Below are 112775 nucleotides of genomic sequence, written 5' to 3'. Positions count from 1 at the left end.
CCGGCGGACTGGTATTTCACGGCCTTGGCCAGAGCCACGGCCTGCTCGCCCATGGCCTTGCGGGTTTCGTCGCTGATGAAGGGAGACGGAGCTTCCTCGATCACCTTCTGGTGACGGCGCTGGATCGAGCACTCGCGCTCGTTCAGGTAGATCACGTTGCCGAAGCTGTCGCCCAGCACCTGGATCTCGATGTGGCGCGGCTGCTCGACGAACTTCTCGATGAAGACGCGGTCGTCGCCGAAGCTGTTGCGGGCTTCGTTACGGCAGGAGGCGAAACCTTCGTGCGCTTCCTTGTCGTTGAAGGCCACGCGCAGGCCCTTGCCACCGCCGCCGGCGGAGGCCTTGATCATCACCGGGTAGCCGATGCCCTTGGCAATCTCGACGGCCTGCTCGGGCGTCTCGATCGGATCGTTGTAGCCGGGGATGGTGTTGACCTTGGCTTCGTTGGCCAGCTTCTTGGAAGCAATCTTGTCGCCCATGGCGGCAATGGCCTCAAACTTGGGACCGATGAAGGCAATGCCCTCTTCCTCGCAGCGGCGGGCAAAAGCCTCGTTCTCGCTCAGGAAGCCGTAGCCGGGGTGGATACCCTGGGCACCGGTGGCCTTGGCAGCCTCGATGATCTTGTCAGCCAGCAGGTAGGACTCGCGGGAAGGCGGCGGGCCCAGGCGCACGGCCTCGTCGGCCATCTGCACGAAGCGCGCGTCCTTGTCGGCGTCGGAATACACCGCCACTGTGGCGATGCCCATTTTCTTGGCGGTAGCGATCACACGGCAGGCGATCTCACCGCGGTTCGCAATCAGGATTTTGGTAAACATGAAGTGCTCTTCCAATAATGAATTCGAAACGGTTCGCGGTCAGGCCGTGATCACAGCGGGATGTTGCCGTGCTTGCGCCACGGGTTTTCCAGCTTCTTGTCCTTGAGCATGGCCAGGCTGCGGCAGATGCGCTTGCGCGTTTCGTGCGGCTGGATCACGTCGTCGATAAAGCCACGGGCGCCGGCCACGAACGGGTTGGCGAAACGGGCCTTATACTCGGCTTCCTTGGCAGCCAGCTTCTCGGGGTCATTCTTGTCTTCGCGGAAGATGATCTCCACCGCGCCCTTGGCACCCATCACCGCAATCTCGGCGTTGGGCCATGCCAGGTTGACGTCACCACGCAGGTGCTTGGAGGACATCACGTCATACGCGCCGCCATAGGCCTTGCGGGTAATGACGGTGATCTTCGGCACCGTGCACTCGGCGTAGGCGTACAGCAGCTTGGCGCCGTGCTTGATGATGCCGCCGTATTCCTGGCTGGTACCGGGCATGAAGCCGGGCACGTCGACGAAGGTCACGACCGGAATGTTGAAGGCATCGCAGAAGCGCACGAAACGCGCACCCTTGATGGAGCTCTTGATGTCCAGGCAGCCGGCCAGCACCAGCGGCTGGTTGGCCACGATACCGACCACGTTGCCGTCCATGCGGGCGAAGCCGATCACGATGTTGGCGGCGTAGTCAGGCTGCAGTTCGAAGAATTCGCCATCGTCCACGGTCTTGACGATGAGTTCCTTCATGTCGTAGGGCTTGTTGGCGTTGTCCGGAACCAGGGTATCCAGGCTCTTGTCGGCGCGATCGACCGGATCCAGCGTCGGGCGGTAGGGAGCCTTCTCGCGGTTGTTGGACGGGATGTAGTTGTACAGGCGACGCAGCATCAGCAGGGCTTCGACGTCGTTCTCGAAGGCCAGGTCGGCCACACCGCTCTTGCTGGTGTGCGTCACGGCACCGCCCAGCTCTTCGGCCGTCACGGACTCGTGCGTCACGGTCTTGACCACTTCGGGGCCGGTCACGAACATGTAGGAGCTGTCCTTGACCATGAAAATGAAGTCGGTCATGGCGGGAGAGTACACCGCACCACCAGCGCAGGGGCCCATGATCATGGAGATCTGCGGCACCACGCCGGAAGCCATCACGTTGCGCTGGAACACTTCGGCATAGCCGGCCAGGGAAGCAACGCCTTCCTGGATACGGGCACCGCCGGAGTCGTTCAGGCCGATCACCGGAGCGCCAACCTTCATGGCCTGGTCCATCAGCTTGCAGATCTTCTCTGCATGGGCTTCGGACAGCGCACCACCGAACACGGTGAAGTCCTGGCTGAACACGAACACCAGACGGCCGTTGATGGTGCCGTAGCCGGTCACCACCCCGTCACCTGGGATGTGGTTCTCGTCCATGCCGAAGTCGGCACAGCGGTGCTCGACGAACATGTCCCATTCCTCGAAGCTGCCACTGTCTAGCAGCACCTCGATGCGCTCACGTGCGGTCAGCTTGCCCTTCTTGTGCTGGGCGTCGATACGCTTCTGGCCGCCGCCCAGGCGGGCCGCAGCACGCTTCTGTTCGAGTTGTTCAAGGATTTCTTTCATCACAAGTCCTTCTGAAAGGTTGCATTAACTAAATACCAAAACCGTTTGGCGCCCGCCTGTTGGCGAACGCCGCAAATTTCTGCGCTTACAGCCCCGTCTGGCCCTGGAACGCCTGCAGCAACTGCCGTGCGGCCGTGGAGGCTGCAATCTTGCCGTCGCGCACCTGCTCGGTGAACTGCGGCAGGCTGTCGCGCACGCCTGCGTTCTGACGGAACGCCTGCTTGAGGCCGGCATCGATGCGTTCCCACATCCATGCCAGCGACTGATCCTGGCGCCGCTGAGCGATATGGCCATTGTCGGCGTTGATCTGGCGGTACTCCTGCACCGTATTCCAGAAATTATCCACCCCGCTGCCCTGCAAGGCACTGATCTGGAGCACCTTGGGCTGCCATTGTGCCTTCTGGCTGGCAGCATCGTGTGCGCCATGCTCGGGATTGCCGTGCATGGCAAAGAGGCGCAGGCTCGAGGTGATCTGTGCCTGCGCGCGCGTGGCGGCCACCGGGTCGATGTCCGCCTTGTTGATGACGACGAGGTCGGCCATCTCCATCACGCCCTTCTTGATCGCCTGCAGGTCGTCGCCCGCATTGGGCAACTGCAGCACCACGAACATGTCGGTCATGTTGGCAACGGCGGTTTCGCTCTGGCCCACACCCACGGTCTCGATGATGACCACGTCATAGCCGGCGGCTTCGCACACCAGCATGGCTTCGCGTGTCTTCTCGGCAACGCCACCGAGGTTGCAGCTGCTCGGGCTCGGGCGGATATAGGCATCCTGCTCCATGCTCAGTCGCTCCATGCGGGTCTTGTCACCCAGGATGGAGCCGCCGGACAGGCTGGAGGACGGGTCGATGGCCAGCACGGCCACTTTCAGGCCCTGCCGGATCAGGTAGATGCCGAGGGACTCGATGAAGGTCGACTTGCCGACGCCGGGAACGCCGCTCAGGCCCAGACGGAAGGATTTTCCGGTATGGGGCAGCAAGGCGGTCAGCAGTTCGTCGGCCAGCACGCGATGGTCGGGGCGCGTCGATTCGAGCAGGGTGATGGCCTTGGCCACACCGCGTCGTTCGCTGCGCACCACGCTTTCCGCCATCTGCGGGACATTGATTTGCATGAACTCTCTTGTGCAGAAACTAGGTGGCAAGAAGCCAGGCAAACGCCTGGCCGCGCAAGAAAGCCGGGCAGCAGGAGCTGCCCGCTTTCAACATCAGGCGTTCGCCTTCTTGATCTGTTCCAGCACGTCCTTGGCGCTGGCCGGAATCGGCGTGCCGGGGCCGTAGACGCCCTTCACACCGGCTTCGAACAGGTAGTCATAGTCCTGGCGAGGAATCACGCCGCCCACGAACACCACGATGTCGTCGGCGCCCTGGTCCTTCAGGGCCTTGATGATGGCGGGCACCAGCGTCTTGTGGCCGGCAGCCAGCGTGGACACGCCCACGGCGTGCACGTCGTTCTCGATGGCCTGGCGGGCGCACTCTTCCGGGGTCTGGAACAGCGGGCCGATGTCCACGTCGAAGCCCAGGTCGGCAAAGGCGGTGGACACCACCTTGGCGCCACGGTCGTGACCGTCCTGGCCCAGCTTGGCGATCATCACGCGCGGACGACGGCCCTGCTGTTCGGCGAATTCGGCGATTTCGGACTTCAGTTTTTCCCAGCCTTCGGCGGAGTCATAAGCAGCTGCGTACACACCAGTCACCTTTTGCGTATCCGCACGATGGCGGCCAAACACTTTCTCGAGCGCATCGCTGATCTCGCCACCGGTGGCGCGCAGGCGTGCAGCCTTGATGGACAGATCCAGCAGGTTGCCCTGGCCGGATTCGGCAGCGGCAGTCAGCGCGTCCAGCGCAGCCTGCACGGCTGCATTGTCACGCGAGGCCTTGATCTGGTTGATGCGGGCGATCTGCGCCTCGCGCACCTTGACGTTGTCGACTTCCAGGATGTCGACGTTGTCTTCCTTGGCCAGCTTGTACTTATTGACGCCGACGATGACATCCTTGCCGGAGTCGATGCGCGCCTGCTTCTCGGCAGCGGCGGCCTCGATCTTCAGCTTGGCCCAGCCGCTGTCCACGGCCTTGGTCATGCCGCCCATGGCGTCCACCTCTTCGATGATCTTCCAGGCAGCATCGGCCATTTCCTGGGTCAGCTTTTCCATCATGTAGGAACCGGCCCAGGGGTCGATCACGTTGGTGATGTGGGTTTCTTCCTGGATGATCAGCTGCGTGTTGCGCGCGATGCGGGCCGAGAATTCGGTCGGCAGGGCAATGGCTTCGTCCAGTGCGTTGGTGTGCAGCGACTGGGTGCCGCCGAACACGGCTGCCATGGCTTCGATCGTGGTACGCACCACGTTGTTGTATGGGTCCTGCTCGGTGAGCGACCAGCCGGAAGTCTGGCAGTGCGTACGCAGCATCAGGCTCTTCGGGTTCTTGGGATTGAACTCCTTCATGATGCGGCACCACAGCAGGCGGGCTGCACGCATCTTGGCAATCTCCAGGTAGAAGTTCATGCCGATGGCCCAGAAGAAGGACAGGCGGCCGGCGAAGGCGTCCACGTCCATGCCCTTGGCCAGGGCCGTCTTCACATACTCCTTGCCATCCGCCAGCGTGAAGGCCAGCTCCAGCGCCTGGTTGGCGCCCGCTTCCTGCATGTGGTAGCCGGAGATCGAGATCGAGTTGAACTTGGGCATGTTCTGGCTCGTGTACTCGATGATGTCGCCGATGATCTTCATCGACGGCTGCGGCGGGTAGATGTAGGTGTTGCGGACCATGAACTCCTTGAGGATGTCGTTCTGGATGGTGCCGCTCAGCTTGTCCTGAGACACGCCCTGCTCTTCGGCGGCTACCACGTAGCCGGCCAGCACGGGCAGCACAGCGCCGTTCATGGTCATGGAAACGGAGACCTTGTCGAGCGGGATGCCGTCGAACAGGATCTTCATGTCTTCGACGCTGTCGATGGCCACGCCGGCCTTGCCCACGTCGCCGGTGACGCGCGGATGGTCGGAGTCATAGCCGCGGTGCGTGGCCAGGTCGAAGGCCACGGACACGCCCTGGCCGCCGGCAGCCAGTGCCTTGCGGTAGAACGCGTTGGATTCTTCTGCGGTGGAGAAGCCGGCGTACTGGCGGATAGTCCAGGGGCGCACGGCGTACATGGTGGCCTGCGGGCCGCGCAGGAAGGGCTCGAAACCCGGCAGCGTGTTGGCGTAGGGCAGATCCTTGATGTCCTCCGCCGTGTACAGCGGCTTGACCGTCATGTGGTCGGGGGTGATCCAGTTCAGCGCATTGACATCGCCGCCGGGTGCCGACTTGGTTGCGGCCTTGTGCCAGTCTTCCAGCGTGCTGCTGGCGAAGACGGGGGCTTGGGAGGAGGTTTGCTCTGACGATGCCATAACGACGTTCCTTCTGGTACTAAATCTAAGGGCCCTGTTTCTGCTGTCCCTGACCGCATGGCGAAAGCGCAATGCTTCCCCGGCCAGATGCAGCTGGCACAAACGGGCATAGCACAACCGCAGCCCGCGTTTACCCGCATGACTGCACGCCTGTGCATATGCTACCCGTCCGTACCAAGGGCAACAATTCATAATTATGAATGCAAAATCCTGCGTCGCGCTTACAATCCGGCCGTAACAGTCACCAATTTCACATTTGCATGCAGAGCCCTACCCGCCCCCTCCAGCGCCCGGGTGCCGATATCCGGCCGGGCTCGGCACGCCCCCTCTACGCGGAAGTCGCGGATCTGCTGCGTCAGCGCATTCTGCAGCAGCAATTGATGCCGGGAGCGTGGATCGATGAAATGAAGCTGGCCGAGGAAATGGGCATCAGCCGCACGCCCATGCGCGAGGCCATCAAGGTGCTGGCAGCCGAAGGCATGGTCACCATCAAGGTGCGGCGTGGTGCCTATGTAACGGAAATACCGGAAGACGAGGTGCGCGAGATCTACCACCTGCTGGGTCTGCTGGAGGCGGACGCCGCCGCAGATGTGGCACGCTCGGCGTCGGAATCGGAACTGCAGCAACTTACGCGACTGCACAACCAGCTGGAAACGCTGGGCTACAAGCTCGTCGTGCTGCCGGGCGATACCACGCTGATCGACCAGTTCTTTGCCACCAACCAGGCTTTTCACCAGTTTCTGCTGGATGCCAGCCGCAACCGCTGGCGCACGCAGATCGTGAATGACCTGCGCAAGGTGATGCAATTGGGCCGCCACCACTCCCTGTTCAAGCAGGGGCGTGTGCAGCAGTCCATGGACGAGCATGCCGCCATCCTGCGCGCCCTGCTGGCGCGCGACCCGGAGGCGGCAGCGCAAGCCATGCGCACGCACTTTGCGCAAGGCCTGCAGGCGATCGGCTGAGCGGCCTGCGCCGCTCCTCCTTGCTTCTGATCAGGGATACAGGCCGCGCATTTCACGCGCCTGCAGGATGCGCGTACAGGCCACGATGAAGGCCGCGGTGCGCAGACTCACCTTGTGCTCACGCGCCGTCTGGGCCACCGACTTGTAGGCGTCACGCATGATGCGTGTCAGGCGCTGGTTGATCTCGTCCTCGTTCCAGAAGAAGTTGGAGAAATCCTGCACCCACTCGAAGTAGGACACCGTCACGCCGCCGGCGTTGGCCAGCACGTCGGGCACCATGAATACGCCGTTCTCCTGCAGGATGTCATCCGCCTCGGGAGTGGTCGGGCCGTTGGCGCCTTCCACCACGACCTTGGCACGCACGGAGCCGGCGTTGCCAGCGTTCAGCTGGCCTTCCAGCGCAGCGGGGATCAGGAATTCGCATTCCAGCGCCCAGAACTCTTCCGGCGAAATGTTGGTGGCAGCAAAACCTTCCAGGCTGCCGTGTTGCGCCACATGCGCCAGTGCGGCAGGAATGTCCAGACCCTCTTCGGCATGGATCGTGGCCTTGTGATCCTGCAGCGCGATCACCTTGGCACCCGCTTCATGGAACAGGCGGGCCGCCGTACCGCCCACGTTGCCGGCACCCTGTACCACCACGCGCGCGCCCTTGAGCTCCATGCCCAGATCGTGCGCTGCTTCGCAGGTGACCACGAACACGCCGCGGCCGGTGGCATCGCGGCGGCCCAGGCTGCCGCCCAGGGAAATCGGCTTGCCGGTGACCACGCCGGTGGCGGTTTCGCCCAGGTTGACGGAATAGGTATCCATCATCCAGGCCATGACCTGTTCGTTGGTGTTGACGTCGGGCGCGGGGATGTCCTTGCTGGGGCCGATGATGATCCCGATCTCGCTGGTGTAGCGGCGCGTCAGGCGTTCCAGTTCACCGCGGGACAGCTGACGCGGATCGACGCGGATGCCGCCCTTCGCGCCACCATAAGGCACGTTGACTGCCGCGTTCTTGATCGACATCCAGGCCGACAGCGCCATCACCTCGGACAGGGTCACGTCCTGGTGAAAACGCACCCCGCCCTTGCCGGGACCACGGGAAATATTGTGCTGCACGCGATAGCCTTCGAAGTGCATGATGCGACCGTCATCCATTTCGATCGGCACATCCACCACCAGAATCCGCTTCGGCCTCTTGAGCGTCTCCACCCATCGCGACAAATGCCCCAGGTACGGCGTGACACGATCAACCTGGCGCAGGTAGGTATCCCAGGGCCCCAGATGTGCGGGGTCCAGATAGGAAGGCAGCGCATGGGTGGTCTGGGCGGAACTTTGTTCTGTCATTGGACTGAATCTCCTTGTATGTAACACCCTCTCGTGAAGGGCCACGTCAGTATGCCAAAGCGATTTGCGCAAATCCACACTTTCAGGGCAATGGGCCCTGCGGCATTGGGGACATCGTCGGGGCGGCGTGATGCCCTCCCGACCGATAGAATCTCCCCATGGCAATTCCGCACGGCTTCATCCAGGATCTGCTCGCCCGCGTCGATGTGGTCGAGGTGGTGGGCCGCTACGTGCAATTGCGCAAGACGGGCGCCAACTTCCTCGGCCTGTGCCCGTTTCACGGGGAGAAATCGCCCTCTTTCACCGTCAGCCCGACCAAGCAGTTCTACCATTGCTTCGGCTGCGGCAAGAACGGGGATGCCATCCGTTTCCTGATGGAACACAACGGCATGAGCTTCGTCGAAGCCGTGCAGGATCTGGCACAGCAGCACGGCCTGCAGGTGCCGGATGACCACGCCAGCCCGGAAGAGCGCGCCCGCGCCGCCGAACGCAAGCAGAAGCAGGCCACGCTCACCGACGTGCTGGAAAAGGCCTGCGAGGATTACCGCAAGCAGCTGCGCACAGCCCAGGTCGCCATTGACTACCTCAAGCAGCGCGGACTGACCGGCCGCATTGCGGCCCGTTTCGGCCTGGGCTATGCACCCCACGGCTGGCACCATCTGGCCAGCGTGTTTCCCGATTACACCGACCGCCTGCTGGAAGAAGCCGGGCTGGTGATCCGGCACGACAAGGATGGCGAGGACAAGCGCTACGACCGTTTTCGCGACCGCATCATGTTTCCCATCCGTAACGTCAAGGGCGAATGCATCGGTTTTGGCGGACGCGTGCTGGGGGACGACAAGCCCAAGTACCTGAACTCGCCGGAAACGCCCGTATTCAGCAAGGGGCGCGAGCTGTACGGCCTGTTCGAAGCCCGCGATGCGTTGCGCGAACAGGGTTTTGCTCTGGTGACCGAAGGCTATATGGACGTGGTGGCGTTGGCCCAGCTGGGTTTTGCGAATGCCGTGGCCACACTGGGCACGGCCTGCACACCCGATCATGTGCACAAGCTGTTCCGCTATACCGATCAGGTGGTGTTCAGTTTCGATGGCGACAACGCCGGACGCCGCGCAGCGCACAAGGCGCTGGTCGCCGCCCTGCCCTATGCCACGGATACGCGCAGCATCAAGTTCCTGTTCCTGCCGCCCGAGCATGACCCGGACAGCTACATCCGCGCGCATGGCACCGAAGACTTTGCCGCCCTGATCAAGCAGGCCACGCCGCTCAGCGTGTTCCTGCAGCAGGTGGGCAGCGAGGATTGCGATCTGGATTCTGCCGAGGGCCGCGCGCGCATGGCCAGCCAGACACGGCCGCTGTGGCAGGCCTTGCCTGAAGGCGCGCTGCGCAGTCAGCTGCTTGCGGAACTGGCTGCCAAGACGCAGCTGCAGGTGGACGAATTGCGTTCGCTATGGCAGACACAGGCCGCCCACGCCAGCCCTGCGCCACGCCGACAGGAGGAATCGTCCCGCCCGCCGGAATTCGTGGGCGATTACGGTGCACCGATGCCACCGCCGGAACCGGAATGGCTGCAGGGTGGCTGGGAGCCGGCAAAACCTGCACGACGCCAGGGGACCTGGACGCCGAATCGTGGCGGTGGGCGTCGCACCGGCAACTGGAATCGCAATCCGGTGCCGCCTGCGCCCCGTGCACGTGTGCGGCCAACCAGCGGCGCCGATCACGCCTTGCGCCTGCTGCTGCTGCATATGCCCTTGTGGGAATCGCTCTCGGCAGAGAACCACGCCCTGCTCTGCAGCCTGCCGGCGCCCCATGGCCCGCTGTTCGTCTGGCTGGACAGCCAGTATCAGGAGCATGGCGCCCTCGCCTGGGGTACGCTGGAACAGGCGCTGCTGCAGGCGCCGTTCGGGGATACGGGACTGAATCTGGTACGACAGTACCAGGCGCTGGGGCTTCCGCCCGAACTGCAGGAAGTCCGGGTGGACCTGCGCTCGGCCTTGCGCGGCCTGCAGATGGAAGACCTGAAGCGACAGGAAACGCTGGCGGCGCAGGAAGGCGATCTGGAGCGCATGCGGCAGTTGCAGCAGCAGCGCGCCGCTCTGGCCGCTACGCTGGGGCCGGCAGAGCCGGATTAAGGATCCACTGCCGGCTCCTCCGGATTCCGTTCGCCACAGTTTGTCACCAGGGCAGACGACACACGCTCGCCTTGGTCGGTCGGTCGGTCGGTCGGTCGGTCGGTCGGTCGGTCGGTCGGTCGGTCGGTCCAGAATTATGCGCCAGCCTCCTGCTCCGGAGCGGCATCAGCCTCCAGCCGCAGGAAATTCTGGCGGTAATACACCAGTTCGTCGATCGACTCCTCCACATCCGCCAGCGCCGTGTGCTTCTGGTGCTTCTTGAAGGCGGCGTGCAGCTCCGGACGCCAGCGGCGCGCCAGCTCCTTGAGCGTGCTCACATCCAGGTTGCGGTAGTGGAAGTACGCCTCCAGCTTGGGCATGTACTTGACGAGAAAGCGCCGGTCCTGACCGATGGTATTGCCGCACATGGGCGACTTGGACTTGCTGACGTATTTCTTGATGAAGGCCAGCAGTTCCTTTTCCGCATCGGCTTCGGTGGTGGTGCTTGCCTTGACCTTCTCGGTCAGGCCGCTGCGCCCGTGGGTGCCCGTGTTCCAGGCGTCCATGGCCTTGAGCAAGGCGTCTTCCTGGTGAATCACCACCACGGGGCCCGGCACGCGGATGGACAGGTCCGGACTGGTGATGATCACGGCAATCTCGAGCAGACGCTCCTTTTCGGGATCCAGGCCGGACATCTCGCAATCGAGCCAGATCAGGTTGTCATCGTTCTTGGGCAGGTGAGGCGGCGCCTCGGCCGGGGTTGCGGCAGCATCAACAGCAGGCAGGTGGTCGGATTTCATCCCCGTATTGTCTCGCAAGCCGGCGCTATTTCGGCGGGAAGGATTGGCAATGCGGACCGGAAACGACGCCATCCTGCGCATACGCCGCCAACGGTTTGATACGCGCCGCCCGCCTGCCGCCCGTTACACTTGCGGGCATGGATGCCCAACTCTTCGATATCAGCTACCTGAACCTGTTTACCGGCCTGTTTGTTGTCGTGCTGCTGGCCGGTATGCTGGTGCGCTTCTGGCTGGCCGGTCGCCAGATGCGCCATGTGGCCTGGCGCCGCGAGCATGTGCCGGAAGCCTTTGCCGGCGTGATCAGCCAGGCCGCCCACCAGAAGGCTGCCGCCTACACCATCGCCAAGAACCAGTTCGACCTGTGGAGTTCCGTCTATTCGGCTGCCATCCTGATCGGCTGGACGCTGCTTGGCGGTCTGGGGCTGCTCAACTACACCCTGCTGGAGCGCATCGAACACCCCATGTGGCAGCAGCTGTCACTGCTGGCGGTCTTCTTTCTCATCAACGGCCTGCTGGAACTACCCCTCGGCTGGTTCCAGACCTTCCGGCTGGAGGAACGTTTCGGTTTCAACAAGAGCACCATCGGCCTGTGGCTGGGTGACATCGTCAAGGGCACCGTGATGGCCGCCGTCATCGGCCTGCCGCTGGCCGCCCTGTTCCTGTGGCTGATGCAGGAGGCCGGCAGCCTGTGGTGGCTGTGGGCCTGGGCCATCTGGGTAGTGTTCAACCTGCTGCTGATGGTGATCTTCCCCACCTTCATCGCGCCACTGTTCAACAAGTTCAAGCCGCTGGAAGATGGCGAACTGGCGCAGCGCGTGCAGCAGCTGATGCAGCGCTGCGGCTTCAATGCCAAGGGCCTGTTCGTGATGGACGGCAGCAAGCGCAGCGCGCATGCCAACGCCTACTTCACCGGCCTGGGCCATTCCAAGCGCGTGGTGTTCTTCGATACCCTGCTGGCGCGCCTGCAACCGGACGAAGTGGAGGCCGTGCTGGCGCACGAGCTGGGCCACTTCCACTTCCGCCATATTGCCAAGCGCCTGATCGCCATGTTTGCGCTGAGCCTGGCGGCGTTTGCCCTGCTGGGCTGGCTCTACAACCAGGTGTGGTTCTACACCGGCCTGGGCGTGGTGCCCAACATGATGTCACCCAATGCCGCGCTGGCACTGATCCTGTTCATGCTGGTGACGCCGGTGTTCGGCTACTTCCTGTCGCCGCTAATGGCGCAGCTGTCGCGCAAACATGAATTCGAGGCCGATGCCTACGCCGTGCGCCAGACGGGCAACAAGGCCCTGCCGGACGCCCTGCTCAAGCTGTACGAGGACAATGCTTCCACCCTCACGCCGGACCCGCTCTACGTGAAGTGGTACTACTCGCACCCGCCGGCCAGCGAGCGGCTGGCGCGCATGGCGCAGGCGGCCTGACACCATGGCCCGCCCCTCGCGCCAGCGCAACGCGCCCAGCACCGCCACCGCCCTGCAGCAAGGACTGGTGGTCTCCAGCCACGGCCGCCACAGCGTGATCGAATGTCCGGACGGCAGCCGGCGCATCGTGCATCCGCGCGGCAAGAAGAACCAGGCCGTGGTGGGCGACCGCATCGCCTGGGCCGCCCAGCCCGAGGGCCAGGGCGACGATGGCACCATCGAGCGCGTGGAGGAGCGCCGCAACCTGTTCTACCGGCAGGACGAAATGCGCACCAAGGCCTTTGCCGCCAATATCGACCAGGTGCTGGTCTGGCTGGCGGCCGAACCGGAGTTTTCGCACAAGCTGCTGGCCCGCGCGCTGATCGCCGCAGAAGCCGCGCATATTCCACCGCTGATCGTGCTGAACAAGTCCGATCTGGGTGAGCTGCATGCCCGTGGCTGGGAGCGGCTCGCGCCCTACCGGGCCATGGGCTATCCGGTGCTGGGGCTCTCTCTGGCCGATGCGGAACATCATCCTAACGATGCTGCGCTGCAGGCGTTACGACAGGCCCTGCACGGCAAGGCCACGCTGGTGCTGGGCCCCTCGGGCACCGGCAAGAGCACGCTGATCAACTGGCTGCTGCCCGGCGCCAATGTGCAGACGGGCGAAATCTCGCAGGCGCTCAACTCGGGCAAGCACACCACCACCAGCACGCACTGGTACTGGATCGACCGCGACAGCCAGACGGCGGTGATCGACTCTCCGGGCTTCCAGGAATTCGGCCTGCACCATGTGCAGCCCACCGATCTGGCCAGCTACATGCCCGATTTGCGCCAGCATGTGGCGCAATGCAAGTTCTACAACTGCACGCACCTGCATGAGCCGGGATGCGGAGTGCTGGCACAGGTGGGTGCTCCGCTGGCAGAAGGCGGCGTGCACCCGCTGCGGCACAAGTTCTATGCGGAGCTGTTTGCCGAACGGGTGGCAGACGAGCGCTACTGAACTGACCGGAAACGCGCAGTCAGTTCGAGTGTTCTCTGTTGCAGAATCAGCTGATCCAGGACGTGAAGCCCACCAGCGCAATCAGACCACCCCACATCAGGATGGCGCGCCAGACCAGGCCGACCAGCAGCTGCAGATGCTGCATGCCCACCGTGATGGTTGCCGGGGCGGCCTGCGTCACTTCCGGCTCGGCGTACGCTTCCACGCCGGTTTCCGAAACACCGCCGGCAGCGTCTGCTGCTTCGGCAGGTCCGCGCCCGGCCGGTGCCGGCAGGCGTGCCAGATCCTGCTGGTTATCCAGCGCCAGCGGCCAGGGCAGATCGACCGCCCCCATGGCCGAGGCCAGCACCACGGCTTCGGCATCGGTGCTGGCAATGGTGCCGGGCGTGCTGGCAGCCTGGCGCCAGTTGTCCACCGCCTGCTCGAAGTTGCCCGCCACCGCAAAGCTGGCAGCCGTGGCACGGGCAGGAATCCAGTTGATCCAGTTCCAGGCAGCCTGCGCCTGATCCGGCAGCGTGTCGGCCATCTGGCCATCGCCAAGCTTGCGCTGCTCGCGCCAGTAGCGCGCCACATACTCAGACGCACGGAACAGCACCGCACCGGCCGGGCCCAGGCCCAGTGCCGCACCAATCAGGAAGGCCACCAGCACGCCGAACACATGGCGATGCGCATCCAGCACCGCATGCTCGATCACCTGGCGCATGATGCCGCTGCGCGGCAAATGGGCCGTTTCCACGCTTTTCCATTCCGCCAGCAACTGGCGCGCGCGAATTTCGTCGCCCACGTCCAGCGCATCACGAATGCCGGTGATGTGGTGGCTGAACTGGCGGAAACCCAGCGTCACGAACAGTACCGCCGCGCTCCAGAGCCAGGCCGGCAGCCAGCCGACGCTTTCAAAACCCAGATAGGCCACGGCCACCAGCACCGTGGGCAACACCACGGCTGCCGCCCAGGCGAGCCAGCCCTGCCCCGGCTTGCCCGCAGTGAGGTTGCGCGCCGCCCAGTCCGCCAGCTGGCGGTACAGGTGGTACACCGGGTTGTGCAGCGGTAACGGATAGACCTGCTCGATCAGCAGGGCACAGACGATTGCAAAGAATGCCATGGAGCGTGAACAGCGGTAATCGACGCGGGACTGCGCCCCGCAAACAGACGGCAGGATAGCACCGATTTCCGACCCGGGCGTTCCAGTTTGTCAGGCGGCAAGGAATCGGTACAGATTGCGCAGGATGCCGGCAGTCACGCCCCAGATGTAACGTTCGCGCCCGGCCTGTAGGTCGTAGTACGGCATGGAAAACCATTCGCGCCGGTGGTTGTGCGCAGGCTGCCACTGGTGCATGCGGTGATGCTGCGGGTCCATCAGGAAATCCAGCGGCACGGTGAACACCTCGTCCACCTCGAAGGGGTTGGGATCGAACTGGAGTGCCGGGGGCAGCACGGCTACCACCGGCGTCACGTGGTAGCCGGTACCGGTGACGTACAGCGGCAACTGACCCAGCACCTCCACGCCATCGGAAGGCACGCCCACCTCCTCATGCGCCTCGCGCAAGGCTGCGGCAACGGCATCGTGGTCATCGTCATCGATCTTGCCGCCCGGAAAGGCAATCTGGCCGCCATGCGAGCGCAGGTGCGGCGTGCGCTGCGTGAGCACCACGCGCAGGCCGGAAGTCGGCGCCGTCACCTCGGGCAGCTGCCAGGGCTGCAGGCCGATCAGCACGGCGGCATCGCGCGGCGAATGCTCCTGCGGATACTGTTCGCGCCGCAGTTCCTGCTCCCAGTTCGGGGGCTCGGCAAAACGCTGCTGCAGCGCCGGCACCGACAGGCGATCCCACGGCACCGCAATCTGGCGGTGCACATTGTCGGTCGCCTCCTGCCATACCGGCACATCGCGCGGGTCGAAGATGCCAGGCTGCACGCCGCGATCATTGTCGGGAGAAACGCTCTGCTGGGAATGCTTTGTCATGAATGCCACCCTGGATGCTCCGCCGCCTTCTGCGAGGCACGAAGCGCTTGCGCCACAAGTGTAGCGCCAAGAAAAAACCGCTTGCAGCACAGGGCGGCAAGCGGTTCTTCCAGCGGCTGCACGAGGCTGCCACTTGTCAGGATCGGACAGATTACTCTGCAGCGACCTTGACGCGAGACGGCAGCTTTTCCTTGATGCGTGCCGACTTGCCGCTGCGCTCGCGCAGGTAGTACAGCTTGGCACGACGCACGTCACCACGGCGCTTGACTTCAATACCGGCAATCAGCGGGCTGTAGGTCTGGAAGGTACGTTCCACGCCTTCGCCGCTGGAGATCTTGCGCACGGTGAAGCCGCTGTTCAGGCCGCGATTGCGCTTGGCAATCACCACGCCTTCGTAAGCCTGCACACGCTTGCGCGTGCCTTCAACCACGTTCACGGACACGATCACGGTATCGCCGGGGGCGAATTCGGGGATCTTCTTGCCGAGACGCTCGATCTCTTCTTTTTCCAGGGTCTGGATCAGGTTCATTGTCAGTTCCTAATGCTTTCCGATCGTATTCAAGCTGCACAAAAGGCCTCTTCACACAACCATCACGGCGATGGCTGGCTGCTGCTGACGGCTCCTGCCTAGCAGGATGACGCGCCCAGCGAGGCGGCTAACAGAGGATCGAAACCGAACATTATAGATTTGTTTCGCCTTTATGGTCAAGAAAAATGCAATACTGGCGCGCAGATACTGAAGGCGTCACCCGCATGCCACGAAACCTTCAATGAAGCTTCACAAGCGATTTCTAGACTGCCGGTTTCTCTCAACCTGGAGCCGCCCGATGTCCCTGCCCCGCACCCCGTTCCGCTGGGTTCTGCCGCTTGCCACCGCTGCCGTCCTCGCAGCCTGTGGCGGCGACAGCGCCCCGACCCCGCCCGCTTCAGCCCCATCTGCCGAGGCGCCCGCACCTGTGCCCACGCCCCAGATTGCCGACGGCACCCGCACCACGGTGGCCCTGCTGGAAACCAGCGACCTGCACAGCAACATCCGCAGCTACGACTACTTCAAGCTGGCAGAAGACCAGAGCTATGGCTTCGAGCGCACCGCCACGCTGATCCAGCAGGCGCGCAGCGAGTTTGCCAACAACGTGCTGCTGGACAACGGCGACACCATCCAGGGCACGGCACTGGCCGACTACGAAGCCACCGTCGACCCGATGAAGTGCGATCAGACCCTGTCCATGTACAAGGTCATGAACCATTACAAATACGACGTGGGCACTCTGGGCAACCATGAATTCAACTACGGCCTGCCTTTCCTGAACCAGGTGCTGGGCGGCGGCCTGAACGTGGATGGCGTGAACCCCGGCCAGACATGCAAAGGCCCGGATTTCCCCATGGTGCTGGCCAACGTGTACAGCCTGAAAACCGGTCAGCCGCTGGTCCAGCCCTACACCATCCTGCAGCGCGAATTCACTGCCACCACGCCCGATGGCAAGAGCGTGACAGTGCCGATCAAGGTCGGCGTAATCGGTTTCACCACACCCGGCATCATGAACTGGGACAAACGTTTCGTGCAAGGCAAGCTGCGCATCGACGGCGCGGTGGAGACTGCGCAGAAATACCTGCCCGAAATGCGCCAGAAAGGGGCTGACGTTGTGGTGGCGCTGGTGCATGGCGGCCTGAGCAGCGCACCGTATGCGCCCACCATGGAAAACTCCGCATGGCATCTGGCCAAGGTGCCTGGCATCGATGCCATGTTCATGGGCCACTCGCACAGCCTGTTCCCCGATCGTGGCACTCGCCCGGCCTACACCATGGAAGGCGTGGACAACGCTGCCGGCACCATCCATGGCGTGCCCGCCACCATGCCCAGCTTCTGGGGCAAGGCGCTGGGCGTGATCAAGCTCGAACTGGTGCGCGATGCCAAGAACAGCACCTGGGTGATCGACAAGAGCAAGACGCTGGTGGAAGCCCGTGAAACCGTGACCGAGCGCGACTCCAAGGGCAAGGCCATCGCCTACGTAACGCCCGATCCCCGTATCGCCGAACTGGTGGAAGCCCAGCATCAGGCCACCATCACCTATGTGAAAACGCCAATCGGCAGTTCCGACTTCCGCATGAGCACCTACTTTGCCGATGTGGGTGACCCCACAGCGATCCAGATCGTGAACCAGGCCCAGCAGGACTACGTGGCCCGCTACGTGCAGGCCAACCTGCCGCAGTACAAGGATCTGCCGGTGCTGTCGGTGAGCGCGCCCTTCAAGTCCGGCTATGGTGGCGGGGCCGACTTTACCGATGTGGCTGCCGGCCCGATTGCCATCTACAACGCGGCGGACCTCTACCTCTACCCCAATACGGTCTATGCCGTGAAAGTGACCGGCAGCGAAATCAAGGGCTGGCTGGAGGGCTCCGCCAAGCGTTTCAACCGCATCGACCCGGCTGCGACCGCGCAGCAGAAGCTGATCAGCACCTTCCCCGGCTACAACTACGACATGTTCACCACCCCGGATGTGAGCTATCTAGTGGATGTAACACAGCCCGTGGGCCAGCGCATTGTCGACCTGAAATACAAGGGCGCCCCGATCGATCCGGCTGCCAGCTTCATCATCGCAACCAACAACTACCGTGCCACCAGCGGCGGCAACACCTTCATCGCCGCGCTGGATGGCCGCTCCACCATCTACGCCTCGCCTGACGCCAACCGAGATGTGCTGATCCAGTACATCAAGCAGGTGCAGGGCATGACGCGCGCCACCAATGGCAGCGCACGCAGCTGGCGCTTCAAGCCGGTCGTCACGGCCGGCAAGGTGGTGTTCAGTTCGGGCCAGGACAAGCTGCAACTGGCAGTGGATGCCGGCCTGACCAACATCGCCCTGGAGCAGCAGGATGATGGCTCCGGCAAGGCCATGTCGCTGTACAGCATCGACCTGAGCAAGTAAGAAGACGGCACCTCGGCCTTCGTTGTCAGCCACCTTCGGGTGGCTGATCCTGTTCGCATCCCTGACGCAGACATCCGAGTGCGGGGACTTGCCCGGCGGATCGCCTTGCACACACAAAAAAAGCGCCGCTGATGCGGCGCCCTTTCAGTCTGCGATTCCAGCCGGAACCGGAATCCAGTGCTTACGGCTTGTAGTTGGCCACGCCGTCAGTGATTTCCTTGGTGGCAGCTTCCAGGCCTTCCCAGCCCAGCACCTTGACCCACTTGCCTTTTTCGAGGTCCTTGTAGTGCTCGAAGAAGTGGCTGATGGTCTGCAGCGTCAGCGGGTTCAGGTCTTCCAGCTTGTTGATGTGGTTGTACTGCGGGCAGATCTTGGCCGTGGGCACGGCGAGCACCTTGCCGTCCACGCCGGCTTCGTCTTCCATCTTCAGGATGCCCAGCGCACGGCAGGGAACCACCACGCCGGCCTGCAGCGGGAAGGGAGTCATCACCAGCACGTCGACCGGGTCACCATCGCCGGACAGGGTTTGCGGCACGTAGCCGTAGTTGACCGGGTAGTGCATGGCGGTCGTCATGAAACGATCGACGAACACGGCGCCGGATTCCTTGTCGACCTCGTACTTGACCGGTGCGGCATCGGCCGGAATCTCGATCACGACGTTGAAGGCTTCGGGCAGCTTGGAACCGGGAGTCACTTTGTCGAGGGACATGGGATTTCTCTTTCGTTGAGGAAAAAACTGGAAGAAATGTAACCTGTTAATTTTAACCGAATCCGCCCTACGGCTGGCTTACGGATGGTAACGCCGGCAAGGCAAAGCATGCGACAATAGCCCTCTTGCTGCCGCCCTGCCGGCAGCCCCTCATCCTGCCTGCTGCCATGGATGCGGCAGGCCCGCGATTCGGGGCGATCGCCCCCCAATAAATACAAGGAAGATCTTCATGGAAGCAGAACGCATCAACGCCATTGGCGCAGCCCTGGCCGACCTGTCCGAGCGGACGCAAGAACTACGGGGGTATCTTTGACTACCCTGCCAAGGCAGAACGTCTGAGAACCGTCAACGCCGCACTCGAAGATCCGGCGGTCTGGAACGATCCCAAGAAGGCCCAGGAACTGGGCAAGGAAAAGAAGTCGCTCGATGACGTGGTCGTGGTGCTGGACGAGCTCACCCAGGAGCTGTCCGACAGCACCGAGCTGTACGAAATGAGTTGCGACGAGGACGACTTCGCCAGCCTGGAAGCCATCGAAGCCGACGCCGCCGCCATCACCGAGCGCGTGGAAGCGCTGGAATTCCGCCGCATGTTCAACCAGCCGGCCGACCCGAACAACGCCTTCCTGGACATCCAGGCCGGCGCCGGCGGTACCGAGGCCTGCGACTGGGCCAGCATGCTGCTGCGCCAGTATGTTCGCTATGCCGAACGCAAGGGCTTCAGAGTCGAGATCCAGGAGGAAACCCCGGGCGACGTAGCCGGCATCAAGAGTGCCAGCCTGAAGATCGATGGCGATTACGCCTTCGGCCTGCTGCGTACCGAAACCGGCGTGCACCGCCTGGTGCGCAAGAGCCCGTTCGACTCCTCCGGCGGCCGCCACACCAGCTTTGCCAGCATCTTCGTCTACCCGGAGATCGACGACTCGATCGAGATCGACGTCAACCCGGCCGATGTGCGTGTGGACACCTACCGTGCCTCCGGCGCGGGTGGCCAGCACATCAACAAGACCGACTCTGCCGTGCGCCTCACGCACATGCCCACCGGCATCGTGGTGCAGTGCCAGGACAGCCGCAGCCAGCACAGCAACCGCGATGTTGCCTGGCAGCGCCTGCGCTCGCGCCTGTACGAGCACGAGATGCGCAAACGCATGGAAGAGCAGGAAAAACTGGAAGCCAGCAAGAGCGATGTGGGCTGGGGTCACCAGATCCGCAGCTACGTGCTGGACAATAGCCGCATCAAGGACCTGCGCACCAACGTCGAGATCAGCAACACGCAGAAGGTGCTGGACGGCGATCTGGATGCCTTCATCGAAGCTTCGCTGAAGGCCGGCGTGGGCAGCGTTCGTCCGAATTGATCGTGATTCGGCCCCGACCATGATCCGCCCCGAGGCGGAGCATGGCCCCCTTGGAATGGCAGCAGCGCCAGCTGCCTGCGCGCCATTCCGGGGCTGCCAGTGGGCAGCCCTTCCCTTTTCATGCCAACGCCCCTGTGCGTGCGGCTACGAATTTGACGACCGGAGATTTCCCCAATGTTCCGCGAAGCCACCACCCCCTCCCCCACCATCTACCGCCACGACTACCAGGCGCCTGCGTTCTGGATCGACACGGTGGATCTGACTTTCGATCTGGATCCCGCCAAGACGCGCGTGCTCAACAAGATGACGCTGCGCCGCAACCCGGATGTGCCGGCCCAGCCGCTGCGCCTGGATGGCGAAGAGCTGAACCTGGCGCGCGTACTGGTCAACGGCCAGGGCACCTCATTCAAGCTCGAAGGCGACCAGCTGGTACTGGAAAACCTGCCCGAAGGCGCTGACCCGATTGCGCTGGAGATCTTCACCACCTGCAATCCCTCGAAGAACACCGAGCTGATGGGCCTGTACACCAGCGAAGGCGGCTTCTTCACGCAGTGCGAGGCGCAGGGCTTCCGACGCATCACCTATTTCCTGGACCGTCCGGACGTGATGGCCACCTACAAGGTGACGCTGCGCGCCGAGAAGAAGGCCTACCCGGTGCTGCTGTCCAACGGCAACCTGCTGGAACAGGGCGATCTGGAAGATGGCCGCCACTTCGCCGTGTGGCACGACCCGTTCAGGAAGCCCAGCTACCTGTTTGCCCTGGTAGCAGCACCGCTGGTGGCGCGCGAGCAGCGCATCGTGAGCCGTGGCGGCAAGGAGCATCTGCTGCAGGTATTCGTGCGCCCCGGCGATCTGGACAAGACCGAACACGCCATGCAGGCCCTGCTGCAGAGCATCGCCTGGGACGAGGCACGCTTTGGCCTGGCGCTGGATCTGGAGCGCTTCATGATCGTGGCGACCAGCGACTTCAACGCCGGCGCGATGGAGAACAAGGGCCTGAACATCTTCAACACCAAGTACGTATTGGCCAAGCCCTCCACCGCCACCGATGACGACTACGACGGCATCACCAGCGTGATCGGCCACGAATACTTCCACAACTGGACCGGCAACCGCATCACCTGCCGCGACTGGTTCCAGTTGAGCCTGAAGGAAGGCCTGACGGTGTTCCGCGACCAGGAATTCAGCGAAGACCTGGCCGGCAGCCCGAGCGCGCGCGCCGTGTGCCGTATCGGCAATGTGCGCGGCCTGCGCGCGGTGCAGTTCAGCGAGGATTCCGGCCCCATGGCGCATCCGGTGCGTCCTGATCAGTACCAGGAAATCGCCAACTTCTACACCGCCACCGTCTACGAGAAAGGCGCCGAGGTGGTGCGCATGTACCAGACGCTGGTAGGCCGCGACGGCTTCCGCAAGGGCATGGACCTGTATTTCCAGCGCCATGACGGTCAGGCCGTCACCTGCGACGACTTTGCCCAGGCCATGGCCGATGCCAACCCGGACAGCGCGCTGGCCGCACAGCTGGAGGTGTTCAAGCGCTGGTACAGCCAGGCCGGCACGCCGGTACTGCATGCCAGCGGCAGCTACGATGCCGCAGCGCAGACCTACACGTTGACGCTGCGCCAGAGCTGCCCGGCAACGCCCGGCCAGCCGGCCAAGCAGCCCTTCCTGATCCCGGTGCGCATGGGCCTGATCGGCCGCGATGGCCAAGCCCTGCCGCTGCAACTGCAGGGCGACACCGGCACTCCGCTGCTGGAACGCGTGCTGGTGCTGCATGACACCGAAGCCAGCTTCACCTTTGCCGACATCCCCGAAGCTCCCGTACCTTCGCTGCTGCGCCAGTTCTCGGCGCCGGTCTGGCTGGAACTGCAGGGCGAGGACGAGGCGGCCCAGCTGCACCGCCTGGCCCACGACAGCGACGCCTTCAACCGCTGGGAAGCCGCGCAGCGCCTGATGATGGCGCAGGCGGTGTCCGCCGTGCAGGCGTCGGAGATGCCCGCACAGGTGCTGAATGCCTCCACGCTCGACGCCCTGCGCGCCGTGCTGCGCAACCCCGCGCTGGATGCTGCCTTCAAACAACTGGTGCTGACCCTGCCGGACGAACTGGAAATCGCCGAAGAGCTGGACAGCGTCGATCCGCAGCGCATCAAGATGGTGAGCGAAGCGCTGTGCCAGCAAGTGGCCCACGCGCTGGCCGAAGACTGGCTGAGCCTGTACGAGGCCCACGAAAACACCGGCGCCTATGTCCCCGAGCCGGTCAGCGCCGGCCGCCGTGCGCTGGCCAATCTGGCACTGGAAAACCTGTGCCGCATCGCCCGCGACAGCGGCGACGTGGTGTGGCCGGGCAAGGCCTACCAGCGCTTCAAGGATGCCTCCAACATGACCGACCGCATGGGCGCCCTGCGCGCGCTGCTGGAAGGCCAGAGCGTGCTGGCACAGCCGGCGCTGGAGCGCTTCCACGCCCTGTTCCAGGACGAGGCGCTGGTGCTGGACAAGTGGTTCCGCCTGCAGGCCACACGCAACGATCTGGACGGCAAGGTGCTGGGCCAGGTGCGTGCCCTGCTGCAGCACAAGGATTTCCACCTCTCCAACCCCAACCGCGTGCGCAGCCTGATTACGGCCTTCTGCCATGCCAACCCCGGCGCCTTCCACCGCGCCGATGCCGCCGGTTACGTGTTCTGGGCCGATCAGGTGCTGGCGCTGGATGGCATCAACGCCCAGATCGCTGCCCGTCTGGCGCGTGCCATGGACCACTGGAAGCGTCTGGCCGAGCCCTACCGCAGTGCGGCTGGCGAAGCCATCCGCCGCGTGGCGGCCAAGCCGGATCTGAGCGCCGACGTGCGCGAGGTGGTGAGTCGCGCGCTGCAGGACGCGTAAATCCGCAAGCCAGCGCATGGCCGGCGACCCAGCCGGCCTTGCCTGACCTGCGGACACCTGCTTCGCATAACGCACAAGCCACAAAAAAACGGCCTGGAACCAATTTCCAGGCCGTTCTTCATGCTGTGGTATCCCGCCTCAAGGCGGGCAGCGCAGATCAGTAGCGGTTGTAGCCACCACGGTAGCCGCCATCGCGACCACCGCCAAAACCACCGGTGCGACGTTCTTGCGGACGCGCCACGTTCACGGTCAGCGGACGGCCGTCCAGAGTCTGGCCGTTGAGGCCGCGGATGGCTGCCTGCGCCTCGTCGGCACTGCCCATCTCCACAAAGCCGAAGCCCTTGGAGCGGCCGGTCTCGCGATCCATCATGACCTTGGCGGACACCAGCGTGCCGAACTCGGCGAATTGCTGGTTCAGGTCGTCGTCACGAATCGCGTAAGACAGGTTGCCGACGTAGAGTTTGTTATCCATTGGATGCTTTCAGGTAAATTGGCGGACAGGCCATCCTGCCCGCAATGCACGCAGGAACATGTCCTGCGCCATACCTGCTTCAGCGGCGGCGTTGGGGTGCCGGACCACCGGAGCGGGGTTCGAGTCGGCGGAAGGTGATGCGGCCCTTGTCCAGATCGTAGGGAGACAGTTCCAGCAGAACGGTGTCACCCGCGAGAATCCGGATGTGGTGCTTGCGCATCTTTCCGCTCGAGTAGGCGATGATGGGATGGCCGTTCTCGAGCGTCACGCGGTAGCGCGAATCGGGCAGAACTTCTTCCACCTTGCCTTGCATTTCGATCAGATCTTCCTTGGCCATGCCATACCTCCTTGAATGTGTTGATAAATCGAATCCCGTGCCCGTCTTGTGAACAGGCACGCCGGATTCAGCAGTTGCTGCCGCCAATCAGGCCCTGGCTCTGTGCCAGAGCGTACTGCAGGGCAGCCTCGTTGGAATCAAATTGCGGAACGAACCGGAAAATCCGGTCATGGGAGCCACTACCGTGGCCGCTGCGAATCGACAGGGATGCAGCGTAGGCGCCGCTCTCGGTCTGTTTGGATTGGGGCGAAATGCGATATTTGCCTACCAGAAAGGTCTTGTCCAGAATATTCTCTTTGTGTTTACATGCCCGGGCCAGCGGAGCCGGGACCGGGCACATCCCTGATGCACGCCGGAGCTGCATCAGGTGCGACTTGCATGTCGCAATGGGTCTATGGGGGGGTTGCCGACGGCCGCCAATGAGGTGTGGGCCGGGGCGATGGAGCTCACCGTTGAAGGAGAGGCGTTTGACCGCCAAAAACGGGAATCCCCTCAGGCGACAGGCAACTACGCGTTGCAAATGAAGTCAGAACAACCTTGCTGAAGTGGCGAGCAAACAAACAGCAATCCGCTAATTATAAGGAGTAATACCAAGTTGTCAAGTGCCCACGCCTACACCGGCAGCGCCGTGGTGTTCTTGACCCAGTCCAGCACGAAGCTGGTGCGGCAATCCTGCACGCTGGGGTGCTTGAGCAGCGTCTCCAGCACGAAGCGCGAATAGTGCTGCATGTCGGCCACCACCACGCGCAGCAGGTAGTCCATCTCGCCGGACAGGGCTGCGCACTCCACCACCTCGGGCCAGGTCTGCACCGCCACGCGGAAGGACTCCATGGGATCGCGGCGCTGGCTGTCGGGCTGGCGGGCGATGCGCACATTGAGATAGGCCGTCAGCCCCAGGCCCACGCGGGCCGGCTCCAGCACCGCCACGTAGCCGGCAATCGCCCCGCTCTCTTCCAGCTTGCGCACGCGGCGCAGCGCCGCCGATGGCGACAGCTGCACCTGCTCGGCCAGCTGGTCGAAAGTCATGCGGCCATCTTGCTGCAGCGCACGAAGAATGCGCCGATCAATGGCATCGATATCCACATCATTATGCATTCCATGGATTATGCAGGAATCCTGCAAATCATCCACTATCCGTAACCGATTTCGCAGCAATCCTGCGCACCTAAGCCCCTACAGTGCATGGGTTCGTGCGGCAAATGCCACCCATTCGCATTGGGACGCTGCACACTATGCAAAAAAACACAAGCAGGAGACAGACGTGGCAGATCTTTTCGAGAACCCGATGGGCTTAATGGGCTTCGAGTTTGTGGAGTTCGCCTCCCCCACGCCGGGCGTGATCGAGCCGGTGCTGGAGAGCATGGGCTTCATCGAAGTGGCGAAGCACCGCTCCAAGGACGTGGTGCTGTACCGCCAGGGCGACATCAATTTCATCGTCAACCGCGAGCCGCGCAGCGTGGGCGCCTACTTTGCGTCGGAACATGGGGCCAGCGCCTGCGGCATGGCTTTCCGCGTGAAGGATTCGCACCACGCCTACCAGCGCGCGCTGGAGCTGGGCGCACAGCCGGTCGACATTCCCACCGGCCCGATGGAACTGAAGCTGCCTGCCATCAAGGGCATTGGCGGTGCGCCGCTGTACCTGATCGACCGCTTCGAGGATGGCAAATCCATCTACGACATCGACTTCGTCTTTCATGAAGGCGTGGACCGCCATCCCAAGGGCCACGGCTTCCGCCTGATCGACCACCTGACACACAACGTGTACCGCGGCCGCATGGAATACTGGGCCAGGTTCTACGAGAAGCTGTTCAACTTCCGCGAGATCCGCTACTTCGACATCAAGGGCGAATACACCGGCCTGACGTCCAAGGCCATGACGGCACCGGACGGCCTGATCCGCATTCCGCTGAATGAGGAATCCTCCAAGGGCGGCGGCCAGATCGAGGAATTCCTGATGCAGTTCAACGGCGAGGGCATCCAGCACATCGCCCTGCTCACGGACGACCTGCTGCCCAGCGTGGACGCGCTGCGCAAGGCCGGCGTGGAACTGATGACGGCACCACCCGCCACCTACTACCAGATGCTGGACGAGCGCCTGCCCGGCCATGGCGAGAACCCGGCCGAATTGCAGGCACGCGGCATCCTGCTGGATGGCAGCACGGGCGAAGGCCAGCGCCGCCTGCTGCTGCAGATCTTCTCGCAGACGCAATTCGGCGGCCCGGTGTTCTTCGAGTTCATCCAGCGCAAGGGCGAGGAAGGCTTTGGCGAGGGCAACTTCAAGGCCCTGTTCGAATCCATCGAGCGCGACCAGATCCAGCGCGGTGTGGTCGGCGAGCAAGCCACTGCCTGAAACCCCAACAACCGGAGCACGCCATGCAACCCCTGACTACCGACCAGATCGCTTCCGCCGCCCTGCCCGACTGGAGCTACAGCTCCGAGCGTGGCGGCTGCCTGAGCCGCAACTTCGTGTTTGCGGATTTCGTGCAGGCCTTCGGGTTCATGACCCAGCTGGCGCTGCATGCCGAGAAGATGAACCACCACCCCGAGTGGAGCAACGTCTACAACCGCGTCAACATCGTGCTGACCACGCACGATGCCGGCGGCCTGACCGAGCGTGACATCACGCTCGCGCGTCTGGCCGACGGGCTGGCGCAGCAATTCGGTCACGACTGACCTCTCGATCACCCCAAGGAGGCTGCCATGCAGGAGCCATCCCGTTCTGCTGCCGAGTCGGATACTGTCTCGGGAGCAGCCTTGTCGCACCAGCACGATGCGCATGCGTCGGGCGAGCCGCTCAACCAGCCGTCGCGAGAAAAGCACGGCTTGGCCGCAGGCGATGCCGCTGCACCACCCAGCCCCAACTGGACCATCGACCAGGGCTGGTCGTCCTACACCGAGGCCGAGCACGCGGTCTGGAAAACGCTGTTCGAGCGCCAAACGCGCCTGCTGCCCGAGCTGGCCTGCGCCGCCTTTGTACAGGGCATGCGCGCGCTGCCTTTGGAGGCCGACCGCATTCCCGATTTCCGCCGCCTGAGCGACGTGCTGATGCGCAAGACCGGCTGGCAGATCGTGGCCGTGCCGGGCCTGGTGCCGGACGATGTGTTTTTCGACCACCTGGCCAACCGCCGCTTTCCATCCGGCAATTTCATCCGCAAGCCGGACGAGCTGGATTATCTGGAAGAGCCTGACGTGTTCCACGACGTGTTCGGCCATGTGCCCATGCTGATGCATCCGGTGATGTCGGACTTCATTCAGGCCTATGGCCAGGGCGGTCTGCGCGCGCAAAGTCTGGGCAAGCTGCCGCAGCTGGCGCGGCTGTACTGGTACACGGTGGAGTTCGGCCTGGTGCTGGAAAACGGCGCGCCGCGCATCTACGGGGCGGGCATCGCCTCTTCGTTCACCGAGAGCCGCTTTGCCGTGCAAAGCCCTTCGCCCAACCGCATCGGCTTTGATCTGGAGCGCGTGATGCGCACCAACTACCGCATCGACGATTTCCAGGAAAGCTACTTCGTGCTGGACAGTCTGGACGATCTGCTGCACCTGGCGGATGTGGACTTCGAGCCGCTCTACCAGCGCCTGGACACCGGGCCGGAGTACGCGCCGGGCATGGTGTTGCCGCAGGACCGCGTGATCCAGCGTGGCGACGGCAGCTACCATTCCGCCCGTCGCGGGGAAAATTTATAATTGGCGGGTTTATACCAACCTGAAACGAGTTCTACATGCCCCCCCGCATCAGCCTGACCCGCTATCTGGTCGAACAACAACGCCAACACAACCGCATCCCTGCCGAACTGCGTCTGCTGCTCGAAGTGGTGGCGCGTGCATGCAAGCGCATCAGCCACGCCGTCAACAAGGGCGCGCTGGGCGAGGTGCTGGGTACGGCCGGCAGCGAGAACGTGCAGGGTGAGGTGCAGAAGAAGCTGGACATCATCGCCAACGAGGTGCTGATCGAGGCCAACGAATGGGGCGGCCATCTGGCGGCCATGGCCTCCGAGGAAATGGACAGCATCTACGTGGTGCCCAACCGCTTCCCGCAGGGCGAATACCTGCTCATGTTCGATCCGCTGGACGGCTCCAGCAACATCGACGTGAACGTCAGCATCGGCACCATCTTCTCGGTGTTCAGGAAGCACCATGATGATCCGTCGATCATCGATCCCGTGTGCGAGAAGGACTTCCTGCAGCGCGGCAACCAGCAGGTGGCTGCCGGCTATTGCGTGTATGGCCCGCAGACCACGCTGGTGCTGACCGTGGGCGACGGCGTGGCCATGTTCACGCTGGATGCCGAACTGGGCAGCTTCGTGCTGACGCAGGACAACGTGAAGATCCCGGAGGACACGAAAGAGTTCTCCATCAACATGAGCAACATGCGCCACTGGGATGCGCCGGTCAAGCGCTACATCGACGAGTGCCTGCAGGGCAAGGAAGGCCCGCGCGGCAAGGATTTCAACATGCGCTGGGTGGCCAGCATGGTGGCCGATGTGCACCGTATCCTGACACGCGGCGGCATCTTCATGTACCCGTGGGACAAGCGCGAGCCGTCCAAGCCGGGCAAGCTGCGCCTGCTGTACGAAGCCAACCCCATGAGCTGGCTGGTGGAACAGGCCGGCGGCGCCGCAGTGAACGGCAAGCAGCGCATTCTGGACGTGCAGCCCGGCGCCCTGCATGAGCGCGTGAGCGTGATTCTGGGCAGCAAGAACGAGGTGGAGCGGGTGCAGCAGTACCATCAGGAGGCTGCGCAGCAACAAGCGTGATGGCTGGCTGACACAGCAACAAGCACAAGAAGGGCCGTCGCGAGACGGCTCTTCCTGTTTCCATGCTTGGTCAGCGGTGTTGCGGACGAAGCACGCGTGCCTGTTGCGGTCCGCGTTCTGGCATTCTCCCGCCGCAGCCGGAGCATGCCGCCAAGTGGAGTTGTCTCACTGCATCCGGTGCCTGAACAACCAGGCCGCCCCGGGCAGCGTCACCACCGCCATCACCATCAGCGGCCAGATATCGCGCCACACGGCAGCCAGCCCTGCCCCTTCCAGATACACCCGCTGGATCAGTTCAATCGCGTAGCGCACCGGATTGATCAGCGTGATGGTCTGCATCAGCTCCGGCATATTGCGGATCGGCGTGGCCAGCCCCGAGAGCATGATCATCGGCAGAATCAGCAGAAAGGTATACAGCATGGCCTGCTGCATGTTTGCCGAGAACGCCGACAGCGCCAGCCCGATGCCCACGCTGGCCAGCGTGAACAGGAACACGCCCAGCAGCAGCACGACCGGGCTACCGGCCATGGGCACCTGGAACCAGAAGCGCGAAATCAGCACCACCAGAATCGCCTGCAACATGCCCGCCAGCACCGGCGGCACAGCCTTGCCGATCATGATCTGCGCCGGCGATAGTGGCGTGACGAGCAATTGGTCGAAAGTACCCTGCTCCCGCTCGCGCGCCACCGACATGGCGGTGAGCAGCAGGGTCTGCAGAATGCTCAGAGTGGCAATCAGGCCGGGCAGGAACTGCCAGCGCGTTTCCAGTTGCGGGTTGAACCAGGCGCGCGTCTCGATGCGCAGCGGTTCGGCCACGCCACCATGCTCCTGCCGCCACTGGGCATTGAAGGACTGCACCGCCGCCTGGGCGTAGCCCATGGCAATCGCCGCCGTGTTGCTGTTGCGCCCATCCAGAATCAGCTGCACCGGCGCGGTTTCGCCCCCATGCAGTTGCTGCGCAAAGCGCGGGCCGATGTGCAGCACCAGCATCACGCGCTCGTCGGTGATGGCGTCAGCAATCGCGTTGGCATTGGCGAGATTCTCGGTACGCACAAAGGTGCCACCGCCCTCGAAGCGAGCCACCAGCGCTGCGGACTCGGCACTGCGGCTTTCGTCCAGCAAGGCGTAGTGGGCGCGGGTGATGTCGTAGGTGGCCACGTAACCGAACAGCAGCGACTGCACGATCACCGGCATGAACAGCAGCAGCCGGCTGCGCGGGTCCTTCACGATGGCCAGCAGCTCCTTGCGACAGAGGTACAGCAGGGACGGGATCCAGTCGCGCATGGTCAGCCCTTCAGTTGCTTGCGCGTATGGCGCAAAGCCAGCAACAGGAACAGCGTGGCATAGCCGAGCAGCACCGCGGAATTCTTGAGAATGACCGGCCAGACATTACCGGCCAGGAACAGGTTCTTGAGCAGCTCCACGTAATACGTCGCAGGCAGCAGATTGCCCACCAGCCGCACCACCACCGGCACACTGCGCAGATCGAACAGAAAGCCCGACAGCATCAGCGCCGGCAGAAAGCTCAGCAGCAAGGCCAGCTGGCTCGCCAGAAACTGGCTGCGCGTGATGGACGAAATCACCAGCCCCATGCCCAGTGCCACCAGCAGGTACAGCATGGAAACCCCCAGCAGAATCGGCAGCGAGCCATGCACCGGCACATGGAACAGCCAGCGCGCCGCCCCCATGCACAGAATCAGTCCCACCATGCCGACGCCGAAATACGGAATGATCTTGCCCAGCAGGATTTCAATTGGCCGCACCGGCGTGACAAACAGCGACTCCAGCGTGCCACGCTCCCATTCGCGCGCCATCACCAGCGCAGTCAGAAATGCGCCCACCAGTGTCATGATGATCACCACCAGCCCCGGCACCAGATACCAGGTGCTGCTGTTGGCTGCATTGAACCAGACGCGCGGGTCGATCCCCGCCTGCCCGATGCGGCCCGGCAACGTAGCGGCATCTGCCCCCGAGCGATCCAGCTGACGCAGCGCCGCCTGCGACAAGGCCGTCTGCACGTAACCCATTACCAGGCGGGCCCGGTTGGCATCCACGCCATTGACGATAAGCTGCGCATGGGCCTGCCCAGCTTGGGCGCGCGCTGCGTAGTCCGGCGGAATCTGCACAATCGCATCCACCTGCTGCGCATTGAGCAACTGTTCGGCCTGCGCCATGCTGCGCACCACCACAGGACGCAGAACGGGACTGCCTCCCAGGCCGGCAATCAGCTCCTGGCTGGCCGACGAACTGTCCTGCAGCACCACCGCCACCGGAGCATCCCGCACATCCATGGACAGGCCATAGCCAAACAGCAGGATCAGGATGATGGGCAGGCCCATACCCACGCCCAGATTGCCGGGATCACGCAGCAGCTGGCGCACTTCCTTGCGCACCAGGGCCCAGAGGCGGCGCCAGAATCCCGATCCTGCGAGCGCCGATGCCGGCGCAGCCGGAACGTTGGGATTCAGCCCCACAGGCGCTGCAATCTCCAGCGGACCGGACTCCCGATCAACCTGCATGGGCCGTTTCTGCTCGTTCATGCCGCCACCCTCCCGCGCACCGCCTGCCGGCGCCGCTGCTCCACGATGGCAATGAAGGCGCTGTCCATGTCCATGACTGCCGCGCCACCAGCGGCCGCCTGCTCGCGCACCTCGCGCGGCGTGCCCAGTGCCAGCATCTTGCCCGCGTCCTGAATCAGGATGCGGTCGCAGTATTCCGCCTCTTCCATGAAATGCGTGGTCACCACGATGGTGGTGCCTTCCGCCGCCAGCCGCGTGATGCGACGCCAGAAGTCGCGCCGTGCCAGCGGATCGGCCCCGCTGGTGGCCTCGTCCAGAAACAGGATGTCCGGTTCATGCAGCAGCGCTGCCGCCATGGCCAGGCGCTGCTTGTAGCCTCCCGGCAGCTTGCCGGCCATCTGGTCCAGTTGCGCGTGCAGGCCGAACTCTTCCACCATCGCCTCCATGCGACGGCTCAGTTCCGCGCCAAACAGGCGATAGGCCCCGCCGAAAAACTGCAGGTTCTCGCGCACCGTCTGGTCGCCATACAGCGAGAATTTCTGTGCCACATAACCCACATGGCGCCGCGCCTCTGCCCGGGCCGTGCGCAAATCCACACCCGCCACACGCAGGCTGCCGCTGCTGGCCGGCAGCAGACCGCACAGCATGCGGAAAGTCGTGGTCTTGCCGGCACCGTTCGGACCGAGCAAGCCGAAAATCTCGCCCCGATGCACACTGAAGGTCGTATGGTCCACCGCCACGAAATCGCCGAAACGTCGCACCAGATCCTGCACCTCGATCACGGCATCGGAAGACCGCGGCAGCGTCAGGTTTGCTTGCGCAAGCTGCTCCTCAACCGGCGTCGGCGCCCTGCCTTCCCCAGACGCTGAAGCAGCCTGCATGGAGCTGCGCAACAGCATCATGAAAGCATCTTCCAGCCGCTCCGGCACACGCTGCAGTTCCGATACCGGCAATCCGGATTGGTCGCTGTCCGCCCCGTCCGTCTGCGCCCGCAACCAGCGCACGTCACCCCCCTGCGGCACCGCATCCAGCGTACCGGGAAGATCCATCAGCCGGGTCTGGAGCAGGCGCGCCGGCAATCCGTCAGCCGGCGTTGCCAGCCAGGTACGGCCCTGCGCAGGCTGGCGCAACTCCTGCGGCCCGCCCTGTGCCAGCACCTTGCCCTGATGCAACACCACCACCTGCTCGCACCGTTCTGCCTCGTCCAGATACGAAGTGCTGATCACCACACTCAGACGCTCCTCCTGCACCAGCTGCTGCACGATCTGCCACAGCTCACGGCGCGACAGGGGGTCCACCCCCACCGTCGGCTCATCGAGCAGGAGCAGATCCGGCGAGCGCACCAGGGTGCATGCCAGCCCCAGCTTCTGCTTCATCCCGCCCGAAAGCTTGCCCGCCAGCCGATCGGTGAACTGCGTCAGGTCCGTCATGTGCAGCAGGCGCTGGTAGCGCTGGCGCCGCACATCCATGGGCACGCCGTGCAGGTCGGCGTACAGATCCAGGTTCTCCTGCACCGACAGGTCTTCGTACAGGCCAAACCGCTGCGGCATGTAGCTAATGCGGTCCTGCACCTGCTGGGATTGCGTGGCCGGGTCCAGCCCCAGCACGCGCAGCTCACCGCCGTCCGCAGTCAACAGGGCTGCCGCCAGCCGCAGCAGCGTCGTCTTGCCCGCGCCATCCGGCCCCACCAGCGCCACCAGACTGCCCTGCGGCACCTGCAGGCTCACATCAGCCAGCGCATGGACTTCGGGCACCCCCTTGCGTCCGCCGAAGCGCTTGTGCACGCTGCGGACGTCCAGCGCCAGATCAGGAGAAGGGGCCGGGCCTGCCATGGTCACTGCCCGGATGCCGCCACCCTTGGCGCACCGGCCAGATCAATCGTCACGGTGGCCGGCATGCCCAGGCGCAACTGGTCCTGCGGATCCTGCGCATGCACGCGTACCTCGTACACCAAAGCACTGCGCAACTCCTCGGTCTGCACCGTCTTGGGCGTGAACTCGGCTACCGATGCGATATAGCCTACCCGCCCGACCAGAGGCTGCTGCGGCGCGCTGTCGATACGGATCTGCGCCGCCATCCCCTCACGTACACGGCCCAGCGCCGGCTCCGGCACATACACGCGCACCCACTTGGCATCGTTCAGGGCAAGGGCATAGACAGGTTTCTGCGGCGTGGTCAGGTCACCCACTTCCTGCAGACGGCTGCGGATGACTCCGCTGCTGGGCGCCAGCAGCTGCGTATCTTCCAGATTGCGGCGCAGCAGATCCAGCTGCGCGCGTGCCGCATCGGTCTGTGCCGATGCCTCGGCAATGTCTTCGGTACGTGCTCCGGCACGCAACAGCGAACCCGCCTGGCGGGCCGATTCACGCCGGGCCTGCGCCATTTCCAGGCGTGCGCGGGCGGCATCGATCTCGTTGCGGCTCACCGCTTCGCCGGCACTGCCGGCATTGGATTGCTGCATGCGACGTAGTTGCTTGCTGGCCAGGTCCACCTCGATATCTGCCGCACGGATATTGGCATTGGCCTGCGCCAACTCCTGCGGGCGTGCTCCGGCCTTGAGTTTGCGCACCAGCTGCTCGCGAGCCGCCAGTTGCGCCTCGGATTGCTTCACCTGCAGGGCCAGCGTCGTGCTGTCCAGCTCGCCGAGCAACTGCCCCTGCTGCACACGCTCGCCCTCATGCACCGGCAGGCTGGCAATGCGCCCGCTGCCATTGAAGGCCAGCGACACCTGCCGCATGTCGACGTTGCCCTGCAGCACCAGGGTGTTCTGCGCATCGCCCTGCGAGCGACTCTTGAAATACCAGAAACCACCGGCCACCACGGCCAGCACAAGGGCCGCAACCATCAGCAATGTCTTCTTCGAGGCGGTACGCTCCATACAGGCTCCAGCAAGCTCGCAACAGTCTTTAGTCTAACCGCCTGCAACCCGGCGAGGCCAAACCATTGCAAGCACAGGCACACGCGGGCGCCAGAGTCACTAGAATGGAATCCACTGGCAACAGCACAAGGAGTCACCGCATGAACCACCCCAGCACATGGCTGATGGCCGCCGCCTTTGGCACCCTGCTGGCAGCCCAGCCGGCATTCGCCGCCGATGAACTCAAGCTGGCCACCTCCCGCAACTGCATGACCTGCCACACCGTGGAGCGCCGCGTGGTGGGCCCCTCGTACAAGTCGGTCGCCCAGAAGTACCGCAACGACCCCACAGCCGTCGACAAGCTCACGCCCCTGATTCGCAGCGGCGGCAGCGGCAGCTTTGGTGCCGTGCCCATGCCGGCCAGTCCGCAGGTGACGGATGCCGAGGCCCGCAGACTCGCGGTCTGGATTCTCGGCCTTTGATCGCACAGACCACAACGACAAAGCCACCCGAAGGTGGCTTTGCTTTTTGTCGCTTGTAACCGCTACCCCCTGCGTCATGCAAGGGGCAGGCGGCCAGAGACCTATCAGTAGGCGTCGCCCAGCTGATCCAGGATCGCCGGGTTCTCCAGCGTGGACGTATCCTGCGTGATGCTCTCGCCCTTGGCCAGGCTGCGCAGCAGGCGGCGCATGATCTTGCCGGAGCGGGTCTTGGGCAGGTTGTCGCCGAAGCGGATGTCCTTGGGCTTGGCAATGGGGCCGATCTCGTGGGCCACCCAGTCGCGCAGCGCCTTGGCAATCTTGGGCGCCTCTTCCGGAGAAGGACGGCCCTGCTTCAGCACCACGAAGGCGCAGATGGCTTCACCGGTCAGGTCGTCAGGACGGCCCACCACGGCAGCCTCGGCCACCAGGTCACTCTTGGCCACCAGGCAGGATTCGATTTCCATGGTACCCATGCGGTGGCCGGACACGTTCAGCACGTCGTCGATACGGCCGGTGATGCGGAAGTAGCCACGGTCTTCGCTACGCACGGCACCGTCGCCAGCCAGGTAGGCGCCCTGCAACTCTTCGGGGAAGTAGCTCTTCTTGAAACGCTCGGGATCGCCCCAGATGGTACGGATCATGGAGGGCCACGGACGCTTGATCACCAGAATACCGCCCGAACCGTTGGGCAGTTCGTTGCCGGTTTCGTCGACGATGGCTGCGGTAATACCCGGCAGTGCCAACGTACAGGAACCCGGAACCAGCGGTGTGGCGCCCGGCAGCGGCGTCATCATGTGCGCGCCGGTTTCGGTTTGCCAGAAGGTATCCACGATCGGGCAACGCTCGCCGCCGATGTTCTTGTAGTACCACATCCAGGCTTCGGGGTTGATGGGCTCGCCCACGCTGCCCAGGATACGCAGGCTGGACAGGTCGAAGTTCTTCGGATGCACGGCCTCGTTGCTGTCGGCGGCCTTGATCAGGGAGCGGATGGCGGTAGGAGCCGTGTAGAAAATCGTGACCTTGTGATCCTGGATCATCTTCCAGAAACGGGAAGCATCGGGGTACGTGGGAACGCCCTCGAACACGACCTGCGTGGCACCGGCAGCCAGGGGGCCGTAAGTGATATAGGTGTGGCCCGTGACCCAGCCGATGTCGGCCGTGCACCAGAAGATGTCTTCGGGGCGCAGGTCAAACGTCCACTGCATGGTGGTGTTGGCCCACAGGATGTAGCCACCGGTGCTGTGCTGCACACCCTTGGGTTTGCCGGTGGAGCCGGACGTGTAGAGCACGAACAGCGGGTGCTCGGCGCCGACCGGAACCGGATCGCACACGGTGCTCTGGCCTTCCAGCGCCTGGCTGAATGTCTTGTCGCGGCCTTCCACCATGTTGCAGGCGGTAGGAGTGCGCTCGAACACCAGCACGCTCTTCACGCACTCGGTACCGCCTTCGGCCAGTGCCTCGTCCACGATGGACTTGAGCGGCAGTTCCTTGCCGCCACGCATCTGGTAGTTGGAAGTGATCACGCAGACGGCACCGGCATCAACGATACGCTCATGCACGGCCTTGGCGGAGAAGCCACCGAACACCACGCTGTGGGTGGCGCCTATGCGGGCACAGGCCTGCATGGCAACAATGCCCTCGATGGTCATCGGCATGTAGATGATGACGCGATCACCCTTCTTGACGCCTTCGGCCTTGAGCGCGTTGGCGAACTGGCTGACGCGCTCCAGCATTTCCTTGTAGGTGACCTTGGTGACCTTGCCGTCGTCGGCTTCAAAGATGATGGCGGTCTTGTTCTCGACCGGCGTGCCCATGTGCTTGTCCAGGCAGTTGGCGGAGGCATTCAGCTCGCCATCTTCGAACCATTTGTAGAACGGCGCATTGGATTCGTCCAGCACTTTGGTGAAGGGCTTGGTCCACACCACGTTCTCACGGGCCAGACGGGCCCAGAAACCTTCATAGTCTTTTTCTGCTTCGTCGCAGAGTGCCTGATAGGCTTCCATGCCCTTGATGCGCGCACCTTCCATGGTGGCTTCGGAAGGGGGAAATACGCGGTTTTCGACCAGTACGGACTCAATCGAACCAGACTGCGCTGTCATAGATGTCTCCTCGCATTAGGGGGTGTGTTCAATTCCGTGCGGGTTGTGTCCCGCATCACCGACGAATGTGCATGCTAGCACTTACATTCCTCTTACTCTCAGCTTGACGTAAACGTCAATACCAGTACAAACCCTTGAAAAATCCCGTGATTCCTGCGCCGGAGGTCCACTCTGCAGTTGCCTCACCTGCACCTGACCCTGACAGGCCAGCCACCTTCCAGCCACCTTCCATTCATCAGAAGCTCCCGGCAGGCCGCGCCGATTCTTGATTACAGGCAGCCCCACCGGCACGCAAGCCCCTGCCATCCTCAAGGCTGCCGGGCACCGGCTTAAAATGCGCTCATCCGGCGGGTTGTACCGCCTTCAACCTATTGAGGAAGTTCTATGACTCGCATGGTTCAATGCATCAAGCTGGGCACGGAGGCCGAAGGCCTGGATCGCGCCCCCTACCCCGGCGAACTGGGCAAGCGCATTTTCGACAACGTGAGCAAGCAGGCCTGGGCCGACTGGATCCGCCACCAGACCATGCTGGTCAACGAAAACCGTCTGAATCTGGCTGACGCCCGCGCCCGTCAGTATCTGGCCCGCCAGATGGAAAACCATTTCTTCGGCTCTGGCGCCGATCAAGCTGCCGGCTACGTGCCGCCCTCTCAGGAAGAGTCCTGATCCTCCCATGCCCCGCGCCTGCCGCGGGGCCATTCCCGATTCCGACTGACTGCCCCGGAATCCCCGTAATGTCTCGGGCTGAATAGCGCTCCATGGTTGGCGCCTGTTCATCCTTGGCCTGTTTCCGCGCCTGATCCCCCTGGCGCGGACATTTGCCCCAGCGGCTGCATCGCATGTCACACACCCTCTGCCTCTCCGCCCGGAATCCCGGCCTGTTTCTGGATTGGTGGGAGGCGCACCGGGAGCGGCGGGATGCGGCTGTGCACCACTTCATCTGGCAAGTCGACCAAGCCCCGGACTGGGAAACGCTGGTCCAGGCCATCACGGAACGCTTCGACACGGAAGGCGAACGTCTGATTCGCCAGCTGCAACCTCATTGGTGGGGGCTGATTCCGGGCTGGCACCGGCTTGCTCTGGAAGACGAACGGCTGATTCTGCAACTGGCTATTGCGCCGGCCAGCGATGCACTCTCTGGCGCCACGGGTGGCATTCGCCGCATCCATCTGGGTTCCGACTTTGCCCGCACTGCAGAATTGCCGGACCCCGGCCATCTGGCCTCCGCCCTGTCCGGCTTGAGCCGTCACGGCTCGCAACTGCATTGCGACTGCTCGCAGGCCCTTCCGGAGGTCTGGTCTGCAGCCTGGGCGCATGCCATGCGCAGCAAGGGATGGATTGCGCTGGATGAACCCCATTCGTACTTGTATGATCCTCACTGGATAAGCAAAGAATCCCAATCAGGATTGTCTCCTTCCACAGCAGTCGTCATAGGCTCCGGTCTCAGCGGCGCCGCCAGCGCCTGGAGTCTGGCACGGCGCGGCTGGCAGGTGACCGTGCTGGATGCCGGCCCGGCACCGGCCGCAGGCGCGTCCGGCCTGCCCGTTGGCCTGGTAGTGCCGCACACCTCAGCCGACGACACCCGCATCTCGCAAGTCAGCCGTGCCGGCGTGCGCTGCATGCTTCACCGGGCGGACGCCTTGCTGGAGCACGGCCAGCAATGGTCCGGGGGTGGCGTGCTGGAACATTGTGTGGATGGCGAAAGCAAGCTGGCCCGCGCGTGGACAGCCGCTGACCGGCCGAAAGCACTCCAGCCCGCCAGCGAATGGGCACATCCCGCCTCACCCGCGGAGGTCGTAGAAGCCAAGTTACCCGAAGGCACTACCGCCATTCGCCACCCCTGTGCAGCCTGGATCAAGCCTCCCGCCCTCGTCCATGCCCTGCTGCGCCAGCCAGGCATCCACTTTCAGGGAAACAGTCGCGTGGTGAGCCTGAAGCGCAGCGACGCCGGTCGCTGGCAGGCACTGGATGATTCCGGAGCAGTTCTGGCCGAAGCCGATATCGTGGTGATGGCAGCGGCGTTCCAGTCCTCGGCCCTGCTGCAACGACTGGCCAGCGCCACTGGCCAGTCCAGCGCTTCCGACTCCTCCTTCGGCATCCCCTTCAAGCCCTTGCGCGGACAGATTGCCTGGGGCTGGCAGGATGAGGTGATCGACCAGGCGGCGCTTCCGCCCCGCCCTGTCAATGGCAAGGGCAGCATGGCGGCGCATATTCCCTACGCGATCGGGGCGCGCGAGGGTTACATGTGGATCACCGGCTCCACCTTCAATCGCGGCGACACCGATCCCGGTCCGCGCGAGAAGGATATGGGCGAGATCCTCGCCAAGCTGCAGATCCTGCACCCCAAGGCGGCCGCTGCGCTGACCCCGGCATTTGCCGAAGGTCGGGCTCACGCCTGGGCCGGTGTGCGCACCACGCTGCCCGATCGTCTGCCCGTTGTCGGCCCGCTGGCCGTGGCGAGTCTGGAAGGCATCTACCTGTGCTCAGGCATGGGCGCACGTGGGCTGGCGCTGGCCATGCTGTGCGGCGAACAGCTGGCCGCACAGGTGCATGACGAACCCTGGCCGGTGGAGCGCAAGCTCGGCCAGATGCTCTCAGCCGGACGCTGGCTGGCGCGCAGTCAGCAGGAGAGCCGGAAGCAGGCTTGAGGCAACCGACTCGTACATATCGGAAAGATAAGTGAGAGAGGTCAGCAGGAGAGCCGGGAGCATTCTTGAGTCAGCCTGTCCGGCAGCGTGGGGTGCACCCGTGCTTCCACTTTCCCCCAAGCGCTCACATCGACAGCACGCGCCTCAAGTACAGCCAAGCTCGGCTCGGCTCGACTCGGCTCGACTCGGCTGAGAATATCAGGAGCGCCCTGTCGAACCGTACCCACCCTCTCCACGCGCGCTGACATCGGCAAAGGCGTCCACCACATTGAAGTGTGCCTGCATCACCGGCACGATCACCAGCTGCGCAATCCGCTCCATCGGCTCGATGGTGAATGCGGTATCGGTACGGTTCCAGGCACTTACCATGAGCTGCCCCTGATAGTCGCTGTCGATCAGCCCCACCAGATTGCCCAGCACGATACCGTGCTTGTGGCCCAGACCCGAGCGCGGCAGGATCATGGCGGCATAGCCCGGATCCTGCAGGTAGATCGCCATGCCAGTGGGCACCAGCTGCCAGGCATTGGGCTCCAGCGTGAGCGGCGCATCGATGCAGGCGCGCAGGTCCAGGCCGGCACTGCCGGCGGTGGCATAGGCAGGCATCTGCGTCTTGAGGCGTTCATCCAGGATCTTGAGGTCGACGTGCAGGGACATGGCAATGACAATAGGCAAAAGGGCTATTGTGCCCCGGCAGCAGACATTTACGGCTAGAATGATTGCCTGCAGTAAAAACCCTGCATCTTCAGCCGTGCGCGCGCCTCTGCAGAATCCCGCCATGGCCTACGCCGCCTGCATGCTTCGGGCATGCCACGGAGCGGCATTAACCTGAATACACCTGAACATGAAAATCGCTCAAGAAATCCGTGCCGGCAACGTGATCATGCACGGCAAAGACCCGATGGTCGTGCTGAAAACCGAATACGCCCGTGGTGGCCGTGGCGCCGCTACCGTCCGCATGAAGCTCAAGAGCCTGCTGAGCAACTTCGGCACCGAAGTGGTGTTCAAGGCCGACGACAAGATCGACAACATCGTGCTCGACAAGAAAGAGTGCACCTACAGCTACTTCGCCGACCCGATGTACGTGTGGATGGACACCGAGTACAACCAGTACGAAGTCGAATCCGAGAACATGGGCGACGCACTGAACTACCTGGAAGAAGGCATGGAAGCCGAAGTGGTGTTCTACGAAGGCAAGGCCATCTCCGTCGAACTGCCCACCAGCGTCGAGCGTGAAATCACCTGGACCGAGCCCGCTGTCAAGGGCGACACGTCCGGCAAGGTGCTCAAGCCCGCCAAGATCGCTACCGGCTTCGAAGTTGGCGTGCCGATCTTCGTGGCCCAGGGCGACCGCATCGAAATTGACACCCGCACCGGCGAATACCGCAAGCGCGTGTAATGGTGCTGCAGGCCCGGCCTGCAATTCCGGCGAGAAAGGCTTTCCGTGCTGCGGAAGGCCTTTTTTGTTTGTGTACACTGGAATTCAGCCGGCGCGTGCCGGAGGAACAAGAACACGAAGGACACCATGAAGAACAAGGGCAACCTCAGCGAACAGAGACTGGCCCGTGCCTGGGAAGAACTCCAGGAACTTGCTGATCAGGGCATCGCCCTCCCCCCCGATTCCAACCGCCTGGCCTTTGCTGATCCGGAGTTCCTGCTGCGGCGCGAAACGCGCAGCATCCGACTGCAGATCGAGATGCTCAAGCCCGAACTGGAGCTGGAACGTCGCCAGATCGACCATACAGTGGTGGTGTACGGCAGTGCGCGCGTGCCCTCACCGGAATTTGCCACCCAGGCCATTGCCGCCGCCGAAAAGACCGGCGATGCCGAAGCGCTCAGGCAGGCCGAACGCTGGCGGCGTGGAGCAGCGTCCTACGACGCTGCGCGCCGTTTCGGCCGGCTGGTGGCGGAGTACAGCATTGGCAAGCCGCGCGAGAGCCATGTGTATGTATGCACCGGCGGCGGGCCCGGCATCATGGAGGCCGCCAACCGCGGGGCCAGCGAGGTGGGAGAGCCGACCATCGGCCTCAACATCACGCTGCCGCATGAGCAGCAGTCCAACCCCTACATCACGCCGGACCTGAACTTCAAGTTCCACTACTTTGCGCTGCGCAAGATGCACTTCATGGTGCGCGCCGTGGCCCTGGTGGTGTTTCCGGGCGGCTTCGGCACGCTGGATGAGCTGTTCGAGGTGATGACGCTGGTGCAGACGCGCAAGTCGGCCCAGGTGCCCATCGTGCTGTATGACACGGCCTACTGGAAGAAACTGCTCAACCTCGATGTACTGGTCGAGGAAGGCATGATTTCGCCGGAAGATCCCCAACTGCTGAGATACGTGGACTCGCCGGAAGACGCCTGGCGCGAGATCCGCGATTTCTATCTTGCCAAATGTTCCGACCCGGCCAAGGCGATGACGGCTACCGGCCCGTGCCTGGTCTTCCATTCACAGGGACCGGCCTGAAACCGTCCGCTACCTCGCTTGCATCTGGCTACACCGTAAAGAACAGCACCCGCAATAATGGGGCAGATATACGAGGACAATGCCATGAAGAACATGCTGTTTGCCCTGCCCTTCGCAGCCCTTCTGCTCGGCGGCTGCGCCGTATCGGTTGGCGACCCCTACTACGGTGACGAATATGGTTATGGAAGCTACGGTGCCGGTAATGGCAAGCAATGCCCACCCGGCCAGGCCAAGAAGGGCAACTGCCTGCCGGGCGGTGGCTTCTGCCCACCCGGGCTGAAAAAACAGGGGCGCTGCGGCCCGACGAGCGGCGCTGGTGGTGTCATCATCGATCCGGGCATCCGCATTGACCCGATCCGTGTCGATCCGGTGCGCGTCGATATCCGATAAGTTCTCTTTGCCACAGGTTAACGCCCGCCGATGCGGGCGTTTCCATTTGCGGACAGGTTTCCGCCGAAGCAGCACCACGTACCAGATGGCGGTATCGGCAAAGCCTCAACCCCATGCAACGGAGCCTGACGCCGAATTGCCTGGAACAGCCTCAGTCCGCATCCTCATCGGATGCACCAAGCAAGCCGGCGCCCCCTTGCGGCAGCCCCAGAATGCCCTGCGCCTCCGGCTCAGGCAAGGCCTCAGCACTGCGCAAGCTGCGGTGCATGGCACGGTTGCGGCGCTCGGCTTCGTCCAGAGTGTTGAGCACGGTCTGGGTCTGCTTCTTGACCTTGGCCAGCACATCACCGAACTTGCCAAACTCTGTCTTGACAGCGCCCAACACCTGCCAGACCTCGCTGCTGCGCTTTTCCAGCGCCAGCGTCTTGAAACCCATCTGCAACGAGTTGAGCATAGCCATCAGCGTGGTCGGCCCCGCCAGCGTGATGCGGTGATCGCGCTGCAGGGCTTCCATCAGGCCGGGGCGGCGCAGCACTTCGGCATACAGACCTTCGGTCGGCAGGAACAGGATGGCAAAGTCGGTGGTGTGTGGGGGCGCAACGTAACGCTCGCTGATGGACTTGGCCTCCATGCGGATGCGCGCCTCGAGCTGGCGTGCGGCCAGTTCGGCGCCTTCGGCATCGGCACGCTGTTGCGCTGAAAGCAGGCGCTCGTAATCCTCATTGGGGAACTTGGCATCGATGGGCAGCCACAAGGGCGTGCCGTCCTCGCTCTTGCCGGGCAGACGGATGGCAAAGTCCACCGCGTGGCGGGCGCCGGGATGCACGGTCACCTGTGCCGCATACTGATCGGGCGCGAACACCTGCTCCAGCAGAGCGCCGAGTTGCGCCTCGCCGAACATGCCACGGGTCTTGACGTTGCTGAGCAGGTGCTTGAGGTCGCCCACGCCCTGCGCCAGCGTCTGCATTTCGCCCAGGCCCTTGTGCACCATTTCCAGGCGATCGGCCACCTGGCGGAAGCTCTCGCCCAGACGCTGGTGCAGCGTCGATTGCAGCTTCTCGTCGACGGTCTGGCGCATTTCGTCGAGCTTGGTGCTGTTCGTCTGCTGCAGCTGCGCCATCTGGGTTTCCAGCGTGCCGCGCATCTCCTGCAGGCGGCGGGCATTCGATTCGCTCAGGGCATCGAGCTGGCGGGTCAGCGTATCCGACACCTGTTTCTGCATGCCGGCCAGACCGCCCTGCACGCCCTGCAGTTGCTGCTGCAGCATCTGGGCGTTCTCGGCAAGACGTGTCTGCAAGGTGTTGTGCAGCGTTTCCCCCACCAGCATGCGCACCTGCTCCAATTGCTGGGTGTTGCCCTGAGCCAGACGCGTGATCTGCTCGTCCAGTGTCTGGCGCACTTCGTTCATGCGCTGCTGGTTGCCTTCGTGGAGGCTGGCAAGACGCTGGTTCAGTGTGTCCTGCACGATGCGCTCCATCCGCGCCAGCTGCTGGGCAAAACCATCGAGCTGCACGGCCTGGGTACGGGCGGACTCTGCCGCATGCTGCACCAGAGCGTTCTGGAAGGTGCCCAGCGTCTGTGTGTGCTCCTGCCGGCTGGTGCGTGCCGTTTCTGTCAGTTCCCGGCGCAACTCCCGTTCCAGCCTTTCGTTGCCGTCGTCGATGCTGTCTTCCAGCGTATTGCGCAGGGACTCCATGGCTTCGCGCTGCACACGGTCATCCGGCTTGCGCAAGAGCAGCACGATCAGCAACAGCAGGTTCAGGCCCAGCAGAATCAGGGCCACGGTCAACATCAGGGATTCGGACATAAATCAGCGGGGCAGCACTTCGGGGTTCAGCGGCGTCAGCGCTTCGCCGCGGGTGAAAAAGGCAATCAGGTTGTCGGCCGCCAGATTGGCCATGGCGCGGCGCGTGGCCTCGCTGGCGCTGGCAATATGGGGCGTGAGCACGACATTGTCGAGGGTGAGCAGATCCGGATGCACCTGTGGCTCGCCGTCGTACACGTCCAGGCCTGCCGCTGCAATCGTACCGTCACGCAACGCCTGCGCGAGCGCCGCATCGTCCACGATGCCGCCACGCGCGATGTTGATCAGGCTGGCGGTAGGTTTCATCTGGCGCAGCTCCTCCATGCCGATGGCATGGTGGTTGGCAGCAGAATAAGGCAACACCAGCACCAGATGATCGGATTCGCGCAGCAAGGCCTCGCGAGACACATAGCGCGCCCGGCACTCCTGCTCGGTGACGGCATCGAGCTGGCTGCGGTTGTGATAGATCACCTTCATGCCAAAGCCATGCGCGCCCCGGCGTGCGATGGCCTGACCGATACGGCCCATGCCCAGAATGCCCAGGGTGCTGCCATGCACGTCGCAGCCCAGCAGTGTGTCGTAACGCCATTTGGTCCAGTGGCCGTCGCGCAGCCAGCGCTCGGCCTCGGTCACGCGGCGCGCAGTGGCCAGCAGCAGGGCAAAGCCGAAATCGGCCGTGGTTTCGGTCAGCACGTTCGGTGTGTTGGTGGCCAGCACGCCAATTGCCGTCAGTGCGGGCAAATCCAGGTTGTTGTAACCCACAGCCATATTGGAACACATGCGCAACCGGGAACAGGAAGCCAGCATCTCTGCATCGATGATTTCCGACGGAGTCGTCAGGACGGCATCGCAACCCTGCAGGTGTTCCCGCATCTGATCGCGGCTCAAGAGCGCATCCTCGGGATTGTCCATCACGTCGAAATGCTGGCGCAGGCGCTCCACCACATCGGGGAAGATGGCACGGGTCACCAGCAGGCGCGGTCGCTGCGAAGAAGTTGTATGCATGGGAAACAAGGTTTGCAGCGACGGCGTGCATCGCTATATAAGGAGAAGGCGCTGCACCGGATGATAACGGAGCCCCTGCTCTGCATGCGGTGCGTTAGCCCGGACGCATGTGGCAGACACTCCCCTGCCGCTGCACCGGAGTTCGGTGGCTCCGGCAGAAGCGTGCGCACCGGGCAAATGGGTGCTGCAGGGCAAGCCACTGCACATCTTGTTGCAAATTGACCGCAGCTTTTTTGCTGCACCGCACAAAAAGTGCTTGAAATGCACCCAACAGGTCTTATACTAGAGCCCATGTTGCAGTGCAACAAAAGTGCCGGCGAACGCTGCGACGCATGGCACAGGGGTTCAAGCCCCACCAACAAACGCAGTGTCATTTTCACCTGTAGTGTTATTTTTGGAGGAACTCCCCATGCTGACCGCTGAACAAATCGCCGCCGCTCACAAAGCTAACCTGGAAACCCTGTTTGGTCTGACCAACAAGGCTTTCGAAAGCGTTGAGAAGCTGATCGACCTGAACGTGAACGCTGCCAAGGCCGCTCTGACCGACGCCGCTCAAACCACCCAGGCTGCCATGAACGTGAAAGACGCCCAAGAGCTGCTGGCTCTGCAGGCTTCCCTGTTCCAGCCCCTGGCTGAGAAGACCGCTGCTTACAGCCGTCACCTGTACGACATCACCTCCGGCGCCGCTGCTGAATTCAGCAAGGTTCTGGAAACCCAGGCTGTTGAAGCCCAGCAAAAAGTGACCGCCGTTGTGGACAACATGAGCAAGAACGCTCCTGCTGGTTCCGAAGCTGGCGTGGCCATGATGAAGAACGCCGTTTCCGCTGCCAACTCTGCTTTCGAATCCGTGCAGAAGGCCGTGAAACAAGCTTCCGACGTTGCTGAAGCCAACTTCAACGCCATGACCAACACGGCCATCAACGCCACCAAGACGGCCGCTGCTGCTGCCAAGAAGCCTGCTGCTCCCCGCGCCTAATCAGGCCTGAGCAAAGACTGGCTGGCCTCTGATGCCAGCCAGCACACAAGTTGTCTCCTTGTGTCTCGTTACCGGTGCAATGCCGGACTAGCAGATGCAATTTGCCCCACTTCGGTGGGGCATTTTTTTGCGCAAAACTGACGCAAAGCCCGACACGCAGCCCTGCGACGGGCTACACGAGGTCAGCGCACCCCTTGTGCCAGTAGCTGGCGGATACGGGGCAAGGCCTGGCGCATGGCTGCACGTCCGGCCTCGATCGAGCGCTCACGGTTGCTGAAATCCGCACTCGACACCCCTGCCAGAGCCGGACGCAACACCACGTCGGCAGTCTTGAGTTCGTTCGTGTTGATGTTGCGGCCCATGATGCTGAAGGTTTTCAGCACCACCTGTGCCTGGCTGCTGGCCGCTTCGGCCGTGGGTTCGCTGCTGATGTCGATGGCGACAACCACATCTCCACCCAGCTGCCGCGCATAACGCACCGGCACCGGCGCGACCAGTCCGCCATCTACATACTCGCGACTGCCAATCCGCACCGGCTCGAACACGCCGGGTACAGCGCTCGACGCCCGCACTGCCTGCCCGGTATTGCCGCTGCGAAACAGAATACCCTGGCCAGACTTGAGGTCCGTGGCGACGATGCCCAGCTTGATCGGCATCGCCTGGATGGGACGGTTGCCAACCTGCTGGTTGATGAAGCGCTCAAGAGCAGCGCCGCGCAACAGGCCGCGATTCAGGAAAGGCACTTGCCAGTCGGTGATGGCGTTCTTGTCCAGCCCCTGCGCCGCGTCGCGCAGGGCCTTGCCACGCAGGCCGCTGGCGTAGATGGAACCGACCACGCTGCCGGCGGAGGTGCCGACGACGATATCGGGGCGGATACCCGCCTCTTCCAGCACCTCCAGTGCACCCACATGGGCAAAGCCGCGCGCAGCGCCGCCTCCAAGGGCCAGCGCCAGGCGCGGCTTGCGCAATACCACCGGGCGAGCGGGAGGCTTTTCCTGCGTGGGTGCGGGAGGCGCGCTGCCGCAGGCCGTCAGGCCAAGCAGGGTTGCAGCGCCCATGCCTCCACCCAGCCAGCGCAAGGCCTGGCGGCGTGGCAGGGAGTCGGAGGAGGATGCAGACGGGGAGATTTCAGGCAGAGTCATGGTGATGGTGGTAAGGCGTGCCAAGGCACATCGGGCATGGTAAGCCCGCGTGCCAACGGCGTGCAAGCAAACGTAAACTGGCAACGCTGTACGCGCGCCTACAATGGATCGCCGCAAGCCTGAAAAGATTCATTCTTGCGGGGATTTCTGTTGCCGTTTCACGTTGCGGGAATGCCGGCATTTCGCTGGCGTTTCGCCGCGTGTTCGCCCTACAATGCGATATTCCGTTGACGTCAACGTCAACCATAGCGACCCCATTTCAATTGGACATAAGGAGTTCGACATGGAGATTCAAGGCAAGTCTTTCATCGTGACCGGCGGTGCTTCCGGCCTGGGCGAAGGCACGGCGCGCATGCTGGCAGCCAATGGCGGCAAGGTCGTCATCGCTGACATGAACGAAGAGCGCGGCCAGCAGGTGGCGCAAGAAATCGGCGGCGTGTTCGTCAAGGCCAACGTGGCTGACGAAGCCGACGGCCGCAAGGTGGTGGAAGCTGCCGTGGGTCTGGGCAAGCTGATGGGTCTGGTCAACTGCGCCGGCATCGCTCCCGCCGAGAAGATCGTGGGCAAGAAAGGCCCGCACAGCCTGGAACTGTTCCAGAAAGTCATCACCGTCAACCTGATCGGTTCCTTCAACATGATGCGCCTGGCTGCCGAAGCCATGAGCGCCAACGAACCCGAAGCCACCGGCGAGCGCGGCGTGATGATTTCCACCGCTTCCGTGGCAGCCTTCGAAGGCCAGATCGGTCAGGTGGCCTACAGCGCCTCCAAGGGTGGCGTGGTTGGCATGACGCTGCCGATCGCCCGCGATCTGGCACGCAGCGGCATCCGCAACATGACCATCGCTCCCGGCATCATGGGCACGCCCATGCTGTTCGGCATGCCGCAGGAAGTGCAAGATTCGCTGGCAGCCATGGTGCCCTTCCCCAGCCGCCTGGGCCGTCCGGAAGACTTTGCCAAGCTGGCCAAGCACATCATCGAGAACGACCTGCTGAACGGCGAAGTGATTCGTCTGGATGGCGCGATCCGCATGGGCATGAAATAAGATTCTGCTTCGGCATGACCCAGAACGGCGCTTCGGCGCCGTTTTTTTATGGGCGTGTGATTTGGGCAAACTGCCCTCCTCCTGCATCAAGCCCGCCGCACGTCTACCATAGGCAGACAGGTCCCCTTACACCGTCATGTGGCAGCTTCTCGTGGCTATAGCGTGCAGCCGAACGTTGCATTCACGCTGCGCCGCGATGCCGCAAGTCGTAACCAATCGTGGCTGGCTACGGCTGGCTGCAACACATCTCCGGTGAAGGCAGCATTTGCGCTGGCAATCTGTTACCAACGCCTGCCGACACGCCGCATCAGGGCCGGACAATCCTGAAAAGCGCCATGACTGCGCAGGACAAGGAGATGCCATGAAAATCCATCAAACCATAGCTACCGCCCTGGTGGGTGCCGCCAGCCTGCTGGGCGTGGGCGCAAGCCAGGCGCAGATCACCGTCAGCGCCAACCCCTGGTACAACAACATCACGGTCGGTGCGCCGCTGACGCAAGGCGTCTACGGCCAGATCGTGCTGGGTAACGCAACGGTGCCGCCGCCGGTGTACAGCTCGCGACCGGTCATCATCCATCGCACTGCCGGCAGGTACGACCCGATGTATCTCTACGTTCCTCCGGGCCACCGCAAGAAGTGGGACAAGCACTGCAGCCGCTACAACGCCTGCAGCCGTCCGGTGTATTTCGTGAACGTGGCCTCGCCGCGCGCCTATGCCATCCATCGTCCTGGCGAGCGCGTGATGGTGCGCGAGCCGGTGGTGGTGCACCGTCCGGTCGTGGTGGTTGATCGCGATGACCGCTATGACGACAAGCGCGAGCGCAAGGAAATGCGGCGCAACCAGAAGGACTACGAAAAGGCCCGTCGCGACGATGACCGTCGCCACAAGGGCTGGGAGCGTGGCAACCAAGGCCAGGGCAAGCAGATCGGCTGGGATCGCGGCCGCGGCAACCCGCATCGCGATTGATGCTGTCTGCATGGCGGGAGCGGCGCTCCTGTGCGCCCCGCCATGCCGCGCCACAAGACGTACAGCCATGCACATGCATGGCTGTTTTCTCTTGGCAGGTAGCGCGCCGCACTCCCTTCAAGAGACGGCACGCCCCCCTGGCATTACAGATCCGGCAGTTTGTAATCCCCCAGCATCTGGCGCACCTTGATCTTGAGCATCTTGCCGGTGGCGCCGAGCGGGATGGCATCGACAAACACCACGTCGTCCGGAATCTGCCACTTGGCCAGCTTGCCTTCGTAGAAGGCCAGCAGTTCCTCACGCGTGAGTTGCGCATCCGGCTTGAGCGCCACCACGGCGATGGGGCGCTCGTCCCACTTCGGGTGGGGCATGCCGATGCAGGCCGCCATGGCGACTGCGGGATGGCCCATGGCGATGTTCTCGACGTCGATGGAGCTGATCCATTCGCCTCCGGACTTGATCACGTCCTTGCTGCGGTCGGTGATCTGCATGAAGGCGTCCGGGTCGATGGTGGCCACGTCGCCGGTGTGGAACCAGCCGCCATCGATGACTGCCGACTTGTCGAAGCGGAAGTAGCGCTCGATCACCCAGTTGCCGCGTGCCATCAGGTTGCCGTAGGTGGTGCCATCATGCGGCAGATCCTCGCCGTTCTCGTCGATGATTTTCAGGTCCACGCCGAAAATCGGCCGGCCCTGCTTGGCGAGCAGACGGCGCTTCTCGTCGGCTGGCAGCGACTCGTTCTTGAGCTTGAGCGTGCTGAGCGCTCCCAGCGGCGAGAGCTCGGTCATGCCCCAGGCGTGGATCACGCGAACGCCCAGGTCGGCAAAGGCATCGATCATGGCCGGCGGGCAGGCGGAGCCGCCGATGACGGTGCGGTTCAGGCTGCTGAAGCGCAGGCCCTTGGATTGCACGTGCATCAGCAGCATCTGCCAGATGGTGGGCACGCCGGCGCTGAAGGTGACTTGCTCGGCTTCGATCAGTTCATACAGCGACTTGCCATCCAGCTGCGGGCCGGGGAAGACCACCTTGCAGCCGGTCATGGCCATGCTGAAGGGTGTGCCCCAGGCATTGACGTGGAACATGGGCACCACGGGCATGACGGCATCGCGCGAGCTCAGCGCCATGGCGTCGGGCATCACCGCCGCATAGGCGTGCAGGATGTTGGAACGGTGCGAATACAGCGCGCCCTTGGGGTTGCCGGTGGTGCCGCTGGTGTAGCACAGGCCGCTGGCGGTGTTCTCGTCAAGCTGCGGCCAGTCGTAGGCGGTGTTCTGGTTGGCGATCAGCGCTTCGTAGCTGGTCAGATTCGGAATGCCGCTGTCGGCGGGCAGCTTGTCGGCATCGCACAGGGCGACCCAGCGCTTGACGGTAGTGCAGTGGCTGTGGATCTGCTGTACCAGCGGCAGAAAACTCATGTCGAAGCACAGGGCCTCGTCTTCGGCGTGGTTGACGATCCAGGCCATCTGCTCGGGATGCAGGCGCGGGTTGATGGTGTGGATGATGCGGCCGGTGCCGCTCACGCCGTAGTACAGCTCGAGGTGGCGGTAGCCGTTCCAGGCCAGCGTGCCCACGCGGGCATCGGCAGCCAGGCCCATACCATCGAGCGCATGGGCCAGCTGGCGGGCGCGGCGCGCTGCATCGGCCCAGGTGTAGCGGTGAATGTCCCCTTCCACACGGCGCGACACGATCTCGGTATCGCCATGGTTGGCGGCTGCAAATTCGATCAGCGACGATTGCAGCAGCGGTTGGTTCTGCATCAGGCCCAGCATTGATTTCTCCTTGTGTCGATGGTTGTACTTTCTCGCAGGCCATTGTGCCAGCAAAAATGTGAACGCCCGTACGGAGTTTCATGGACCACGGAATTTCCTCCAGCCCGCAGGCACCGTCCAGGAACGCGTCCCTCACCAGCAGGTGACCATAAATGCAGCCCGGAAAATGGCCCGACCACTACCACGGACTTGGCCGCTCCCGCACAATCGGGCCATGTCCGAGCAAGCGTCCCCTACCCCTTCGCATTCTCACTGGCAGCCCGGCCTGGGTGCCTTGGGCGAAGCCTTTGTCACCTTTCTCAACCCGGTGCCGCTGACACGCCCGCACTGGATTGCGCATAGCCCGGCCGCCGCCGACTACCTCGGTCTGGACGAAGCCTGGCTGGCCCAGGAAGATGCGCTCAAGCTGTTTTCCGGCAATGCCCTGCCGGAGGGTGCGCGGCCCTGGGCCAGCGTCTACAGCGGCCACCAGTTTGGAGTGTGGGCCGGGCAGCTGGGCGATGGCCGCGCCCTGACGCTGGGCACCCTGCCCGCCGCGGATGGCACGCTGCAGGAAATCCAGCTCAAGGGCAGCGGCCTGACGCCCTATTCCCGCATGGGGGACGGCCGTGCCGTATTGCGCTCGTCGATCCGCGAATTCATCGCGTCCGAGGCCATGCAGGCGCTCGGCATCCCCACAACGCGCGCGCTGTGCCTGACCGGTTCGCGCGATCCGGTCTACCGCGAACAGGTGGAAACTGCCGCCGTGGTCACGCGCTTTGCCCCCAGCTTCATCCGTTTCGGTCATTTCGAACACTTTGCCTCGCGCCAGCAGGATATTCCGCTGCGCACGCTGGCCGATTACGTGATCGGGCAGCATTACCCTCACTGCCGACAGGCACCCAATCCCTATGCCGCCCTGTTGCGTGCCGTTGCCGAAGGAACTGCAGATTTGATCGCACAGTGGCAGGCCATCGGCTTCTGCCATGGCGTGATGAACACCGACAACATGAGCATGCTGGCGCTCACCATCGACTACGGCCCCTACCAGTTTCTGGACGCCTACGATCCGGGCCATATCTGCAACCACAGCGACGAGCGCGGGCGCTATGCCTACGACCGGCAGCCCGATGTGGCCTACTGGAACCTGTATGCGCTCGGTCAGGCCCTGCTACCCCTGATCGGCGAAGTGGATGACGCCAAGGCCGCCGTGGACGTGTACCCCACGCGGCTGGCAGAAAGCCAGGCCGCCTGCTGGGCAGCCAAGCTGGGACTGCAGGACAGCACCGCTGCTTCGGAATTGATGCAGCCCCTGCTCATGCAGCTCAGCGTGAACCAGGCAGACTTCACGCTGTTCTGGCGACGCCTGTCCCTCGCCGTGGCCGAGGGCCGCAGCAGCTTTGACGGGGTCCGCGACCTGCTCATGCGTCGCGATGCGCTCGACTCATGGTTCACCGACTACCTGCGCGCGCTGGATGAACATGGCCTGCCGGACACCGGCGCGGCCATGCTGCGCGCCAACCCGGCCGTGGTGCCACGCAACTATCTGTGCCAGAACGCGATTGCCGCCGCCGAAAAAGGCGATTTCTCCGAAGTGCGGAATCTGCTGGAGGCCTGCACGACGCCCTATGACACGCGCTGGGATACGCACGCCTACGCAGGCCTGCCGCCCGACTGGGCTTCGGGTATCTGCGTCAGCTGCTCGTCGTGACCGTGTGACAGCACCTGCCCTTGCCAAGGCCGCTCACGGATGGTTACCGCAGGCAAACCCCTTGGCGGGCAAGCCGTCATCAAAACCCTCTACACTCAGCCCCATGCGGGCACTGTGCCCCACACAACAAGGAGACACGTCATGGAATTTCCGGTCCAGAAAACCCCGATCGAATGGGAAGCCGTGCTCAATGCCAAGAATGCCGAGCCGGTTGCCATGCAGGTGACGCGCTTTGCCGCCACCGAACATCCCTTCACCGGCATCTACGCCGACCATTTCGCCGAAGGCGTGTACCGTTGCATCTGCTGCGACCAAGCGCTGTTTGCCAGCGCCACCAAATTCGATGCCGGCTGCGGCTGGCCCAGCTACTACCAGCCGATCAGCGCCGAAGCCGTGGTGACGCGTGACGACAGCAGCCACGGCATGCAGCGCACCGAAGTGCTGTGCAGCAACTGCGGCGCGCATCTGGGCCACGTCTTCCCCGACGGCCCGGCACCCACCGGCGACCGCTACTGCATCAACTCGGCCTCGCTCGAGTTCGTGCCGTTGGGAGAGCCCAGCCAGGACGTGGATCCCCAATATCCCTGAGGACATCGACTCCCAATCCCCTTGCGCCCGCATGGCCCGTGCGCTTACCACGCGCGCAGGCCGCATAATGGCTGCCGATGAAACAACTGCTCGACTTTCTCCCCATCATCCTGTTCTTCGCAGCCTACAAGCTGTATGGCATCTACGTTGCCACCGGGGTACTCATGGCCGCTACAACGGCGCAGATGGCCATTCTCTATTTCATTGATCGCAAGCTCAGCACCATGCACAAGGTGACGCTGGCGCTGATCCTGATCTTCGGCACGCTCACACTGGTGCTGCAGGACGAACGCTTCATCAAGTGGAAACCGACCGTGCTATACGGAGCCATGGCGCTGGCCCTGGCCGTGGCCCTGTGGGGCATGCGCAAGAACGTGCTGCAACTGATGCTGGGCACGCAACTCATCCTGCCGCAGCCGGTATGGCATCGCCTGACGATTGCCTGGATCGGCTACTGTCTGTTCATGGCCACCATCAACGCCTATGTGGCCGTGTACTTCAGTACCGAGCAGTGGGTGAACTTCAAGCTCTGGGGCTATGTCTTCCCGCTGATCTTTCTCGTGGGCCAGGGCGTGTACATCTCCCGTCACTGGCAAGGCGACAAGCTCTCGCGCTGAAGCTCGCATTCCCTTTTCCGGGCCTGCCTGCGCTGCAGGCCTTTTCCTTTCAGGAAACATCCCATGACCCCCTCCATTCCGACCGCAGCGCTGCTGCAATCCCGTCTCGAGCAGGCCCTGCAACCGACCCGGCTGGAAGTCATCGACGAAAGCGGCCACCATGCCGGCCACGCCGGCGCCAATGGCCTGGGCTACGGTACACACTTCCGCGTGCGCATTGCCGCGCCGGCTTTTTCGGGCAAGACGCGCGTGGCCTGCCACCGGCTTGTGTATGATGCACTGCAACAAGAAATCACTGCCGGGCTGCATGCGCTCGCCATCGAAATCGTGCGCGACTGAAGCAGCCTGTTTGACTAGCGAGTTTTCACCATGTCCTTCCGTCTTTCTGCCCTGATCGGCACCCTGCTGCTCGCTGCTTCCGCTGCCAGCCATGCCCAGAACCTGGCCATCGTCAATGGAAAACCCCTTCCCAAGGCCCGTTTCGATGCCGTAATGGCCAGCATGAAGGAACGCGCCGCCCAAATGGGACAGCCGCTGCCCACCGGCATGGAGGAACAGGTCCGCCAGAAGCTGATCGGTGATGCCGTGATGGTGCAGGTGGCCGAACAGCGTGGCCTGCATCGCACGCCGGAATACCGCCAGCAGATGGAGGGTGCGCGCAGCATGATCCTGTCGGGCCTGCTGGCCGAGCAGTACCGCAAGCAGAACCCGGTATCGGACGCAGCCGCCAAGGCGGAATACGACAAGATCGTCGCCGGACTGGACCCTGCCGCCAAGGAACAGGTACCGCCCTTCGAGCAGGTGAAGCAACAGGTGAAGGATGACCTGGCCGAGCAACAGGTGGGCAAGCTGGAGGCAGAACTGAGCGCGAAGAACGTGACGCCGGTGCAGGCAGCCGTGCAGCGCGGCCTGCAACTCACCCCCGAATACCGCAACCAGATGGATGGCGCCCACGGCATGGTGCTGATGGGCCTGCTGTTCCAGCAGTACGGCAAGCAGCATCCCGTGTCAGATGCCGACGCCAAGGCCGAGTACGACCGCATCGTGGCAGGCATGGGCCCTGCTGCGCATGGCCAGGTGCCGCCGTTCGAGCAGGTCAAGCAGGAAGTCAAGGACGGCATGGTCGAGCAGCATATGGTCAAGCTGCAGGACGAACTGCGCGCCAAGGCCCGCATCCACTAAGATCTCCCTGACGAAGCACCGGACCAAAGCCCGAGTGCTATCGTTTTTCCGGGCGAATCGCTACCATTGGCGCTTCGCCCTTTCTGTTTTTGCCGCACGCCCTTGCTGGCGTGCCGATTTGCCATGCTCCCGCACCAGCTCGAACTGCTCAGCCCCGCCCGTGACGCCGATATCGGCATCGAAGCCATCAACCATGGCGCCGATGCCGTCTACATCGGCGGCCCGGCCTTTGGCGCGCGCGTGAACGCCGCCAACAGCGTGCAGGACATTGCGCGCCTGGTGCAGCACGCACACCGCTACCATGCACGCATCTTCGTCACGCAGAACACCATCCTGCGCGACGACGAGCTGGAGCCCGTGCGCAAGCAGATCTGGGAGCTGTACGACGCCGGCGTGGATGCCGTCATCATCCAGGACATGGGCCTGCTGGAAGTGGACCTGCCGCCAATCCAGCTGCATGCCAGCACGCAGGCGGACATCCGCACGCCGGAGAAGGCGCGCTTTCTGCAGGATGCCGGCTTCAGCCAGATCGTGCTGGCGCGCGAACTGGATCTGGAACAGATTGCCGCCATCCGCGCCGCCACGCGGCCGGAAACCATCCTCGAATACTTTGTGCACGGCGCCCTGTGCGTGGCCTACAGCGGCCAGTGCTATATCAGCCATGCCAGCACCGGCCGCAGCGCCAACCGTGGCGACTGCAGCCAGGCCTGCCGCCTGCCCTGGCAGGTGACGGACAGCCAGAACCGCATCGTGGCGCACGACAAGCACGTGCTGTCGATGAAGGACAACGACCAGAGCGCCAACCTGGCGGCGCTGGTGGACGCCGGTGTGCGCAGCTTCAAGATCGAGGGCCGCTACAAGGATATGGGCTATGTGAAGAACATTACTGCCCATTACCGCAAGCTGCTGGATGAACTGCTGGAGCAGCGCCCCGAACTGGCTCTAGGCAGCAGCGGCCGCACGCGTTTCAGCTTTGCGCCCGATCCACGCCAGAACTTCAACCGCGGCAGCACCGACTACTTCACGCACGGCCGCCAGCAGGACATCGGCGCCTTCGACAGCCCGAAGAACCCCGGCCAGCCCATCGGCTACGTGCTGCAGGTGAACAGCAACAGCGTCGACCTGATGACGGACGACCATGCCACCGAGCTGCACAACGGCGACGGCCTCTGCTACTTCGACTTGCACAACAATCTGCTGGGCCTGCAGATCAATCGCGCCGAGAGCCTGGGCAAGCCGGGCCAGTGGCGCGTGTTTCCCAAGGATCCGGTTGCCGGCTTCAAGGATCTACGCCGCGATACCGTGGTGAACCGCAACCGCGACATGGAATGGGTGCGTTCGCTCGAGCGTCCGAGCGCAGAGCGCCGCATCGGGCTATGGTTGCGGCTGGAAGACACTGCGGAGGGCGTGCAGCTGGTGCTGAACGATGCCGACGGCTTCACTGCCACGGCACGACTGGCCTGCGACAAGGCGCCTGCACGGGATGCCACCAAGGGCGAACAGGCACTGCGCGACAACCTGGGCAAGCTCGGCACGACCATTTACGAAGTCGAGCACCCGGATATCGCCACCGCCCAGCCCTGGTTCATTCCCGCCTCACAGGTGAACGCCCTGCGCCGCCAGGCGGTGGAGGCGCTGGATTCCGCTCGCCTGAAGGGCTGGAAGCGCCCGCAGCGTGCCACGCCCGTCGAGCCGCCCGCGCCCTATCCGGAAGACACCCTCACCTACCTCGCCAACGTGTTCAACCACAAGGCACGCGACTTCTATGCCAAACACGGCGTGCAGGTAATTGCCGCCGCCTATGAATCGCACGAGGAAGAGAACGAAGTGCCGCTGATGATCACCAAGCACTGCGTGCGCTACTCCCTCAGCCTGTGCCCCAAGCAGGCCAAGGGCGTGAAAGGTGTGCAGGGCCAGGTGCGTGCGGAGCCGCTCACCATCACGCATGGTGACCAGACCTACACCCTCAAGTTCGACTGCAAGCCCTGCGAGATGCACGTGATGGGCAAGCTGCAGCCGCATATCAAGCGACGTGGGGTGGTGCCCGCCGGCGAGCGGGAACTGGTCGAGGTGCCGGTGGAGTTCTACCGCACAGCGAGCCGCTGACCCTCCAACCCTCACTCACACGCCACGCCATCCCCATCCCGGTCCAGGCGCCGGGCATAGCCAGGTTCGCCAGCACGAATGGGTGCCGCACCTGCGGCCCTCGCCGCGGCACAATTGGGGAAATACGCTGCGCCGCCGCTTCTGGCTGCCGGCTTGCGCGCCCCCGGATCAGCCATGAAGCGCTGCACACGGTTGCTGCTACCCGTAAAACCACTGGCCCGGTTCGCCGACTGGCTGGATTGTCCGCCACCCCGATGACAGTGATAATCACCCGTCTTGCGATTGTGGTGACAGCCATCGGCGTTCAACCCGCCTCCGTGCGCAGCGGCATCTGTTCCCAACAGAAGCAGCAGCGATGCCGCCAATGCCGACATCATGCGACCCATTCCTCTCCTTCTCCTTGGAGAAAGCCCGGTTATCCCTATTGACCCGGAATACTTCGCTCCTTCAAATGGATAGCATATGAGATGACGACACCGGGGTGCACCCCCAAGGTCCAAGCCCTTTCCCATGACCTACCACCCCAAGACCACCCTCCCCTGGCTGGAGCCGCACCAATCCTTCCCGCCTCTGGATCAGGCCCTGCAGGACGACACCCCCTGGCCCGGCCTGCTGGCAGCCGGAGGGGTGCTGGATGCCGACACGCTGGAGCAGGCCTACAGCCAGGGCATCTTCCCCTGGTACAGCGACAACCAGCCCATCCTCTGGTGGAGTACCGACCCGCGCATGGTGCTGCGCCCGGAAAACTTCCGGCTGCACAAGTCGTTGCGCAAGTCCCTGCAGCGTTTTGCCGCGTCACCGCAGTGCGAAATCCGCATCGACACCAGCTTCGGGGAAGTCATGGCAGCCTGCGCAGGCCCACGCACGCATCAGGCAGGCACCTGGATCACGGACGACGTCCGGCAAGCCTACACAGAACTACATCAGCGCGGTCTGGCGCACAGCGTGGAAACCTGGATCCATGGCGAGCTTGCCGGCGGCCTGTATTGCGTTGCCCTGGGCAGAGCGGTTTACGGTGAAAGCATGTTCACACGGGTACCGGATGCCTCCAAGACTGCACTGGCTGCACTGGTGGCGCTGTGTCGCGCCCATGGCGTGGAGATGATCGACTGCCAGCAGGAAACCTCCCATCTGGCCAGTCTGGGCGCCAGTGCCATTCCACGGACGGCGTTTGCGGAATCCATCGCCCGCACGCAAGTCCTCCCCTCCATGAACTGGAGCTTCAGCCCCGAGTCATGGAAAGGAATCCTCTGAATCTCACATCAGGCGCCGCAGCTTGCGACCGCCGGTGACGGCAAAGCCCTCGCACTGGTAGAAGTGCATGATGCGCTCGAACTCCGGCAGCGGCGGCGTGGTCACTTCCACTCGGCGCCAGCCCTGGCGGCGCGCCAGCTCGAAAATGCCGGCCAACAGCTGCCGCCCCACGCCTTTCTCGCGCCATTGCGGCTTCACGAACAGTTCGGTGATGGTGCCCAGCGCCCCGCCCGCATACAGCGCATGCCCTTCGAACAGGCCGGCAAACCCGATCTGCTCGCTGCCGGAATCTGCCACCAGCACGCGGTAGCTGCCCCGCTCCAGCAGGTCTTCCAGGTGGCGGCGCACCGGCAGGGGTTCGACATCGAAATCCAGGTCGTGTGTGGCCAGCTGGATTTCCTGCAGAAGCTTGGATGCCATTTCGGTCAGGGCCGGAATGTCCTGCTCGGAGGCCTTGCGAATGCGGATGTGGGGTTTTGTCTCCATGGTTCTATACCTGCCAGTCAATAGGCGCCAGGCCCTGTTGCTGCAACCAGGCGTTGGCGCGGGAAAAATGGCGGCATCCGAAAAAACCGCGATACGCTGAAAGCGGCGACGGATGCGGTGCCTGCAAAACCAGGTGGCGCTTGCGGTCGATGAAAGCGCCCTTTTTCTGTGCGTGGCTGCCCCACAGCATGAACACCAGCCCCTGCCGGTGCTCGTTGAGCTGCCGCACCACGCGATCGGTGAATGTTTCCCAGCCCCAGTTGGCATGCGAGTGCGCCTGGCCGGCGCGCACCGTCAGCACGGCATTGAGCAGGAGCACGCCCTGCTCGGCCCAGTGCTGCAGATAGCCATGGCCGGGAATCACGAAGCCGGGAATGTCCTCTGCCAGTTCCTTGTAGATATTCTGCAGGGACGGCGGAATATCCACCTCCGGCCGCACGGAAAATGCCAGCCCATGCGCCTGCCCGACGTTGTGGTAGGGATCCTGGCCGAGAATGACCACGCGGACCTGATCGAATTCGGTGGCGGTAAAAGCGCTGAAAACGTCGCTGGCGGGCGGATAGATCGTCTGCCCTTCGGTGCGCGCCTGCTTCACGCGTTGCCAGAGCTGCTGAAAATACGGCTGCTGCTTCTCGGCACCAATGGCCTCGTGCCAGGTGTGCAAGGCGGTTTCTGCGGGTGACGTGATCAGATGTTCCATATCCCGCATGATATAGCGCCGGAACAGGCTGAAACAGCCCGCAGGCACACCTTGCGCTACCATAGGCGCCATGTCCGACCTGCGTCGCCCGCCCCTGCCGGAACGCGTGCTTCAGCTGTACGCCACCGCCTCCTATCCCTGCAGCTACCTGCCCGAGCAGACCGCCCGCTCGCAGGTGGTCGTGCCGCTGGACGTAGTCGATACCGGCATCTACGCGCAACTCATCGCCAAGGGCTTTCGCCGCAGCGGCAGCACCACCTATCGCCCCTGGTGCGACAACTGCCGCGCCTGCGTTCCGCTGCGGATTCCCGTGGACAATTTCAGCCCCAATCGCAGCCAGCGCCGGGCCTGGCGCCAGCATGAAGGGCTTTCCGTACGCGTCTTGCCGCTCGAGGAATATCCGGGTCATTACGCGCTCTACCGCGATTACCAGCTCGCCCGTCACGCCGGCTGCGGCATGGACAAGGATGATCCCGAGGACTACCGCAGCTTCATCCTGCAGAGCCCGGTCGATGCAATGCTGGTGGAATTCCGGGAAGGCGATGTCCTCAAGATGGTGGCCCTGTTAGACGTGCTGCCCGACGCCCTGTCGGCCGTCTACACCTTCTACGCGGGCGATGCCGGTGCTGCCTACGGCACCTTTGCCGTCCTGTGGCAGATCGCCTTTGCCCGGCAGACCGGCCGCCGCCATGTGTATCTGGGCTACTGGATCGCGGAGAGCAGCAAGATGCACTACAAGACCCGCTTTCGCCCCTACGAGATCCTGCAGGGCGACCGCTGGGTCCGGTGCGCCGAAACACCCCACGCCTGATCGGCGTGCAAACCGGATGCACCTTCCGCAGAAACGGGACGGGCATCCATCCACCCTGCCACTCGCGCGCCACAGCAAACGCTGCAGGACATGATTTCACATAGTAGAATTGAACTGCTTTCAAGAAAACGGAAGCAGTGAAGTAAAAATCATGTCCGACTCCTCTTCCCTCCATGTACCCGACCCGGCGTATGACGCCATCAGTGTCCAGGTACTGCAACGCATGTTTGCGCTGCTCGACATCCTCGCCTCCCGCGATGAGCCCCTCAGCCTGAAGGAAATCAGCGAAAAGGCGGGTCTGCACCCCAGCACCACGCACCGCATCCTGAACGATCTGGTCATCGGCCGCTTCGTCGAGCGTCCCGACACCGGCAGCTACCGGCTGGGCATGCGCTTTCTGGAACTGGGCAATCTGGTCAAGGCGCGCCTGAGTGTGCGCGACGCGGCCGTGAGCGTGATGCGCGAACTGCACCGCCAGATCCAGCAACCCATCAACCTCAGCGTGCGTCAGGGCGACGAGATCGTGTACATCGAGCGCGCCTTCAACAGCGAGCGCTCCGGCATGCAGGTGGTGCGCGCCATTGGCGGGCACGCGCCGCTGCACCTGACCTCCACCGGCAAGCTGTTCCTGTCGATGGACGATCCGCAGAAAGTGCGCGCTTACGCAACGCGCACCGGCCTGCAGGGCAATACGCGCAACAGCATCACGCAACTGCCCCAGCTCGAGCGTGAACTGAACCATGTACGCCAGTCCGGCGTGGCACGCGACAACGAGGAACTGGAGCTCGGGGTACGCTGCATGGCAGCCGGCATCTACAACGACCAGGGCACCATGATCGCTGGCCTCTCGATTTCCGCGCCTGCGCACCGCATCGACGAGAGCTGGACCGAGAAGCTGCGCGATGCCGCCAGCCAGATTTCAACGGCGATCGGTTATCGCGGCAAAGGGCCACTGGGACGCTGAACATTTGCGCGCGATGAACTCGCCGGTGTATGGGATGCAGCGTCGGTGCGTGACTAGCGGACCGGAACAAGCATGAAAAACGGGCCTCGTGGCCCGTTCTTTTTGGTGAGCAGCGCGCGCTCAGTACGCATGCGCCACCACGCCACCGAAGCCACGGTTGTTGCCGCGACCCAGGTTGTTCTGCACCCAGTAGCGGATGGACTCGGCATCACGCACGCGCAGCGAACTGTTGTTGGAGTCGAGCAGCACGATGATGACGTTGCGGCCATCGATATTGCTCTGCATCACCACGCAGCGGCCAGCTTCGGAAATGTAGCCGGTTTTCTGCAGGCCGATATTCCAGTTGTTGCTGTGCACCAGACGGTTGGTGTTGTTGAAACGGCGCGTCTGGCCGGCCACATCAAAGGACTGGCCGGGATGCGTGGTGTAGCTGCGGATCAGCGGATAGCTGTAGGCGGCACGGGTGAGCAAGGCCAGATCGCGTGCGCTGGACTGATTGCCGCTGTTGAGGCCGGTTGGCTCCACATAGTTGGTATCACGCATGCCCAGCATGGTGGCGCGCATGTTCATGGCGCGCACAAAGGCCGGCATGCCACCCGGATAGGTACGACCCAGTGCATGCGCAGCGCGGTTTTCGCTGGACATGAGTGCCAGATGCAGCAGTTCCTGGCGGGTGAAGCTGCTGCCCACCGACAGGCGCGAGCTGCTGCCCTTGAGGCGGTCCACATCGTCGTAGGTGATGGTAATGCGCTCGTCCATGGGCAGCGCGGCATCCATGGTCACCAGCGCCGTCATCAGCTTGGTGATGGACGCAATGGGAGACACCTGGCCACCGTTCTTGTTGAGCAGCACTTCGCCGGTGTTCTGGTCCATGACCAGGGCAACGGCAGAGTTGAGGGCCAGCGGCGAGCCAGCCGTGCTCATGCCACGGATCTGGCCCAGCGTGTTGTTGGCCGGAACGGACACGCGCACGAAGTTGGAACGCTCGGGAACTGCTGCGACGCGGGTGACAGCTGTCGGTGCGGCCGTGGCAATCAGCGAAGCGGCTACCGGCGAGCTGCTTTCGGCCACATAGCTGCGGGTGACCGGTGCACGCGACGGCGCCTCGGGCGCGATCATGGCTGCGGCCACCGGCGACGAGGGATTGGGCGTATAGGTATAGGGACGGGTACGCTGCGGTTCCACCTGGCTGCCGATAAGCGAGGAAGCCAGCGGCGACGAAGCGCTCACCATGTTCTTGGTGCGCACGGGAGCCGGAGCCGCTGCACGTGCGACCGCAACAGGTGTCGTCATCGGTGCTGCCGCCGGAGTGGCGGGCACATAGCTCACCGGAGCCGGCGCTGCTGCCACCTGGGTAGCCACTGCAGTCGCAGCCGCTGCTGCGGGTTCCATCACACGCACGCTGGCGCCACGCTCGGCAACCAGGGTGGCGATACGATCTTCTTCCAGGGCACGCTCACGTGCTTCCCTGGCAGCAACCATGCGCTGCTGGCGAGCCTGCTCCTGCTGGCGCTCGAGCCGGGCGATTTCCTGCTGGCGCTTTTCACGGGCGACCTGCTGCAGGCGTGCCTGTTCGGCGGCTTCTTCCCTGGCCTTGCGCTGGGCTTGCAGACGCTTGTCGCGCGTGGATTCGATACGCTGCTGGCGTGCCGTTTCTTCCTTGTCCAGGCGTGCCTGGCGCTCTGCCTTGATGCGTTCCGCCTTGGTCAGCTTGCGGCCCTTGGGCGCCAATGCTTCCTCGTCAGCCGCGGCGCCCTTGATCTTGCCGGCAATCTTGTTGCGTGCGCTGCGCTTGTCGTCTTCATCACGCGCCTTGGCAAGCTGGGCTGCCTTGCCCTTGCGACCGGCAGGAGCCGCCTCTTCGGCTTCGGCCTTGGCGTTGCGGCCAGCCTTGGCATTGGCCAGCTTCAGCTTCTTGCCACGCGGAGCAGCCTCTTCCTCATCGTTAATCGGCTTGGCCAGGCCCTTGACGTGCTTGACCTGCAGCACGGCCTTGTCCTTGCTGGCTGCGCGCTTGAGCACGGCGGCCTTGGCGGCGTCATCACGGGTGGCCTTGGTCCTGGTCTGCTTGGCGACGACCTTGGCCGGCGCCTGGCGCTCCGTCTTGGCCTCTACGGGCAAGGCCACGGCAACGCACGCGGCTCCCATGAACATGGCACTCTGTGACAAGTATTTCAGAATACCTCTGGTCACAAATTCAGTGGATGTAGACATGGCGAAGTCCTGCTCTTTGATAATCACGCGATGACGTAAGTTTACACCGCTGGAAAATATGCACAATATCAACGACTTGGTGCCACTACTTAATTTACCTATTATTTTGTAATAAAAAGCCACCATCTTCTTGCAAAACGCTGACAACTGCTGGCAGGCAAAGAAGAAATGCATGTTCGATGCAACTTCAGGACCACTCTGTAAGTGCTTGTTTCTGCTGCAGCGCACCATCCCCCGTTTTCGTGACGCAGGCATGAAAAAATCCGCATGCCGGTAACACCGTCATGCGGATGAAAAGGCACGGCCTTCCGGCCATGCTACAGGTTGCCCATTTGTTTGGCGATCAGCGCCCCAGATCCTTGGCGCTGACTCCGGCGATGCCCCAGTTTTCCTTGGGCACGTCATGGATCCAGACGCGCACGTTCTGCTGCGGCGCGCCCACGGCCTCCACCAGAGCTTGCGTGACCTTCTCGATCACGGCTTTCTTCTGCTCTTCGGTACGGCCTTCAATCATGTAAATCTGTGCGAACGGCATGTAAGTCTCCTTGTCAGACAAAACGCAGGCTGCACGAGCCCATGCCCTGCACCCGCAGCGTGACATTGTCACCGGCCTTGACGGCCACGGCCTCGGTAATGCCGCCGGACAGGATCATGGTGCCGGCGGGAATCTCCTCGCCGCGCTCACCCAGGTGGTTGGCCAGCATGGCGATGGCTGCAGCCGGATGGCCCAGCACGGCAGCGCCGGCGCCAAAGGCCATCGGCACGCCGTTCACTTCCAGCACGATGCCGGTAGTGCGCAGGTCCAGCCCTTCCACGCCAACCGGCTGGCCGCCGACGACGAAGCGGGAGGCGGACGTGTTGTCGGCGATCACGCTCTTGAGGTCAAACTTGAAGTCGCGGTAGCGGCTGTCGATCACCTCGATGCCGGGCATGACGAAATCGGTCGCAGCCAGCACGGCGCCGATGTGGCAGCCGGGACCCTTCAGCGGGGCCTTGGTCACGAAGGCAATCTCGGGTTCGACCTTGGGGTGGATCAGCTCGGACACCTTGACTTCGCCACCGTCCTGCACGGTGTAGTCGTCGGTCATGAAGCCGAACACGGGCACTTCCACGCCCATCTGCTTCATCTTGGCAAAGCTGGTCAGGCCGGCCTTCAGGCCGACGACCTTGAGGCCGCGGGCCAGCTTGCGGGCGCGGATCTCGTCCTGGATCGCGTAGGCATCGTCCCAGTCCATGTCGGGATGCTGCTCGGTGATCTTCAGGGTGTCCTGCTGGTTGAGCTGGCAGTTGTCCAGGTGCTCGGCGAGTTGCTTGATGGTGTTCTGGTCGAGATTCATGCCTTGGCCTCCTTGCGTTCGCGTGCCATGGTCATGGCGGTGTCTTCAATCATGTCTTCCTGGCCGCCAACCATGCCCTTGCGGCCGAGTTCGACCAGGATGTCGCGGGCAGGAATGCCGTACTTCTGGCTGGCGCGCTTGGCAAACAGCAGGAAGGAGCCGTACACGCCGGCGTAGCCCAGCGTCAGTGCGTCGCGGTCGATGCGGATCGGGAAGTCCATGATCGGGAACACGCGGTCTTCGGCCACATCCTGGATCTTGGCGACGTCCACACCAGTGTCGATACCCATGCGGTCGCACACGGCCACCAGCACTTCCATCGGGGTGTTGCCGGCACCGGCGCCCAGGCCGGCGGCAGCGGCGTCAATGCGGTTGGCACCGGCTTCGATGGCCGCGATGGAGTTGGCAACGCCCATGGCCAGGTTGTGGTGGCCGTGGAAGCCCAGCTCGGTCTCGGGCTTGAGCGCTGCGCGCACGGCGGCAATGCGCTCCTTGACCTGGTGCGGCAACAGATAGCCGGCGGAGTCGGTCACGTAGATGCAGTTGGCGCCGTAGCCTTCCATCAGCTTGGCCTGCTGGATCAGCTTGTCGGAATCGGCCATGTGGGCCATCATCAGGAAGCCGACCGTGTCCATGTCCATCTTGCGGGCCAGCGTGATGTGCTGTTCGCTCACGTCGGCCTCGGTGCAATGGGTGGCCACGCGGATGGTGTGCACGCCCAGTTCACGCGCCATCTTCAGGTGGTCGACGGTGCCGATGCCGGGCAGCAGCAGCGCGGAAACCTTGGCCTGCTTCATCAGCGGAATCACGGCGCTCAGGTATTCCTCGTCGGTGTGGGCGGGGAAACCGTAGTTGACGGAGCTGCCGCCCAGACCGTCGCCGTGCGTGACTTCGATCAGCGGAATGCCGGCTTCGTCCAGACCGGTGGCGATGTCCTTCATCTGGTCCAGCGTCATCAGGTGGCGCTTGGGGTGCATGCCATCGCGCAGCGTCATGTCATGCAGGGTGACTTTCTTGCCCTTGAGGTTGTCCATATTCATTCTCCTTGGGTGATGCTCAGGCAGCGACGGGTTCCAGCGTCAGCTTGCCTGCGAGGATTTCCTCGGCAAACATTTCGGCGGTGCGGGCGGCGGCGGCGGTCATGATGTCCAGGTTGCCGGCGTACTTGGGCAGGTAGTCGCCCAGGCCTTCCACTTCCAGGAAGACGGAGACGCGGTTGCCGTCGAACACGGGACCGTTGACCAGCTTGTAGCCCGGCACGTATTTCTGCACTTCCTTGATCATCTCGTGGATCGAGGCGGTGATCTTTTCCTGATCGGGCTCATCTTCCGTCAGGCAGTGCACCGTATCGCGCATGATCAGCGGCGGCTCGGCCGGGTTGATGATGATGATGGCCTTGCCCTTCTTGGCGCCGCCCACCTTCTCGATGGCACCGGAGGTGGTGCGGGTGAACTCGTCGATGTTCTTGCGGGTACCGGGGCCGGCAGACTTGCTGGACACAGTGGCCACGATCTCGCCGTAGCCCACGGGCTGCACGCGGGAGATGGCTGCCACCATGGGGATGGTGGCCTGGCCGCCGCAGGTGACCATGTTCACGTTCATTTCACGCTTGCCGACATGCTCCACCAGGTTCACCGGCGGCACGCAGAACGGGCCGATGGCGGCGGGCGTCAGATCGATCATCAGCGCGCCTTCGGCGTTGACCTTGCGGCTGTTCTCTGCATGCACGTAGGCGCTGGTGGCGTCGAACACGATCTGCACGCCGTCGGCCTTCATGTGGGGGATCAGGCCGTCCACGCCTTCGGCGGTGGTCTTGATGCCCATTTCACGGGCACGCTTGAGGCCGTCGGATTCGGGGTCGATACCCACCATCCACACGGGTTCCAGCACGGGGCTGCGCTTGAGCTTGGCCAGCAGATCGGTGCCGATGTTGCCGGGGCCGATCAGGGCGCACTTGATTTTCTGGGTCATGGCATTTCCTTGAAGTTTGTCTTTGCGGGGCACCTGCCGTCCACGCGCCAGGAGCGCGCAGCGGCCGGCAGCCGGATCATTCGAAGCGGACCGAGCAGGCGCCGATGCCGCCGATGCTCACGCGGAAGTTGTCGCCAGCGGCGCAGGGGAACATGGCTGCCAGCGCACCGGACAGCACCACTTCACCCGCCTTCAGCGGCACGCCCAGGCGGCCCAGGGTGTTGGCCAGCCAGGTGATGGCGTTGACCGGGGAACCCATGGCAGCTGCGCCGGAGCCGGTGGCGATGATCTCGCCGTTCTTCTCCAGCACCATGCCGCAGGTGGACAGGTCCACCTTGCGCGGGCTCACGGCACTATCGCCGAGCACGAACACGCCGCAGGAAGCGTTGTCGGCCACGGTGTCCTGGATCTTGATCTTCCAGTCGCGGATGCGGGAATCGACGATCTCGAAGCAGGGAATCACGCACTCGGTGGCCGCCAGGATGTCGGCGTTGCTCAGGCCGGGGCCCATCAGGTCCTTCTTGAGCAGGAAGGCGATCTCGCCTTCGGCCTTGGGCTGGATCAGCGTGCTCATGGCGATGGATTCGCCTTCGTTCACGATCATGCGGTCCATCATGTAGCCGAAGTCGGGCTGGTACACGCCCAGCATGTTCATCACGGCGCGCGAGGTCACGCCGATCTTCTTGCCGACGATGACTTCACCGTCCTGCACGCGGCGGTCGATCATGCGCTTCTGCACCGCGTAGGCATCCTCGATCGTCATGTCGGGATACTGGTTGGTGATCGGATCGATCACGCTGTTGCTGCGCAGCGCCTGGTACAGGCTGTCGCCCAGCGTCTGGATGATGTTGGAATCCATGTGCTTGTCTTTCCTTCTGGTTGTACTGCGATCAGAACTTGACCATCACGTTGCGCAGCTCGGTGTAGAACTCGAGCGAGTGCACACCACCTTCGCGGCCGATGCCGGACTGCTTGGAGCCGCCGAAGGGCGTGCGCAGGTCGCGCAGGAACCAGGCGTTGATCCAGCACAGGCCGACTTCGATCTGGTGCGCCAGACGGTTGGCGCGGCTGATGTCCTGCGTGAAGATGGCGGTGGCCAGACCGTAGCGGTTGGCGTTGACCTTGCCCAGCACTTCCTCTTCGCTGTCGAAGGGGCTGATGTGGCAGCAGGGGCCGAAGATTTCTTCCGTCACCACGGTGGCAGTTTCGGGCAGGCCGGTCCAGATGGTGGGCTGCACCCAAGAGCCGCCCTTCAGCTCTTCCGGCATGTCGGGCACGCCGCCGCCGGTCACGATGGTGGCGCCTTCGTCCTTGGCGGACTTGTACAGGCCCAGCACCTTTTCCTGGTGTTCCTTGCTGATCACCGGGCCGATCTTGGTGTCCTTCTCGAACGGCAGGCCGGGCTTCATGCTCTCGGCGCGCTCCTTCAGGGCGGCAACCACCTTTTCGAAGATCGGACGCTCGACGTAGACGCGCTCGGTGCCCAGACAGACCTGGCCGGCGTTCTCGAAGCAGGAACGGGTCAGCGTGTCGATGGTCACCTGGAAGTCACAGTCGGCGAACACGACGGCGGCGTTCTTGCCACCCATTTCCAGCGACACGGGGCGCACGCCGTCGGCAGCAGCCTTCATGATGGCGGAGCCGGTACGGGTTTCGCCGGTAAAGGTGATGCCGTTCACATCGGGATGGCTGGTCAGGAAGGCGCCGGCGGAATCCGGGCCGAAGCCGTGCACCACGTTGTACACGCCCTTGGGCATGCCGACGGCATTCATCACTTCGCCCAGCAGCGTGGCGGTAGCGGGAGTTTCTTCGGAGGGCTTGACCACCACGGTGTTGCCGCAGGCCAGGGCCGGGCCGACTTTCCAGGTCATCAGCAGCAGCGGCAGGTTCCACGGGCAGACCACGGCGATCACGCCGCGCGGCACGCGCACGCCATAGCTCAGCGCCGTCTTGCCGTCGGGCGTGCGCATGTTAAACGACTCGGTGGCCGTGCTCTTGATGGTGTCGATGAAGATCTGGAAGTTGGCGGCACCGCGCGGAATGTCGATGTGCGAAGCCAGCGAGGCGGGCTTGCCGGTGTCGGCAATCTCGGCCTGCAGGAAGTCGTCGAAGCGGCGGTTGATTTCACCGGCCACGGCGTCCAGCAGCTTGGCGCGCTCGACCACGGAGATGCGGCCCCAGTCACCCTTGAGGGCAGCCTTGGCGGCAGCCACGGCAGCGTCCACTTCCGGACGACCGGCTTCGTAGATCTTGCCGATCACCTGGCCGTTGACGGGGTTGATGTCGTCAAACATCTTGCCGCTGACGTTCTTGACGTATTCGCCATTGATGAAGTTCAGGAACTCTTTCATATACCCTCTCAACTGAAATGCAAAAACATGACCGCCCGGGGCTGCAGCAGCAGTCCTGATGCGTCGAGGCGCCCGGCCTGGCGCAGATGGCTCAGGCTCGGGGAACCGGCCATGCAGGCGGTTCCGCTGCGTCAAGGCAAGCCCCCGTCCGGAGGCTTGCCTGGACGGGCTCGGCTTGCGAGCCATCCAGGTCGTGTTGGTCACTGCATCGGCAGAGAATCCATCAGATCGGGATCAAAATCCCTTTCAATCAGGATTCAATCCCTATCGCGCGCAAACCGGCTTTGGCGCATGCTTCGTCCTGCTCCGCAGAACCGCCCGACACTCCGATGCCACCGATCAGCACACCCTCCTGACGGATCGGCACACCGCCACCGAAGGCCACCAGGCGCGGACGATGCGCAATGGTGCGCAGGGCTTCGTCCTCGGCAAAGATGGCCGGCCATTGCGACGTCGGAAAGCCGAAGCTGGCCGCCGTGTAGGCCTTGTCGATTGCGATCTCGATGGAGTGCAGGAAGGCGCCCGGCATGCGCAGAAAGCCTGCCTGCACGCCGCTGCTGTCTGCCAGCGCCACGTTGATGCGGATGCCCAGCGACTCGGCGTGGGCCACGGCAGCCTGCAGGGCAGTGGCCGCGGCCTCGGCCGTCAACACGGATTGCTGTACGGCCACCTGCATCAGGTCACCACGCTCAGGAAGGCGTCGTTCAGCTTGCGGTCATGGTAGAAAATGCCGCGGCCGACTTCTTCCCACGACCAGGTGATCGGGTGCATGTCGGGGTAGTGGTCGTAGCCACCGCAGAACACTTCCAGACGGTTGCCGGACGGATCGAAGAAGTAGATCGTCGTGCCCTGGGTGATGCCGTGACGGGTCGGGCCGATGTCAATGGAGACGCGGTTGCGGCTCATGATGTCGGCAGCACGCAGCACCTGCTCCCAGCTTTCCAGCTGGAAGGAAACGTGATGCAGCTTGCCGTCTTCACCGTGGCGCACCATGGCGATGTCATGCGCCTTGGTGCTGCAGGTCAGCCAGGTAGCCAGGTCGGTCTGGCCGTCTTCCAGCTTGACGCGCTCGACCAGCGTGAAGCCCAGCACCTTCTCGAACAGCTCCAGGTTGCCGTCGATGTTGCCACCGTAGATCAGGCAGTGGTCCATGCGGATCGGGCTGATGCCCTTGTATTCGATCACTTCCACTTCGGGATCGACATAGCCGTGGCCATTGCCGACGTCCTTCTTCTCGGCGTACAGCTCGATGGTGTGGCCGGTGGGCAGCTGGAAGCGCACGCGCTCGCCGGTTTCCAGCATTTCGCCGGCGGGGATACGCTCGGTCTTCACGCCATGGGCCTGCAGCTTCTGGTCCAGGTCTTCCAGCGTGGCCTTGTCCAGCACCTTGAATGCGAACAGGTCGATGCCGGCGCGGTCGGATTTACGCAGCACCACGCTGTTGTGGTCACGTTCCTGACGCGTCTTGAAGTACACGCGGCCCGAGCTGTCGCGGCCGGTTTCCACGAGGCCCATCACCTCGGTATAGAACTTGACGGACTCCTCCATGTCGAGGACGCGGATCTGGGCATGGCCCGGACGCAGCACACCAGTCATTGCCATGATATGTCTCCTGTTGGCGTTAGTGGTAATTGATCGGTTGTCATTCACGTACCGCCATGCTGGCGGCACACATTCTTCTTCATCTTGCCCACCACCGACAGCGTGAGGTCGCTGGTGGGCTTGACGCGGCAGGACAGCAGGCAACCCTGCTTTTCCTCTTCCTCGGACACGTATTCCCGGCTCATCACACGCTTGGTGTAGCTGCCATCGGTGATGTGCACCTTGCACACCCCGCAGCCCCCGTTGCGGCAACCCACCGGAATCCCCTTCTTGCCCAGCGCTTCCATGCCTTCGAGCAAGGTGCGGCTTTCAAGGCAGCGGTAGGTCTCACCGGTTTCGGCAATCGTGACCTGGTAATACGTAGCCATGTCTCTCTGCTTTCGGGCCGGATCCGTCCGGCCTCTTGTGTTGTCTCTTCCATTCCCCTTGCCGGCTGGCCAGGTTCGATGGAAGCAATTCTAGAAGCAGCACACGCATTCTATCCAAAAATCTCGATATTTTAGGGAAAGCCCCTAGTGGTCGATTGGCTTCAGAGGGAGTTGAACGGCGTGCAACTTGAAGTTATTGATCATTTGATGAATCAAAAATAGATATTTTTATCATTCAATAATATTGAACCCCTATGGAAAGCAGGTTTTTATGACCTTCTGCAGTGCCTCAAGGGAGGTATACAGCAAATCTCGATATTTGATTTTTTACAGCTTGCGGAACAGCGGGCTGCGCACCTGCTGCGCATCGGCGGCAGAGATGAACTTCTCGGTGTAGATGTCGCGCTCGAACAGGCGGCCCTGCATCAGCGTGGCGATGCAGGCTTCGATCATCATGGGCGGGCCGCACAGGTAGGCCTTGCGACCACGGAAGTCGTTTTCGAAGTGCGCCTTGGCCGCTTCATGCACGAAACCACGGGCGCCCTGCCAGCCACTGTCTTCCGGCTCGTTGCTCAGCACCGGCACATAGGTGAAGTGCGGATGGCGCTCGGCCAGCTCGCGAAACTCGGCATCGTGGTACAGCTCGGACTGGTCACGCGCGCCGTTCACCAGCACGATGGGCAGCTCGCTGTTCTCGGCCAGCAGATCCAGGATCATGGAACGCGGGCTGGACAGGCCGGAACCACCCGCCAGGAACAGGCTCGGCTGGCTCTCGCTCTTGCGCACGAAGAAGCGGCCGTACGGCCCCGAGAAGGTCACCGTATCGCCCTGCTTGAGTTGCTCGTGCACCCAGCCGGTGCCCCGGCCACCCACCACCTGGCGGATGTTGAGTTCGATCTCGTTGCTGTCCTGCGGCGCACTGGCAATCGAGAACGCACGCGAAGCAGTTTCGCCGGGGATGTTCAGGTTGATGTACTGGCCGGCCTGGAAAGCGATCTTCTGCCCTTCCGGCAGCTTGAGCCACACACCCTTGATGGTGGGCGTGAGGTTCTCGATGCGCGAGACGGTGGCGGTGTAGTCATGCACCGGCAGGTTCTGCGCATCCACTTCTTCCTCGATCTCGGCCTCGATCACCACGTCTGACTCGAGCGTGGCGCAGCAGGCCAGGCATTTGCCCTCCTCGCGCTCATAGTCCATCAGCGCAAAGTTGCTGGCTTCGCCATGGTCGATCTCGCCATCCGTCACCTGGATCTTGCAGGTGGCGCACAGGCCGTGACAGCAGGCGTGGGGAATGTACAGGCCGGCGCGCAGCGCGGCGTCCAGAATGGTCTGGCCCTCTTCCACGTCGAGGGTCTGGCCAAGGGGTTCGATGGTGAGTTGATAGCTCATGATGCAGACTGGCTAACAGTACGGACGCCGATGCGGCCGCAGAAATAAAAAGAGGCAGGGCTGCTTGTGACGGCTGCCCTGCCCGACAGGCCCTCTGGCGAAAAAAATGTCAAAAGCAGGAACCGCCCAGACCGGTCAGGCCCGGTGTGCGGAAACGGATCACGTCCTTGTGGCCCAGGCCGTTATCGGCCATGGACTTGTCGTTCTCGGGCTTCCACGGCTGGCCGGACTTGAACCACTCGGTGGTGGCCCAGTCGATCCTGGCGAAGTCGGGGTGTGCGCTGAACATGCCGGGCAGCATGTTGCTCACCATGTCGCCAAACTTCATGTCGGGCGGCACGGGCACGCAGAACGGTGCGCAGAACATCTTGTGGTCTTCCCAGCCGATGTAGAGCAGCGGCGCGGGAAACTTGTCCGCCGTGTCCTTGGCGGGAAATTCGTAGGTGGTGAGGGCAGCAACGGCCATGGTCTTTCTCCGGAATTCAACAGTGGGTATCGGTGCGGACTCCCCGTCTCGGCACGGGAAGTCCGCAGGCCATCAGTTCTTGGTGGCCATCTCGCGCCAGGCTTCGAAGTTCTTCTTGTCTTCGGAGTCGGCGTAGTCCATGTTGTCGCGGCCGTTTTCCATGCGGTACCAGCGCAGCACCTCGGCCAGCGGATTGAAGTCGGGCTTGGTCGGATCCACATCGGGCTCGAAGCAGTTGCCCTGGTAGATCTGGTGCACCGGCAGCCAGCTCTGGCTGTACTTCTCCGGCTCGTCGTCGAAGATGGTCTTGCAGCCGTCCGAGCAGAAGTGGTACTTCATGCCGTGGTACGTGCTTTCGCGGTAGGCCACCTTGGTCGGATCATCCGGTTCCGTGAAGAACATCGGGATCTGGCAGGTCTGGCACAGCATCGGCAGCGTGGTGTTGTAGAAGCGGCGGCCGGCCTTCTGCTCTTCGGTGTAGTGCTCCCACAGCGGACGGTAGTACTTGTCGAAGGTGTCCGGATACTTGGCAGACAGCCAGTCCATGTCTTCCTTGCTGGGCACCCAGGTGTGGAAGGGAGCGGCAGCACCGTAGTTGTAGAACACGTTCCAGGCCTGGTGGCTCAGGTGGTCCTTGTCCTTGCAGGCCTGCTCCCAGCCCTTCGGCACCTTGATGCCGTAGCGCGCCAGGTCGTTGAACAGCGCGCCGCCGTTCTGCTCGGCATACACCTCCCAGGCCTCTTTCCAGCTCATCACGCGCTTGGGCAGCATGTAGTCCATCATCATGGCGACCAGCGTCAGCACGCGATAGCCGCGCCAGAACCACTTGTCCATCCACTTCTGCACGATGGGCAGGTTGTCCGGATCCTGTTCCAGGATGAACTTGATCATCTCCAGGCCCAGCGTCATGTGGCGGGATTCATCGGACTGGGCCGAGAAGCCGAAAGCCATGGCACCCATGTCGCCGTTGTAGGCCGCGCCGGAAATGAAGGGCACGAACAGCAGGTTGGTCAGCACGTACTCGAACGCGAAGCCGATGGCCACCATGAATTCGAACGGGCCGGCAGAGACGGCATCGTCGAAGAAGGACTTGGGCACCGACAGGTACCACACGCGGTCATGCTGGTGACGCCAGTTCTGGAAGCCGTTGTAGTGCTTGTTGTAGTTGGAGAGCGAGTGCACCTGCGTCTGGAAGTGGCGGATCTCGTCCACGGCCTGCATCTGGCAGGCCACACGCGGGCCGGCGCCGGCAAACTGGCGGCCCACGTGGGCAAAGCCACGGTGCGCCATGTATTCCAGCGGAGAAACCCCGGTCAGGAACAATTTCAGCGAGTTGATGTAACGCGCATCCGTCACGCCCAGGTGGCCGTTGTTCTGGTTGAAGGCGTCGATGATGGCGTAGAGCTTGCGCTCCTTTTCGGCCTGGTATTTCCAGTACGCGTCCATCGTCATGCGGAAGGGATCCTCGAACTTGCTCCAGTCGTGGATCTTGATGCCCTCGTACTGCAGGTAGGGGAACACGTCTTCCGGCTTCTGGTAGGTGGGGGTCCAGTCCAGATCGCGCGTCATCAGGTTGTAGCGTTCCTTCAGGCTCAGCTTTTTCTTGACAATCATGTCCATGGGAATGTCTCCGTGTATGTGTGTGTGGCGGATGCGGCTCAGTTGCCCCAGTGCAGGGCGAACTGGTCCTCGTCTTCGTCGATATGGCCGCTGAGCGTGATCAGGTTGACGTGCAGTTCCTGCAGGTCGAAATCACGGCCCATTTCCTGCTCCACGCTTTCGCGCTTGATGACCAGGCGGTTCGGGCAGTCCACCTTCACCATGGCGGGCTGTTCGTTGAGGATGGCATCCGGGTTGTCGGCCATGATGGCGTTGACGATGGCGCGGGTTTCCTCGTTCTTCTGCAGGGCGATGAATACGTTAGACATGGGGTATTTCCGGTAAGAGGTTGATCAGGCAGGAATGCCGGCCTTGGCCATGCGCGCATTCAGGGCAGCGCCCACGTTGTCGAGCGCCTCACCGCCCTGCTCGCCCAGGGCGATCTTCGCCACCGGCTCCAGAGCAGTACGGGCGCGGGCATGCCACTTGGCCAGCCACTCGCGCAGTTGTGCCTTGTTGGCATCGCTTTCGGCGGCAGTCACTTTCATCACGGCATCGACCCACTTGTTGGTGTCGTCGAACCATTCGGCCTGGAAGCGCGTCAGCATGGACACCACCGGGCCGGCCTTGGCGGTCAGCGCCTTGTCGACTTCCTTGTAGGCCAGCGCGAACAGCATGCCGTCCAGCACCACGTTCTGGGCCACGAACAGCTCGAACCAGTCCTTCAGCACCAGCGTGTCTTCCACGTAGCGGCGCAGCTCCTGCCACTCGGGCGCTTCCAGCCAGGCCTTCTTTGCAGCTTCCAGTTCACCCTGGTGGCCGAGCAGCAGGCCCAGGCGGGTCAGATACTGGGCGATACCGAGCTGGTCCATGCCGGAGTACAGGCAGGGCTGGGTGATGGCGGTGCCGAAACCGTAGGCGCAGATAGCGGAGCCGTTCATGTTGGCGCCCCAGGCCACATGGCGCAGCGGCAGGTAGAAGTCGAGCGCCAGCTTGCGGGCGTCATCGTTGTAGGTATCGGCCAGGCCGCGCGTCTCGACGAACTCGAAATCGGCCTCGGCCGTTTCCTGCATGCGGGCGCGGTTCTGGGTGTAGGTGCCGTAGTAGAGCTGGCGCGGGTCCTTCAGCGCGTACCAGTCCTTCATCACGATGGCGGTGCGGTTGGCATCGAACAGCTCGTACTCGGGTGCCCAGGTGGGACGGTAGTGGAAGTTGGCCGACGGCTGCACGTCCATCGTGGCTTCCAGATAGCGCGAGGCGGGCTTGTCTGCACCCTGGCGCGCAATCATGTTGTTGAAGGTCTGCCGCAGCGGCGTGATGCTGACGGTGCGAAGATCGATCTGCATGGACTTGTCTCCTGGTTGAATGTGTTGCCGAAGTCAGGGTTCGTGACGGAAATGACGATCGCGGGCCGCGCGCAGGTTCCAGTCCCATTCGTGTTCCTGGGTGCCCTGCTCCGCGTCCTCCAGCCCGCCGACCGTGGGCGTGACGCCCTGGTCCTTGCAGAACTGTTCGAACTCGGCGCGGGGCATCACCATTTCCACGTACAGGTGCGGCTCGCCCACCGCAAACTCGAACTCGACCATGCCGTTGGCATGCTCTTCCCTGATGCGCACATAGCGCTTGCGGGTATCGAAGGAATCGGGGGTGGTGTTTGTCTGTTCCATGCCGCAAATTCTAGGAACGCCCCCTCTTCTGCACCGATGAATCTCGATATTCAGGGGAAAGTCCCTAAGCAGGGCCGGTTCCATTTGGCATAACCGCCCTCCAGCGACAATTCGCACTCATGAAATCGGAGGTCGATGCGGCGTCAATTCATCAAATGATGAATTTTTTGCGGCCAATCGCCTAAAATTACGGCAAACCGGATCCCAAACGTGATTTCTGCATACGCTTATCGGGGCATGCCTTATCCCCCATATCTCGATATTCAGGGACAATCGCCGCATGGCCACTCCTCTCAAGCTCCCGCCCGACCATGACTTGCGTCAGCTGCTGCGCTTTTCGCTGGACGAAGGCAGCATCTGGCTGGGCTCGCGCCGCATGGTGCTGGTGCATGCCGAATCGCTCGGTCGTCTGCGCAAGGCACTGCTGGCCCGGCTGGGTCGCGACGAAGCGCGCGCCATGCTGTTGAGCACCGGTTTCAGTTCAGGTTTGCGTGATGCCGAGTTCGCCCGCCAGTTGCGGGGCAACCAGTCCGGGGATGACGTGTTCCTCGTCGGCCCGCAGCTGCACATGATCGAGGGTGCTGCGCAGGTGCGTCCTGTGCGCCAGGAAATCGACCATGACAGCGGCCAGTTCGTCGGAGAGTTCACCTGGCACCACTCCTGGGAAGCCTATGCCCACCTGCAGATGATGGGCCGCTCGGAAGAACCGGTCTGCTGGCTGCTGCTCGGCTATGCCAGTGGCTATACCAGCGGCTTCATGGGCCGGCTGGTGCTGTTCCAGGAACTCAGCTGTGCGGCAACCGGCGCTCCCCACTGCCACATCCTCGGCAAGTCGGTGGAGTTGTGGGAAGAAGGCGCTCCGGTCTTCAGGCTATATGACGTGGAGCAGCTCGAAACCCTGCTGGAAGCCAGCGGACGGCGCATGACCAATCCGCTCAATCCGGGCCTGCATCAGCCCATGGAAGACGGCCCCACCACCACCGTGATCGACCCCGTCGCCGACATGACGCAAACCATGGGCGAGTTCGGCCTGCTTCCGGCCCAGCTCACCATGCTGGATCGCGCCGCCCATGCCGGCATTCCGCTACTGCTGCAGGGCGAATTCGGTACCGGCAAGCAAACGCTGGCGCGCCGCCTGCATCGTCTGGTGGCCAGCGGCAAGCCCTTCATCATGCTCGATTGCCAGGGTCTCTCGGACGAAGCACTGGACATCCAGCTGTTCGGCGAGGATATGCGCAGCGATGTAGGCAGCACCATGCAGGCCGCCTCCCACGCGCTGGCGGGCACAGGCGGCCGCAGCGGCCGCATCGAGCAGGCCGAAGGCGGCATGCTCTATCTGCACAACATCGAACATCTGCCCCTGCTGCTGCAGGACAAGCTGCTCGATTTCCTGCGCCACGGCCAGTTCCTGCGTCACCAGGGCAGCACGCCGATTGCCGCGGTGTGCCGGCTTGTCGCCTCCACGGCGGCCAATCTGGAACAACTCGCGCAGGATGGCCAGTTCCGCCGCGAACTGCTGCTGCGCCTGCAGACGGTGCACGTCACACTGCCTCCGCTGCGCGAGCGCATGCACCAGTTGCCGACACTGGCCGAGACCCTGCTTGCGCAATACGCTGCCAAGTACAAGGCCCTGCCGCCCAGCCTGAGCGAACATGCCCTGCAAACCCTGATGCACCAGCCCTGGACCGGCAACCTGTCCGAACTGGGCCGTGTGCTGGAGCGCGCCGTGCTGCTCACTGGCGGCCAGGACATGATCGACACGCGCCACCTGTTCCCGCTGATGCCCGAGCATCCGCACACCGCCCTCACCCGGCATGGCAGCCTGACCGAAGGCGATGTACGCCGCCTGCCGGGAGACCTGTGCGCCACCCTGCTCTCCAGCGGCGTGACGCTGCCCGACATCGAATCCCAGTTGCTCGAATTTGCCGTGCAACAATCCCGCGGCAACCTGTCCGCCGCTGCACGCCAACTGGGCCTCACCCGGCCCCAACTGGCCTATCGTCTGCAACGCAGCTCCCAGAAACCCTCCTGAAGCCCGCGAGCCCCATCATGACTTTTGTTGCCTCCCAGCATTTCCTGACCCAGACCGAGGATCCCGCACCGCGCACCCTGGTCGAAAAGGCCTACCGCGCCATGCGTGCCGACATCATCGAGGGCCGCCTGTTGCCCGGCTGCAAGCTGCGCGTGGAGCACCTCAAGGAAGACTACGACGTCGGCGCCGGCACCCTGCGCGAGGCGCTGTCGCTGCTGGTGTCCGATGCGCTCGTCTACAACGAAGGCCAGCGCGGCTTTCGCGTCAGCCCGATCTCGCTGGATGACCTGGAAGACCTGACCAACCAGCGCGTTCTGCTCGAAACCGAGGCGCTGCGCCAGTCCATCCGCCACGGCGATGCCCGCTGGGAAGCGGAGCTGCGCAGCTCCTACGAAGCCATGACGCGCCTGCGCGACAGCAGCGGCCAGATCGACACCCAGCAGTTCGAGCAGTGCAACAAGCGTTTCCACGAAGCCCTGATTGCCGGCTACCACTCCCCGTGGACCAAGTACCTGCTCGGCCTGCTCAACCGCCATTCCGAGCGCTACCGCTACATGACGCTGCAGCTGGTGGCCGAACACACCATCGAGCGCAATGTCGATGAAGAGCACGAAATCATCTTCCGCGCCGCCATCGCCCGCCAGGACGCCCGCGCTGCGCTGGCGCTGGAATCGCACGTGCGCATCACCTGCGATCTGATCCGCCAGGTCGCGCGCAGCCAGGCGCTGCCCGGCTTCGAAGCCTCCAAGCCTGGACTGCTGCCCGTCAAGAGCTGACAAAAAAGTAGAGACGGTACCTGGTTCGGACCCCGCGGCCCGTCTTGAATGCCACCCTCCAAGCGCTGGCAAAAAAGCGGTGACTGCCGTTCGGACAGATCACCGCTTTTTCTGATGCAGCATCACCGCTGCTTTCGGGCCAGCCTGCTCCATGAGCGTTGCCGCTCTGGTGCCGTTGGCAGGGCTGGGCCACCCTGTCAAGGCAGCCCCTGCTCAACTCAAACGCCCTGCGCGTGCACGCGCTCCACCTTGCTGTGCAGCTTGTTGAGCGCGCTCAGGTAGGCCTTGGCAGACGCCACCACGATATCCGGATCGGCACCCACACCGTTCACGATGCGGCCGGCCTGCTGCAGGCGCACGGTCACTTCGCCCTGGCTCTCGGTGTTGCCGCTGATGGCGTTGACCGAATACAGAATCATTTCCGCGCCGCTGTTCACGTGGGATTCGATGGCCTTGAGGGAAGCATCTACCGGGCCGTTACCCGTGGACTCGCCCTTCACCTCCTTGCCCTCGACCGTGAACACCACAGTCGCGCTCGGCTGCTCACCGGTCTCGCTGTGCTGTGCCAGCGACACCAGGCCGAACTGCTCCTTCTCGGCCGTCACGCTCTCGTCGCCCACCAGCGCGATGATGTCCTCGTCGAAAATCTCGCTCTTGCGGTCGGCCAGCTCCTTGAAGCGGGCAAAGGCGGCGTTGATCTCGGCTTCGCTCTCCAGCTCGATGCCCAGTTCCTGCAGGCGCTGCTTGAAGGCATTGCGGCCGCTGAGCTTGCCCAGCACGATCTTGTTGGCACTCCAGCCCACGTCTTCGGCACGCATGATCTCGTAGGTGTCACGCGCCTTCAGCACGCCATCCTGGTGGATGCCGCTGGCATGGGCAAACGCGTTGGCGCCCACCACAGCCTTGTTCGGCTGCACCACGAAACCGGTGATCTGGCTCACCATCTTGCTGGCGGCCACGATCTGCTGCGTGTCGATGTTCACATTCAGGCCAAAATAGTCGCGGCGCGTCTTCACCGCCATCACCACTTCTTCCAGCGAACAGTTGCCGGCACGCTCGCCCAGACCGTTGATGGTGCACTCCACCTGGCGCGCGCCGCCCAGGGTCACGCCGGCCAGGCTGTTGGCCACGGCCATGCCCAGGTCATTGTGGCAGTGCACACTCCAGATGGCCTTGTCACTGTTCGGCACCTTTTCGCGCAGGCTCTTGATGAAATTGCCATACAGCTCGGGCACGGCATAACCCACGGTGTCGGGAATGTTGATAGTGGTGGCACCCTCGTCAATCACCGCCTCACACACGCGCGCCAGGAAGTCCAGTTCGCTGCGGTAGCCATCCTCGGCGCTGAACTCGATGTCGGCCATCAGGTTGCGGGCAAAGCGCACCGAACGACGGGCCTGCTCCAACACCTCTTCCGGAGACATGCGCAGCTTCTTCTCCATGTGCAGCGGGCTGGTGGCGATGAAGGTGTGGATGCGGCCACGGTTGGCGTTCTTCAGCGCCTCGGCCGCGCGGCTGATGTCACGGTCATTGGCGCGCGAGAGCGAACACACGGTGGAATCCTTGATCGCGTTGGCAATCGCCTGCACGCATTCGAAGTCGCCGTTGGAGCTGGCCGCAAAACCGGCCTCGATCACGTCCACGCGCAGGCGTTCCAGCTGGCGGGCGATGCGGATCTTCTCGTCGCGCGTCATGGAAGCGCCGGGCGACTGCTCGCCATCGCGCAAGGTGGTGTCGAAAATGATGAGTTGGTCGGTCATGGAAAGCCCCTTGGTGATGAAATTGGTGGTCCGCTGCCACCTGCCACGATGCAAAAAAACAAAAAGCCCGCTGCAGGTGCAAACGGGCTCAGTTTGAGAGGTTTTTGCGCGCGCTACTTACCCCGCCCGTCGGACGTCAGCCAGTAGCAGGGATAGTGCAAAAACCTTCATGGAAATCAATGTAGCACAATTCTCGCGGCAGCGCGTCAATCGTGCAGGCCTTTTTCGTCGGGTTCATCGGTGGATGTGGCAACGATGCTCACATACTGCCCGGTCGCCTTGCGCCACACATACAGCACATAGCCACTCAGCGCATACAGCACGAAGAGCAGGAACAGCATGGTCGGCGGCTCGATGCTAATCACGGCCATCAGCAGCACCACGCCGATCAACAGGGCAAACGGCACGCTGCGCTTGCCGCCAAAATCCTTGAAGCTGTAGTACGGCACATTGGTCACCATGGTCAGGCCGGCCACCAGCGTGATGGCGAACATGAACCAGGACAGGTCGGTGCGCAGAATGCCGCCGCCCGTGAACAGCTCGATGAAGGCCTTGAACCAGGGCACGTCGCGGTGCGCGGTGATGATCTCGTTGGTCAGCCAGATGAAGCCGGTAACCAGCGCGGCTGCAGCCGGAGACGGCAGGCCCTGGAAATAGCGCTTGTCCACCACCCCGGTGTTGACATTGAAGCGTGCCAGACGCAAGGCAGCGCAGGCACAGTAGACGAAAGCGGCAATCCATCCCCAGCGGCCCAGCGGGCGCAGCGCCCATTCATAGGCAATCAGCGCCGGCGCGGCACCAAAACTCACCATGTCGGAGAGCGAATCCATCTGCTCGCCGAAAGCGCTCTGGGTGTGCGTGAGGCGTGCCACCCGGCCATCCAGGCTGTCCAGCACCATGGCAGCGAACACGCCGATGGTGGCCAAGTCGAAACGACCATTCATGGCCATCACGACCGAATAGAACCCCCCGAACAGCGCCGCCAGCGTGAACAGGTTGGGCAGCACATAAATGCCCTTGCGGCGCTTGCGCACCAGCTGGCCTTGTGCTTCAGGGTCTTGGGGAGAGAAGTCCATGCTGCTCCTGGGTATGCCGCGAACGATGCCCGCATGCAGGCATCAGCGAACCTGCATCTTACAGGACGGCCAGAATCGTGGTCGTGGCCGACACCTTGTCGCCGGGTGCCACCTTGGGCTGCGCCGTGAGCGGCAGGTATACGTCCACGCGCGAACCGAAACGGATGAAGCCATAGCGCTGGCCACGCGTCAGCACGTCGCCGGGCTTGACGTAGCACAGGATGCGGCGGGCAATCAGGCCGGCCACCTGCACCAGCGTGATGGTGGTGCCATTGCTGTCGATCACCACGGCGTTGCGTTCGTTTTCGGTCGAGGCCTTGTCCAGGTCGGCGTTGACGAACGCGCCGGGGAAGTACTGCACCTGGGTCACGGTGCCATCCACCGACGCGCGGTTGCTGTGCACGTTGAACACGTTCATGAACACGCTGATCAGCAGCGCGTCGCGGTCGGCATAAGGATCACGGACCTTCTCCACCTTGACAATACGGCCATCGGCCGGCGACAGCACGGCATTGGCATCCTGCGGGATCGGGCGAGCCGGATCGCGGAAGAACTGGATCACGAAAGCCGCGATCAGCCAGAACGGCAGCGCGGCGCCACCGCTGAACACGACATGCACCAGCAGCGCCACGACCAGGCTGCCACCGATGTAGGGCCAGCCTTCACGGGCCAGGATGGGGTGAGGATAGTTGTTGTTGCTCATCGTTCAATGATCCCATGAAAACACCGGCCCCGCCATGGGGACAGGCGTCAAAAACGGCAAAAGCCACCGAAGTGGCTTTTCGCATCCACCCGGCCGCAGGCAGGCTGCGGCGGAGGGCTATTGTGCACGATCCGGAGGCCGTGCGCGCCGCAGAACCGATCAGTTCTTGCTCTGGTCCACCAGCTTGTTCTTGGCAATCCAGGGCATCATGCCACGCAGCTGGTTGCCGACCACCTCGATCTGGTGCTCGGCGTTCTGGCGACGGCGGGCCGTCATGCTGGGGTAGTTCAGTCGGCCTTCGTTAATGAACATCTTGGCGTATTCGCCGTCCTGGATGCGCTTGAGGGCAGCGCGCATGGCCTTGCGGGACTCTTCGTTGATCACTTCGGGGCCGGTCACGTACTCGCCATACTCCGCGTTGTTGGAGATGGAGTAGTTCATGTTGGCAATGCCGCCTTCGTACATCAGGTCGACGATCAGCTTCAGTTCATGCAGGCACTCGAAGTAGGCCATTTCCGGAGCGTAACCGGCTTCGGTCAGGGTTTCGAAGCCCATCTTCACCAGTTCGACCGCGCCACCGCACAGCACGGCCTGCTCGCCAAACAGGTCGGTCTCGGTCTCTTCCTTGAAGTTGGTTTCGATGATGCCGCCCTTGCCGCCGCCGTTGGCCATGGCATAGGACAGGGCCAGGTCACGGGCCTTGCCGGACTTGTCCTGGTAGATGGCGATCAGGGACGGCACGCCGCCGCCCTTCAGGTATTCGGAACGCACGGTGTGGCCGGGGCCCTTGGGAGCGACCATGATCACGTCCAGGTCAGCGCGCGGCACGACCTGGTTGTAGTGCACGTTGAAGCCGTGGGCGAAAGCCAGCGTGGCGCCCTGCTTGATGTTGGGCTCGACGTTGTTCTTGTACACCTCGGGGATGTTCTCGTCCGGCAGCAGGATCATGACCAGATCGGCAGCCTTGACGGCGTCGTTGACTTCCATCACGTTCAGGCCGGCCTTGGCGACCTTGTCCCAGGAAGCGCCGCCCTTGCGCAGGCCGACCACCACTTTCACGCCGCTGTCGTTCAGGTTCTGGGCGTGGGCGTGGCCCTGGCTGCCGTAGCCGATGATGGCAACGGTCTTGCCCTTGATCAGGCTCAGGTCACAGTCCTTGTCGTAGAAAACTTTCATCGCTATCTCCAAAAATCAGAATAAGGTGGCGAAACGCCCTTCGGCAGGCTCAGGGCGAACGGTCAATGTTTTCGCCGAAAGAAGCCGTCTGCACTGAGCCCACCGAGGCGCAGACAGCCAAAACTACTATTGTAGGTCGCTCAGACGCGCAGGATGCGCTCGCCACGACCCAGACCGCTGGAGCCGGTACGCACGGTTTCCAGGATGGCGCTGCGCTCGATGGCATTCAGGAAAGCGTCGTTCTTGTTCTTGTCGCCGGTCACCTCGATGGTGTAGCTCTTGTCGGTGACGTCGATGATGCGGCCACGGAAGATGTCGGCCATACGCTTCATTTCCTCGCGCTCCTTGCCCACTGCGCGCACCTTCACCATCATCAGCTCGCGCTCGATGTAGGCGCCCTCGGTCAGGTCGACCACCTTGACCACTTCGATCAGGCGGTTGAGGTGCTTGGTGATCTGCTCGATCACGTCATCGGAGCCCGAGGTCTCGATGGTCATGCGCGACAGGCTCTCGTCCTCGGTCGGCGCCACGGTCAGGCTCTCGATGTTGTAGCCGCGTGCAGAGAACAGGCCCACCACGCGCGACAATGCGCCGGCTTCGTTCTCCAGCAGGATGGCAATGATGTGTTTCATGTCGGTTTCCTCTTTTCGCTGCCCTCCCCTGCAGCCGGTAAGCGGCAGGCTTGGCAGACAATAGATTCACGCAAAAATAAGAAGGGAAGCATCAGGCACACCACCCACCCGCCGGGCCGGCAAGGCAGCCCGGAAACAGGCGGCAGCCCGCATCAAGTTACAGCTCTTCCGAGCCCAGCAGCATCTCGGTGATGCCCTTGCCGGCCTGCACCATCGGGAACACGTTCTCGGTGGGATCGGTGCGGAAGTCGAGGAACACGGTGCGGTCCTTGAGTTTCTTGGCTTCGCGCAGGGCCGGTTCGACGTCCTTCGGATCCTCGATCAGCAGACCCACGTGGCCATAGGCCTCGGCCAGCTTGACGAAGTTGGGCAGCGCGTCCATGTAGCTGTGGCTGTAGCGGCCGGAGTACTCGATCTCCTGCCACTGGCGCACCATGCCCAGGTAGCGGTTGTTCAGCGCCACGATCTTGATCGGCGTTTCATACTGCAGGCAGGTGGAGAGTTCCTGGATGTTCATCTGCACCGAGCCTTCGCCCGTCACGCAGTACACATCGGCCTTCGGCTTGGCCAGCTTGATGCCCATGGCATAGGGAATGCCCACGCCCATGGTGCCTAGGCCACCGGAGTTGATCCAGCGGCGCGGCTTGTTGAACGGATAGAACTGCGCCGCGAACATCTGGTGCTGCCCCACGTCGGACGTGATGTAGCAGTCGTCGTCCTTGGTCATCTCGTACAGGGTCTCGACCACTTTCTGCGGCTTGATCACGTCCGTGTTGTCGCGGTCGTACTTCAGGCAGTCGGTCTTGCGCCACTTGTTGATGGTGTCCCACCACGGAGCCAGCGTCTCGGGGTTCGGCTTGACGTCGGACTCGTTGATGGCGTTGAGCAGCTCGACCAGCACGTCCTTCACATCGCCCACGATCGGCACGTCGACCTTGACGCGCTTGGAGATCACGGAGGGGTCGATGTCGATATGGATGATCTTGCGCTCGTTCTGCGCAAAGTGCTTGGGGTTGCCGATCACGCGGTCATCGAAACGGGCGCCTACGGCCAGCAGCACATCACAGTGCTGCATGGCGTTGTTGGCCTGCACCGTACCGTGCATGCCCAGCATGCCCAGGAATTTCGGATCGCTGGCCGGATAGGCACCCAGGCCCATCAGCGTGTTGGTGCAGGGAGCACCCAGCGTATCGACCAGCGTGCGCAGTTCGTCGCAGGCATTGCCCAGCAGCACGCCGCCGCCGGTGTAGATGTAGGGACGCTTGGCGTTCAGCAGCAACTGCAGTGCCTTGCGGATCTGGCCACCGTGGCCCTTGCGCACCGGGTTGTAGGAGCGCATGGCCACCGTCTCGGGGTAACCATGCCAGGCCACCTTCTGGAAGGACACATCCTTGGGAATGTCGATCACGACCGGACCGGGGCGGCCGGTGCGTGCAATGTGGAAGGCGCGCTTGACGACGGTGGGGATGTCCTTGGGATCCTTCACCAGGAAGTTGTGCTTGACCACCGGACGCGTGATGCCCACGGTGTCGCATTCCTGAAAGGCGTCCTGGCCGATGGCACCGGTCGGCACCTGGCCGGCGATTACCACCAGCGGAATGCTGTCCATGTAGGCGGTGGCAATGCCGGTAACGGCGTTGGTCAGGCCGGGGCCGGAAGTGACCAGGGCCACGCCCACTTCACCGGTGGCACGGGCAAAGCCGTCGGCAGCGTGCACGGCAGCCTGCTCGTGACGCACCAGCACGTGCTGAATGCTTTCCTGCTTGTACAGGGCATCGTAGATGTAAAGCACGGCGCCGCCGGGGTAGCCCCAGAGGTGCTTGACGTTCTCGGCCTCGAGGCACTTGATGAGGATTTCGGCGCCCATGAGCATGGGAGCGCGGGAAGAGGGAGACTTGGCTGCCGCTGCAGCCGTATTCTGTTGGGTATCCATGTGATGAACCTTTGTGATTTTCTATAGAGAAAAACCTTGGGTGCCTCTCGGCGGCATCCTTGTGAGATGGCTTCGAGACTTAAGGCCAAAGCCATGGGCGCTTTTGTAACGCGCCGGACAGAGACCCGTTTGCCGTATGAGTTGTGCAGAGCACCATTATGGCATTGCTGCAATGCAAAAGTGAGAAATTTTTACAAATCACGGAAGATGCCTGTGTGCCTCATGATTGGCGATGCGCGAATGCGACATGGGGCTTCCTCCACACAATCAGCTTCAGATACGAAAGCCTTGGCTACGCGGCCCGGCTTGGCCCCGCAATGGCGACGGGATCGAAAGAAGACATTGTTCTCCCCTCCCCTTCAGATCCCGGATGGCTTGCTTGGCGCCCCTGTGACCAGCAGAAGTTTCACACGCTGCCGCTATACTCCCGCGAGTCCCTCTGCCAAGTGGATGTACCCCTTGGCGCCGCCTGAATTGCGCGCGCTTGCGCCCGAGCCCTGAATGAACGCTTCCTCCCTTCCCGCTGCCGGCCAGCCGGCGCCCCCGCTTTCGCTGCAGGCGCCGCCACTGTGGCGCCGCCTGTCCTGCTGGCTGTACGAAGGCATGCTGCTGTTCGGCGTAGTGTTTCTGGCAGGCTATCTGTTCAGCGCGCTGACGCAGACGCGCCACGCACTGCAGAACCGCCACGGCCACCAGATCTTCCTGTTTCTGGTGCTGGGCGCCTATTTCATCTGGTTCTGGAGCAAGGGTCACACGCTGGCCATGAAAACCTGGCATATCCGCATCGTGGATCGTCTGGGCCAGCCCATCAGCAAGCTGCGTGCACTGGCACGCTACCTGCTGAGCTGGCTGTGGGTGCTGCCGCCGCTGGGCGTAATGTCCGTCACCCGCCACTGGCAGGAAGCACCCGGCATGGCCACCACCGCCTTCCTGCTGTGGGTGGTATTCTGGGCCCTGCTCAGCCGCCTGCTGCCGCAGCGCCAGTTCCTGCATGACGTGCTGGCCGGCACCTACCTGATCCATCAGGCGCCACCGCCCAAGGCCGAACAAACCCGCAAGTGGTGGCAGCTGTGATCGAGAAGATTCCCAAGCCCGATCCGCGCGAGCATCCGCAGAAGTCGCGCCGTGGGCTGTCGCGGCTGTGGCATGCGACGCTGTACTCCATCGACGGGCTGAAGGCAGCGGTGCGCGAGTGCTCGGCCTTCCGCATGGAGCTGACGCTGGCGGCCATCGGCATTCCGCTCTCCTTCGTGGTGGGGCGCAGCTGGGCCGAGGTGGTGATCCTGGCCGGTTCTCTGGTGGCCCTGATGGTGATCGAGCTGCTCAACAGCGGCATCGAGGATGCCATCGACCGCATCAGTTACGAACTGCACCCGCTGGCCAAGCGCGCCAAGGATTTCGGCAGCGCGGCCGTGTTCCTGGGCAGCGTGTTCTGCGGTACCGTATGGCTGTCGATGGTGGCGATCCGGCTGCATGCGCAGCTCTGAAACCGGACCACTATAGAACCCGTTCAGATCCCGACGAGAAACCCATCATGAATCCGTCCTCTCCCAGCGCTCCTGCTCCTGCCCAGTCCTCCGGCGTGCGCGCCATGTTTGCCGATCCGGAACCACGTTTTTCCGTGTGCGTGTACTGCGCCTCGCAGCCGGGTGAGGATGAGGCATTCCGCACCACGGCGCGGGAAGTGGGCAACTGGATTGCGCGCAACGGTGGCCAGCTGGTCTATGGCGGCGGCCATACCGGGCTGATGGGCATCGTGGCGGATGGAGCGCTGCAGGCCGGAGGCCGCGTGGTGGGCGTGATCCCCAAGGCGCTGGTCGAGCGCGAGTGGGCGCACGAGGGCTGCACCGAACTGCACATCGTCGAGACCATGCACCAGCGCAAGCACATGATGGCCGAGCGCTGCACCGCCTTTCTGGCGCTGGCGGGCGGCATCGGCACCTTCGAGGAATTGTTCGAGGCCTGGACCTGGAAGCAGCTGGGCTACCACAACAAGCCGGTGGCCATCCTCAATACGGGCGGCTACTACGATGATTTGCTGAAGTTTCTAGGTGGCGCGATCCGCCACGGCTTCATGCGCGACTACCAGATGGACATGATTCATGTCGGCACCGAGGTGGAACCGACGCTGCGCTACCTGGCGGGCGGCGCAGCCGCCTGATCCTGACTGCTCAGACCGCAGTTTCGTCCTGTTCGCCGGTGCGGATGCGGATGATGCGCTCCACCGGGGTGACGAAGATCTTGCCATCGCCAATCTTGCCGGTGCGGGCTGCGCCGACGATGGCATCGACACAGGCATCCACATCCTCGGATTTGACCACGACCTCGATCTTGACCTTGGGCAGGAAGTCGACCACGTATTCGGCGCCGCGGTATAGCTCGGTGTGTCCCTTCTGGCGGCCAAAGCCCTTCACCTCGGTCACGGTCAGGCCGTTGACACCGCATTCAGCCAGTGCCTCGCGGACTTCTTCGAGCTTGAACGGCTTGATTATGGCGGTGATCTGTCTCATGAAAACGTGCTCCTGAAAATGCGGCAGCGGGCCGCAACTGTCATTGTGCAATAAAACGGCAAAGGCAGAAGCACTCAGAACTCCTCGCGGAAGCCGTTGATGAGCGGATAACGCCAGTCGCGGCCGAAGCTGCGGTGCGTGATGCGGATGCCCACGGGCGCCTGCTGGCGCTTGTATTCGTTGATGCGGATGAGGCACGTGACCTTGTCGACGGCAGCCTGATCCAGCCCCTGCGCGACGATGTCGGCCAGCGGCACGTCGTTTTCCATGTAGCGCATGACGATGGCGTCCAGCACATCGTAGGGCGGCAGGCTGTCCTGGTCGGTCTGGTCGGGGCGCAGCTCGGCGCTGGGCGGGCGCGTGATGATGCGCTCGGGGATCGGGTTGCTGCCGGTGCCGAAGGGATCGTTGGCATTGCGCCAGCGCGCCAGCGCAAACACCTGGGTCTTGAGCACATCCTTGATCGGCGCGAAGCCCCCCGCCATGTCGCCATACAGCGTGCTGTAGCCGGTGGCCACTTCGCTCTTGTTGCCGGTGATCAACACCAGCGAGCCTATCTTGTTGGAAATCGCCATCAGCAGCGTGCCGCGGATGCGGGCCTGGATGTTCTCTTCGGTCGTATCCTCGGGACGCCCCTCGAACAGCGGTGCCAGTGCGGTCTTGAAGGCATCGAAAGGCGGCAGGATGTCGATTTCGTCGTAGCGCACACCCATGCGCCCGGCCATATCGCGCGCGTCGATCAGGGAAATATCGGCCGTGTAGGGCGAAGGCATCATCACAGCGCGCACGTTGTCGGCGCCCAGGGCATCCACGGCAATCGCCAGCACCAGTGCCGAATCCATGCCGCCGGACAGGCCGAGCACGACCCGTTTGAAGCCGCTCTTGCGCACGTAATCGCGCGTGCCAAGCACCAGCGCCTGCCAGACTTCGGCGCTGCTGTAGCTGTATTGGTACGGAGGCAGGCCGAGTTGTCCGTCACGCTCAGGCTCTGGCGCAATGTCTGCCTGCACGCGCACGGCGGCGCCGGCTTGCGGCTTCAGGCTCAGCATCCAGTTCTGTTCCACGAAGCTGCTGGCGCGGCCCGCCAGCGTGCCATCAGCCTGCATGGCGAACGAGCCGCCGTCAAACACCACCTCGTCGTGGCCACCGACCATGTGGGCGTAGATGATGGGAGTATGGGTTTTCTGGCTGAGCACCGATTGCCTTTTTTCCCGATCACGCGCTTTACCCATGTGATACGGCGAAGCATTCATGATGGCAAGCGCCTGTGCGCCTGCTGCAACCGCCGCCTCGGCCGGCTCGTCGAACCAGCCGTCCTCGCATACCAGCAGGCCGATACGCACGTCCTCGACATCCACCACACAGAACTCGGTACCCGGTGCGAAATAGCGCAGCTCATCAAAAACCTGGTAGTTGGGCAGCTTCTGCTTGGCGACGCTGGCGATGCGCTGGCCTGCGCGCAAGGCAGTCACGCGGTTGGTGTGCTGGGGCACGCTGACGCAGCGCGTGCGGTAGTCGGCATTGCCGCTGGGATGGCCCACCACCACCGTCAGGTCCGTCAGCTCGGCCAGCTGCGCGGCGATGTCATCCACCGTCTGTTCGCATGCCTGGATGAAGGCGGGGCGCTGCCAGAGGTCACCGGCCGAATAGCCGCACACCGACATTTCTGCCGTCAGCACGAGGCGTGCCCCTTGCGCGTAGGCCGTACGTGCTGCCTCCACGATGGCACGTGCATTGCCGGAAAGATCGCCCACGACGGGGTTGAGTTGGGCTACACAGACGGTCAGGGACATGGTGATTCCTGGAGAAAGCAAAGTGCTGCCCACGAGCAGCGGTATTTAGGGAATTATGGCGTAGCGGACGGCTGCGATCTCAGGCTTGCAGCGGAGGCAGCACGTCCTGCAGGGCGCGGGCCGTATCTGCCAGACATTCGGCGCGATCGCCCTGCCCTTGCCAGGCATTGCGCCAGCCGGGGCTGCTTCCTTCCCATTCCGGATGTCCGCGCGCCGGCTTGAGGGCGCGCAGCACGGGGAACAGGCGCTCGGCCAGCGAACGATCCTGCTCCGGCTCCGCCTGGTCCAGATAGTGCACCTTGTCCATGGCAGCATGGCCGCGATGTTCCAGTGCCTGCAGCAGCAACAGCAACTGATCGGCCAGCACTACCAGCACGGTGTCTTCCAGCGTCAGTTCCTGTACGCCCTGCATGCGGTTCTCGAGTTTGCGCCACAGCGGACGCCAGCCCTGACTGGCCAGACCGCCCAGCGTCGCTCCCAATGTGGTGGCTGCTCCAAAGGACAGGCCGGCCAGCGCCACATCGGCAACCACTCCGAGGCCGGCGCCCACCATGGCGCCCAGGCCCAGCTTCTTGCCGGCCTCCATCAGCACTTCGGGATTGAACAGGTCATCCTCCCAGCGGCCCTGCAGACCGGGCAGGTTTTCCAGCTCGGCGTCATCCGGGCGGAAGGCGAACACGGCCAGCAGCTCGTCCACGGCCTTGCGCCCGCGCTTGAGCACGTCTGCCTGAAAGGCGCGCACGAAACCGGCCTGCTGCACCGGGTCGGCAAAGGCTTCGGCATCCAGCTCGCGGCGCATGGCGGCCAGATCGACCAATGCACCAGCTACGGCGCGGCAGGCTGCCTGACGCCGCTCTGCCTGCTCCTGCGCCAGCCAGTGCACGATGTCGGTCAGCTGCTCGCGACGCGGACGCAGCAGCGTTGCCAGATCACCGTACAGCATGCGTTCGGCGCCGATGAACGGCGCGACCGCATCGAATTCGACCTGGGCATGCAGGTTGGCGTCCAGCAGCGCCTGGCGCCACTCCGTCTGCCGGCTGTTGGCGGCGGCCACGAAGTTGAGCACGGGCATCACGGGCCGGGCGCAATAGGTCAGGATCTCGAACTCGGCGCGGTACTTGGGCAGCACCGCTTCGCGGCTGTCGATGACGTACATGGCGGCATCGGCTTCATCGAGCAACGCGCGCAAGACCTTGGCTTCCTGCTCGAACACGCCTCTGGCCTCGGGGCCGGCAAGAAAGGCCCGCACGCGCTCCGGCCGGGTGCTGCCCGGCAGACTGTTCAGGTAGTCCAGCAAGGCGATGGAGTCCTCCAAGCCCGGCGTATCAAAGAAACGCACGGCGGTTTGCCCGTGCATGCGCAGGTCGATGCTTTCGGCGTGGCGCGTGGTGCCGGGGCGATCCGACACCTCGCCGAAGTCCACGTTGCGCGTCAGGGTGCGCAACAACGAGGTCTTGCCGGCATTGGTGTGGCCCACTACGGCGATGCGGATGGGATCAGTCATGGTGGGCATTATCTTCACCGGAATGGCCGGCTGTCAGCCAGGTATCGGCCGCGGAGGTGTCGAGAAATACCGGAATCTGCGGGAATCCGCTCGCTTCGAGCCAGGATTGCCAGCGCGCCGCGGCTGTGCCTGTGCCTGTGCCTGTGCCTGTGCCTGTGCCTGTGCCTGTGCCTGTGCCTGTGCCTGTGCCTGTGCCTGTGCCTGTGCCTGTGCCTGTGCCTGTGCCTGTGCCTGCGCCTGCGCCTGCGCCTGCAAGCAGGATGGCCGTGCGGCGGGCGGTGGCGGCTGCTTCGCGCAGGAAGCGCGCGGTGCCACGGTCGGGACTGCTATCGGCCCAGGTCACCACAAGCAAGGCATGCGGACGCTGTTCGGCCAGACGCTGCACCACGGCAGTGCGCTCCTGACTGCTGCCGGCAATGCGTTCCACCCACTGTACGGCGGGTTGCCAGGAAGGCTCCCAGTGCTCCGGCGGCCAGGGCTGCTCCGGCGGCAGTTCGAATCCCAGCAGCGCGGGAGCACCGGGATGCAGTACCGGCGGCAGCACGTGCACGGCATGGCCGTCACCGGCCTGTTCAGGGTCCACCACCACAGCCACGTCCAGCGCATCGAAACGGGCCAGCAGACGCCGCACGTAGGGGTCGGAGCTGTCCAGTGTAAGCCGGCGCTGGCCGGCTTTCCAGGCCAGCCAGCACAGCAGCATCAGCAGAAGGCGCGGCAGCAACCCGTAGCAGAACACGCAGCCGATCAGCCACCATGCCCAGGCACGCTGGTCGCCGTCCAGCCCACCGCCGGCAGCGCGCACGGCCTCTGCATCGGGCACAGGAAAGCCCAGTTGTGACGGCAGCCATCCTGTCATGCGGACGAACTGCTCGAAGAAGGAAGAACTGAGAATGGTGGTTTCCCAGCTCAGCCGGTAGGCATGAAAGGAGAATCCGAACCACAAGGCCAGCAGGATCAGCACAAAGGCCAGCGCCCAGATGGCATGGCTGATCAGCCCGAACGCCCAGGGAGCCAGACGGAAACGCTGCAGCGTCCGGCTCACGCCCTGCAGCAATGCAGCAGCATGCGGGCCGCGATCCAGCGGCAGCCGTGCAGTGAGGCGCAAGGCCAGCGCGCCCAGCGACCAGGGGGACGTTCCGCCCGCGCCGGAACCCGCATAAGACCAAAGCAGACCCAGCACCCAGAGCAACAGCATGAGCGCATGCGGCCCCAACACGGTGACAAAGGCTGCCATGGCATTGATGGCGCGCCCTTCTCCAATCACGGCTTGCGCCAGGCCCCAGGCCGACAAGGCCATCGCCGCAGCCAGCCCCAGCATCACCCACACACCCAGATGGCGCCAGCGCTGCCATTCAGCCGGCAGCCCCAGACGCTGGCCCAGCATCCAGGCCCGTTCCAGAACGCGCTCCATGCGCTCTGTCCTGGCGGCATGCGCCGCCGGGAGGATGGCGCTGTCATCCAGCGGCCCTTCGGCTTCGATCGCCTCAATGGCGTGCGCCACACTCAGGCGCTCCAGTGGCGAAGCAACAAGCGTAGCCCGCGTCATGCGGCCATCTCCATGCATCCGGTCCTCATCAAAAGGCCCCAGGACACTCTGGCAGAAAAGGGGATGCGGATAATGCGTGGCATGGCAAATGGGCAACAACACATCGGCGACACCCCCGAGGCTGACGCACGCACGGCGCAGGCCCCGGAGCGCCCGGATGCAATCCATTATGGCGTACAAACCCGGCGCGTTCTGGAGCGCCTGCAGCGCGGCATGGGCGGCAAAGACGCCGGCCCATTGACCTTGCAACTGGCCCTCGACCCGGCCGATGTGGACGCCCAGGCCTGGGACGATCTGCTGGCACAGCAGCAGTCGCCCAGCCCCTTCATGCGCCACGCCTATCTGCAGGCGATGCAGGCCAGCGGCAGCGCCACGGCAGAAACGGGCTGGCAGGCGCTGTTTCCCCAGCTCTGGCGACATGGGACGGACGGCCGCGAGCTGCTGGCGGCATGCCCGCTCTACGTCAAGTCGCATTCCTATGGGGAATACGTGTTCGACTGGGCCTGGGCCCGCGCCTATGCAGAGCATGGCCTTGATTACTACCCCAAAGCCCTGATCGCCGTGCCCTTCACGCCGGTTCCCGGCAGCCGGTTGCTGGCGCGTTCGGACCGCTGGCGGCTGGCCCTGCTGGAGGTGGTACGGGCGCTATGCGCCGACTATGGTTTGTCCAGCCTGCACCTGCTGCTGGGCGATAGCCACGACCAGACTACCGCCAGCGCCAACGGCCTGATGCTGCGCGATGGCGTGCAGTTTCACTGGCAGAACCGGTCACAGCTCCAGCCGGACACCGCCGACTGGCACAGTTTCGACGATTTTTTGGGTAGCCTGCGCCAGGACAAGCGCAAGAAAATCCGCGCCGAACAGCGCAAGGTGCAGGAAGCCGGTGTGCAGTTCCGCTGGGCGCGCGGCAAGGAGATTCCGGCAGAGGATTGGGCCTTTTTCTACCGCTGCTACGAACGCACCTATCTGGAACATGGCAATGCACCGTACCTGACGCCGGCCTTCTTCGCCCGCATGGCCGAATCGCTGGCGGACAACTGGCTGCTGTTCATTGCGGAGCGCGAAGGCGATCCGATTGCCTGCAGCCTGATCGGCCTGCACCTTGACCCTTCGGGCAAGCCGCTGGTGGCGTATGGCCGCTACTGGGGCGCGCTGGAGCGCGTGGATTGCCTGCATTTCGATGCCTGCTATTACCAGCCTCTGCAGTGGTGCATCGAACATGGCGTGCAGCGCTTCGAAGGGGGCGCGCAAGGCGAGCACAAGATGGCGCGCGCGCTGGTTCCCAGCCCCACCTGGAGTGCACACTGGCTGGCGCATCCGGAATTTGCACGGGCTGTTGGGCGCTTCCTCGAACGCGAGAAGGCCGGCGTGGCCGCCTATCAGGAAGAACTGCAATTGCGCAGCCCATTCCGCGCCAGCAGCGCTGCCAGCGTCACTGCAACAAAGCTGCGATAATTTCCCGATAAGCCTGCCCTGCTGCACGCTGCTGCATGCCATGAACCAGAACGCCGCCCCCTCTCCCTCTGAAGCCCCTGGCAAACGCTGGGCCGAGGTCGTGCGCGCGCAAGGCTTGCGCGCCACACGCGATGTGCTGCGGGTGCTGTCGGTGCTGGAATCGGCCCCGGCCCCGCTCAGTCACGAAGACCTGATGCGCGGCCTGCTGGCCGATGCCACGGGTTGCGCCATCGATCGCGTGACGCTCTACCGGGTGTTGGATCGCCTGCAGCATGTGGGGCTGGTAACACGCACCCAGGACAGCGAACGCACCTTCCACTACGCCCTTGCGCAAACCGGCAGCACTGGTTTCTTCGAATGCGAGCAATGCCATGCGCTCACGGCCCTGCCGGAAGATCCACAGTTGCCTGCGCTACTGGAGCAACTCAACGCCCGCCTGCATCAGCAGGGCCTGAACAGCACGGACATCACGCTGTCGGTGCATGGGGTGTGCGCGGAATGTGAAGAATCGCCACCGGCAGGCAAGCCATCTGGCACTGAAACAGCCAAGCGCTGATACGCCCCTATTGCCGCGTCGCGGCCCCTGCAATGCGAGCGCTCAATCCGGCAGGAACAGGGCCTGCAGATCACTCAGAAAATCAAAGCCCTGCTCTGTCGGCCAGACTCGCGCAAAGTCGCGTTCAATCCAGCCGCATCGCTCGGCTTCTTCCAGCGGACGCTGCAGCACCGTGATCGGCAGACCGGTGCGGTCGCCGAAATCGGCCAGGGCAAAACCGCTGCGCAGACGCAAGGCGTTGAGCATGAACTCGAACGGCAGATCCTCGCGCGCCACCTCGTGCTGCTGCGCCAGCGCTTCGCCGCGCATGGCCAGTTCCATGTAACGCTGCGGTTCGCGCACCTTCACCTGACGCACGATGCGATGCGGAAAGCTCAGCTTGCCGTGCGCTCCTGCGCCAATGCCCAGATAGTCGCCGAAGCCCCAGTAGTTCTGGTTGTGCACGCAGGCATGGCCGGGACGTGCATAGGCGGAAACTTCATAGCGCTGCATGCCAGCCGCTGCCGTGCGTTCAGTGATCAGGTCGAGCATGCCGTAGGCGCTGTCCTCGTCGGGCAACGCCTTGGGTGGGTATTTGGCGAAGTAGGTATTGGGCTCGATGGTCAGGTGGTAGATGCTGATATGCGGCGGCGCAAACTGCAAGGCCTGATCCAGATCCTGGCGCAGATCCTCTGTGGTCTGCCCCGGCAGGGCGTACATGATGTCGAGGTTGAAGGTCTCGAAACTGCGCGCAGCCTCTTCCACGGCGGCCAGTGCCTGGGCACGGTCATGCACACGGCCAAGTGCTTTCAGATGCGCATCGTTGAAGCTCTGCACCCCGATGGACAGGCGCGTGACGCCAGCCTGCGCAAAGGCCGCAAAGCGTTCGCGCTCAAAGGTGCCGGGGTTGGCTTCCAGCGTGATCTCGCACAGCGGCGCCAGCGGCAGCAAGGCACGGATCTGGCTCAGCAGGCTATGGATGGCTTCCGGCGAGAACAGGCTGGGGGTGCCGCCGCCGAGGAAAATGCTGTGCACCTGACGGCCCCATACCAGCGGCAGCGACTGCTGCAGATCAGCAATCAGCGCATCGCTATAGGCCTGCTCCGGCACACCAGCCCCGCCCTGCACTGCATGCGAGTTGAAGTCGCAGTACGGGCACTTCTTCAGACACCAGGGCAGGTGCACGTACAGGCTTAGGGGCGGCAGGGCTGGCAGTTGCAGGCTGCCGGGACGCATCAGGTCCAGCACGTCGGGGGCGGTTGCCATGAAGGTATCCAATCAGGCGTCGGGAGCCAGCCAGGTATTGCGCAGCAGGCGCACCATTTCGCGCGCCGACTGGCCGCGATGGCTGCGGCGGTTCTTTTCGTCCGGATCCATCTGCGCAAAGGTTTGATTCAGTTCGGGAATGAACATCACGGGATCAAAGCCGAAACCGTGGTCGCCTATCGGCTGCCGCGTGATCTGGCCAACGGCCCGTCCCACCGCCACCAGCGGCTCCGGGTCATCCGGCGAGCGCACGGCGACCAGCGTACTGACCAGCGCGGCACGACGCTGGGTAATGCCCTGCATCTGCTCCAGCAGCGCGGTGACGTTGTTGTCGTCGCCCTTCGGGTAGCCGAACTGGGTGGCGTAGTACGCCGTCTGCACGCCCGGCTGGCCGCCAAAGGCATCCACGCACAAGCCGGCATCATCGGCAATCGCGGGCAGCCCGCTGTGCTGGCTGGCGTTGCGCGCCTTGGTCAGTGCGTTTTCCAAAAAGGTATGAAAGGGCTCCGGGGCTTCGGGAACGCCCAGTTCCGCCTGCGGCACCAGTTCCACGCCCAATTCGCCGAACAGCGCCTGCAGCTCGGCCAGCTTGCCCTTGTTGTTGGAGGCCAGAACGATCTTCATGCCGTAACCCCTCAGCCTGCCAGCGCCTCGCGCTGCTTGTCCTGCAGGGCGAGAATGCCTTTTTGCGCCAGTTCCAGCATGGTGTCCAGTTGCTCGCGGCTGAAGGGCTGGCCTTCGGCCGTACCCTGCACCTCAATAAACTTGCCGGCACCAGTCATCACCACGTTCATGTCGGTATCGCAGGCGGAGTCTTCCAGATACTCCAGATCCAGCAGCGGCGTACCCTCCACCATGCCCACGGACACGGCTGCCACCGGTTCACGAATGGGGTTGCGCGACACCTTGAACTCGCGCAGCAGACCGTTCACGGCATCCTGTGCGGCAACGAAGGCGCCGGTGATGGCAGCGGTACGCGTGCCGCCGTCGGCCTGCAGCACATCGCAATCCAGCACGATGGTGCGTTCGCCCAGTGCTTCCAGGTCAAAAACGGCGCGCAGGGCGCGGCCGATCAGGCGCTGGATTTCCTGCGTGCGTCCGCTCTGCTTGCCCTTGGCGGCCTCACGGTCGCTGCGGGTGTGGGTGGAGCGCGGCAGCATGCCGTACTCGGCCGTCACCCAGCCTTCGCCGCTGCCGCGACGGAACGGCGGCACCTTCTCGTCCACGCTGGCGGTGCACAGCACCTTGGTGTTGCCAAACTCGACCAGCACCGAACCTTCGGCATGGATGGTGAAATTGCGGGTAATGCGCACCTGGCGCAGTTCGTCGTGGGCGCGGCCAGACGGGCGCGCGTAGCTGTTCGTGGTCATGGTGTTCCTTGGCTGAGACACGCTCGGGAAGTGGGGAGGTGATTTCGACGCGTTCTTCCGTGCATCAGCCAACCACCGGCTACAGATCCAGCGACTACATCGGCAATGCAACTCCGTCAGACATTGGCGTGTGCACGCAGCAATCGTCACGGTACAGGCCGAGCCACCGTCTATACTTCCGGCACGCCGCAGCCTGTGCTGCCCCCGATTTCTCCCTCCCGAGGTAATGCATGCCAGTTTACAGCATGACCGGCTACGCCAGCCTTCAGTCCACCCCCGGCCAGATGCAGGCCGATGCCAATCAGGGTTTCGATCCTGCCCTTCCGGATGACTGGCGCCTGAGCCTGGAACTGCGCGCCGTCAACAGCCGCTTTCTCGACCTGACTTTCAAGCTGCCCGAAGAACTGCGTCCGCACGAAGCCGCGCTGCGCGAGCTGCTGCAGAAGCAGCTGCGCCGCGGCAAGGTGGAGCTGCGCGCGTCGCTGGAGCACCAGTCTTCTGCGCCCGACCAGATGCAGGCCCCCTCGGTGCCGCTGCTGCAGCGCCTTGCGGCTGCCCAGGATGCGGTGCGCAGCTGGCTGCCGCAGGCCACGCCGCTGACGGTGGGGGAAGTGCTGCGCTTCAGCACGGCGCCCTCTTCCCTCGCCCTGGAGCCGGCGCAGATGCTGCAATGGCTGCTGCAGTGCATGGACAGTCTGCTGGAACGCTTCCAGCAGGCCCGCGAAACCGAAGGCAAACAGCTGGCCGACAGCCTGCAGCAGCGCGTGGAGGGCTTGCGCGCGCTGGCCAAGGAAGCCGAGCCGCTGATCCCCCAGCTGGTGGAACAGCAACGTCAGCGCTTTCTGGACAAATGGAACGATGCCTTCAAGCAGGCCTCCGCCCAGTCCACTGCAGCCCCTGTGTCTGCTGAAGCCGCACAGGAGCGCGCCCTGTCCGAAGCCACCGCATTTGCCATCCGCATCGACGTGGCCGAGGAAATCACCCGCCTGCAATCGCACTTGGATACCATCGAGAACCTGCTCACGAAAGGCGGCGAACTGGGCAAACGCATGGAATTCCTGATCCAGGAACTGCACCGCGAGGCCAACACGCTGGGCTCCAAATCCGCCGCGCTCGATACCTCCCGCATCTCGGTGGACATGAAGGTGCTGATCGAGCAGATGCGTGAGCAGGTGCAAAATATCGAATAAACCGACCTTTCCGATCCCATGCAGCAGAACACCCTCACCGAATACCCCGGCAACCTCTACGTCGTAGCCGCCCCAAGCGGCGCCGGCAAATCCAGCCTGGTCAAGGCCCTGATGGAAGTGGATGCAGGCGTCAAGGCCTCCATCTCCCACACCACGCGCGCACCGCGCGGCCAGGAAGTGGATGGCCGCGAATACTTCTTCGTGGACAACGCCACCTTCGACACCATGGTCGCCAACCAGGACTTTCTGGAGTGGGCCCAGGTGCACGGCAACCGTTACGGCACCTCGCGTCAGGCAGTGGAACAGCGCCTGTCCGAAGGCGGTGACGTGCTGCTGGAAATCGACTACCAGGGTGCGCTGCAGATCAAGCAGATCTTTCCGCACGCCGTGCTCGTGTTCGTGCTGCCGCCTAGCTGGGAAGAGCTGCGCTCGCGCCTGCAGCGCCGAGGCGAGGACAGTGCCGAGACCATCGAGCAGCGCCTGGTGAATGCCGAGCAGGAAATGGCACAGGCAGCAAAATTCGATTTTGTTATAATCAATGAGTTATTCGAGCGTGCACTGTTCGATCTCAAGAGCATCGTGCACGCCCAGCGTCTGAAATACGCCGCGCAAAGCCGCTCCAGGGCCACCGTGTTTTCCGCCCTGCATATCATCTGATTCCGGAGTACCTGCTTCATGGCACGCATCACCGTCGAGGACTGCCTCGAACAAATCCCCAACCGTTTCCAGCTGGTGCTGGCCGCCACCTACCGCGCCCGCATGCTGAGCCAGGGCCATCTGCCCAAGGTCGAAAGCCGCAACAAGCCCGGCGTGACTGCCCTGCGCGAAATTGCCGATGGCAAGATCGGTCTGGAAATGCTGAAGAAAGTGCCGACCTGATCCCAGGCAGACACCCATTCAGGGCGGCATTTGCCGCCATGCAGAAAAGCACCCCTTCAGGGTGCTTTTTTCATGCCCGCGGCTCCCATTTTGACAAGCCCGTGCGCTGTCTTAATCCTGTCATCTCGGGTAATATGAGAGCTCCTGTTTCCATTTCTTACGCCCGCGTTCTCCGAACGGATTGCCGCATGACTCCGTCCCCTGCCGAAACTGCCTCTGCCGCCAGCTTTGCCGCCCTGCTCAACAAACTCGACTACCTTGCCGAGAATGAGATCGCGAGCGTGCGCGCGGCCTACAAGCTGGCAGATCAGGCGCACCTGGGCCAGACGCGCAAGAGCGGCGAACCGTACATCACACACCCGATTGCGGTTGCTGCGCAGTGCGCTGAATGGAAACTCGACACCCCTGCCCTGATGGCCGCACTGCTGCACGACACCATGGAGGACTGCGGTGTCACCAAGGAAGAACTGACGGAGAAGTTCGGCGCCCCGGTGGCGGAACTGGTGGACGGCCTCACCAAACTGGACAAGCTGCAGTTCAGCAGCCGGCAGGAAAACCAGGCCGAGTCCTTCCGCAAGATGCTGCTGGCCATGGCTGCCGACGTGCGCGTCATCCTGATCAAGCTGGCCGACCGCACGCACAACATGCGCACCATGTCGGACATGAAGCCCGACTCGCAGCGGCGCATCGCTACCGAAACGCTGGAAATCTACGCTCCCATTGCCAACCGCCTGGGCCTGAACCGCACCTACCGCGAGCTGGAAGACCTGTCCTTCAAGTATCTGCACCCCTGGCGCTACGAAACGCTGTCCAAGGCCATCGGCCACGCACGCAGCCGTCGTCGCCATCTGGTGCAGGAAGTGCAGAAGAACGTCGAGGACGCCTTTGCCACCGCCGGCCTCAAGGCCCGCATCAAGGCGCGCGAGAAAACCATCTTCTCCATCTACCGCAAGATGGACAGCAAGAAGCAGAGCTTTGCCCAGCTGTATGACATCTTCGGTTTCCGTATCATCGTGCCGAGCAATTCCGATTGCTATCTGGCACTGGGCATCCTGCACTCGCTCTACAAGCCGGTGCCGCAGCGCCTCAAGGATTTCATCGCCATTCCCAAGGACAACGGCTACCAGTCGCTGCACACCACGCTGATCGGTCCTGCCGGCATCCATGTGGAATTCCAGATGCGCACCGATGCCATGCACCAAGTGGCCGAGTCGGGCGTGGCGGCACACTGGCTGTACAAGACGCACGGCGAACAGGCTGCAGCCGACGGCAAGGGTGGCAAGCCCGCCAACTGGCTCAAGAGCCTGCTCGACATCCAGAAGGAAACACTGGATGCCAACGAATTCCTGGACCACGTCCGCCTGAACCTGTTCCCCGAGGACGTGTTCGTCTTCACGCCCAAGAACCGGATCATGTCGCTGCCACGCGGCGCCACCGTGGTCGATTTTGCCTATGCCATCCACAGCGATGTGGGCGACCGCGCCGTCGGCTGCCTGATCAACAACCGTGAGGCACCGCTGCGCACCGAACTGTCCAGCGGTGACGTTGTGCAGGTCATTACCGACCCTGATTCCACACCCAAGCCGGCCTGGCTGAGCTTTGTACGCACGGCACGGGCACGCTCGCGCATCCGCAACCACCTCAAGGTGCAATCCAACGAAGAGGCACGTGTGCTGGGCCAGCGCCTGTTCCTGCAGGCCTACCGCGCCGAGGGCATGGAGCATGTGCCTCCGCAGGACGAAGAACACAAGGCCGTTTGGGACAAGCTGCTGCGCTTTGCCAACAGCAAGAGCCTGGACGATCTCTACCTGGACATCGGCCACGGCAAGCGCATCACCACGGTGATCGCCAAACAGTTGGCCATGCTGATGACCGAACTGGGCGAAAAGCCCGACGCCGTGCTGCTGAGCATGGAGCGTTTCAACGAGGAGGCGCAGCAATACCGCCAGATCATCGCGCTGGACGGCAGCGAGAAATCCTCCGTGAAGTATTCGCCCTGCTGTCATCCGCTGCCGGGTGACGAGATCATTGGCTATCTGGGCCGTGGCGAAGGGCTGATTGTGCACACGGCCGATTGCACCGTGGCGAAGCGTCTGCGCGCCAAGGATGCCGAACGCTTCATGGAAGTGGAATGGGCGGAGCACATGACGCGCCGCTTCCCCACTGCCGTCACCGTCACCATCCACAACCGCGTGGGTGCCGTGGCCGGCATCACGGCCGCCATTGCGCGCTCCAATGCCAACATCGGCTACATCAGCATGTCGGACGACATGAACCAGGAAGTGCTGGACGTGCGACTGATTCTTCAGGTGCGGGACCGCCTGCATCTGGCCAACGTGCTGCGGGGTATCCGCCGGGTGCCGGCGGCGATTCGGGCTACGCGGGTGAAATCGGCGGCCTGAAGCCCCCATGTATATGCCCCGCCATTTCGAGCAGGACGACATCGCCACCCTGCACGCCCTGATGCGCAACCATCCGCTGTGCACGCTGGTGACACTGTCTGCGGACGGTCTCAACGCCAACCACATTCCCCTGCATCTTTCACCGGAGCCAGGCTCTTATGGGATCCTGCGTGGTCACGTGGCGCGCGTCAATCCGGTATGGAGCAACGTCAAAGCCGACACCGAAGTGCTGGCAGTATTCCAGGGACCTCAAGCCTACATCACCCCATCGTGGTATCCCACCAAGGCGGAATCGGGCAAGGCAGTTCCCACCTGGAACTACACGGCAGTGCATGCGTATGGAACCCTGCGCTGCGTGGATGACCAAGAGTGGTTGCGGAACCATCTGGATGCCCTTACGAATGCCCAGGAAGCAGTGTTTTCTGCGCCATGGAAGGTTTCCGATGCCCCCGATGACTACATCAGCAAGATGCTGAATGCCATTGTCGGCATCGAGATCTCCATCACACACCTGCAGGGCAAGTGGAAAACCAGCCAGAACCAGCCGGAGGGCAACCGGGCTGGTGTTGAGCGTGGCTTGCGCATGGTTGGCACGACCGAGGCGGGGTTGATGGCCGATCTGGTGCAAGGGCGAAACGGATAGTTCTTGATTCAGACCAAGTTTCGTCAATAAGAATAAGTCTCATTAGATAAATTCAGGCGATCATGGGAGGCATGTACAGCTACATCCTCCTCACCCACATCCTCGCCGCCACCATCTGGACCGGCGGCCACCTGGTTCTGGCATTGACGGTGCTTCCGCGTGCCCTCAAGGCGCGCGACCCCAGGATTCTGCTGGATTTCGAAGCCGGCTATGAGCGTGTCGGCATGCCCGCGCTTGTGATCCAGATCGCCACCGGGCTCTGGATGGCAACCCTGCTGCTGCCCTCCCATGCTGACTGGTTCAGCGGCGACACGCTGCAGAGCAAGCTGATCATGCTGAAGCTCGCCTTGCTGGCCATCACGGCAGTCACGGCACTGGATGCGCGGCTGCGCATCATTCCCCGGCTGACCGCGGCAACCCTCCCCGCCATGGCGCGGCGGGTGACGCTTGTCACCCTTGTTTCGGTTCTGTTCGTGATCGTTGGGGTGGCTTTCCGGGGCGGACTCTGAAGCCCTGTCCCACATGACGCGACCGCATCGCCCCGGCTGGCTTGCCAAGCGGTCACCGGGAAACTCCCTGCCTCCTGTTAACGCATGGTCACAGCAGCTGACCGTACACCATGGGAACATGGCTCATCGTCAACCAACGGAGAGAACCATGCCCAATGAGATTCTGGCCCTGGAAGCGAAGTTCTGGCAGGCCATGTGCGATGAAGACATCGATGCCGCCATTGCCATGCTGGACAGCGAAGCCGCCGTGGCGGGCATGCACGGCATCGGTCACTTCGACCACGCCGGCTACAAGCGGATGGCCGAGCAAGGCGGTGCCAAGATCATCAGCTTCAAGTTCTCGGACGAAAAGGTGATGCTTCCAACGCCGGATGTTGCCATCGTCACTTACACGGTGGAGCAGACCTTCGACCTGCATGGCGAGCCGCATCAGATGACGTCGTACGACACCACCACCTGGGTGAGGAAGAATGGCGCCTGGCTGGCGGCAGTCCACACCGAAACCCCCAGACCGGGTGATCCGGATGAGGATGAAGACTGAGCTGTCCGAAGTCAGCCGGCCTGCTGCGGTGCCGGGTAACTGACCTCAAGCACCTCGATCTCTTCCACCCCGCCAGGTGTCTGCAACAGCACCGTGTCCCCCACGCGCGAGCGCAACAACGCCCGGCTAATGGGCGCAATCCAGCTGACCTGCCCTTGCAGGCTGTCGACTTCGTCCACGCCCAGGATGGTAATGGTTTTTTCATCACCGGCCTCGTTGGCGTAGGTGACGGTGGCACCGAAAAAGACCTGATCGCCACCATGATGCACACTGGGATCAGCCACCTCGGCCTTCTCCAGCCGTTTGGTCAGAAAGCGGATGCGGCGGTCGATTTCGCGCAGGCGCTTCTTGCCATAAAGGTAGTCGCCATTCTCGGAGCGATCGCCGTTGCTGGCGGCCCAGTGCACGGTCTCGACCATGCGCGGACGCTCGTCATCGATCAGTTGCATCAGCTCGCCGCGCAGACGGGCGTAGCCCTGCGGCGTGATGTAGTTCTTCACGCCCGTAGGCATCGACGGCATGACGTCGTCGTCATCGTCGTCGTGATCGGTTTCCTTGGTGAATGCCTTGCTCATGCCTCAGTTCTTCATCGGACGGTCATGCATGTCGTCATGCGAGACCGTCATCAAACCCGTGATGCTTACCAGCCCGCCTCTTACAGGATGAAAGGCCGCCCCGTCACCGGCGTGCTGGCCACCGCCATGTCCTGCGGCGCAATGATGCCCGCCTCGAAGCCGGCGCGTCCGGCGGCGATGGCATCGCGGAAAGCCCCGGCCATCTTGACTGGATCATGGGCCTGCGCAACCGCCGAGTTGAGCAGCACGGCATCAAAACCCAGCTCCATGGCCTGTGCCGCATGCGAAGGCGCGCCCAGGCCTGCATCCACCACCAGCGGCACATGCGGAAGGCGCGCGCGCAGGGTACGCAGTGCCCACGGATTGAGCAGCCCCTGACCGGAGCCGATCGGAGCGCCCCAGGGCATCAGAATGCGGCAACCGGCGTCCAGCAGGCGCTGGCAGGTCACCAGATCATCGGTGCAATACGGGAAAACTTCGAAGCCATTGCGCGCCAGTTCCTCGGCTGCCTGCACCAGTTCGTAGGGGTCGGGCTGCAGCGTCTGCTCATCGCCAATCACTTCCAGCTTGATCCAGTGCGTGCCCAGCAGCTCGCGCGACATCATGGCCAGCGTGACTGCTTCGCGCGCACTGCGGCAACCGGCCGTGTTGGGTAGCAGACGCACGCCGGTGCTGCGCACCACATCGACAAAACCGTTGTCGGACTGGGCGCCCTTGTCGATACCCAGCTGCCGGCGCAGGCCCAGCGTCACCACCTGCGCGTTGGAGGCCACAATGGCCTGGCGCAGCACCTCGGGGGACGGATAGCCGGCGCTACCGAGAAAGAAACGGCTCTCCAGCGTCACATCTGCAATCTGCCACGTCATGGCCTTACCCTCCGACAATCGCCTGGAAGCACATCACGGTATCGCCCTCCTGCAGCGCATGCGCGGCACGCGCATCACGCGGCACGAACTGGCCGTTGACGGCAGTAGCGTGCGTCATCGGGTCGAGATCGCGCGCCTGCAGCAGCGCATCCAGCGTGCTGCCCGCCGGCAAGGCCAGCGTCTCGCCGTTGAGCGATACCTGCAACTGTCCGCCTGCGCTGCCCTGCGCCGGGACTGCCTCGGTCTGTCCAGTCATGGAAATCCATCCTTGTGCAAAAACAGAATCATAGCGCCGCAAGCGCAAGGCGCTCATGCGCAGGAGCAAGCACTTGGCCTCCCTGATCCCATATGCTGGCAAAACAAGGGATTACCAGCCCCACCCCCGCTTGACTGCGAATCTGCATACAATGCGTGCATATGCTCCGGGGTGTTTATGCGCCATGCGCACAGGCTGAGATGGCTTTGCCGAACCCGCGAACTTGACCCGGTTCACACCGGCGGAAGGAGAGCAGCCTGTCCACGCATCCGGCCCATTCTGGCCGGAACTGGCGCACAAGGCCTCCGGAGCAGTTTTCTACCGAGATTCTCTGGAGACAGCCCATGAACGCGCCCGACCACATCCCCGCTCCGCCCGCAGACCTGAACCAGCTGCTCACGCTCACGCGCGATCCCCTGCCCGCGTCCACCAAGGTGTACGTGCCCGGAGCGCAGGCCGGCGTCGCCGTGCCCATGCGCGAGATTGCGCTGACCAATGGCGAGCAGGTGACGGTGTACGACACCTCAGGCCCCTACACCGATCCCAAGGCCGCCATCGACGTGCGCAAGGGCCTGCCCACGGTGCGCAGCCAGTGGATCGAGGCACGCGGCGACAGCGAAACCTACGAAGGCCGTCTGCACCACATCCTGGACGATGGCGGCAAGCTGGACGAGCGCGATGCCGAACGCATCGAGGTGCTGCGCCGTGAAGCCGCTGCCCTGCAGCGCCAGCCGCGCCGCGCCAAGGCCGGCGGCAACGTCACGCAGATGCACTATGCACGCCAGGGCATCATCACGCCCGAAATGGAGTACATCGCCCTGCGCGAGAACGGCAAGCGTGAGTGGATGGCCGAGTACCAGTCCGACCTGAACCGCGAAATGCGCCTGAAGGGCAATGGCCTGGGGGCCAGCATCCCCAAGATCATCACGCCCGAATTCGTGCGTGACGAGGTGGCCCGCGGCCGCGCCATCATCCCCGCCAACATCAACCACCCGGAAATCGAGCCGATGATCATCGGCCGCAACTTCCTCACCAAGATCAACGCCAACATCGGCAACTCGGCCGTCACTTCCAGCATCGAGGAAGAAGTCGAGAAGCTGGTGTGGTCGATCCGCTGGGGTGCCGACACCGTGATGGACCTGTCCACCGGCAAGAACATCCACACCACACGCGACTGGATCATCCGCAACAGCCCGGTGCCGATCGGTACCGTTCCGATCTACCAGGCACTGGAAAAGGTGGGCGGCATTGCCGAAGACCTGACCTGGGACATTTTCCGTGACGTGCTGATCGAACAGGCCGAACAGGGCGTGGACTACTTCACCATCCACGCCGGTGTGCGCCTGCCCTACATCCACCTGACGGCGAATCGCCGTACCGGCATCGTCAGCCGTGGCGGCTCCATCCTGGCCAAGTGGTGCATCGCCCACCACAAGGAAAACTTCCTGTACACGCACTTCGAAGAGATCTGCGAAATCATGAAGGCGTATGACGTGAGCTTCAGCCTGGGCGACGGCCTGCGCCCCGGCTCCAACGACGACGCAAACGACGAAGCCCAGTTCGCCGAACTGCGCACGCTGGGCGAGTTGACCCAGATCGCCTGGAAGCACGACGTGCAGACCATGATCGAAGGCCCCGGCCACGTGCCCATGCACATGATCCAGGCCAACATGGACGAGCAGCTCAAGCACTGCCACGAGGCGCCCTTCTACACCCTGGGCCCGCTGACCATCGACATTGCCCCCGGCTACGACCATATCAGCAGCGCCATCGGCGCCGCCATGATCGGCTGGATGGGCACGGCCATGCTGTGCTACGTGACGCCCAAGGAGCACCTGGGCCTGCCCGACCGCAACGACGTCAAACAGGGCATCATTGCCTACAAGATCGCGGCGCACGCGGCAGACATTGCCAAGGGCCACCCCGGTTCGCGCGCACGCGATTCCGCCATCAGCAAGGCCCGCTTCGAATTCCGCTGGATGGACCAGTTCAACCTGAGCCTGGACCCGGACACGGCGCTGGCGTTCCACGATGAGACCTTGCCCAAGGATTCCAGCAAGGTGGCGCACTTCTGCTCCATGTGCGGACCCAAGTTCTGCTCGATGAAGATCACGCAGGAAGTGCGCGACTATGCGGCCCAAAAAGAGGCGCAGGAGCAAGGCATGGCCGAAAAGAGTGCAGAATTCATGGCAGGCGGCGGCGAGATCTACGTGCCGGTGCCCGGGGCGAAAGCCTGATCTGGGAGGGGGTGTCCACACGGTTTCGTGACCGCCCCTATAATCTACTTGTTCGTAAATTGAATTTCAAGGAGAACGAGATGAACGTTGGTGGTATCGACCGCATCCTGCGCATTGCCGTAGGCCTGATCCTGATCCTGGGCACGCCCCAACTGCTCGGCTATATCGGCAGCAACTGGGCATGGCTCGGCCTGCTGCCCCTGCTGACCGGCCTGCTGCGCACCTGCCCTGCTTATAAGCTGATCGGCATGAACACCTGCCCGATGAAGAAGTGAGGACGCGCAGATGAGCGGTATTCCCAGCTACAAGGCCCACACCAAGGACATTTCCAGCCATCTGGCCGGCTTCCGTGCGGCCCAGCCCGACCTGATGAAGGCCTTCGGCGAGATGTCTGCTGCAGCCACGCGCGATGGCGTGCTCGATGCCAAGACCAAGGAGCTGATTGCCCTGGCCCTGGCCGTTGCTGCCCATTGCGACGCCTGCATCGGCTTTCACGTGAAGGCGCTGGTCAAGCTCGGCGCCACGCAACAGGAAGTGGAAGAAACGCTGGGCATGTGCGTGTACATGGGCGGTGGTCCGTCCCTGATGTACACCGCCAACGCCCTCGCCGCGTTCAAGGAATTCACGGCCCAGGCCTGATCTCCTCCTCTCGCGGCCCTGGGTCCGCGAGTCTCCTCGGCCTGCGGTGCGTGCACCCCAGGCCGTTTTTCTTTGCCGCGTTCGCATTTTCTTGCCCCACGACAAAGCCCATCCAGCCCCTGTTGCAGATAATGCCCGCCATGCAATCCGTTCCTGCCTCGCTGCTTCCGTCTCCCCTCTTTTCTTCCCTGCACGCACCCGCGCATATCGGCATCGCCGGTGCTGGCGTACTGGGACGTTTGCTGGCCTGGCAGCTCGCCCGCGCCGGTCACAAGCTCACCGTGATCGACCCGGCTTCGGGCAGCACGCCGGATTATCAGCAGCCACGTGCTGCCGGTTTTACGGCTGCCGGCATGCTGAGCCCGCTGGCCGAGCTGGAATGCGCCGACTGGAATCTGGCCGAACTGGGCTGGTGGAGCATCGACCTGTGGCGCGTGCACGTGGAACAGTTGCGCGCCGTGCACCAGCAGGACGTGTACTTTGCCCAGCGCGGCAGCCTGCTGCTGGCACACGGCAGCGATATGGGCTCGGCCCAGCGCCTGCTGGCGGGGCTGCAAAGCAAGGCGCCCGCGGAACAGGGCGACGTGCCGCTGGCCCGGTCGCTGGGCGCGCAGGAACTGCAGGAAATGGAGCCCGGCGTTTCGCGCCAGTTGCGCGGCTGGTTGCTGGAGAAGGAAGGCCAGATCCACACGGTCGAGGCGCTGGTCGGACTGGTGGCGGCCGCCGAGCAATGTGGGGCCGTGTTCCGCTGGAACACCGCTGCGCGCGAGGTGCTGCCGCATGCCATCGATGGTGAACGCTTCGACTGGGTATTCGACACACGCGGACTGGGCGCCCGCGATGGCAATACCGGCAGCACGGCTACCCTGCCTGCTGCCAATTGCAGCCTGCCGCCTTTTGTCCATCAACTCGCCGCAGGCTCGGCGCTTCCCGACCAAGGGATGCGCGGTGTGCGCGGTGAGGTGTTCTGGCTGCATGCTCCCGGCGTGGAGCTGCATCGTCCGGTGCGCCTGATGCATCCACGCCATCGCGTCTACGTGGTGCCCCGCCCCGGCGACATGATCGTGGTCGGCGCCAGCGAAATCGAGAGCGAAGATCGCAGCCCGGTCAGCCTGCGCAGCACGGTGGAACTGCTCGCAGCAGCGCATGCGGTGCTGCCCGAGCTGACCGAAGCGCGCGTGGTGCATATGGAAAGCAACCTGCGCCCCGCCCTGCCGGACAACATGCCGCTGATCCAGGTGACCGATGGCCTGACTCGTATCAACGGTCTGTTCCGCCATGGCTGGCTGATTGCGCCCTCACTGGTGGAAAACGCGCTGCAGGCCAGCGGCCTGGCGGCCAGCCGCTGACGACTCAGGCCGTACGCGGCCCGAACATGATCACCAGCATGCCAGCCAGACACAGGCCGATACCCGCCCAGTCTGTCCATGCCGGCCGGATGCCGTCGACCTGCCACAGCCAGAGCAGCGCCACACTGATGTAAACGCCACCGTAGGCCGCATAGACACGGCCAGAGGCTTGCGGATGCAACGTCAGCAGCCAGGCAAAAAGCGCCAGGCTCAAGGCCGCCGGCAACAACAGCCAGGCGCTATGCCCCTGGCGCAGCCAGAGCCAGGGCAGATAGCAGCCAACGATTTCTGCCACGGCGGTGGCGGCAAACAGGCCCAGGGTTTTCAGGAATTCCATGACCAGCCCTCAGGCGACATCGGCCTGCAAGGGGTAGCGCACCGGCTCCTGCTGCGGCTCTTCCCGTACCGCTGCCACGCGCTGCACAAAGCGCTCCGGGTCGGACAGAAAGCCATCCTCATAGGCCACCACGCGCCATTCCTGGCCGGCCTCGTGTAGCACCTGCAGCAACTCTCCGGGCTGCAACAGGAAATCCGGACTGGATGGACGACCCACGCTGGCATTGCCGTGGGCAAAGGTTTCGTACAACAGCACCCCGCCCGGCTGCACGCTGGCCAGCAGAGCGGGAAACAAGGACCGCCACAGATAGTTGGTCACCACCACGGCACCAAACTGCCGCCCCGGCAAGGGCCAGGGGCTGCCATCTTCCAGATCAGCCTGCAGGGTGTCACCCCACTGGCTGGCGGTCTGCAGGGCCTCGGCGCTGCGGTCCACGCCCAGCACCGCATGGCCCTGCTCGGCCAGCCAGCGCATGTGGCGACCCTGGCCACAGGCCACATCCAGCACCGACGCACCGGCGGGGATCAGCGGAGTAAAACGGCGAATCCAAGGCGAAGCCTGGGAGGTGGCATGGGGCATGGCGATCAGCGGGAGTGGATGACAAGCCTCTACTGAAACATTGTGGCCGTGAAGCGGTGTCGGCTTGAACGAATTGTTAGGGGGCAGGCTCATGTGCATAGGTTTGCACGATTTTGCGAAGGCGAGCCAGATGAACTGGGCTTGTCGCGCACAAGGCGGCAAGGTCAGGAATGAACGATTTCATGCCGGCGAAAACGGCCTCTGCGAGATCACCGTAGTGAACAGGAAGGTGAGCGCCATTCTCGTGATTCTTGGCGAAAGTGATCAGGTTCTGAATGTGTTGTGCTGATCTGTCGCCAGTGTAGTACAGCAAACGACGTGCTTTGCCTGCATTCGATAGTCTCGACTGAGATGTAAAGGTGTGGAGCACTGCGCACCGAGCGCCCCAAAGATCTACCTCATTGAACTCGAGTGCCGGATCTGTGAGAACGTGCTTCTTGACCCAATTTTGAAATGATTCTCCAGTTGCTTCCGTTTGCGTGACTGGAGCGTCTAGAAGGCCGCAAGTGTCGATTGTCGAGTAAATGATGACGAGTGAATGAGGGAGCAAGTCTTCTTTGAACAGAGTACCAATCGCCTTGGTAGTTGCAAGGAAGTAGCCTTCCAACATTTCATCGACTGTCTGTGAACTCACATCTGCCCCCTAACGGATTAAGGTAAGCGGCGGCTGGAGGCCGTCCGCTTGAGCGCCCTGTTGGGCGGTTTCATCTTGCCGTGTATTGACCCAGCCCTTTCTGCACAGATCAAGCTGCTAAAGCATAAGCCTCAGCGGGGGTCTTCATGCCCAGCGCCTGATGTGGACGCTGGTAGTTGTAAAAGCGGATCCAGTCGCCAATCACACGGCTGGCGTGTTGCAGCGTCTCGAACCGGTGGCGGTGCACGCATTGGTCTTTGAGCGTGCGAATCACACGCTCGACCATGCCGTTTTGTTCCGGGCTGTACGGCGTGATGAACTCCTGCTGCAGCCCATAGCTTTTGACCAGCGCCGTATAACTGCGGCTGGTGAACACCAGCCCATTGTCCGAGCGCAGCAGGAACGGCTGCTTGACCTTGCCCAAACAGCCATAGCGGGCGATCAAGGCCTGCTCCAGCGCACTTTCTGCCGTTCTGGCCTTGCCGCTGCGGCTCAAGTGCCAGCCCAGCAGTTCCCGACTGTAGCAGTCGATCACCAGAGCCAGAGAGGCCCATCCGTCCTTGCCTGTCCAGGCGCGGCACAAATCTGTCGCCCAGCGCTCATCCGGAGCCTTGGCCACAGACGGCAAGACCTGGATGCGCGGCCTGAACCCCACGGCCCGCTTCCTCACCTGCCAGCCCTTGAGCTGGAAGATGCGCTGCACCGTGTTCTTGTTCATCCCCAGCAGGTGCGCTACCGTGCGATACCCGAAGGACGGATGCTCCTCTATCAACACCTTGATCGGTGCC

At 63.2% G+C, this 112775-nt stretch carries 109 protein-coding genes and 1 riboswitch (1 of these 110 running past the window's edge); of the genes, 47 read left to right on the top strand and 62 right to left on the bottom strand.

Features of this window, described 5'->3' with window-relative positions:
- From BMW28_RS08245 to scpA, 4 genes are all read right to left on the bottom strand, one after another.
- Positions 1-815, bottom strand: partial view of an acetyl-CoA carboxylase biotin carboxylase subunit gene (locus BMW28_RS08245; protein ID WP_091816629.1) — the 5' end (the start) only. The gene continues 1246 nt to the left of window position 1, outside the view; 815 of the gene's 2061 nt are visible here — the first part of the coding sequence; its start codon is at positions 813-815; the stop codon falls past the left edge of the window.
- A gap of 50 nt (positions 816-865) precedes the next feature.
- On the bottom strand, positions 866-2398 hold the full coding sequence (locus BMW28_RS08240; RefSeq protein ID WP_091816477.1) for an acyl-CoA carboxylase subunit beta: 1533 nt from the start codon (positions 2396-2398) through the stop codon (positions 866-868).
- An 85-nt stretch (positions 2399-2483) separates the two neighbouring features.
- Positions 2484-3509 (bottom strand): methylmalonyl Co-A mutase-associated GTPase MeaB, encoded by a 1026-nt coding sequence (meaB, locus tag BMW28_RS08235; protein WP_091816475.1) that lies wholly within the window; start codon positions 3507-3509, stop codon positions 2484-2486.
- A 93-nt stretch (positions 3510-3602) separates the two neighbouring features.
- Positions 3603-5777 (bottom strand): methylmalonyl-CoA mutase, encoded by a 2175-nt coding sequence (gene scpA / locus BMW28_RS08230; protein WP_091816472.1) that lies wholly within the window; start codon positions 5775-5777, stop codon positions 3603-3605.
- A 260-nt stretch (positions 5778-6037) separates the two neighbouring features.
- Here scpA and BMW28_RS08225 point away from each other — a divergent pair, with 260 nt between their 5' ends.
- Positions 6038-6739 carry a GntR family transcriptional regulator gene (locus BMW28_RS08225; protein WP_091816469.1) on the top strand — a complete coding sequence of 234 codons (702 nt, stop codon included), beginning with the start codon at positions 6038-6040 and terminating at the stop codon, positions 6737-6739.
- Positions 6740-6769: 30 nt separating this feature from the next.
- Here BMW28_RS08225 and BMW28_RS08220 read toward each other — a convergent pair whose 3' ends face one another.
- A complete protein-coding gene (locus tag BMW28_RS08220; RefSeq protein ID WP_091816466.1) occupies positions 6770-8068 on the bottom strand; it encodes a Glu/Leu/Phe/Val family dehydrogenase in 1299 nt (432 codons plus the stop codon).
- A 158-nt stretch (positions 8069-8226) separates the two neighbouring features.
- Here BMW28_RS08220 and dnaG point away from each other — a divergent pair, with 158 nt between their 5' ends.
- A complete protein-coding gene (gene dnaG, locus BMW28_RS08215) occupies positions 8227-10197 on the top strand; it encodes a DNA primase (RefSeq protein ID WP_091816463.1) in 1971 nt (656 codons plus the stop codon).
- Between the two features lie 134 nt (positions 10198-10331).
- Here the strand turns inward: dnaG and orn are convergent, their stop codons facing one another.
- Positions 10332-10976, bottom strand: a complete 645-nt coding sequence (gene orn / locus BMW28_RS08210) for an oligoribonuclease (protein WP_091816460.1) — start codon at positions 10974-10976, stop codon at positions 10332-10334.
- A 137-nt stretch (positions 10977-11113) separates the two neighbouring features.
- On the opposite strand from orn, the gene BMW28_RS08205 reads away from it, so the two are divergent.
- Together BMW28_RS08205 and rsgA are read left to right on the top strand one after the other, a co-directional pair.
- Positions 11114-12397, top strand: coding sequence for a M48 family metallopeptidase (locus BMW28_RS08205; RefSeq protein ID WP_200785762.1), 1284 nt, complete (start codon positions 11114-11116; stop codon positions 12395-12397).
- Positions 12398-12401: 4 nt separating this feature from the next.
- Positions 12402-13379, top strand: a complete 978-nt coding sequence (gene rsgA, locus BMW28_RS08200) for a ribosome small subunit-dependent GTPase A (protein ID WP_091816458.1) — start codon at positions 12402-12404, stop codon at positions 13377-13379.
- Positions 13380-13425: 46 nt separating this feature from the next.
- On the opposite strand, the gene BMW28_RS08195 is transcribed toward rsgA, so the two are convergent.
- From BMW28_RS08195 to rplS, 3 genes are all read right to left on the bottom strand, one after another.
- Positions 13426-14481: a cobalamin biosynthesis protein gene (locus tag BMW28_RS08195; protein WP_091816455.1), complete on the bottom strand. Its 1056-nt coding sequence runs from the start codon at positions 14479-14481 to the stop codon at positions 13426-13428.
- Positions 14482-14571: 90 nt separating this feature from the next.
- Complete coding sequence (locus tag BMW28_RS08190; RefSeq protein ID WP_091816452.1) at positions 14572-15339, bottom strand: CoA pyrophosphatase; 768 nt, start codon at positions 15337-15339, stop codon at positions 14572-14574.
- Between the two features lie 151 nt (positions 15340-15490).
- Positions 15491-15868 carry a 50S ribosomal protein L19 gene (rplS, locus tag BMW28_RS08185; RefSeq protein WP_091816450.1) on the bottom strand — a complete coding sequence of 126 codons (378 nt, stop codon included), beginning with the start codon at positions 15866-15868 and terminating at the stop codon, positions 15491-15493.
- 298 nt (positions 15869-16166) lie between these two features.
- Here rplS and BMW28_RS08180 point away from each other — a divergent pair, with 298 nt between their 5' ends.
- Positions 16167-18266, top strand: a complete 2100-nt coding sequence (locus BMW28_RS08180; RefSeq protein ID WP_091816447.1) for a bifunctional 2',3'-cyclic-nucleotide 2'-phosphodiesterase/3'-nucleotidase — start codon at positions 16167-16169, stop codon at positions 18264-18266.
- Between the two features lie 181 nt (positions 18267-18447).
- Here BMW28_RS08180 and ppa read toward each other — a convergent pair whose 3' ends face one another.
- Entirely contained in the window at positions 18448-18975 is a 528-nt protein-coding gene (ppa, locus tag BMW28_RS08175; RefSeq protein ID WP_091816444.1) for an inorganic diphosphatase, read from the bottom strand.
- A gap of 229 nt (positions 18976-19204) precedes the next feature.
- On the opposite strand from ppa, the gene prfB reads away from it, so the two are divergent.
- Positions 19205-20327, top strand: a protein-coding gene (gene prfB / locus BMW28_RS08170; protein WP_143280563.1) for a peptide chain release factor 2 whose coding sequence is annotated in 2 segments (ribosomal slippage) — positions 19205-19285 and positions 19287-20327 — 1122 coding nt in all. Because the reading frame shifts where the segments join, the coding sequence is not laid out codon by codon here.
- 174 nt (positions 20328-20501) lie between these two features.
- Entirely contained in the window at positions 20502-23201 is a 2700-nt protein-coding gene (gene pepN / locus BMW28_RS08165; RefSeq protein WP_091816441.1) for an aminopeptidase N, read from the top strand.
- Between the two features lie 157 nt (positions 23202-23358).
- Here the strand turns inward: pepN and BMW28_RS08160 are convergent, their stop codons facing one another.
- The 3 genes from BMW28_RS08160 to BMW28_RS08145 all read right to left on the bottom strand — a co-directional run bounded on the left by BMW28_RS08160 (position 23359) and on the right by BMW28_RS08145 (position 25105).
- Positions 23359-23673 carry an RNA recognition motif domain-containing protein gene (locus BMW28_RS08160; protein ID WP_091816439.1) on the bottom strand — a complete coding sequence of 105 codons (315 nt, stop codon included), beginning with the start codon at positions 23671-23673 and terminating at the stop codon, positions 23359-23361.
- Positions 23674-23752: 79 nt separating this feature from the next.
- Positions 23753-24010, bottom strand: a complete 258-nt coding sequence (gene infA, locus BMW28_RS08155) for a translation initiation factor IF-1 (RefSeq protein ID WP_091816436.1) — start codon at positions 24008-24010, stop codon at positions 23753-23755.
- A 612-nt stretch (positions 24011-24622) separates the two neighbouring features.
- On the bottom strand, positions 24623-25105 hold the full coding sequence (locus tag BMW28_RS08145; protein ID WP_091816434.1) for an Lrp/AsnC family transcriptional regulator: 483 nt from the start codon (positions 25103-25105) through the stop codon (positions 24623-24625).
- Between the two features lie 166 nt (positions 25106-25271).
- Here BMW28_RS08145 and hppD point away from each other — a divergent pair, with 166 nt between their 5' ends.
- The 4 genes from hppD to BMW28_RS08125 are packed head-to-tail and all read left to right on the top strand — an operon-like array spanning position 25272 to position 28764.
- Entirely contained in the window at positions 25272-26360 is a 1089-nt protein-coding gene (gene hppD / locus BMW28_RS08140) for a 4-hydroxyphenylpyruvate dioxygenase (RefSeq protein ID WP_091816431.1), read from the top strand.
- A gap of 23 nt (positions 26361-26383) precedes the next feature.
- Positions 26384-26683 carry a 4a-hydroxytetrahydrobiopterin dehydratase gene (locus tag BMW28_RS08135; protein WP_091816428.1) on the top strand — a complete coding sequence of 100 codons (300 nt, stop codon included), beginning with the start codon at positions 26384-26386 and terminating at the stop codon, positions 26681-26683.
- Positions 26684-26710: 27 nt separating this feature from the next.
- Positions 26711-27694 carry a phenylalanine 4-monooxygenase gene (gene phhA / locus BMW28_RS08130; RefSeq protein WP_091816425.1) on the top strand — a complete coding sequence of 328 codons (984 nt, stop codon included), beginning with the start codon at positions 26711-26713 and terminating at the stop codon, positions 27692-27694.
- 35 nt (positions 27695-27729) lie between these two features.
- On the top strand, positions 27730-28764 hold the full coding sequence (locus BMW28_RS08125) for a class 1 fructose-bisphosphatase (RefSeq protein ID WP_091816423.1): 1035 nt from the start codon (positions 27730-27732) through the stop codon (positions 28762-28764).
- A gap of 165 nt (positions 28765-28929) precedes the next feature.
- Here BMW28_RS08125 and BMW28_RS08120 read toward each other — a convergent pair whose 3' ends face one another.
- Genes BMW28_RS08120 through BMW28_RS08105 form a run of 4 tightly spaced genes read right to left on the bottom strand, consistent with a single transcriptional unit; the run spans position 28930 to position 34161 of the window.
- Positions 28930-30048 (bottom strand): ABC transporter permease, encoded by a 1119-nt coding sequence (locus tag BMW28_RS08120; RefSeq protein WP_091816420.1) that lies wholly within the window; start codon positions 30046-30048, stop codon positions 28930-28932.
- A 2-nt stretch (positions 30049-30050) separates the two neighbouring features.
- Positions 30051-31304, bottom strand: coding sequence for an ABC transporter permease (locus BMW28_RS08115; protein WP_234970079.1), 1254 nt, complete (start codon positions 31302-31304; stop codon positions 30051-30053).
- The gene (locus BMW28_RS08110) at positions 31301-33115 is read right to left on the bottom strand and encodes an ATP-binding cassette domain-containing protein (protein WP_091816417.1); all 1815 of its coding nucleotides are present in this window, start codon (positions 33113-33115) and stop codon (positions 31301-31303) included. The genes BMW28_RS08115 and BMW28_RS08110 overlap by 4 nt, the downstream gene beginning before the upstream one ends.
- A gap of 2 nt (positions 33116-33117) precedes the next feature.
- The gene (locus BMW28_RS08105; protein WP_091816414.1) at positions 33118-34161 is read right to left on the bottom strand and encodes an HlyD family secretion protein; all 1044 of its coding nucleotides are present in this window, start codon (positions 34159-34161) and stop codon (positions 33118-33120) included.
- Between the two features lie 140 nt (positions 34162-34301).
- Here BMW28_RS08105 and BMW28_RS08100 point away from each other — a divergent pair, with 140 nt between their 5' ends.
- Complete coding sequence (locus BMW28_RS08100; RefSeq protein WP_234970078.1) at positions 34302-34622, top strand: c-type cytochrome; 321 nt, start codon at positions 34302-34304, stop codon at positions 34620-34622.
- A 104-nt stretch (positions 34623-34726) separates the two neighbouring features.
- Here the strand turns inward: BMW28_RS08100 and acs are convergent, their stop codons facing one another.
- Positions 34727-36721 (bottom strand): acetate--CoA ligase, encoded by a 1995-nt coding sequence (acs, locus tag BMW28_RS08095; RefSeq protein WP_091816413.1) that lies wholly within the window; start codon positions 36719-36721, stop codon positions 34727-34729.
- A 384-nt stretch (positions 36722-37105) separates the two neighbouring features.
- On the opposite strand from acs, the gene BMW28_RS08090 reads away from it, so the two are divergent.
- Together BMW28_RS08090 and mnmC are read left to right on the top strand one after the other, a co-directional pair.
- Positions 37106-37387 (top strand): oxidative damage protection protein, encoded by a 282-nt coding sequence (locus BMW28_RS08090; RefSeq protein ID WP_091816411.1) that lies wholly within the window; start codon positions 37106-37108, stop codon positions 37385-37387.
- Positions 37388-37560: 173 nt separating this feature from the next.
- Entirely contained in the window at positions 37561-39369 is a 1809-nt protein-coding gene (gene mnmC / locus BMW28_RS08085; RefSeq protein WP_091816409.1) for an FAD-dependent 5-carboxymethylaminomethyl-2-thiouridine(34) oxidoreductase MnmC1, read from the top strand.
- Positions 39370-39567: 198 nt separating this feature from the next.
- On the opposite strand, the gene dut is transcribed toward mnmC, so the two are convergent.
- Positions 39568-40017, bottom strand: coding sequence for a dUTP diphosphatase (gene dut, locus BMW28_RS08080; protein ID WP_091816618.1), 450 nt, complete (start codon positions 40015-40017; stop codon positions 39568-39570).
- 193 nt (positions 40018-40210) lie between these two features.
- On the opposite strand from dut, the gene efp reads away from it, so the two are divergent.
- From efp to BMW28_RS08065, 3 genes are all read left to right on the top strand, one after another.
- Positions 40211-40765 carry an elongation factor P gene (efp, locus tag BMW28_RS08075; protein WP_091816406.1) on the top strand — a complete coding sequence of 185 codons (555 nt, stop codon included), beginning with the start codon at positions 40211-40213 and terminating at the stop codon, positions 40763-40765.
- A 126-nt stretch (positions 40766-40891) separates the two neighbouring features.
- On the top strand, positions 40892-41827 hold the full coding sequence (locus tag BMW28_RS08070) for an LOG family protein (protein WP_091816404.1): 936 nt from the start codon (positions 40892-40894) through the stop codon (positions 41825-41827).
- An 84-nt stretch (positions 41828-41911) separates the two neighbouring features.
- Complete coding sequence (locus tag BMW28_RS08065) at positions 41912-42217, top strand: hypothetical protein (RefSeq protein WP_234970077.1); 306 nt, start codon at positions 41912-41914, stop codon at positions 42215-42217.
- 151 nt (positions 42218-42368) lie between these two features.
- Here BMW28_RS08065 and rmuC read toward each other — a convergent pair whose 3' ends face one another.
- Both rmuC and BMW28_RS08055 read right to left on the bottom strand, forming a co-directional pair.
- A complete protein-coding gene (rmuC, locus tag BMW28_RS08060; protein WP_234970076.1) occupies positions 42369-44024 on the bottom strand; it encodes a DNA recombination protein RmuC in 1656 nt (551 codons plus the stop codon).
- A gap of 3 nt (positions 44025-44027) precedes the next feature.
- Positions 44028-45026 (bottom strand): 2-hydroxyacid dehydrogenase, encoded by a 999-nt coding sequence (locus BMW28_RS08055; protein WP_091816401.1) that lies wholly within the window; start codon positions 45024-45026, stop codon positions 44028-44030.
- Between the two features lie 409 nt (positions 45027-45435).
- On the opposite strand from BMW28_RS08055, the gene BMW28_RS08050 reads away from it, so the two are divergent.
- Complete coding sequence (locus tag BMW28_RS08050; protein WP_091816399.1) at positions 45436-46002, top strand: phasin family protein; 567 nt, start codon at positions 45436-45438, stop codon at positions 46000-46002.
- 182 nt (positions 46003-46184) lie between these two features.
- Here the strand turns inward: BMW28_RS08050 and BMW28_RS08045 are convergent, their stop codons facing one another.
- Positions 46185-47144: a patatin-like phospholipase family protein gene (locus BMW28_RS08045; protein ID WP_234970075.1), complete on the bottom strand. Its 960-nt coding sequence runs from the start codon at positions 47142-47144 to the stop codon at positions 46185-46187.
- Positions 47145-47427: 283 nt separating this feature from the next.
- Here BMW28_RS08045 and BMW28_RS08040 point away from each other — a divergent pair, with 283 nt between their 5' ends.
- Together BMW28_RS08040 and BMW28_RS08035 are read left to right on the top strand one after the other, a co-directional pair.
- Positions 47428-48186, top strand: coding sequence for a 3-hydroxyacyl-CoA dehydrogenase (locus BMW28_RS08040; protein ID WP_091816394.1), 759 nt, complete (start codon positions 47428-47430; stop codon positions 48184-48186).
- Positions 48187-48547: 361 nt separating this feature from the next.
- On the top strand, positions 48548-49153 hold the full coding sequence (locus BMW28_RS08035; protein ID WP_091816391.1) for a hypothetical protein: 606 nt from the start codon (positions 48548-48550) through the stop codon (positions 49151-49153).
- 143 nt (positions 49154-49296) lie between these two features.
- On the opposite strand, the gene BMW28_RS08030 is transcribed toward BMW28_RS08035, so the two are convergent.
- Positions 49297-50922: a 3-(methylthio)propionyl-CoA ligase gene (locus tag BMW28_RS08030; protein ID WP_091816389.1), complete on the bottom strand. Its 1626-nt coding sequence runs from the start codon at positions 50920-50922 to the stop codon at positions 49297-49299.
- Positions 50923-51136: 214 nt separating this feature from the next.
- Between BMW28_RS08030 and BMW28_RS08025 the strand changes: the two genes are divergently transcribed.
- From BMW28_RS08025 to BMW28_RS08000, 6 genes are all read left to right on the top strand, one after another.
- A complete protein-coding gene (locus tag BMW28_RS08025; protein ID WP_091816386.1) occupies positions 51137-52612 on the top strand; it encodes a protein adenylyltransferase SelO in 1476 nt (491 codons plus the stop codon).
- A gap of 141 nt (positions 52613-52753) precedes the next feature.
- Positions 52754-53200 carry a peptide-methionine (R)-S-oxide reductase MsrB gene (gene msrB, locus BMW28_RS08020; RefSeq protein WP_091816384.1) on the top strand — a complete coding sequence of 149 codons (447 nt, stop codon included), beginning with the start codon at positions 52754-52756 and terminating at the stop codon, positions 53198-53200.
- Positions 53201-53277: 77 nt separating this feature from the next.
- Positions 53278-53817, top strand: coding sequence for a septation protein A (locus tag BMW28_RS08015; protein WP_091816381.1), 540 nt, complete (start codon positions 53278-53280; stop codon positions 53815-53817).
- A gap of 63 nt (positions 53818-53880) precedes the next feature.
- On the top strand, positions 53881-54156 hold the full coding sequence (locus BMW28_RS08010) for a BolA family protein (RefSeq protein ID WP_091816379.1): 276 nt from the start codon (positions 53881-53883) through the stop codon (positions 54154-54156).
- A 30-nt stretch (positions 54157-54186) separates the two neighbouring features.
- Positions 54187-54999, top strand: coding sequence for a hypothetical protein (locus tag BMW28_RS08005; protein WP_091816377.1), 813 nt, complete (start codon positions 54187-54189; stop codon positions 54997-54999).
- Between the two features lie 123 nt (positions 55000-55122).
- Complete coding sequence (locus BMW28_RS08000) at positions 55123-57105, top strand: peptidase U32 family protein (protein WP_091816375.1); 1983 nt, start codon at positions 55123-55125, stop codon at positions 57103-57105.
- A gap of 11 nt (positions 57106-57116) precedes the next feature.
- Here BMW28_RS08000 and BMW28_RS07995 read toward each other — a convergent pair whose 3' ends face one another.
- A complete protein-coding gene (locus BMW28_RS07995) occupies positions 57117-57479 on the bottom strand; it encodes an excalibur calcium-binding domain-containing protein (protein ID WP_234970084.1) in 363 nt (120 codons plus the stop codon).
- Positions 57480-57615: 136 nt separating this feature from the next.
- Between BMW28_RS07995 and aat the strand changes: the two genes are divergently transcribed.
- Positions 57616-58359, top strand: coding sequence for a leucyl/phenylalanyl-tRNA--protein transferase (gene aat / locus BMW28_RS07990; RefSeq protein WP_091816373.1), 744 nt, complete (start codon positions 57616-57618; stop codon positions 58357-58359).
- A 3-nt stretch (positions 58360-58362) separates the two neighbouring features.
- Here the strand turns inward: aat and BMW28_RS07985 are convergent, their stop codons facing one another.
- Together BMW28_RS07985 and ung are read right to left on the bottom strand one after the other, a co-directional pair.
- Positions 58363-58845 (bottom strand): GNAT family N-acetyltransferase, encoded by a 483-nt coding sequence (locus BMW28_RS07985; RefSeq protein ID WP_091816371.1) that lies wholly within the window; start codon positions 58843-58845, stop codon positions 58363-58365.
- A gap of 4 nt (positions 58846-58849) precedes the next feature.
- Positions 58850-59545, bottom strand: coding sequence for a uracil-DNA glycosylase (gene ung / locus BMW28_RS07980; RefSeq protein WP_200785760.1), 696 nt, complete (start codon positions 59543-59545; stop codon positions 58850-58852).
- 70 nt (positions 59546-59615) lie between these two features.
- Between ung and BMW28_RS07975 the strand changes: the two genes are divergently transcribed.
- A complete protein-coding gene (locus BMW28_RS07975; protein ID WP_091816370.1) occupies positions 59616-60356 on the top strand; it encodes an arginyltransferase in 741 nt (246 codons plus the stop codon).
- Between the two features lie 151 nt (positions 60357-60507).
- Positions 60508-61320: an IclR family transcriptional regulator gene (locus BMW28_RS07970; protein WP_091816368.1), complete on the top strand. Its 813-nt coding sequence runs from the start codon at positions 60508-60510 to the stop codon at positions 61318-61320.
- A 120-nt stretch (positions 61321-61440) separates the two neighbouring features.
- Here BMW28_RS07970 and BMW28_RS13265 read toward each other — a convergent pair whose 3' ends face one another.
- From BMW28_RS13265 to BMW28_RS07890, 16 genes are all read right to left on the bottom strand, one after another.
- On the bottom strand, positions 61441-63534 hold the full coding sequence (locus BMW28_RS13265) for a serine hydrolase (protein WP_407640945.1): 2094 nt from the start codon (positions 63532-63534) through the stop codon (positions 61441-61443).
- Positions 63535-63877: 343 nt separating this feature from the next.
- The gene (locus BMW28_RS07960; RefSeq protein WP_091816366.1) at positions 63878-64069 is read right to left on the bottom strand and encodes a 2-hydroxymuconate tautomerase; all 192 of its coding nucleotides are present in this window, start codon (positions 64067-64069) and stop codon (positions 63878-63880) included.
- Between the two features lie 13 nt (positions 64070-64082).
- On the bottom strand, positions 64083-64871 hold the full coding sequence (gene dmpH, locus BMW28_RS07955; protein WP_091816365.1) for a 2-oxo-3-hexenedioate decarboxylase: 789 nt from the start codon (positions 64869-64871) through the stop codon (positions 64083-64085).
- Positions 64868-65905: a 4-hydroxy-2-oxovalerate aldolase gene (gene dmpG, locus BMW28_RS07950; protein WP_091816362.1), complete on the bottom strand. Its 1038-nt coding sequence runs from the start codon at positions 65903-65905 to the stop codon at positions 64868-64870. Before dmpG ends, dmpH begins: the two co-directional genes overlap by 4 nt.
- Before the next feature lie 22 nt (positions 65906-65927).
- On the bottom strand, positions 65928-66842 hold the full coding sequence (locus tag BMW28_RS07945; RefSeq protein WP_091816359.1) for an acetaldehyde dehydrogenase (acetylating): 915 nt from the start codon (positions 66840-66842) through the stop codon (positions 65928-65930).
- A gap of 76 nt (positions 66843-66918) precedes the next feature.
- On the bottom strand, positions 66919-67701 hold the full coding sequence (dmpE, locus tag BMW28_RS07940) for a 2-oxopent-4-enoate hydratase (RefSeq protein WP_091816357.1): 783 nt from the start codon (positions 67699-67701) through the stop codon (positions 66919-66921).
- Positions 67702-67732: 31 nt separating this feature from the next.
- Positions 67733-69193, bottom strand: a complete 1461-nt coding sequence (locus BMW28_RS07935; RefSeq protein WP_091816354.1) for a 2-hydroxymuconic semialdehyde dehydrogenase — start codon at positions 69191-69193, stop codon at positions 67733-67735.
- A 250-nt stretch (positions 69194-69443) separates the two neighbouring features.
- A complete protein-coding gene (locus BMW28_RS07930; RefSeq protein ID WP_091816352.1) occupies positions 69444-69869 on the bottom strand; it encodes a GlcG/HbpS family heme-binding protein in 426 nt (141 codons plus the stop codon).
- Entirely contained in the window at positions 69869-70795 is a 927-nt protein-coding gene (locus tag BMW28_RS07925) for a catechol 2,3-dioxygenase (RefSeq protein WP_091816350.1), read from the bottom strand. Before BMW28_RS07925 ends, BMW28_RS07930 begins: the two co-directional genes overlap by 1 nt.
- 44 nt (positions 70796-70839) lie before the next feature.
- Positions 70840-71163 carry a 2Fe-2S iron-sulfur cluster-binding protein gene (locus BMW28_RS07920; RefSeq protein WP_091816347.1) on the bottom strand — a complete coding sequence of 108 codons (324 nt, stop codon included), beginning with the start codon at positions 71161-71163 and terminating at the stop codon, positions 70840-70842.
- 327 nt (positions 71164-71490) lie between these two features.
- Positions 71491-72552: an NADH:ubiquinone reductase (Na(+)-transporting) subunit F gene (locus BMW28_RS07915; protein ID WP_091816345.1), complete on the bottom strand. Its 1062-nt coding sequence runs from the start codon at positions 72550-72552 to the stop codon at positions 71491-71493.
- Between the two features lie 109 nt (positions 72553-72661).
- Positions 72662-73018: a phenol hydroxylase subunit P4 gene (locus BMW28_RS07910; RefSeq protein ID WP_091816343.1), complete on the bottom strand. Its 357-nt coding sequence runs from the start codon at positions 73016-73018 to the stop codon at positions 72662-72664.
- A 72-nt stretch (positions 73019-73090) separates the two neighbouring features.
- Complete coding sequence (locus BMW28_RS07905; protein ID WP_091816340.1) at positions 73091-74638, bottom strand: aromatic/alkene/methane monooxygenase hydroxylase/oxygenase subunit alpha; 1548 nt, start codon at positions 74636-74638, stop codon at positions 73091-73093.
- 38 nt (positions 74639-74676) lie between these two features.
- Positions 74677-74946, bottom strand: a complete 270-nt coding sequence (locus BMW28_RS07900) for an MmoB/DmpM family protein (protein ID WP_091816338.1) — start codon at positions 74944-74946, stop codon at positions 74677-74679.
- A gap of 24 nt (positions 74947-74970) precedes the next feature.
- Positions 74971-75963, bottom strand: coding sequence for an aromatic/alkene monooxygenase hydroxylase subunit beta (locus tag BMW28_RS07895; protein WP_091816335.1), 993 nt, complete (start codon positions 75961-75963; stop codon positions 74971-74973).
- 33 nt (positions 75964-75996) lie between these two features.
- Complete coding sequence (locus tag BMW28_RS07890) at positions 75997-76284, bottom strand: phenol hydroxylase subunit (RefSeq protein WP_091816333.1); 288 nt, start codon at positions 76282-76284, stop codon at positions 75997-75999.
- Positions 76285-76564: 280 nt separating this feature from the next.
- On the opposite strand from BMW28_RS07890, the gene BMW28_RS07885 reads away from it, so the two are divergent.
- Positions 76565-78316 carry a sigma-54-dependent Fis family transcriptional regulator gene (locus BMW28_RS07885; protein ID WP_091816331.1) on the top strand — a complete coding sequence of 584 codons (1752 nt, stop codon included), beginning with the start codon at positions 76565-76567 and terminating at the stop codon, positions 78314-78316.
- Between the two features lie 17 nt (positions 78317-78333).
- Positions 78334-79092, top strand: coding sequence for a GntR family transcriptional regulator (locus tag BMW28_RS07880; RefSeq protein ID WP_091816328.1), 759 nt, complete (start codon positions 78334-78336; stop codon positions 79090-79092).
- Between the two features lie 218 nt (positions 79093-79310).
- Here the strand turns inward: BMW28_RS07880 and BMW28_RS07875 are convergent, their stop codons facing one another.
- The 6 genes from BMW28_RS07875 to BMW28_RS07850 form a co-directional block, all read right to left on the bottom strand.
- Positions 79311-80852: a 2-isopropylmalate synthase gene (locus BMW28_RS07875; protein ID WP_091816325.1), complete on the bottom strand. Its 1542-nt coding sequence runs from the start codon at positions 80850-80852 to the stop codon at positions 79311-79313.
- Positions 80853-81058: 206 nt separating this feature from the next.
- Positions 81059-81928, bottom strand: a complete 870-nt coding sequence (pssA, locus tag BMW28_RS07870) for a CDP-diacylglycerol--serine O-phosphatidyltransferase (protein ID WP_091816323.1) — start codon at positions 81926-81928, stop codon at positions 81059-81061.
- Positions 81929-81986: 58 nt separating this feature from the next.
- Positions 81987-82631 carry a phosphatidylserine decarboxylase gene (locus BMW28_RS07865; protein WP_091816320.1) on the bottom strand — a complete coding sequence of 215 codons (645 nt, stop codon included), beginning with the start codon at positions 82629-82631 and terminating at the stop codon, positions 81987-81989.
- A 159-nt stretch (positions 82632-82790) separates the two neighbouring features.
- The gene (ilvC, locus tag BMW28_RS07860) at positions 82791-83807 is read right to left on the bottom strand and encodes a ketol-acid reductoisomerase (RefSeq protein WP_091816317.1); all 1017 of its coding nucleotides are present in this window, start codon (positions 83805-83807) and stop codon (positions 82791-82793) included.
- 140 nt (positions 83808-83947) lie between these two features.
- Positions 83948-84439 carry an acetolactate synthase small subunit gene (gene ilvN / locus BMW28_RS07855; RefSeq protein ID WP_091816315.1) on the bottom strand — a complete coding sequence of 164 codons (492 nt, stop codon included), beginning with the start codon at positions 84437-84439 and terminating at the stop codon, positions 83948-83950.
- 157 nt (positions 84440-84596) lie between these two features.
- Positions 84597-86372, bottom strand: coding sequence for an acetolactate synthase 3 catalytic subunit (locus tag BMW28_RS07850; protein WP_091816313.1), 1776 nt, complete (start codon positions 86370-86372; stop codon positions 84597-84599).
- A 501-nt stretch (positions 86373-86873) separates the two neighbouring features.
- Between BMW28_RS07850 and BMW28_RS07845 the strand changes: the two genes are divergently transcribed.
- The 3 genes from BMW28_RS07845 (at position 86874) to BMW28_RS07835 (ending at position 88533) form a co-directional block, all read left to right on the top strand.
- A complete protein-coding gene (locus BMW28_RS07845; protein ID WP_091816311.1) occupies positions 86874-87446 on the top strand; it encodes an RDD family protein in 573 nt (190 codons plus the stop codon).
- Positions 87434-87859, top strand: coding sequence for a diacylglycerol kinase (locus tag BMW28_RS07840; RefSeq protein WP_234970074.1), 426 nt, complete (start codon positions 87434-87436; stop codon positions 87857-87859). Before BMW28_RS07845 ends, BMW28_RS07840 begins: the two co-directional genes overlap by 13 nt.
- 104 nt (positions 87860-87963) lie before the next feature.
- Positions 87964-88533, top strand: coding sequence for an LOG family protein (locus BMW28_RS07835; RefSeq protein WP_091816309.1), 570 nt, complete (start codon positions 87964-87966; stop codon positions 88531-88533).
- 10 nt (positions 88534-88543) lie between these two features.
- On the opposite strand, the gene BMW28_RS07830 is transcribed toward BMW28_RS07835, so the two are convergent.
- The 4 genes from BMW28_RS07830 to BMW28_RS07815 form a co-directional block, all read right to left on the bottom strand.
- Positions 88544-88882 (bottom strand): P-II family nitrogen regulator, encoded by a 339-nt coding sequence (locus BMW28_RS07830; RefSeq protein ID WP_091816307.1) that lies wholly within the window; start codon positions 88880-88882, stop codon positions 88544-88546.
- A gap of 74 nt (positions 88883-88956) precedes the next feature.
- A complete protein-coding gene (locus BMW28_RS07825) occupies positions 88957-90675 on the bottom strand; it encodes an NAD+ synthase (protein WP_091816304.1) in 1719 nt (572 codons plus the stop codon).
- Between the two features lie 79 nt (positions 90676-90754).
- The gene (locus tag BMW28_RS07820; protein WP_091816603.1) at positions 90755-92179 is read right to left on the bottom strand and encodes a GTPase/DUF3482 domain-containing protein; all 1425 of its coding nucleotides are present in this window, start codon (positions 92177-92179) and stop codon (positions 90755-90757) included.
- A complete protein-coding gene (locus BMW28_RS07815) occupies positions 92172-93725 on the bottom strand; it encodes a DUF2868 domain-containing protein (RefSeq protein WP_159430735.1) in 1554 nt (517 codons plus the stop codon). The genes BMW28_RS07820 and BMW28_RS07815 overlap by 8 nt, the downstream gene beginning before the upstream one ends.
- 213 nt (positions 93726-93938) lie before the next feature.
- Between BMW28_RS07815 and BMW28_RS07810 the strand changes: the two genes are divergently transcribed.
- Together BMW28_RS07810 and BMW28_RS07805 are read left to right on the top strand one after the other, a co-directional pair.
- A complete protein-coding gene (locus BMW28_RS07810; RefSeq protein ID WP_091816297.1) occupies positions 93939-95180 on the top strand; it encodes a GNAT family N-acetyltransferase in 1242 nt (413 codons plus the stop codon).
- A gap of 40 nt (positions 95181-95220) precedes the next feature.
- Complete coding sequence (locus tag BMW28_RS07805; protein WP_091816295.1) at positions 95221-95736, top strand: Fur family transcriptional regulator; 516 nt, start codon at positions 95221-95223, stop codon at positions 95734-95736.
- A gap of 42 nt (positions 95737-95778) precedes the next feature.
- Here BMW28_RS07805 and hemW read toward each other — a convergent pair whose 3' ends face one another.
- From hemW to rph, 3 genes are read right to left on the bottom strand one after another with little or no spacing between them, the layout of a single operon-like run.
- On the bottom strand, positions 95779-96981 hold the full coding sequence (gene hemW / locus BMW28_RS07800; RefSeq protein WP_091816600.1) for a radical SAM family heme chaperone HemW: 1203 nt from the start codon (positions 96979-96981) through the stop codon (positions 95779-95781).
- A 12-nt stretch (positions 96982-96993) separates the two neighbouring features.
- Entirely contained in the window at positions 96994-97605 is a 612-nt protein-coding gene (gene rdgB / locus BMW28_RS07795; RefSeq protein ID WP_091816292.1) for an RdgB/HAM1 family non-canonical purine NTP pyrophosphatase, read from the bottom strand.
- Between the two features lie 11 nt (positions 97606-97616).
- Positions 97617-98351 carry a ribonuclease PH gene (gene rph, locus BMW28_RS07790; protein ID WP_091816289.1) on the bottom strand — a complete coding sequence of 245 codons (735 nt, stop codon included), beginning with the start codon at positions 98349-98351 and terminating at the stop codon, positions 97617-97619.
- A 230-nt stretch (positions 98352-98581) separates the two neighbouring features.
- On the opposite strand from rph, the gene BMW28_RS07785 reads away from it, so the two are divergent.
- The 7 genes from BMW28_RS07785 (at position 98582) to BMW28_RS07755 (ending at position 104515) form a co-directional block, all read left to right on the top strand.
- Positions 98582-99541: a YicC/YloC family endoribonuclease gene (locus BMW28_RS07785; protein WP_091816285.1), complete on the top strand. Its 960-nt coding sequence runs from the start codon at positions 98582-98584 to the stop codon at positions 99539-99541.
- A gap of 18 nt (positions 99542-99559) precedes the next feature.
- Positions 99560-100198: a guanylate kinase gene (gmk, locus tag BMW28_RS07780; RefSeq protein ID WP_091816282.1), complete on the top strand. Its 639-nt coding sequence runs from the start codon at positions 99560-99562 to the stop codon at positions 100196-100198.
- A gap of 18 nt (positions 100199-100216) precedes the next feature.
- Positions 100217-100420 (top strand): DNA-directed RNA polymerase subunit omega, encoded by a 204-nt coding sequence (gene rpoZ, locus BMW28_RS07775; RefSeq protein WP_091816280.1) that lies wholly within the window; start codon positions 100217-100219, stop codon positions 100418-100420.
- Positions 100421-100608: 188 nt separating this feature from the next.
- Positions 100609-102822 (top strand): RelA/SpoT family protein, encoded by a 2214-nt coding sequence (locus BMW28_RS07770; RefSeq protein ID WP_091816278.1) that lies wholly within the window; start codon positions 100609-100611, stop codon positions 102820-102822.
- A gap of 7 nt (positions 102823-102829) precedes the next feature.
- Positions 102830-103465 carry an FMN-binding negative transcriptional regulator gene (locus BMW28_RS07765; protein ID WP_091816275.1) on the top strand — a complete coding sequence of 212 codons (636 nt, stop codon included), beginning with the start codon at positions 102830-102832 and terminating at the stop codon, positions 103463-103465.
- A 71-nt stretch (positions 103466-103536) separates the two neighbouring features.
- Positions 103537-103974, top strand: coding sequence for a CopD family protein (locus tag BMW28_RS07760; RefSeq protein WP_091816272.1), 438 nt, complete (start codon positions 103537-103539; stop codon positions 103972-103974).
- Between the two features lie 148 nt (positions 103975-104122).
- A complete protein-coding gene (locus tag BMW28_RS07755; RefSeq protein WP_159430734.1) occupies positions 104123-104515 on the top strand; it encodes a nuclear transport factor 2 family protein in 393 nt (130 codons plus the stop codon).
- Between the two features lie 11 nt (positions 104516-104526).
- On the opposite strand, the gene greB is transcribed toward BMW28_RS07755, so the two are convergent.
- The 3 genes from greB to thiS form a co-directional block, all read right to left on the bottom strand.
- Positions 104527-105090, bottom strand: coding sequence for a transcription elongation factor GreB (gene greB / locus BMW28_RS07750; RefSeq protein ID WP_091816266.1), 564 nt, complete (start codon positions 105088-105090; stop codon positions 104527-104529).
- Between the two features lie 80 nt (positions 105091-105170).
- Positions 105171-105956, bottom strand: a complete 786-nt coding sequence (locus BMW28_RS07745) for a thiazole synthase (RefSeq protein ID WP_091816264.1) — start codon at positions 105954-105956, stop codon at positions 105171-105173.
- Positions 105957-105960: 4 nt separating this feature from the next.
- On the bottom strand, positions 105961-106212 hold the full coding sequence (gene thiS / locus BMW28_RS07740; RefSeq protein ID WP_091816261.1) for a sulfur carrier protein ThiS: 252 nt from the start codon (positions 106210-106212) through the stop codon (positions 105961-105963).
- A 157-nt stretch (positions 106213-106369) separates the two neighbouring features.
- A riboswitch (TPP riboswitch) is annotated at positions 106370-106479 on the top strand.
- A 77-nt stretch (positions 106480-106556) separates the two neighbouring features.
- On the opposite strand from thiS, the gene thiC reads away from it, so the two are divergent.
- The 4 genes from thiC to BMW28_RS07720 all read left to right on the top strand — a co-directional run bounded on the left by thiC (position 106557) and on the right by BMW28_RS07720 (position 110437).
- Positions 106557-108449: a phosphomethylpyrimidine synthase ThiC gene (gene thiC / locus BMW28_RS07735; protein ID WP_091816258.1), complete on the top strand. Its 1893-nt coding sequence runs from the start codon at positions 106557-106559 to the stop codon at positions 108447-108449.
- A gap of 80 nt (positions 108450-108529) precedes the next feature.
- Complete coding sequence (locus tag BMW28_RS07730) at positions 108530-108724, top strand: YgaP family membrane protein (protein ID WP_091816598.1); 195 nt, start codon at positions 108530-108532, stop codon at positions 108722-108724.
- Between the two features lie 10 nt (positions 108725-108734).
- Positions 108735-109088, top strand: coding sequence for a carboxymuconolactone decarboxylase family protein (locus tag BMW28_RS07725; RefSeq protein WP_091816256.1), 354 nt, complete (start codon positions 108735-108737; stop codon positions 109086-109088).
- 140 nt (positions 109089-109228) lie between these two features.
- A complete protein-coding gene (locus BMW28_RS07720) occupies positions 109229-110437 on the top strand; it encodes an FAD-dependent oxidoreductase (protein ID WP_091816596.1) in 1209 nt (402 codons plus the stop codon).
- A 4-nt stretch (positions 110438-110441) separates the two neighbouring features.
- Here BMW28_RS07720 and BMW28_RS07715 read toward each other — a convergent pair whose 3' ends face one another.
- From BMW28_RS07715 to BMW28_RS07700, 4 genes are all read right to left on the bottom strand, one after another.
- Complete coding sequence (locus BMW28_RS07715; RefSeq protein WP_091816252.1) at positions 110442-110774, bottom strand: YnfA family protein; 333 nt, start codon at positions 110772-110774, stop codon at positions 110442-110444.
- A gap of 9 nt (positions 110775-110783) precedes the next feature.
- Entirely contained in the window at positions 110784-111353 is a 570-nt protein-coding gene (locus BMW28_RS07710) for a class I SAM-dependent methyltransferase (RefSeq protein WP_091816248.1), read from the bottom strand.
- A gap of 76 nt (positions 111354-111429) precedes the next feature.
- Positions 111430-111963 carry a hypothetical protein gene (locus BMW28_RS12765; protein ID WP_143280562.1) on the bottom strand — a complete coding sequence of 178 codons (534 nt, stop codon included), beginning with the start codon at positions 111961-111963 and terminating at the stop codon, positions 111430-111432.
- 133 nt (positions 111964-112096) lie between these two features.
- On the bottom strand, positions 112097-112775 hold a 679-nt coding region (locus tag BMW28_RS07700), incomplete at its 5' end, for an IS3 family transposase (protein WP_091816241.1).

This window comes from Allobrachymonas denitrificans DSM 15123 (assembly GCF_900110225.1).
Taxonomy (GTDB): domain Bacteria; phylum Pseudomonadota; class Gammaproteobacteria; order Burkholderiales; family Burkholderiaceae_C; genus Brachymonas; species Brachymonas denitrificans.
This window is presented reverse-complemented; position numbering and strand designations above follow the sequence as displayed.

Coding starts and splice junctions, on each gene's coding strand:
- BMW28_RS08240 (WP_091816477.1), bottom strand. CDS start 2,398: ATGAAAGAAATCCTTGAACAACTCGAACAGAAGCGTGCTGCGGCCCGC.
- meaB (WP_091816475.1), bottom strand. CDS start 3,509: ATGCAAATCAATGTCCCGCAGATGGCGGAAAGCGTGGTGCGCAGCGAA.
- scpA (WP_091816472.1), bottom strand. CDS start 5,777: ATGGCATCGTCAGAGCAAACCTCCTCCCAAGCCCCCGTCTTCGCCAGC.
- BMW28_RS08225 (WP_091816469.1), top strand. CDS start 6,038: ATGCAGAGCCCTACCCGCCCCCTCCAGCGCCCGGGTGCCGATATCCGG.
- BMW28_RS08220 (WP_091816466.1), bottom strand. CDS start 8,068: ATGACAGAACAAAGTTCCGCCCAGACCACCCATGCGCTGCCTTCCTAT.
- dnaG (WP_091816463.1), top strand. CDS start 8,227: ATGGCAATTCCGCACGGCTTCATCCAGGATCTGCTCGCCCGCGTCGAT.
- orn (WP_091816460.1), bottom strand. CDS start 10,976: ATGAAATCCGACCACCTGCCTGCTGTTGATGCTGCCGCAACCCCGGCC.
- BMW28_RS08205 (WP_200785762.1), top strand. CDS start 11,114: ATGGATGCCCAACTCTTCGATATCAGCTACCTGAACCTGTTTACCGGC.
- rsgA (WP_091816458.1), top strand. CDS start 12,402: ATGGCCCGCCCCTCGCGCCAGCGCAACGCGCCCAGCACCGCCACCGCC.
- BMW28_RS08195 (WP_091816455.1), bottom strand. CDS start 14,481: ATGGCATTCTTTGCAATCGTCTGTGCCCTGCTGATCGAGCAGGTCTAT.
- BMW28_RS08190 (WP_091816452.1), bottom strand. CDS start 15,339: ATGACAAAGCATTCCCAGCAGAGCGTTTCTCCCGACAATGATCGCGGC.
- rplS (WP_091816450.1), bottom strand. CDS start 15,868: ATGAACCTGATCCAGACCCTGGAAAAAGAAGAGATCGAGCGTCTCGGC.
- BMW28_RS08180 (WP_091816447.1), top strand. CDS start 16,167: ATGTCCCTGCCCCGCACCCCGTTCCGCTGGGTTCTGCCGCTTGCCACC.
- ppa (WP_091816444.1), bottom strand. CDS start 18,975: ATGTCCCTCGACAAAGTGACTCCCGGTTCCAAGCTGCCCGAAGCCTTC.
- pepN (WP_091816441.1), top strand. CDS start 20,502: ATGTTCCGCGAAGCCACCACCCCCTCCCCCACCATCTACCGCCACGAC.
- BMW28_RS08160 (WP_091816439.1), bottom strand. CDS start 23,673: ATGGATAACAAACTCTACGTCGGCAACCTGTCTTACGCGATTCGTGAC.
- infA (WP_091816436.1), bottom strand. CDS start 24,010: ATGGCCAAGGAAGATCTGATCGAAATGCAAGGCAAGGTGGAAGAAGTT.
- BMW28_RS08145 (WP_091816434.1), bottom strand. CDS start 25,105: ATGCATAATGATGTGGATATCGATGCCATTGATCGGCGCATTCTTCGT.
- BMW28_RS08135 (WP_091816428.1), top strand. CDS start 26,384: ATGCAACCCCTGACTACCGACCAGATCGCTTCCGCCGCCCTGCCCGAC.
- phhA (WP_091816425.1), top strand. CDS start 26,711: ATGCAGGAGCCATCCCGTTCTGCTGCCGAGTCGGATACTGTCTCGGGA.
- BMW28_RS08125 (WP_091816423.1), top strand. CDS start 27,730: ATGCCCCCCCGCATCAGCCTGACCCGCTATCTGGTCGAACAACAACGC.
- BMW28_RS08120 (WP_091816420.1), bottom strand. CDS start 30,048: ATGCGCGACTGGATCCCGTCCCTGCTGTACCTCTGTCGCAAGGAGCTG.
- BMW28_RS08115 (WP_234970079.1), bottom strand. CDS start 31,304: ATGAACGAGCAGAAACGGCCCATGCAGGTTGATCGGGAGTCCGGTCCG.
- BMW28_RS08110 (WP_091816417.1), bottom strand. CDS start 33,115: ATGGCAGGCCCGGCCCCTTCTCCTGATCTGGCGCTGGACGTCCGCAGC.
- BMW28_RS08105 (WP_091816414.1), bottom strand. CDS start 34,161: ATGGAGCGTACCGCCTCGAAGAAGACATTGCTGATGGTTGCGGCCCTT.
- BMW28_RS08100 (WP_234970078.1), top strand. CDS start 34,302: ATGAACCACCCCAGCACATGGCTGATGGCCGCCGCCTTTGGCACCCTG.
- acs (WP_091816413.1), bottom strand. CDS start 36,721: ATGACAGCGCAGTCTGGTTCGATTGAGTCCGTACTGGTCGAAAACCGC.
- BMW28_RS08090 (WP_091816411.1), top strand. CDS start 37,106: ATGACTCGCATGGTTCAATGCATCAAGCTGGGCACGGAGGCCGAAGGC.
- mnmC (WP_091816409.1), top strand. CDS start 37,561: ATGTCACACACCCTCTGCCTCTCCGCCCGGAATCCCGGCCTGTTTCTG.
- efp (WP_091816406.1), top strand. CDS start 40,211: ATGAAAATCGCTCAAGAAATCCGTGCCGGCAACGTGATCATGCACGGC.
- BMW28_RS08070 (WP_091816404.1), top strand. CDS start 40,892: ATGAAGAACAAGGGCAACCTCAGCGAACAGAGACTGGCCCGTGCCTGG.
- BMW28_RS08065 (WP_234970077.1), top strand. CDS start 41,912: ATGAAGAACATGCTGTTTGCCCTGCCCTTCGCAGCCCTTCTGCTCGGC.
- rmuC (WP_234970076.1), bottom strand. CDS start 44,024: ATGTCCGAATCCCTGATGTTGACCGTGGCCCTGATTCTGCTGGGCCTG.
- BMW28_RS08055 (WP_091816401.1), bottom strand. CDS start 45,026: ATGCATACAACTTCTTCGCAGCGACCGCGCCTGCTGGTGACCCGTGCC.
- BMW28_RS08050 (WP_091816399.1), top strand. CDS start 45,436: ATGCTGACCGCTGAACAAATCGCCGCCGCTCACAAAGCTAACCTGGAA.
- BMW28_RS08045 (WP_234970075.1), bottom strand. CDS start 47,144: ATGACTCTGCCTGAAATCTCCCCGTCTGCATCCTCCTCCGACTCCCTG.
- BMW28_RS08040 (WP_091816394.1), top strand. CDS start 47,428: ATGGAGATTCAAGGCAAGTCTTTCATCGTGACCGGCGGTGCTTCCGGC.
- BMW28_RS08035 (WP_091816391.1), top strand. CDS start 48,548: ATGAAAATCCATCAAACCATAGCTACCGCCCTGGTGGGTGCCGCCAGC.
- BMW28_RS08030 (WP_091816389.1), bottom strand. CDS start 50,922: ATGCTGGGCCTGATGCAGAACCAACCGCTGCTGCAATCGTCGCTGATC.
- BMW28_RS08025 (WP_091816386.1), top strand. CDS start 51,137: ATGTCCGAGCAAGCGTCCCCTACCCCTTCGCATTCTCACTGGCAGCCC.
- msrB (WP_091816384.1), top strand. CDS start 52,754: ATGGAATTTCCGGTCCAGAAAACCCCGATCGAATGGGAAGCCGTGCTC.
- BMW28_RS08015 (WP_091816381.1), top strand. CDS start 53,278: ATGAAACAACTGCTCGACTTTCTCCCCATCATCCTGTTCTTCGCAGCC.
- BMW28_RS08010 (WP_091816379.1), top strand. CDS start 53,881: ATGACCCCCTCCATTCCGACCGCAGCGCTGCTGCAATCCCGTCTCGAG.
- BMW28_RS08005 (WP_091816377.1), top strand. CDS start 54,187: ATGTCCTTCCGTCTTTCTGCCCTGATCGGCACCCTGCTGCTCGCTGCT.
- BMW28_RS08000 (WP_091816375.1), top strand. CDS start 55,123: ATGCTCCCGCACCAGCTCGAACTGCTCAGCCCCGCCCGTGACGCCGAT.
- BMW28_RS07995 (WP_234970084.1), bottom strand. CDS start 57,479: ATGTCGGCATTGGCGGCATCGCTGCTGCTTCTGTTGGGAACAGATGCC.
- aat (WP_091816373.1), top strand. CDS start 57,616: ATGACCTACCACCCCAAGACCACCCTCCCCTGGCTGGAGCCGCACCAA.
- BMW28_RS07985 (WP_091816371.1), bottom strand. CDS start 58,845: ATGGAGACAAAACCCCACATCCGCATTCGCAAGGCCTCCGAGCAGGAC.
- ung (WP_200785760.1), bottom strand. CDS start 59,545: ATGGAACATCTGATCACGTCACCCGCAGAAACCGCCTTGCACACCTGG.
- BMW28_RS07975 (WP_091816370.1), top strand. CDS start 59,616: ATGTCCGACCTGCGTCGCCCGCCCCTGCCGGAACGCGTGCTTCAGCTG.
- BMW28_RS07970 (WP_091816368.1), top strand. CDS start 60,508: ATGTCCGACTCCTCTTCCCTCCATGTACCCGACCCGGCGTATGACGCC.
- BMW28_RS13265 (WP_407640945.1), bottom strand. CDS start 63,534: ATGTCTACATCCACTGAATTTGTGACCAGAGGTATTCTGAAATACTTG.
- BMW28_RS07960 (WP_091816366.1), bottom strand. CDS start 64,069: ATGCCGTTCGCACAGATTTACATGATTGAAGGCCGTACCGAAGAGCAG.
- dmpH (WP_091816365.1), bottom strand. CDS start 64,871: ATGAATCTCGACCAGAACACCATCAAGCAACTCGCCGAGCACCTGGAC.
- dmpG (WP_091816362.1), bottom strand. CDS start 65,905: ATGGACAACCTCAAGGGCAAGAAAGTCACCCTGCATGACATGACGCTG.
- BMW28_RS07945 (WP_091816359.1), bottom strand. CDS start 66,842: ATGACCCAGAAAATCAAGTGCGCCCTGATCGGCCCCGGCAACATCGGC.
- dmpE (WP_091816357.1), bottom strand. CDS start 67,701: ATGGATTCCAACATCATCCAGACGCTGGGCGACAGCCTGTACCAGGCG.
- BMW28_RS07935 (WP_091816354.1), bottom strand. CDS start 69,193: ATGAAAGAGTTCCTGAACTTCATCAATGGCGAATACGTCAAGAACGTC.
- BMW28_RS07930 (WP_091816352.1), bottom strand. CDS start 69,869: ATGCAGGTGGCCGTACAGCAATCCGTGTTGACGGCCGAGGCCGCGGCC.
- BMW28_RS07925 (WP_091816350.1), bottom strand. CDS start 70,795: ATGGCAATGACTGGTGTGCTGCGTCCGGGCCATGCCCAGATCCGCGTC.
- BMW28_RS07920 (WP_091816347.1), bottom strand. CDS start 71,163: ATGGCTACGTATTACCAGGTCACGATTGCCGAAACCGGTGAGACCTAC.
- BMW28_RS07915 (WP_091816345.1), bottom strand. CDS start 72,552: ATGAGCTATCAACTCACCATCGAACCCCTTGGCCAGACCCTCGACGTG.
- BMW28_RS07910 (WP_091816343.1), bottom strand. CDS start 73,018: ATGGCCGTTGCTGCCCTCACCACCTACGAATTTCCCGCCAAGGACACG.
- BMW28_RS07905 (WP_091816340.1), bottom strand. CDS start 74,638: ATGGACATGATTGTCAAGAAAAAGCTGAGCCTGAAGGAACGCTACAAC.
- BMW28_RS07900 (WP_091816338.1), bottom strand. CDS start 74,946: ATGTCTAACGTATTCATCGCCCTGCAGAAGAACGAGGAAACCCGCGCC.
- BMW28_RS07895 (WP_091816335.1), bottom strand. CDS start 75,963: ATGCAGATCGATCTTCGCACCGTCAGCATCACGCCGCTGCGGCAGACC.
- BMW28_RS07890 (WP_091816333.1), bottom strand. CDS start 76,284: ATGGAACAGACAAACACCACCCCCGATTCCTTCGATACCCGCAAGCGC.
- BMW28_RS07885 (WP_091816331.1), top strand. CDS start 76,565: ATGGCCACTCCTCTCAAGCTCCCGCCCGACCATGACTTGCGTCAGCTG.
- BMW28_RS07880 (WP_091816328.1), top strand. CDS start 78,334: ATGACTTTTGTTGCCTCCCAGCATTTCCTGACCCAGACCGAGGATCCC.
- BMW28_RS07875 (WP_091816325.1), bottom strand. CDS start 80,852: ATGACCGACCAACTCATCATTTTCGACACCACCTTGCGCGATGGCGAG.
- pssA (WP_091816323.1), bottom strand. CDS start 81,928: ATGGACTTCTCTCCCCAAGACCCTGAAGCACAAGGCCAGCTGGTGCGC.
- BMW28_RS07865 (WP_091816320.1), bottom strand. CDS start 82,631: ATGAGCAACAACAACTATCCTCACCCCATCCTGGCCCGTGAAGGCTGG.
- ilvC (WP_091816317.1), bottom strand. CDS start 83,807: ATGAAAGTTTTCTACGACAAGGACTGTGACCTGAGCCTGATCAAGGGC.
- ilvN (WP_091816315.1), bottom strand. CDS start 84,439: ATGAAACACATCATTGCCATCCTGCTGGAGAACGAAGCCGGCGCATTG.
- BMW28_RS07850 (WP_091816313.1), bottom strand. CDS start 86,372: ATGGATACCCAACAGAATACGGCTGCAGCGGCAGCCAAGTCTCCCTCT.
- BMW28_RS07845 (WP_091816311.1), top strand. CDS start 86,874: ATGAACGCTTCCTCCCTTCCCGCTGCCGGCCAGCCGGCGCCCCCGCTT.
- BMW28_RS07835 (WP_091816309.1), top strand. CDS start 87,964: ATGTTTGCCGATCCGGAACCACGTTTTTCCGTGTGCGTGTACTGCGCC.
- BMW28_RS07830 (WP_091816307.1), bottom strand. CDS start 88,882: ATGAGACAGATCACCGCCATAATCAAGCCGTTCAAGCTCGAAGAAGTC.
- BMW28_RS07825 (WP_091816304.1), bottom strand. CDS start 90,675: ATGTCCCTGACCGTCTGTGTAGCCCAACTCAACCCCGTCGTGGGCGAT.
- BMW28_RS07820 (WP_091816603.1), bottom strand. CDS start 92,179: ATGACTGATCCCATCCGCATCGCCGTAGTGGGCCACACCAATGCCGGC.
- BMW28_RS07815 (WP_159430735.1), bottom strand. CDS start 93,725: ATGACGCGGGCTACGCTTGTTGCTTCGCCACTGGAGCGCCTGAGTGTG.
- BMW28_RS07810 (WP_091816297.1), top strand. CDS start 93,939: ATGGGCGGCAAAGACGCCGGCCCATTGACCTTGCAACTGGCCCTCGAC.
- BMW28_RS07805 (WP_091816295.1), top strand. CDS start 95,221: ATGAACCAGAACGCCGCCCCCTCTCCCTCTGAAGCCCCTGGCAAACGC.
- hemW (WP_091816600.1), bottom strand. CDS start 96,981: ATGGCAACCGCCCCCGACGTGCTGGACCTGATGCGTCCCGGCAGCCTG.
- rdgB (WP_091816292.1), bottom strand. CDS start 97,605: ATGAAGATCGTTCTGGCCTCCAACAACAAGGGCAAGCTGGCCGAGCTG.
- rph (WP_091816289.1), bottom strand. CDS start 98,351: ATGACCACGAACAGCTACGCGCGCCCGTCTGGCCGCGCCCACGACGAA.
- BMW28_RS07785 (WP_091816285.1), top strand. CDS start 98,582: ATGCCAGTTTACAGCATGACCGGCTACGCCAGCCTTCAGTCCACCCCC.
- gmk (WP_091816282.1), top strand. CDS start 99,560: ATGCAGCAGAACACCCTCACCGAATACCCCGGCAACCTCTACGTCGTA.
- rpoZ (WP_091816280.1), top strand. CDS start 100,217: ATGGCACGCATCACCGTCGAGGACTGCCTCGAACAAATCCCCAACCGT.
- BMW28_RS07770 (WP_091816278.1), top strand. CDS start 100,609: ATGACTCCGTCCCCTGCCGAAACTGCCTCTGCCGCCAGCTTTGCCGCC.
- BMW28_RS07765 (WP_091816275.1), top strand. CDS start 102,830: ATGTATATGCCCCGCCATTTCGAGCAGGACGACATCGCCACCCTGCAC.
- BMW28_RS07760 (WP_091816272.1), top strand. CDS start 103,537: ATGTACAGCTACATCCTCCTCACCCACATCCTCGCCGCCACCATCTGG.
- BMW28_RS07755 (WP_159430734.1), top strand. CDS start 104,123: ATGCCCAATGAGATTCTGGCCCTGGAAGCGAAGTTCTGGCAGGCCATG.
- greB (WP_091816266.1), bottom strand. CDS start 105,090: ATGAGCAAGGCATTCACCAAGGAAACCGATCACGACGACGATGACGAC.
- BMW28_RS07745 (WP_091816264.1), bottom strand. CDS start 105,956: ATGACGTGGCAGATTGCAGATGTGACGCTGGAGAGCCGTTTCTTTCTC.
- thiS (WP_091816261.1), bottom strand. CDS start 106,212: ATGACTGGACAGACCGAGGCAGTCCCGGCGCAGGGCAGCGCAGGCGGA.
- thiC (WP_091816258.1), top strand. CDS start 106,557: ATGAACGCGCCCGACCACATCCCCGCTCCGCCCGCAGACCTGAACCAG.
- BMW28_RS07730 (WP_091816598.1), top strand. CDS start 108,530: ATGAACGTTGGTGGTATCGACCGCATCCTGCGCATTGCCGTAGGCCTG.
- BMW28_RS07725 (WP_091816256.1), top strand. CDS start 108,735: ATGAGCGGTATTCCCAGCTACAAGGCCCACACCAAGGACATTTCCAGC.
- BMW28_RS07720 (WP_091816596.1), top strand. CDS start 109,229: ATGCAATCCGTTCCTGCCTCGCTGCTTCCGTCTCCCCTCTTTTCTTCC.
- BMW28_RS07715 (WP_091816252.1), bottom strand. CDS start 110,774: ATGGAATTCCTGAAAACCCTGGGCCTGTTTGCCGCCACCGCCGTGGCA.
- BMW28_RS07710 (WP_091816248.1), bottom strand. CDS start 111,353: ATGCCCCATGCCACCTCCCAGGCTTCGCCTTGGATTCGCCGTTTTACT.
- BMW28_RS12765 (WP_143280562.1), bottom strand. CDS start 111,963: ATGTTGGAAGGCTACTTCCTTGCAACTACCAAGGCGATTGGTACTCTG.